Annotated in this window: 94 protein-coding genes, 1 tRNA gene and 7 pseudogenes (1 of these 102 cut by a window edge); 54 read left to right on the top strand and 48 right to left on the bottom strand. The window is 71.6% G+C overall.

All coding sequences use genetic code 11. The features are described from left to right. From OG788_RS20980 to OG788_RS20970, 3 genes are all read right to left on the bottom strand, one after another. On the bottom strand, nt 1-150 hold the 5' end (the start) of the coding sequence (locus tag OG788_RS20980) for a transporter (RefSeq protein WP_406372687.1). It extends 1464 nt beyond the left edge of the window; only the first 150 of its 1614 coding nucleotides appear in the window; it begins with the start codon at nt 148-150; the stop codon falls past the left edge of the window. Further along, nucleotides 147-944: an ABC transporter ATP-binding protein gene (locus OG788_RS20975; RefSeq protein WP_351541502.1), complete on the bottom strand. Its 798-nt coding sequence runs from the start codon at nt 942-944 to the stop codon at nt 147-149. The genes OG788_RS20980 and OG788_RS20975 overlap by 4 nt, the downstream gene beginning before the upstream one ends. 110 nt (nt 945-1054) lie before the next feature. Then, nucleotides 1055-1708, bottom strand: coding sequence for a bifunctional DNA primase/polymerase (locus OG788_RS20970; RefSeq protein WP_406372685.1), 654 nt, complete (start codon nt 1706-1708; stop codon nt 1055-1057). Between the two features lie 305 nt (nt 1709-2013). Here OG788_RS20970 and OG788_RS20965 point away from each other — a divergent pair, with 305 nt between their 5' ends. Then, nucleotides 2014-3399, top strand: coding sequence for a transcriptional regulator (locus OG788_RS20965; RefSeq protein ID WP_406372684.1), 1386 nt, complete (start codon nt 2014-2016; stop codon nt 3397-3399). A gap of 423 nt (nt 3400-3822) precedes the next feature. Then, entirely contained in the window at nt 3823-5490 is a 1668-nt protein-coding gene (locus tag OG788_RS20960; RefSeq protein ID WP_406372682.1) for a hypothetical protein, read from the top strand. Nucleotides 5491-5556: 66 nt separating this feature from the next. Here the strand turns inward: OG788_RS20960 and OG788_RS20955 are convergent. After that, nucleotides 5557-6856: pseudogene (locus tag OG788_RS20955) on the bottom strand (ABC transporter substrate-binding protein). A gap of 117 nt (nt 6857-6973) precedes the next feature. On the opposite strand from OG788_RS20955, the gene OG788_RS20950 reads away from it, so the two are divergent. Together OG788_RS20950 and purU are read left to right on the top strand one after the other, a co-directional pair. After that, complete coding sequence (locus tag OG788_RS20950) at nt 6974-7474, top strand: SCO4402 family protein (RefSeq protein WP_351541492.1); 501 nt, start codon at nt 6974-6976, stop codon at nt 7472-7474. A 146-nt stretch (nt 7475-7620) separates the two neighbouring features. Beyond that, on the top strand, nt 7621-8505 hold the full coding sequence (gene purU, locus OG788_RS20945; RefSeq protein ID WP_406372680.1) for a formyltetrahydrofolate deformylase: 885 nt from the start codon (nt 7621-7623) through the stop codon (nt 8503-8505). 155 nt (nt 8506-8660) lie between these two features. Here purU and OG788_RS20940 read toward each other — a convergent pair whose 3' ends face one another. Beyond that, nucleotides 8661-10061, bottom strand: coding sequence for a zf-HC2 domain-containing protein (locus OG788_RS20940; protein ID WP_406372678.1), 1401 nt, complete (start codon nt 10059-10061; stop codon nt 8661-8663). Next, on the bottom strand, nt 10058-10639 hold the full coding sequence (locus tag OG788_RS20935; protein ID WP_406372676.1) for a sigma-70 family RNA polymerase sigma factor: 582 nt from the start codon (nt 10637-10639) through the stop codon (nt 10058-10060). Before OG788_RS20935 ends, OG788_RS20940 begins: the two co-directional genes overlap by 4 nt. Nucleotides 10640-11132: 493 nt before the next feature. Here OG788_RS20935 and OG788_RS20930 point away from each other — a divergent pair, with 493 nt between their 5' ends. Together OG788_RS20930 and OG788_RS20925 are read left to right on the top strand one after the other, a co-directional pair. Beyond that, complete coding sequence (locus OG788_RS20930; RefSeq protein ID WP_266765737.1) at nt 11133-11492, top strand: STAS domain-containing protein; 360 nt, start codon at nt 11133-11135, stop codon at nt 11490-11492. A 216-nt stretch (nt 11493-11708) separates the two neighbouring features. Beyond that, nucleotides 11709-12221 carry an EF-hand domain-containing protein gene (locus tag OG788_RS20925; protein ID WP_406372675.1) on the top strand — a complete coding sequence of 171 codons (513 nt, stop codon included), beginning with the start codon at nt 11709-11711 and terminating at the stop codon, nt 12219-12221. Between the two features lie 149 nt (nt 12222-12370). Here the strand turns inward: OG788_RS20925 and OG788_RS20920 are convergent, their stop codons facing one another. Further along, complete coding sequence (locus tag OG788_RS20920; protein WP_406372673.1) at nt 12371-13903, bottom strand: class I adenylate-forming enzyme family protein; 1533 nt, start codon at nt 13901-13903, stop codon at nt 12371-12373. Nucleotides 13904-14106: 203 nt separating this feature from the next. Between OG788_RS20920 and OG788_RS20915 the strand changes: the two genes are divergently transcribed. From OG788_RS20915 to OG788_RS20900, 4 genes are all read left to right on the top strand, one after another. Continuing rightward, complete coding sequence (locus OG788_RS20915) at nt 14107-15294, top strand: amidohydrolase family protein (RefSeq protein WP_351541481.1); 1188 nt, start codon at nt 14107-14109, stop codon at nt 15292-15294. After that, on the top strand, nt 15294-16448 hold the full coding sequence (locus OG788_RS20910) for an acyl-CoA dehydrogenase (RefSeq protein ID WP_406372672.1): 1155 nt from the start codon (nt 15294-15296) through the stop codon (nt 16446-16448). Before OG788_RS20915 ends, OG788_RS20910 begins: the two co-directional genes overlap by 1 nt. A gap of 9 nt (nt 16449-16457) precedes the next feature. Next, the gene (locus OG788_RS20905; RefSeq protein ID WP_406372671.1) at nt 16458-17453 is read left to right on the top strand and encodes an acyl-CoA dehydrogenase family protein; all 996 of its coding nucleotides are present in this window, start codon (nt 16458-16460) and stop codon (nt 17451-17453) included. A gap of 494 nt (nt 17454-17947) precedes the next feature. Next, the gene (locus OG788_RS20900) at nt 17948-18394 is read left to right on the top strand and encodes an ATP-binding protein (protein WP_406372669.1); all 447 of its coding nucleotides are present in this window, start codon (nt 17948-17950) and stop codon (nt 18392-18394) included. 460 nt (nt 18395-18854) lie between these two features. On the opposite strand, the gene OG788_RS20895 is transcribed toward OG788_RS20900, so the two are convergent. Then, complete coding sequence (locus OG788_RS20895; protein WP_406372668.1) at nt 18855-19781, bottom strand: cyclase family protein; 927 nt, start codon at nt 19779-19781, stop codon at nt 18855-18857. Nucleotides 19782-19877: 96 nt separating this feature from the next. On the opposite strand from OG788_RS20895, the gene OG788_RS20890 reads away from it, so the two are divergent. From OG788_RS20890 to OG788_RS20880, 3 genes are all read left to right on the top strand, one after another. Next, on the top strand, nt 19878-20789 hold the full coding sequence (locus OG788_RS20890) for an SDR family oxidoreductase (RefSeq protein ID WP_351541473.1): 912 nt from the start codon (nt 19878-19880) through the stop codon (nt 20787-20789). Nucleotides 20790-20820: 31 nt separating this feature from the next. Beyond that, complete coding sequence (locus OG788_RS20885; protein ID WP_406372666.1) at nt 20821-22212, top strand: acyl-CoA dehydrogenase family protein; 1392 nt, start codon at nt 20821-20823, stop codon at nt 22210-22212. Nucleotides 22213-22298: 86 nt separating this feature from the next. After that, nucleotides 22299-23357, top strand: coding sequence for a Zn-dependent alcohol dehydrogenase (locus tag OG788_RS20880; RefSeq protein WP_406372665.1), 1059 nt, complete (start codon nt 22299-22301; stop codon nt 23355-23357). Between the two features lie 7 nt (nt 23358-23364). Here OG788_RS20880 and OG788_RS20875 read toward each other — a convergent pair whose 3' ends face one another. Then, the gene (locus tag OG788_RS20875; RefSeq protein ID WP_406372663.1) at nt 23365-24411 is read right to left on the bottom strand and encodes a GlxA family transcriptional regulator; all 1047 of its coding nucleotides are present in this window, start codon (nt 24409-24411) and stop codon (nt 23365-23367) included. Between the two features lie 71 nt (nt 24412-24482). On the opposite strand from OG788_RS20875, the gene OG788_RS20870 reads away from it, so the two are divergent. Then, complete coding sequence (locus OG788_RS20870) at nt 24483-25817, top strand: MFS transporter (protein ID WP_406372662.1); 1335 nt, start codon at nt 24483-24485, stop codon at nt 25815-25817. 9 nt (nt 25818-25826) lie between these two features. Here OG788_RS20870 and OG788_RS20865 read toward each other — a convergent pair whose 3' ends face one another. Continuing rightward, nucleotides 25827-26450, bottom strand: coding sequence for a flavin reductase family protein (locus tag OG788_RS20865; protein WP_351541463.1), 624 nt, complete (start codon nt 26448-26450; stop codon nt 25827-25829). A gap of 122 nt (nt 26451-26572) precedes the next feature. Between OG788_RS20865 and OG788_RS20860 the strand changes: the two genes are divergently transcribed. Then, nucleotides 26573-27538 carry a hypothetical protein gene (locus OG788_RS20860; RefSeq protein WP_406372661.1) on the top strand — a complete coding sequence of 322 codons (966 nt, stop codon included), beginning with the start codon at nt 26573-26575 and terminating at the stop codon, nt 27536-27538. Nucleotides 27539-27724: 186 nt separating this feature from the next. Here OG788_RS20860 and OG788_RS20855 read toward each other — a convergent pair whose 3' ends face one another. The 3 genes from OG788_RS20855 to OG788_RS20845 all read right to left on the bottom strand — a co-directional run bounded on the left by OG788_RS20855 (nt 27725) and on the right by OG788_RS20845 (nt 32586). Then, on the bottom strand, nt 27725-28504 hold the full coding sequence (locus OG788_RS20855) for an enoyl-CoA hydratase/isomerase family protein (RefSeq protein WP_406372659.1): 780 nt from the start codon (nt 28502-28504) through the stop codon (nt 27725-27727). A 223-nt stretch (nt 28505-28727) separates the two neighbouring features. Continuing rightward, on the bottom strand, nt 28728-30953 hold the full coding sequence (locus OG788_RS20850) for an acetate--CoA ligase family protein (RefSeq protein WP_406372657.1): 2226 nt from the start codon (nt 30951-30953) through the stop codon (nt 28728-28730). Between the two features lie 421 nt (nt 30954-31374). After that, a complete protein-coding gene (locus OG788_RS20845; RefSeq protein WP_406372656.1) occupies nt 31375-32586 on the bottom strand; it encodes a flavin-containing monooxygenase in 1212 nt (403 codons plus the stop codon). Nucleotides 32587-32951: 365 nt separating this feature from the next. On the opposite strand from OG788_RS20845, the gene OG788_RS20840 reads away from it, so the two are divergent. The 4 genes from OG788_RS20840 to OG788_RS20825 all read left to right on the top strand — a co-directional run bounded on the left by OG788_RS20840 (nt 32952) and on the right by OG788_RS20825 (nt 35802). Then, a complete protein-coding gene (locus OG788_RS20840) occupies nt 32952-33404 on the top strand; it encodes a DoxX family protein (protein WP_406372654.1) in 453 nt (150 codons plus the stop codon). A gap of 125 nt (nt 33405-33529) precedes the next feature. Continuing rightward, nucleotides 33530-34018, top strand: coding sequence for a Zn-ribbon domain-containing OB-fold protein (locus tag OG788_RS20835; protein ID WP_406372653.1), 489 nt, complete (start codon nt 33530-33532; stop codon nt 34016-34018). 31 nt (nt 34019-34049) lie between these two features. Then, complete coding sequence (locus OG788_RS20830; protein WP_351541451.1) at nt 34050-34655, top strand: GNAT family N-acetyltransferase; 606 nt, start codon at nt 34050-34052, stop codon at nt 34653-34655. Between the two features lie 262 nt (nt 34656-34917). After that, nucleotides 34918-35802 carry a GNAT family N-acetyltransferase gene (locus OG788_RS20825; protein WP_406372652.1) on the top strand — a complete coding sequence of 295 codons (885 nt, stop codon included), beginning with the start codon at nt 34918-34920 and terminating at the stop codon, nt 35800-35802. A 100-nt stretch (nt 35803-35902) separates the two neighbouring features. Here OG788_RS20825 and OG788_RS20820 read toward each other — a convergent pair whose 3' ends face one another. Together OG788_RS20820 and OG788_RS20815 are read right to left on the bottom strand one after the other, a co-directional pair. After that, complete coding sequence (locus tag OG788_RS20820; protein WP_406372650.1) at nt 35903-36559, bottom strand: pyridoxal 5'-phosphate synthase; 657 nt, start codon at nt 36557-36559, stop codon at nt 35903-35905. A 118-nt stretch (nt 36560-36677) separates the two neighbouring features. Beyond that, nucleotides 36678-37871, bottom strand: coding sequence for a thiolase C-terminal domain-containing protein (locus OG788_RS20815; RefSeq protein WP_351541446.1), 1194 nt, complete (start codon nt 37869-37871; stop codon nt 36678-36680). A gap of 149 nt (nt 37872-38020) precedes the next feature. Between OG788_RS20815 and OG788_RS20810 the strand changes: the two genes are divergently transcribed. Next, nucleotides 38021-39208 carry an acyl-CoA dehydrogenase family protein gene (locus tag OG788_RS20810; RefSeq protein WP_406372648.1) on the top strand — a complete coding sequence of 396 codons (1188 nt, stop codon included), beginning with the start codon at nt 38021-38023 and terminating at the stop codon, nt 39206-39208. Between the two features lie 83 nt (nt 39209-39291). Further along, nucleotides 39292-39822: a nitroreductase family deazaflavin-dependent oxidoreductase gene (locus OG788_RS20805; protein WP_406376805.1), complete on the top strand. Its 531-nt coding sequence runs from the start codon at nt 39292-39294 to the stop codon at nt 39820-39822. Nucleotides 39823-40008: 186 nt separating this feature from the next. On the opposite strand, the gene OG788_RS20800 is transcribed toward OG788_RS20805, so the two are convergent. After that, entirely contained in the window at nt 40009-40644 is a 636-nt protein-coding gene (locus OG788_RS20800; protein WP_266765735.1) for a TetR family transcriptional regulator, read from the bottom strand. Between the two features lie 221 nt (nt 40645-40865). Here OG788_RS20800 and OG788_RS20795 point away from each other — a divergent pair, with 221 nt between their 5' ends. Both OG788_RS20795 and OG788_RS20790 read left to right on the top strand, forming a co-directional pair. Then, nucleotides 40866-41600 carry a VOC family protein gene (locus OG788_RS20795; protein ID WP_406372646.1) on the top strand — a complete coding sequence of 245 codons (735 nt, stop codon included), beginning with the start codon at nt 40866-40868 and terminating at the stop codon, nt 41598-41600. A gap of 381 nt (nt 41601-41981) precedes the next feature. Beyond that, nucleotides 41982-44312, top strand: coding sequence for a serine/threonine-protein kinase (locus OG788_RS20790; RefSeq protein WP_351541440.1), 2331 nt, complete (start codon nt 41982-41984; stop codon nt 44310-44312). A gap of 316 nt (nt 44313-44628) precedes the next feature. Here OG788_RS20790 and OG788_RS20785 read toward each other — a convergent pair whose 3' ends face one another. The 3 genes from OG788_RS20785 to OG788_RS20775 are packed head-to-tail and all read right to left on the bottom strand — an operon-like array spanning nt 44629 to nt 47030. Further along, complete coding sequence (locus OG788_RS20785; RefSeq protein WP_406372644.1) at nt 44629-45438, bottom strand: enoyl-CoA hydratase/isomerase family protein; 810 nt, start codon at nt 45436-45438, stop codon at nt 44629-44631. After that, nucleotides 45435-45860: a Zn-ribbon domain-containing OB-fold protein gene (locus OG788_RS20780; RefSeq protein ID WP_406376804.1), complete on the bottom strand. Its 426-nt coding sequence runs from the start codon at nt 45858-45860 to the stop codon at nt 45435-45437. Before OG788_RS20780 ends, OG788_RS20785 begins: the two co-directional genes overlap by 4 nt. A 21-nt stretch (nt 45861-45881) precedes the next feature. Then, nucleotides 45882-47030: a lipid-transfer protein gene (locus OG788_RS20775; protein ID WP_406372642.1), complete on the bottom strand. Its 1149-nt coding sequence runs from the start codon at nt 47028-47030 to the stop codon at nt 45882-45884. A 99-nt stretch (nt 47031-47129) separates the two neighbouring features. Here OG788_RS20775 and OG788_RS20770 point away from each other — a divergent pair, with 99 nt between their 5' ends. Continuing rightward, complete coding sequence (locus tag OG788_RS20770) at nt 47130-48734, top strand: FadD3 family acyl-CoA ligase (protein WP_406372640.1); 1605 nt, start codon at nt 47130-47132, stop codon at nt 48732-48734. Between the two features lie 135 nt (nt 48735-48869). Here OG788_RS20770 and OG788_RS20765 read toward each other — a convergent pair whose 3' ends face one another. From OG788_RS20765 to OG788_RS20755, 3 genes are all read right to left on the bottom strand, one after another. Further along, complete coding sequence (locus OG788_RS20765; RefSeq protein ID WP_406372638.1) at nt 48870-49049, bottom strand: hypothetical protein; 180 nt, start codon at nt 49047-49049, stop codon at nt 48870-48872. Nucleotides 49050-49242: 193 nt separating this feature from the next. Then, nucleotides 49243-49416 carry a hypothetical protein gene (locus tag OG788_RS20760; RefSeq protein ID WP_266759824.1) on the bottom strand — a complete coding sequence of 58 codons (174 nt, stop codon included), beginning with the start codon at nt 49414-49416 and terminating at the stop codon, nt 49243-49245. A gap of 218 nt (nt 49417-49634) precedes the next feature. Further along, nucleotides 49635-52592 carry a BTAD domain-containing putative transcriptional regulator gene (locus tag OG788_RS20755; RefSeq protein WP_406372636.1) on the bottom strand — a complete coding sequence of 986 codons (2958 nt, stop codon included), beginning with the start codon at nt 52590-52592 and terminating at the stop codon, nt 49635-49637. A 224-nt stretch (nt 52593-52816) separates the two neighbouring features. Between OG788_RS20755 and OG788_RS20750 the strand changes: the two genes are divergently transcribed. The 9 genes from OG788_RS20750 to OG788_RS20710 all read left to right on the top strand — a co-directional run bounded on the left by OG788_RS20750 (nt 52817) and on the right by OG788_RS20710 (nt 63549). Continuing rightward, nucleotides 52817-54076, top strand: coding sequence for an amidohydrolase family protein (locus tag OG788_RS20750; RefSeq protein WP_406372635.1), 1260 nt, complete (start codon nt 52817-52819; stop codon nt 54074-54076). 136 nt (nt 54077-54212) lie between these two features. Then, nucleotides 54213-55154, top strand: coding sequence for an LLM class F420-dependent oxidoreductase (locus tag OG788_RS20745; RefSeq protein ID WP_406372633.1), 942 nt, complete (start codon nt 54213-54215; stop codon nt 55152-55154). A gap of 11 nt (nt 55155-55165) precedes the next feature. Beyond that, nucleotides 55166-55942, top strand: a complete 777-nt coding sequence (locus OG788_RS20740; RefSeq protein ID WP_351541426.1) for a glucose 1-dehydrogenase — start codon at nt 55166-55168, stop codon at nt 55940-55942. 98 nt (nt 55943-56040) lie between these two features. Beyond that, the gene (locus OG788_RS20735) at nt 56041-57162 is read left to right on the top strand and encodes an LLM class flavin-dependent oxidoreductase (RefSeq protein ID WP_351541424.1); all 1122 of its coding nucleotides are present in this window, start codon (nt 56041-56043) and stop codon (nt 57160-57162) included. A gap of 20 nt (nt 57163-57182) precedes the next feature. After that, a complete protein-coding gene (locus tag OG788_RS20730; protein ID WP_406372632.1) occupies nt 57183-58913 on the top strand; it encodes an amidohydrolase family protein in 1731 nt (576 codons plus the stop codon). Next, nucleotides 58910-60379 carry an aldehyde dehydrogenase family protein gene (locus OG788_RS20725; RefSeq protein WP_406372631.1) on the top strand — a complete coding sequence of 490 codons (1470 nt, stop codon included), beginning with the start codon at nt 58910-58912 and terminating at the stop codon, nt 60377-60379. Before OG788_RS20730 ends, OG788_RS20725 begins: the two co-directional genes overlap by 4 nt. A gap of 562 nt (nt 60380-60941) precedes the next feature. After that, nucleotides 60942-61691: an SDR family oxidoreductase gene (locus tag OG788_RS20720; protein ID WP_406372629.1), complete on the top strand. Its 750-nt coding sequence runs from the start codon at nt 60942-60944 to the stop codon at nt 61689-61691. Between the two features lie 44 nt (nt 61692-61735). Continuing rightward, nucleotides 61736-62713: an SDR family NAD(P)-dependent oxidoreductase gene (locus tag OG788_RS20715; protein ID WP_406372627.1), complete on the top strand. Its 978-nt coding sequence runs from the start codon at nt 61736-61738 to the stop codon at nt 62711-62713. 128 nt (nt 62714-62841) lie between these two features. Next, nucleotides 62842-63549, top strand: coding sequence for a TetR/AcrR family transcriptional regulator (locus OG788_RS20710; protein WP_406372625.1), 708 nt, complete (start codon nt 62842-62844; stop codon nt 63547-63549). Nucleotides 63550-63572: 23 nt separating this feature from the next. Here the strand turns inward: OG788_RS20710 and OG788_RS20705 are convergent, their stop codons facing one another. Both OG788_RS20705 and OG788_RS20700 read right to left on the bottom strand, forming a co-directional pair. Beyond that, complete coding sequence (locus OG788_RS20705) at nt 63573-64406, bottom strand: DUF4232 domain-containing protein (protein ID WP_406372624.1); 834 nt, start codon at nt 64404-64406, stop codon at nt 63573-63575. A 337-nt stretch (nt 64407-64743) separates the two neighbouring features. Then, nucleotides 64744-65139 (bottom strand): nitroreductase/quinone reductase family protein, encoded by a 396-nt coding sequence (locus tag OG788_RS20700; protein WP_351120446.1) that lies wholly within the window; start codon nt 65137-65139, stop codon nt 64744-64746. Nucleotides 65140-65201: 62 nt separating this feature from the next. Here OG788_RS20700 and OG788_RS20695 point away from each other — a divergent pair, with 62 nt between their 5' ends. Together OG788_RS20695 and OG788_RS20690 are read left to right on the top strand one after the other, a co-directional pair. Continuing rightward, on the top strand, nt 65202-66122 hold the full coding sequence (locus OG788_RS20695) for an endonuclease/exonuclease/phosphatase family protein (RefSeq protein WP_406372622.1): 921 nt from the start codon (nt 65202-65204) through the stop codon (nt 66120-66122). Nucleotides 66123-66301: 179 nt separating this feature from the next. Beyond that, nucleotides 66302-67237, top strand: coding sequence for a DUF5996 family protein (locus OG788_RS20690; RefSeq protein ID WP_406372620.1), 936 nt, complete (start codon nt 66302-66304; stop codon nt 67235-67237). Nucleotides 67238-67298: 61 nt separating this feature from the next. Here the strand turns inward: OG788_RS20690 and OG788_RS20685 are convergent, their stop codons facing one another. Continuing rightward, a complete protein-coding gene (locus tag OG788_RS20685) occupies nt 67299-67493 on the bottom strand; it encodes a DUF397 domain-containing protein (RefSeq protein WP_406376803.1) in 195 nt (64 codons plus the stop codon). Between the two features lie 43 nt (nt 67494-67536). Further along, a complete protein-coding gene (locus OG788_RS20680; RefSeq protein WP_406372619.1) occupies nt 67537-69051 on the bottom strand; it encodes a CehA/McbA family metallohydrolase in 1515 nt (504 codons plus the stop codon). 195 nt (nt 69052-69246) lie between these two features. Between OG788_RS20680 and OG788_RS20675 the strand changes: the two genes are divergently transcribed. The 4 genes from OG788_RS20675 to OG788_RS20660 all read left to right on the top strand — a co-directional run bounded on the left by OG788_RS20675 (nt 69247) and on the right by OG788_RS20660 (nt 76989). Further along, complete coding sequence (locus OG788_RS20675; RefSeq protein ID WP_406372617.1) at nt 69247-71841, top strand: bifunctional FO biosynthesis protein CofGH; 2595 nt, start codon at nt 69247-69249, stop codon at nt 71839-71841. 47 nt (nt 71842-71888) lie between these two features. Continuing rightward, the gene (locus OG788_RS20670; RefSeq protein WP_406372616.1) at nt 71889-72227 is read left to right on the top strand and encodes a LamG-like jellyroll fold domain-containing protein; all 339 of its coding nucleotides are present in this window, start codon (nt 71889-71891) and stop codon (nt 72225-72227) included. A gap of 153 nt (nt 72228-72380) precedes the next feature. Continuing rightward, a complete protein-coding gene (locus OG788_RS20665; protein ID WP_406372614.1) occupies nt 72381-75704 on the top strand; it encodes a tetratricopeptide repeat protein in 3324 nt (1107 codons plus the stop codon). Between the two features lie 169 nt (nt 75705-75873). After that, entirely contained in the window at nt 75874-76989 is a 1116-nt protein-coding gene (locus tag OG788_RS20660; protein ID WP_406372613.1) for an ADP-ribosylglycohydrolase family protein, read from the top strand. 65 nt (nt 76990-77054) lie between these two features. On the opposite strand, the gene OG788_RS20655 is transcribed toward OG788_RS20660, so the two are convergent. Together OG788_RS20655 and OG788_RS20650 are read right to left on the bottom strand one after the other, a co-directional pair. Continuing rightward, entirely contained in the window at nt 77055-78626 is a 1572-nt protein-coding gene (locus OG788_RS20655) for a sodium:solute symporter family protein (RefSeq protein WP_351541392.1), read from the bottom strand. A gap of 400 nt (nt 78627-79026) precedes the next feature. Continuing rightward, complete coding sequence (locus tag OG788_RS20650) at nt 79027-79812, bottom strand: SDR family oxidoreductase (RefSeq protein WP_351541390.1); 786 nt, start codon at nt 79810-79812, stop codon at nt 79027-79029. A gap of 107 nt (nt 79813-79919) precedes the next feature. Between OG788_RS20650 and OG788_RS20645 the strand changes: the two genes are divergently transcribed. Beyond that, nucleotides 79920-80759, top strand: a complete 840-nt coding sequence (locus tag OG788_RS20645) for a hypothetical protein (RefSeq protein WP_406372612.1) — start codon at nt 79920-79922, stop codon at nt 80757-80759. A 134-nt stretch (nt 80760-80893) separates the two neighbouring features. Here the strand turns inward: OG788_RS20645 and OG788_RS20640 are convergent, their stop codons facing one another. The 3 genes from OG788_RS20640 to OG788_RS20630 form a co-directional block, all read right to left on the bottom strand. Further along, nucleotides 80894-81103, bottom strand: coding sequence for a DUF397 domain-containing protein (locus OG788_RS20640; protein ID WP_266759783.1), 210 nt, complete (start codon nt 81101-81103; stop codon nt 80894-80896). A 283-nt stretch (nt 81104-81386) separates the two neighbouring features. Then, nucleotides 81387-82244 carry a helix-turn-helix transcriptional regulator gene (locus OG788_RS20635; protein ID WP_351541387.1) on the bottom strand — a complete coding sequence of 286 codons (858 nt, stop codon included), beginning with the start codon at nt 82242-82244 and terminating at the stop codon, nt 81387-81389. 460 nt (nt 82245-82704) lie between these two features. Continuing rightward, a complete protein-coding gene (locus OG788_RS20630) occupies nt 82705-83460 on the bottom strand; it encodes a GPP34 family phosphoprotein (protein WP_266759779.1) in 756 nt (251 codons plus the stop codon). 221 nt (nt 83461-83681) lie between these two features. Between OG788_RS20630 and OG788_RS20625 the strand changes: the two genes are divergently transcribed. Both OG788_RS20625 and OG788_RS20620 read left to right on the top strand, forming a co-directional pair. After that, nucleotides 83682-86513 carry a serine hydrolase gene (locus tag OG788_RS20625; RefSeq protein ID WP_406372610.1) on the top strand — a complete coding sequence of 944 codons (2832 nt, stop codon included), beginning with the start codon at nt 83682-83684 and terminating at the stop codon, nt 86511-86513. A gap of 201 nt (nt 86514-86714) precedes the next feature. Then, a complete protein-coding gene (locus OG788_RS20620) occupies nt 86715-88604 on the top strand; it encodes an MFS transporter (RefSeq protein ID WP_406372608.1) in 1890 nt (629 codons plus the stop codon). 79 nt (nt 88605-88683) lie between these two features. On the opposite strand, the gene OG788_RS20615 is transcribed toward OG788_RS20620, so the two are convergent. The 4 genes from OG788_RS20615 to OG788_RS20600 form a co-directional block, all read right to left on the bottom strand. Beyond that, nucleotides 88684-89619 (bottom strand): alpha/beta fold hydrolase, encoded by a 936-nt coding sequence (locus OG788_RS20615; RefSeq protein ID WP_406372606.1) that lies wholly within the window; start codon nt 89617-89619, stop codon nt 88684-88686. A gap of 183 nt (nt 89620-89802) precedes the next feature. Beyond that, nucleotides 89803-90669 carry a MerR family transcriptional regulator gene (locus OG788_RS20610; RefSeq protein WP_406372605.1) on the bottom strand — a complete coding sequence of 289 codons (867 nt, stop codon included), beginning with the start codon at nt 90667-90669 and terminating at the stop codon, nt 89803-89805. A gap of 127 nt (nt 90670-90796) precedes the next feature. After that, nucleotides 90797-91294: a glutathione peroxidase gene (locus OG788_RS20605; protein WP_406372604.1), complete on the bottom strand. Its 498-nt coding sequence runs from the start codon at nt 91292-91294 to the stop codon at nt 90797-90799. Nucleotides 91295-91303: 9 nt separating this feature from the next. Further along, on the bottom strand, nt 91304-92311 hold the full coding sequence (locus OG788_RS20600; protein WP_406372603.1) for an ArsR/SmtB family transcription factor: 1008 nt from the start codon (nt 92309-92311) through the stop codon (nt 91304-91306). 81 nt (nt 92312-92392) lie between these two features. On the opposite strand from OG788_RS20600, the gene OG788_RS20595 reads away from it, so the two are divergent. Then, nucleotides 92393-93625: an MFS transporter gene (locus tag OG788_RS20595; RefSeq protein WP_406372601.1), complete on the top strand. Its 1233-nt coding sequence runs from the start codon at nt 92393-92395 to the stop codon at nt 93623-93625. Between the two features lie 323 nt (nt 93626-93948). Here OG788_RS20595 and OG788_RS20590 read toward each other — a convergent pair whose 3' ends face one another. The 3 genes from OG788_RS20590 to OG788_RS20580 all read right to left on the bottom strand — a co-directional run bounded on the left by OG788_RS20590 (nt 93949) and on the right by OG788_RS20580 (nt 95518). Continuing rightward, nucleotides 93949-94158 (bottom strand): hypothetical protein, encoded by a 210-nt coding sequence (locus tag OG788_RS20590; RefSeq protein WP_406372599.1) that lies wholly within the window; start codon nt 94156-94158, stop codon nt 93949-93951. Between the two features lie 181 nt (nt 94159-94339). Then, the gene (locus OG788_RS20585) at nt 94340-94510 is read right to left on the bottom strand and encodes a hypothetical protein (protein WP_406372598.1); all 171 of its coding nucleotides are present in this window, start codon (nt 94508-94510) and stop codon (nt 94340-94342) included. Between the two features lie 237 nt (nt 94511-94747). After that, nucleotides 94748-95518: a DUF2637 domain-containing protein gene (locus OG788_RS20580; RefSeq protein ID WP_406372596.1), complete on the bottom strand. Its 771-nt coding sequence runs from the start codon at nt 95516-95518 to the stop codon at nt 94748-94750. 739 nt (nt 95519-96257) lie between these two features. Here OG788_RS20580 and OG788_RS20575 point away from each other — a divergent pair. Continuing rightward, the gene (locus tag OG788_RS20575; RefSeq protein WP_406372595.1) at nt 96258-97610 is read left to right on the top strand and encodes a helix-turn-helix domain-containing protein; all 1353 of its coding nucleotides are present in this window, start codon (nt 96258-96260) and stop codon (nt 97608-97610) included. Nucleotides 97611-97752: 142 nt separating this feature from the next. Here the strand turns inward: OG788_RS20575 and OG788_RS20570 are convergent, their stop codons facing one another. The 3 genes from OG788_RS20570 to OG788_RS20560 form a co-directional block, all read right to left on the bottom strand. Then, nucleotides 97753-98364, bottom strand: a complete 612-nt coding sequence (locus OG788_RS20570; RefSeq protein WP_406372593.1) for a DUF4232 domain-containing protein — start codon at nt 98362-98364, stop codon at nt 97753-97755. A 733-nt stretch (nt 98365-99097) separates the two neighbouring features. Next, nucleotides 99098-99874: a DUF5707 domain-containing protein gene (locus tag OG788_RS20565; protein WP_406372591.1), complete on the bottom strand. Its 777-nt coding sequence runs from the start codon at nt 99872-99874 to the stop codon at nt 99098-99100. Between the two features lie 76 nt (nt 99875-99950). Further along, on the bottom strand, nt 99951-100835 hold the full coding sequence (locus OG788_RS20560; RefSeq protein WP_406372589.1) for a hypothetical protein: 885 nt from the start codon (nt 100833-100835) through the stop codon (nt 99951-99953). A gap of 508 nt (nt 100836-101343) precedes the next feature. Here OG788_RS20560 and OG788_RS20555 point away from each other — a divergent pair. Both OG788_RS20555 and OG788_RS20550 read left to right on the top strand, forming a co-directional pair. Further along, entirely contained in the window at nt 101344-103476 is a 2133-nt protein-coding gene (locus tag OG788_RS20555) for a nitrate- and nitrite sensing domain-containing protein (protein WP_406372587.1), read from the top strand. Next, complete coding sequence (locus OG788_RS20550; protein WP_351549121.1) at nt 103476-103895, top strand: roadblock/LC7 domain-containing protein; 420 nt, start codon at nt 103476-103478, stop codon at nt 103893-103895. Before OG788_RS20555 ends, OG788_RS20550 begins: the two co-directional genes overlap by 1 nt. Before the next feature lie 143 nt (nt 103896-104038). Here the strand turns inward: OG788_RS20550 and OG788_RS20545 are convergent, their stop codons facing one another. Then, entirely contained in the window at nt 104039-104497 is a 459-nt protein-coding gene (locus OG788_RS20545) for a MarR family winged helix-turn-helix transcriptional regulator (RefSeq protein ID WP_406376802.1), read from the bottom strand. Between OG788_RS20545 and OG788_RS20540 the strand changes: the two are divergent. Next, nucleotides 104476-105210, top strand: a pseudogene (locus tag OG788_RS20540) (MFS transporter); the annotation flags it as partial. The gene OG788_RS20545 and the pseudogene OG788_RS20540 overlap by 22 nt on opposite strands. Before the next feature lie 466 nt (nt 105211-105676). On the opposite strand, the gene OG788_RS20535 reads toward OG788_RS20540, so the two are convergent. The 3 genes from OG788_RS20535 to OG788_RS20525 form a co-directional block, all read right to left on the bottom strand. Next, nucleotides 105677-106441 carry a hypothetical protein gene (locus tag OG788_RS20535; RefSeq protein WP_406372585.1) on the bottom strand — a complete coding sequence of 255 codons (765 nt, stop codon included), beginning with the start codon at nt 106439-106441 and terminating at the stop codon, nt 105677-105679. Nucleotides 106442-106604: 163 nt separating this feature from the next. Then, nucleotides 106605-107576, bottom strand: coding sequence for a CU044_5270 family protein (locus OG788_RS20530; protein WP_406372583.1), 972 nt, complete (start codon nt 107574-107576; stop codon nt 106605-106607). Then, nucleotides 107573-108172 carry an RNA polymerase sigma factor gene (locus tag OG788_RS20525; RefSeq protein WP_406372582.1) on the bottom strand — a complete coding sequence of 200 codons (600 nt, stop codon included), beginning with the start codon at nt 108170-108172 and terminating at the stop codon, nt 107573-107575. The genes OG788_RS20530 and OG788_RS20525 overlap by 4 nt, the downstream gene beginning before the upstream one ends. A 213-nt stretch (nt 108173-108385) precedes the next feature. Here OG788_RS20525 and OG788_RS20520 point away from each other — a divergent pair. The 7 genes and pseudogenes from OG788_RS20520 to OG788_RS20490 all read left to right on the top strand — a co-directional run. Further along, nucleotides 108386-108466, top strand: a pseudogene (locus OG788_RS20520) (TetR family transcriptional regulator); the annotation flags it as partial. Then, nucleotides 108460-108609 (top strand): annotated as a pseudogene (locus tag OG788_RS20515) (replication initiator); the annotation flags it as partial. The pseudogenes OG788_RS20520 and OG788_RS20515, both read left to right, overlap by 7 nt. A gap of 17 nt (nt 108610-108626) precedes the next feature. Further along, nucleotides 108627-108791, top strand: a pseudogene (locus OG788_RS20510) (site-specific integrase); the annotation flags it as partial. Between the two features lie 962 nt (nt 108792-109753). Beyond that, nucleotides 109754-110204, top strand: a pseudogene (locus OG788_RS20505) (replication initiator); the annotation flags it as partial. Then, the gene (locus OG788_RS20500; protein ID WP_406372581.1) at nt 110204-110416 is read left to right on the top strand and encodes a helix-turn-helix domain-containing protein; all 213 of its coding nucleotides are present in this window, start codon (nt 110204-110206) and stop codon (nt 110414-110416) included. The pseudogene OG788_RS20505 and the gene OG788_RS20500, both read left to right, overlap by 1 nt. 274 nt (nt 110417-110690) lie before the next feature. Then, nucleotides 110691-110837, top strand: a pseudogene (locus OG788_RS20495) (site-specific integrase); the annotation flags it as partial. After that, the gene (locus OG788_RS20490; RefSeq protein ID WP_406376801.1) at nt 110838-111572 is read left to right on the top strand and encodes a tyrosine-type recombinase/integrase; all 735 of its coding nucleotides are present in this window, start codon (nt 110838-110840) and stop codon (nt 111570-111572) included. 381 nt (nt 111573-111953) lie between these two features. Here the strand turns inward: OG788_RS20490 and OG788_RS20485 are convergent. From OG788_RS20485 to OG788_RS20475, 3 genes are all read right to left on the bottom strand, one after another. Beyond that, nucleotides 111954-112026 (bottom strand) — tRNA-Arg (locus OG788_RS20485). Nucleotides 112027-112233: 207 nt separating this feature from the next. Further along, nucleotides 112234-112884: a ScbR family autoregulator-binding transcription factor gene (locus OG788_RS20480; RefSeq protein WP_406372579.1), complete on the bottom strand. Its 651-nt coding sequence runs from the start codon at nt 112882-112884 to the stop codon at nt 112234-112236. A 195-nt stretch (nt 112885-113079) separates the two neighbouring features. Continuing rightward, a complete protein-coding gene (locus OG788_RS20475; protein WP_406372577.1) occupies nt 113080-115029 on the bottom strand; it encodes an IclR family transcriptional regulator C-terminal domain-containing protein in 1950 nt (649 codons plus the stop codon). Nucleotides 115030-115343: the final 314 nt, after the last annotated feature.

Below are 115343 nucleotides of genomic sequence, written 5' to 3'. Positions count from 1 at the left end.
CGCGGCGACGAACAGGACGAGCACCAGGGAGACGATGTAGGCGGCCCGCCGCCCGGCGGACTGCCGCAGCCCGTTGCGCAGGAGCGACAGTTTCAGACGGACGACGACGGGAGTGATCGACGCGGCGGAGACGCCGGTGCCGGCGCTCACCGGGGGGCCCCGCCGCCCAGCCAGTCCAGGTCGGTCGCGATGCCGCGGCCGTGCGCGCCGACCAGTTCCAGGAAGGCCTGCTGGAGCGAGGGCGCGGTGCCGCGCACCTCCGCGAGGGGGCCGTACGCGCGGATGCGTCCGGCGGCCATGACGGCGACCCAGTCGCACAGTGACTCGACCAGCTCCATCACGTGGGAGGAGAAGACGACGGTGGCGCCGGAAGCGGTGTACCGCTCCAGGACACCGCGGATGATCTGCGCGGAGACCGGGTCGACGCCCTCGAACGGCTCGTCGAGGAAGAGGACTTCGGGGTTGTGGAGGAGGGCGCAGGCCAGGCCGATCTTCTTGCGCATGCCGGTCGAGTAGTCGACGACGAGTTTGTGCTGCGCGCCCGCGAGGTCGAGGACGTCGAGGAGCTGGGTGGCGCGCTTGTCGACCTCGGCACCGGGCAGGCCGCGCAACCGGCCGGTGTACCCGAGCAGTTCCCGCCCCGAGAGCCGCTCGAAGAGCCGGAGCCCCTCGGGCAGCACGCCGATCCGCGCCTTCACCTCCACCGGGTCGCGCCACACGTCGTGGCCGACCACCTCGACGGTGCCCTGATCGGGCCTGAGCAGCCCGGTCACCATCGACAGGGTGGTGGTCTTGCCGGCCCCGTTCGGACCGACGAGCCCGATGAACCGGCCCGCGGGCAGCTCCAGATCGATCCCGGCGACCGCGATCTGTTCGCCGAACCGCTTCCAGAGCCCTCGCACGCGTACGGCGGGCACGCCGTCGTCCTTCGCTCCCTCGGTCATGTAGGCACCCTAAGGGCCGACGGGCCGGCCCGGGGGTGTGGAGAACCGCGCGACCAGCCACGACGGAGCCCGGCCGCCGAACCATCGCTGCGGCGGCGCGGATCGCGCCGTTACCGATCCCGTCCGCAGGCGTAGGCCAGCGGCGAGATCAGCTCCTCCGCGTCCGGCAGCCAGCGGTTCGCGTGCGTCGGCCGGCAGGCCCACTGCACGGCGCCCCGGGAGCCGAACCGGGTGGGCGGCGCGGCCACATAGGCCCCCTCGCCGAGCGCGACCAGGTCGAGCGAGGCCGGCGGCCAGCCCAGCTTCCTTACGAGATCGGGGACCTTCGCCGCGGCGCCGGGAAGCACGAAGAAGTGCATGCGCCGGTCCGGCGTGCAGGTCACGGGGCCGAGGGTGAGCTCCATCCGCTCCATGCGGGCGAGCGCCAGGAACCCGGCCGTCTCGGGCACGTCGATCGCGTCGAACGTACGCCCCGTGGGCAGCAGGACCGACGCCGTCGGCTGCTTCGACCAGAGGCGGCGCGCAACGGTCGCGCTGCCCGTCGCCTGAGTCGCCCAGTCCTCGCGTGTCGGATGCGCTCCGGGCACGGCACAGGCCGGCTCTCCGCAGGAGCAGTGCTGCACCCCGTCGGCCGCTTCCAGCCACGTGCCGGGGAACACGTCCCAGTGGCGTTCCTCGGCGTAGCGCACGGCGGCTTCCTGCAGCGATTCGCCACGCTGCTTCGGGATCTGTGCGGACTCGGTGCCTGCGATGGTCTTTTCCACGTTCGACTCAACTCCCGGGTCCACCTCGGGTTACGGGGGACACGCGCGCGGGGGAGGGGCATCGATTCCGCGCCTGGGGCGCATGGATGCACGTGTGGGGGCGCGCAGGGGGAACGGCAGCCGGTAGTGGGTAATCAGGGATGGGGTCGGGCAACCGCCCTTACCCCGGCAATCCTCACATGTCTCGCATCTTCGGTATGTCTGCGGGGCATTGATCTTCCTGGCCGACCTCTTTCGACGGGCCGGCCGGTGAAGACACGTCAACTCGGTGCGTGGGCAGGCACCGCAGCCACAGGGGGTACGCCATGGCCGCAAGGCCACTCATCGCCAGGCAGCCGAACGAACGACTGCAGGCACTCATCCAGGAAGCGGGCTGCTCGAACGCCGGGCTGGCCCGCCGGGTCAACATGTGCGGGGCGGAACACGGACTCGATCTGCGCTACGACAAGACGTCCGTCGCGCGCTGGCTGCGCGGCCAGCAGCCGCGTGGACGGGCTCCGGCGATCATCGCCGAGGCGCTCGGCCGCAAGCTCGGCCGGACGGTCACGATCGACGAGATCGGCATGGCCAACGGCAAGAACCTCGCGTCCGGCGTCGGTCTCCAGTTCTCGCCGACCATACTGGGCGCCATCGAGCAGGTCTGCGAGCTGTGGCGCAGCGACGTGGGGCGGCGGGACTTCCTGTCCGGCTCGTCCGTCGCCTCCTCCGCGCTCGTCGAGCCGAGCCGCGACTGGCTGATCTCGTCGCCGGACTCGCAGGTCGCCCGCTCGGCGGGCCCGCGCGTCGGGCTCTCGGACGTGGCGGCGGTCCGCGCGATGACCCAGGCCCTCGTCCAGCTCGACCACCAGTACGGCAGCGGGCATGTGCGCCCGGTCGTCGTGCACTACCTGAACAGCGTGGTCTCCGGGCTGCTCGCCGGCTCCTACCGGGAGGCCGTCGGACGCGAACTGTTCGCCGCCGTGTCCCGGTTGACGGAACTCGCCGGCTACATGGCCATCGACACGGGCCAACCCGGGCTCGCCCAGCGCTACTACATCCAGGCGCTGCGGCTCGCCCAGGCGGCCGGGGACCGCGGTTACGGCGGTTACGTCCTCGCCGCGTCCATGAGCCACCTGGCCGCCCAGCTCGGCAACCCGCGCGAGATCGCGCAGTTGGCACGGGCGGCGCAGGAGGGGGCACGCGGGCGGGTGACGCCGCGCGCGGAGTCGATGTTCCACGCGGCCGAGGCGCGCGGGCACGCGCTGATGGGCGACGCACGGGCCGCGCAGGTGGCGTCCGGGCGGGCCGTGACCGCGCTGGAGGGCGCCGACGCGGCCTCCGGGGACGACCCGACGTGGATCGCGCACTTCGACGAGGCCTATCTGGCCGACGAGTTGGCCCACTGCCACCGGGACCTCGGCCAGGCCGAGGCCGCCGCGCGGTGCGCCGAGGAGTCTCTCGCCGGTCATCCCGAGTCGCGTGCCCGCCGCCGCGCGATCGGCTATGTCCTGCTGGCCACGGCACAGGTCCAGCAACGCGAGGTGGAGCAGGCCTGCACCACCGGTCTGCGCGCCGTCGAACTGCTCGGCACGCTCCGTTCCAACCGGGGCGCCGAGTATCTGGAGGACCTGCAGCAGCGCCTGGAACCGTTCCGGGACGAGGCGGTGGTACGGGAGTTCGGGGCGCGGATGGAGTTGCAGACGGCGGCGTGAACGCACGGGTGGGGCACGTGGGTCGAGTGTCCGTGCCCCGGCGCGCACGGACCGGTGCGTGCCCCGGCGGGGGCGCACGCCGCGTGCGCCCCACGGGATCTACGGCGCGCGGGGTGCGGCGTACGGCCGGGCCGTGTCCGCGTTCGGTGCGGTCGCGTTTTCGCCGGGGTCCGGTGCGGGCGTGATCATTTGTCTCACGCTCCCTGCCGCCGCGCACGTGAACATATGGCCTGTGCCGGCGTGAACGCCGGGAAAACGAGAGCGCTGTGAGCGAAGGACGTGAGATACAGCGCATTCGGGGGCGGTTTCGTTACCCGTGTCACAGGGTGCGGGGGTCGGGTCCCGTGCTGCGTGGCACCGGGTCGTGGGGACCCGGTAGCGTGAGCCGACGATCCCGAAGGTCCCCCATTCGTAGGAGTCCCGGTGACGCAGAGCGGACAGGGCGAGGAGCCCTCGGCGCGGCCCGCGCGCGAAGGCATCGTGCTGCCCTCCGACGGCAGCGAGCCGCTGCTGCCGGGTACGACGGGTGACGGCGCCACCCCGGCGGGTGGTCAGGCCTGGGGCAGGCCGTGGGGCCCCGACCAGTCGGCCGCCCCGGCGCCGCAGCCCGGTGACGGCTGGGGAGCGCCGGTGAACGGCACCCAGGCGTGGGGCGCCGCCGAGCCGTCCCCGCCGACGCCCTCCACCCCGGAGTGGGGCACCTCCGCGTCCTCCGGGTCCCAGGGCTGGCCGGCTTCGGACCCGCACGGTTCCCAGCAGGCGCAGGGCTTCGCCCAGCCGCAGGCTTCCGGCGCCGGACCGCTGCCGCCCGAGGCCGCGCAGGCGTCGTCGTACGGCGCGCAGAACGGCTATGCGCCGGGGGCGCACGGCTCGCAGGCGGCGGCCGGCTACGACGGCTACGACGGCTACGGGGCCCCAGGGCACCAGGGGCAGCAGGGGCAGCACACCGGACAGTCCGTGCCGCTTCCGCCCGGCGGCGATGACGGGGCGACCCAGTACATTCCGTTCATTCCGGCCGCCCCGGGGGGCGACGAGGGCGCCACCCAGTACATACCGCCGGTGGGACCGGGCGCGCTGCCGCCGGAGGTCCCGGCCGACGCGACGCAGTTCCTCGGACGGACGCCGCAGGGCGGCCCCGGTGCCGGATCCATGCCGCCCGCGGCCGGTTCGGACGCCGACGCCACGCAGTACATCGCTCCGGTGCCCGCGCAGTCGGCCGGGTCCTACGGAATACCCTCCGGCGCGCCGGAGGAGCGGCAGCCCCCTGCCGAGTTCGACAACCTCTTCCGCAGTGAGCCGGAGGCGCACGGGGCGACGCAGATGATGCCGCCCATCGACGCGTCCGCACCTGCCCCGTACGACACGTACGGCGCGCAGGCCGCGCCCGGCGCACCCGGTGGCCGGGCCGCCGCACGGCGGGGCGGCGCGTCCGACGGCGACGAACCGGGCGGCGGTGGCCGCGGCCGTTCGCGCGTCCCGGTGATCGCGGCCGTCGGCATCGGCATCATCGTGCTCGGCATCGGCGCCGGAGCCGCGCTCAGCGGCGGCGGAGGCGATGACAGCAAGGACGACACCGGCAAGCCGGTGTCCGCGACGGCGCCCGCCACGCAGGGCTCGTCGGCACCCGCCGCCGACCCGGCGAAGGCACAGGCCGTCGAGCTGGACAAGCTCCTCGCCGACAGCAGCGACAGCCGTGACGCGGTGATCAACGCCGTGGCCGATGTGAAGGTGTGCAACGACCTCGACCAGGCGGCCAGTGATCTGCGGGACGCGGCCGAGCAGCGGGGCGAGCTGGTGACCCGGCTCTCCGCTCTCGCGGTCGACAAGCTGCCGAACCACGCCGCGCTGTCCACCGCCCTCACCAACGGCTGGAAGGCCTCCGCGGCGGCCGACAACCACTACGCGGCCTGGGCCGGCCAGGTCAAGGACAAGAAGGGCTGCCGCAAGGGCCACGCCCGCACCACGGGCCAGACCCTGGCGGCCAACCAGGCCAGCGGTACCGCCTCCAACGAGAAGGAGAAGGCCGCGAGGCTGTGGAACTCCATCGCCTCCAAGTACGGCCTGACGCAGCGGGCCCGCACCCAGCTCTGACCACTCCGGCCGGCCGGGGCGGAAGCCGCCCCGGCCGTGGACGACGTCCGTCCGGAGTGATTCGCGCTACTCCGCGTTCTCCAGCGTCTTCGACATGTTGACGAACCCGCGCCGTGCCGCCGTCAGTTGACCATTGCGTACGACCTGGAACGTCACGTCGGAGTTGATGAGGCGCGGGAAGCCGACGGCCGCGATCATGTCCTCGAAGCGCCAGCTGAGCGTCGGCGTGAGCCCGCCGGTGCTCACCTTCAGACCGTTGTCGAGCGTGCGCCGGATGGTGAGCGACGAGACCTCGCCCGCGCCGATGGACTCGATGACCTTCCTCAGCACGGTGTAGGCGATCCAGGTGGTCTGCACCCCGGCGTCATCCGGCACGATCCGGTTGTCGCCGAAGGCCTGCTCCTTGATCACCTTGCGCATCTGGTCCCAGCGAGGGTCGCTCGCCGTCGGGTACCAGCCGGTGACGTACGAGCCCTCGTAGGGGCCCGACCTGCCGCCGGTGGCGTCGATCTGCGACTGGTCGACGCTGCCGATGACGGTACCGGTGCGCACCTTGGGGTAGTTCGTGCTGTCGCGCCGGAACGAGTCCATGAAGGTGTTGGTGCGGTCGCCGAGCGCGGGGACCACACAGCCCCGCAAGGCCGCGTCGGAGGTCGCGTGCCGGAGCGCCTGCTGCGTCGGCACGGAGTACTCGGTGGCGTCCTCGGCCGCCCGCTGGTCCGCGGCCTGCGTGTGCCCCTGCGTCCGGAGGCCGGAGTTGAGCAGCACCGGGAGCTCGTCACCGGCGATGGTGTCGGGGCGGATGAGCGAGACCGGACCGCAGCTCTTGCCGAGCTGCTCGCCGAGGCCGGCCAGCAGGGCCGGCTGACCGCCGTTGACGGGATAGGAGAGGGGGCTGGTGAACTCGTCGTCGGTGACGCCGTAGCCCCCTATGTAGGGGATGCCCGCGCTTTCCAGCGGGGCGAGGAACGATTTGCTGTGCTGGCTGTAGGAGCCGACGACCGCGACGACGTTCTCGTCGGCGGCCCGCTCGGCGCAGTGCGCGGCGGAGACCGACTCGTTGTGGTCGTTGCAGGTGAGGACCTCGAGCTTCCGGCCGTTGATGCCGCCGTGGGCGTTGACCCAGCGTGCGTAGGTCCTCGCCAGCGCCGGCATTCCGGGCTTGTTGGTCGCGCTGGTCTTCTCCGGGGCCCAGGTCATCACCCTGACGGGGCCATCCCCGGAGCCCCCCCGTGGCACCAGGGATGGCCCCGCACCCGACGGCGACCGACGCGGACGCCACCAGAGCGCTCGCGTACAGCAGCGTGGCCTTTAAGGGCCGGGGCGGGACGGGGGAGGTGGTGCGAGTACGTCGCCTACCGGTCATGGACAGGCACGATTCCCTCACACCGAGAACCCTTGTGTGACCCTTGGTCGACTCGAGGTTACGTAGAGGTGAATTGCGGGGGCCGATGAACTGCTTTTCACAGGGAACGTACGATCGGTGACCGTGCAAGGTTCGGAGAACTCTTCCCGTCGCGGCCGTCGCTCATCCACCATGGGCGGCATGCCACTGAACGACATGCCGTGGTGGCGCTGGCGCAGCAATGTGCGCTCCGCGCTGCACATGCTTTCCGACCCCGCCTTCCAGCGAGACGTCTGGCTCGCCGGTGTCGACGGATACGGGGACGTCACCGACGCCGTGTACCGCCTGGTCGAGGACACCTGGCTGGACAACTGGTCGGCCGAGAAATACGTCGGCACGATCTTCCGCGACTCCCAGGAGGCGGCCCTCGTGGACAGCGCCGTCCTGCGGGTGCTGCGGATCATGCACCAGGTCGGCCCCGACGCGCCCGTCTCCGCCTATCTCGACCACCAGGCGTGGCCGGAGGCCCTGCAGGCCGCACGCGCCGCGCACGTTCGGCTGGCCACGAGCGACGGTGAGGACCCGGACGCGCCTCCGCGCACGCTTGAGGTCCTGCGCATCATGACGCGGTCGGCCTAGCGGTCGGCCTAGCGGTCGGCCTGGCGGTCGGCCTGGCGGTCGGCCTGGCCGTCGGACGGCGGTGGGCCTCCGCGGGGCGCCCGAGGGGCGTCCGCGTGGCGGGACGACAGTCCGCCCAGGGCGCCTGGTATGGGACCCTGTCCCGCATGAATGAGCCGTCCGTCCGCGGGGCCGCCCCCGCCGCCGAGCAGTACGTCCTGACCCTCTCGTGCCCCGACAAGCAGGGCATCGTGCACGCCGTGTCGAGCTACTTGTTCATGACCGGCTGCAACATCGAGGACAGTCAGCAGTTCGGCGACCACGACACGGGTCTGTTCTTCATGCGGGTCCACTTCTCGGCGGAGTCGCCGGTGACGGTGGAGAAGCTGCGCGCGAGCTTCACGGCCATCGGGGACGCCTTCCACATGGACTGGCAGATCCACCGGGCCGAGGACCGGATGCGGGTCGTCCTCATGGTCAGCAAGTTCGGCCACTGCCTGAACGACCTGCTCTTCCGCGCGCGGATCGGCGCGCTGCCCGTCGAGATCGCCGCCGTGGTCTCCAACCACACGGACTTCGCGGAGCTCGTGGGGTCGTACGACATTCCCTTCCACCACATCGCGGTGACGAAGGACACCAAGGCCGAGGCCGAGGCGCAGCTGCTGGAGCTGGTGCGCGAGAAGGACGTCGAGCTGGTCGTCCTCGCCCGCTACATGCAGGTCCTCTCGGACGACCTGTGCAAGCAGCTCAGCGGCCGCATCATCAACATCCATCACTCGTTCCTGCCGAGCTTCAAGGGCGCCAAGCCCTACCACCAGGCGCACACCCGCGGGGTCAAGCTCATCGGCGCCACCGCGCACTACGTCACCGCCGACCTCGACGAGGGCCCGATCATCGAGCAGGAGGTCGAGCGGGTCGGCCACGACGTCACCCCCGACCAGCTGGTCGCCATCGGCCGTGACGTGGAGTGCCAGGCACTGGCCCGCGCGGTGAAGTGGCACGCGGAGCGCCGCATCCTGCTGAACGGCCGCCGGACGGTCGTTTTCGCGTAAGGGCGTAAGGGCGTAAGGGCGTAAGGGCGGCCGCTGCCCACCGGTGCGTGGGCCGCTCCTCCGTCCGGCATACGGGCGTGACGGCGCACCGGCGTGACGTGGTGCGGCGTCGGCGGCCGGGGACATGCGGTCCGCGGCTTCGCCCCCGCGCCCGGCTACATCCGGCTCAGTGACGCCGCCGCGAACAGCACGTCCCTGATGACCTCACGGTCGCCGTCCTGTCCGGCCGCGGCCTCCTCCGGGGACACATGGCCCGCGGCCAGGCGGCAGAATTCCACCCCGTCCAGCGCGACATGGGCGACCTCGCGCTCGGCGGAGCCGACGGCTCCGGGCGAGTCGAGCGGGATGAGCCACTCGCCGCCGCCGGAGCCCTCGATCTCGAGGCGCAGGCTGCGCCCGGGAGCGCCCGCGGTGACGAGATGCCGGGCCGGCGCGGCCGACAGCCCCGCCCGGCGCCGCTCGGCGAGCGACACGGGCAGCATCCGCGCGGCCAGGTCGATCATCCGGTGGAGATGCCGGGGAGCGGGCGGCTCGTACGGGTAGTCCACCGCGTCGGCGATGTCCCCCGCGTGCACCCAGGTCTCGAAGGCCCGGTCCAGCAGCGAGTCGCTGAGCGGCAGTTCGAAGCCGCCGTAGGCCACGGTGAGCAGCCCGGAGTCCGCCCCTCGCTCGACGGCGCGGGCGTGGGGGGCGCCTCCCTCCACGAACGACGCCGTCCGGACGATGGTGTGGCTCTGTTCCCGCCAGGGCCGGCGCACGGACCGGGTGGGCGGGACGTTCGACGCCCGCCAGTACGCCTCGGTGCGCTCCTGCGGCGTCGGCCGCTCGGCGGCGGTGCCGCCGAGCGGGTCGTCCAGGCCCAGCGCGACGGCGACCAGTCCGTCGACGCTCAGCAGATGGGCGATGACCCCGGCGACCGTCGTCCGGCGGCTCGTGGGCCCGTCGCCCTCGAACCAGCGCAGCCGCACGGGCGCGTGCCACTCGGAACCGCCGATGTCCTGGAGCAGGGCGTCGAGCCGGGCGGTCTCGGCGTCGTACGGAGCGGCCCACTCGGGTACCGGGATGCGCGGCGGGCGCCGGTCGAGGCAGCTCGTCAGGACGCGGGTGCGCAGCGTCGGGTCCAGGTCCAGGCTCTCCGCGGGATGCAGCAGTCCTACCGCCTCGCGCAGCCGCAGCGCCTCGTCCGCGCACGAGCCGCAGTGTCCGAGGTGTTCCTCGACGGCCGTCGTCTCGTCCGCCGAGCAGGCGGCCAGCGCCCACGCGCCGAGCAGTGACTTCAGGATCCGGTGTTCGAGGACGAGCGGCGCCGGGCCGGGCGTGGCGGCCGGTTCGGGCAGCGCCAGTCCGGTGTCCTCGACGGAGGCGCGCGGCGGCGGTATGCGCGGGGGCCCGCCCGGCCCCGGTTCGGCGTCGCCGCCGCTCCCGGGGAGGCCGGGGTCACGAGGGTCCCGGGAGCCCCGGGGGTCTTCGTGTCCGTCCTCGTACCTGTCCTCGTACCTGTCCCGGTTCCCGTCCTCGTCGTCGAACGACTCGAACCGGTCATTTCCTTCGGTCACCGCGCACCCCCGTATTCGGGCGGGGCGCCGGCGGGTCCGGTCTCGTGGGCGGTGGACAGGAGCTGGAGGCCGAGGCGGAGCCGGCGGCGGGCCTCGTCCTCGGTGACGCCGAGGTCGACGGCGGCCTGGCGGTAGTCGCGGCGCTGGAAGTACGCGAGCTCCAGGGCGGCCCGCAGCGGGGTGGGCATGGAGGTGACGATGTAGTCCGCGCGGGCGGCGACGGACGCGCTGCGCACTTTGCGCTCCAGTTCCTCGGCGGTGCCCCGGCCGCCCTGGGCGAGCGCGGCGGTCTCGGTGGCGCGCAGGCGCTGCACGGCGAGACGGTGGGTCAGTGCGGCGACCCAGGAGCGCAGGGGGCCCTGCTTGGGGTCGTACGCGTCGGGGTTCTCCCAGACGTGGGCGAAGACCTCGCGGGTGATCCCGTCGGCGGCCCGCTCGTCTCCGAGCACGCGATGGGCGAGGCCGTGCACCAGCGAGGCGAACCGGTCGTAGAGCTCACCGAGCGCGGCCGCCTCCCCCCGGGAGAGCCGCTGCTGCATCTTGCGGTCCCAGCGGGGCGGTGCGTCCTGCTTCGCCATGCGGCCCCCTCACCTCTGGTAGTGCCCGGCGCCCGTCCGTGTGTCCGGCCGGTGTCCCGGCCGTGTCCCCTGTCGCTGTCCAGCCATGCGGTGCTGCTGTCCAGACTGTGTGCAACTGCTGTCCTGAATGTAGTCGGCACGTACGACAGCGCACGCCCCTTTGCGCCAATGTGCGCCCCTGGACCGGCCATGAATGGTAGAGGCGTGGCGCTTCCGCCCCCGGATGTGACCACAACAGACCGTACGCGACCGAAAGAGGCCCCTCCTGAAGGATTTTCGACCGTAGACAGTCGTTTCTTCCTGCGGCGATCCGTGTTTCATGGAACTGCGGGTGGGCAGCCGCGCTGGAAGGAAGCGTACGGAGTGCTTCCGTTTCTGCTGGACGAGGCGAGCGAGAGGCGTGGCGGTGACGCTCAAGGTGACCGACGTGACCGACGTGACCGACGGCGAGGGCGGCGCGGGCGGCACAGGGAGTACGGGCGGCCCGGGTGCCCTGAGCCGCGAAGTGGGCGAGTGGGCCGTGCTGCGGGTGTCGGGCGAGCTCGACCTCGTGACGTCGCCGGCGCTGCGCCAGAGCGTGCACGACGTGGTGGCCGAGGGCCGGCACAGCATCGTGCTGGACCTCTCGGGGGTCGTGTTCTGCGACTCCAGCGGTGTCGGCGTCCTGATCGCAGCGCGCCGCCTCATGCGCTCCTGCCGCGGCCGCCTGCGGCTGATCCTGCCCGCCCAGGGAGCGGCCGACGGCTCCCACGTCAACCGTGTCCTCGCGGCCCTCGGCGTGCGCCGTCTCTTCGACGTGTACCCCGACGTCGACGCCGCCGTCGACGAGGAGTCCCGCCCGCTGTCGGCCTGACAGCACCTGCGGGGCACCGTACCCGCGCCTTCGCCCGGAGTGACGCCCCCTGCTCACTGCGCGACGCACCGCCACGCGGTTGTTCCAGAATTCTCGCGGTCTTGGCACAACCGTCGTTTTCCCGCTCCCCGGGCGGCCCGGTCGTCGTACGCTCCGTTCCAGATGAACCGCAGTCCGGCCGAGGCCGGCTGAGAAGTGAGGCGGTCCGAACACACCATGGTCAGCACCGAGTACGAGCGCAGGATTGCCGCCCGGTTCGCCGGATTCGACCAGGACGGCAACGGCTACATCGACCGCGAGGACTTCAACGTCGCGACCAAGGCGGTGCTCGCCGAGTTCGGTACGACGGCGCGGTCGGACAAGGGTCAGGCCCTGTACATCGGAGCCGAGGCGTTCTGGCAGGGCATGGCCGGGATAGCGGACCGGGACGGCGATCAGCGGATCACCCGCGAGGAGTTCGTCAGCGGCGCGGTGAAGCGGCTGCGCGACAACCCCGAGCGGTTCGCCGAGATCGCCCGCCCCTTCCTGCACGCGGCCCTCGCGGTGGCGGACACGGACGGGGACGGTGCGGCCACGGTGGAGGAGACCACGCGCGTCCTTCGGGCCCTCGGAGTGGGCGACGACCTCGCCACCGCGGCCGCCGCCGCCCTGGACGCGGACGCCGACGGACGGATCGGCGAGACGGAGGTCGTGAGCGCGTTCGCCCGCTACTTCACGGTGCCGGAGTAGCAGAGACCGGGGCCGACGGGGGCGCCCGGGACGGGCCGGGTCGACCCGGCCCACAGGCTCTCCCGGGGACGGTCGACCGCCGGCCCCGGCCGGCCCACGGCTCACCCCTGGACGGCCGCTCACCCCGAGAGGCTCGTGCCACCGGGGCCTCAGCCGGAAAAGCGTTCCCTGAGCCGGTACTTGAGCACCTTGCGCAGCGCCTCGTTGCGCGGAAGGGCGTCCACGACCTCCAGCTGCTCCGGCAGCTTGTGCACGGACAGCCCTTCCCCGCGCAGATACGAGGTCATCGCGGCCAAGGTCAACTCCTCCGCTCCCGGAGGCTGTTCGACCACCGCGCAGACGCGTTCCCCGCGCTCGGTGTCGGGCAGTCCGATCACGGCGACGTCCCCGACGGCCGGGTGCCGGTGCAGCAGGTCCTCGATCTCCTTCGCGGAGATGTTCTCGCCCTTGCGGATGATGATGTCCTTGACCCGGCCGGTGAGAACGAGATGCCCGCTCCCGGTCAGATGCCCGACGTCCCCGGTGATCAGGAACCCGTCCCCGTCGAACGCCTCCGCCGTCTGCGCCGGGTTCAGATACCCCTGGCACACGGCCTCCCCCCTGAGCCGTACGTCGCCGTCGACGTCACAGGGCCGGGGGGCTCCCGCCGCGTCCACGATCCGTATCTCCATGCCCTCCGGGGGCCTGCCCTCCGTGGTCGCGAGGTTCTCGGACGTGTCGTCCGGCGCGCCCATCGTGATCATCGGGACCTCGGTCATCCCGTACCCGTGGGTGAGCTGCACGCCCATCTCCCGGACGACGGAGTGATAGACCTCGGGCGGCTTCGGGGCTCCGCCGCCCGCGAGCAGCCGCAGCGTGGGAATGACGGGCTCCCCGGGCTGCTTGCGCTGTTCGGCGAGGAACATCGAGTAGAAGGCGGTCGACCCGCCGGCCACCGTCACGCCGTGCTCGCGGTAGCCCTCCAGTGCGGCGGGCAGCGCGAAATGCTCGAACATCACGGCCGGGAAGCCGTACAGCAGCAGCATCACCGTGTAGTCGGGCCCGGCGATGTGCGCGTACGGGAAGGCCATCGAGCCCACGTCGTCGGCGGACAGGTGCAGGGCGTGCGCGAGACAGGAGCCGCCGGCGATCAGTGAACGGTCGGTGTGCAGCACGCCCTTGGGGTCGGAGGTGGTCCCCGAGGTCCAGTAGATCCAGCGGACGGAGGTGCCCTCGGAGGGCGGGGCCGGCAGCACCGCGGGATCGCCCTCCGGCAGCGCGTCGTACGCCTCGAAGACGTTCTTCGCGCCGAGCCGGTGCGCCATCGCGGTGTGGTCGAAGCCGCGCCACTCGCCCGGCACGGCGAAGTACTCCGCCTTCGACTCCCGCAGCGCGAAGCCGACCTCGCGGTCGCGGTAGAAGGGGATGACCGGTGACTGGACGGCGCCGATGCGGGCCAGCGCGAAGGACAGCAGAGCGGTCTCGATGCGGGTGGGCAGCTGCCAGGCGACCACCGTGCCGGGGCGCACACCCCGGTCGTGCAGGCCCGCCGCCACCCGCTCGGCGCGGTCGCGCAGCTCGCCGAAGGTCAGGGACCGGTCGTCCTGGAGCAGGACGGGCCGGTCGGGGGTGAGGTCGGCACGGCGGGCGACGAGCTCCCACAGTGTGCGCGCGGAGCTCAGGGCGTGTGCGGTGTCGTTCACTTCGACCCCCTGTGGTTCGTTGACTTCGACACCCGTAGCTGACGGGCAGTCAGATCGTGCGCAGAGCGTAGGGCTCGCCGCCTTGTCGGTCCATAGGCGCGGGGCTAGCCTGCTTGTGAACAGGGATCTGACGACCCATCAGATAGTGGAATGCGTCCCGAGGGACACCCTCGGACGGACCCGTACGCCAGGCGGAGGGGACCATGACCGAACTGCCCCGCATCATCAGCGTCGACGACCATGTGATCGAGCCCGCTCACCTCTTCGAGACCTGGCTGCCGCGGAGGTACCGGGAGCGCGGTCCGCAGCCGCTCACCGCCGGGATCGGCGAACTCGCCTACGTCGCGGGCAAGTACCAGATCACCATGGACCCGGACGGCCCGCCGACCGACTGGTGGATCTACGAGGACCTCAAGTTCCCGTACAAGCGCAACATCGCCGCCGTCGGGTTCGACCGCGACGAGATGACACTGGAGGGCATCACCCGCGCCGAGATGCGGCGCGGCTGCTGGGACCCCGTCGAGCGCCTCAAGGACATGGACCTCAACCATGTCGAGGCCAGCCTCTGCTTCCCCACCTTCCCGCGCTTCTGCGGCCAGACCTTCGCCGAGGCGCACGACAAGGAGGTGGCCCTGGCCTGTGTGCGGGCGTACAACGACTGGATGGTCGAGGAGTGGTGCGGCGACAGCGGCGGCCGGCTGATCCCGCTGTGCCTGATCCCCCTGTGGGACATCGACCTCGCGGTCGCCGAGATCCGCCGCAACGCCGCGCGGGGCGTGAAGGCCGTCACCTTCTCCGAGATCCCCACCTATCTGGGGCTGCCCTCCATCCACTCCGGCTACTGGGACCCGTTCTTCGCGGTCTGCCAGGAGACCGGGACGGTCGTGAACATGCACATCGGCTCGTCGTCCCAGATGCCCGCCGCGTCCCCGGACGCGCCCCCCGCCGTCCAGGCCTCGCTGTCCTTCAACAACGCGATGGCCTCCATGATGGACTTCCTGTTCAGCGGTGTCCTGGTGAAGTTCCCGCGCCTCAAACTCGCCTACTCCGAAGGCCAGATGGGCTGGATCCCGTACGCCCTGGAGCGTGCCGACGACGTCTGGTCGGAGCACCGCGCCTGGGGCGGGGTCAGGGATCTGATCCCGGAGCCCCCGTCCACGTACTACTACCGGCAGATCTTCTGCTGCTTCTTCCGCGACAAGCACGGCGTCGCGTCCCTGGACGTGGTGGGCCGCGACAACGCCACCTTCGAGACCGACTACCCGCACGTCGACTCGACCTTCCCGCACACCAAGGAGGTCGCCCTCGACCATGTGAAGGGCCTCGACGACGAGACGATCCACAAGCTGATGCGCGGCAACGCCATCCGCATGCTGGATCTGGACCTGTAGTGGACCTGACGTACACGCCCGAGGAGGAGGAGTTCCGCGCGCGCCTGCGTACGTGGCTCGCCGGGGTCCTTCCGACGCTGCCGCCGAAACCGTCCCCGGACGACTGGCCCGCGCGACGGGCGTACGACCTCGGCTGGCAGCGGATGCTGTACGACGCCGGGTACGCGGGACTGCACTGGCCCGTCGACGCCGGCGGCCGGGGCGCCACGCCGACGCAGCACCTCATCTACCTGGAGGAGACCGAGAAGGCGGGCGCTCCCTACGTGGGGGCCAACTTCGTCGGGCTGCTGCACGCCGGGCCGACCATCGCCTCCGAGGGGAGCGCCGGGCAGCGGGCGCGCTGGCTGCCGCCGGTGCTGCGCGGCGAGGAGGTCTGGTGCCAGGGCTTCAGCGAGCCGGACGCCGGCTCGGACCTCGCGGCGCTGCGTACGCGCGCCCGGCGGGACGGCGACGACTACGTGGTGAGCGGGTCCAAGATCTGGACCTCCCACGCCGAGGTGGCCGACTGGTGCGAGCTGCTGGTGCGGACGGACCCCGCCGCCCGCAAGCACCGGGGCATCACCTGGCTCGCGATGCCCATGGACGCGCCCGGGATCACCGTCCGGCCGCTGCGGACGCTCGCGGGCTCCACCGAGTTCGCGGAGGTCTTCCTCGACGAGGTGCGCGTCCCGGTCGCCAACCGCGTCGGAGCCGAGAACGACGGCTGGCGCGTGACCATGGTGACCCTGTCGTACGAGCGCGGCACCGCCTTCGTGGGCGAAGTGGTCGCCTGTCGGCGTGTGTTGGCCGAGATCGCGCGCGAGGCCCGCAAGAACGGGCGCTGGGACGACGCCGTGCTGCGACGCCGTCTCGGCCGGCTCAACGCGGAGTTCCGCGCGCTGTGGCGGCTCACCCAGTGGAACGTCAGCGAGGCCCAGGGAACCGGGGGAGTGCCCGGCGTCGGCGGTTCGGTCTTCAAACTGAGCTACTCGCACGCCCGCCAGGAGCTGTTCGACGCCGCCGCCGAGGTCCTCGGCCCCGAGGCCCTGGACCTGGGACGGGAGTGGATCCTGGACCGGCTGTCCTCGCTCTCGTACACGATCGCGGCCGGCACCTCGCAGATCCAGCGGAACATCGTGGCCGAGCGGATCCTCGGCCTTCCCAAGGGGAGGTGAGTTCGGACCATGGACTTCAGGCTCACCGACGATCAACGGGCCCTGCGACAGGGCGTACGGGAACTGCTGGAGGGCCGGTTCGGCCGGGCGGCCCTGCGCGCGGCCGTGGACCGGGGAGAGGGGGAGCGCGGAGGCGTTCTCGACCGGGAGCTGTGGCGTGAGCTCGGTGCGGCGGGGTTCTTCGCACTGCGCCTGCCCGAGGCCGACGGGGGCGTCGGGCAGGGCCTTCCGGAGGCCGTGCTGGCCTTCGAGGAGGCGGGGCGGGTCCTGCTGCCGGGCCCGCTGATCGCCACGCATCTCGCCGCGGGCGCCGTGGCCGGGGCGGCCACCGGCGAGGTGGTCGTGACCTCCGTCGACGAGGGGCTCGTGGAATGGCTGGACGAGGCCGACGTCGTCCGCGGGGACGCCGCCGGAGCCGAGCCGCTGGCCTCCGCGGACCCGCTGACCCCCCTGCACCGGCTCCCCGCCTCCGCTGCCCCGCCGCCCGCGGACGGCGCACTCCGGGGCCCCCGGACAGCGGGCGGGCCCGGTGGCTCCCCGGCGCAGGACGGGCTCGGCAGCCCCGTGTCTCCGTCGGCCGGGGACGCGCTCCTCACGTCTCTCCTCACCGCCGCCGAGCAGCTCGGCAGTGCCGCCCGGACTTGTGAGGCGGCCGTGCAACACGCCCGGACGCGCGAGCAGTTCGGGCAGCCGATCGGGGCCTTCCAGGCGGTGCAGCATCTGTGCGCGGGCATGCTCGTGCGGGTCGAGATGGCTCGCGCGGCCGTCTACGCCGCCTCGGTCACCGCCGACCCGGTGGACATCGCGGCGGCCCGGCTGCTCGCCGACGAGGCCGCTGTGCGCGGCGCCCGCGACTGTCTCCAGGTGCACGGCGGCATGGGCTTCACCTGGGAGTCCGACATCCATCTGCACCTGAAGAGGGCGTGGATACGGACGCACCGTGCGGGTGGCACCACGCGGAGCGAGGAGGAGCTGGCGGACGATCTGCCGGCCGGGACCGCCTAGAGGGCCTCTGTCCTGGGGCGCTGCGGGACGTACACGAGCGGATGTCGCGGATCGTGGCGGAGCGGAATCACGGAGCGTTGAGACCTGGTTGTGTCCTAGGCGTGACTTGTCACGGCCTGGAGTCGGCGCCGGGCTCCGGTACCTTGTGTGGGATGCGAGTGGTTCTGAGGCTGAGCCATCCCGGTGTTGCCCCTGAGGCCGCACCGAACCCGGCGATGCACGCCGCTCGCGAGGCAGGGCGGAGCCCCGTACCTGCCTGTTCGACTCCCCGTGGCGAGCGTCGCACAGTATGCCGCACGCGTACTCCTTCGCGCTGGAATATGCCCGAAGCGCTTGTTGGGGTGACTGTACGTCAACCATGCTGTCTCGCAAGGGAATCACGTTCCGTGATCCTTGTTCTGGCCATGCAGAAAATGGCTACGATCGTGGCCCTTGTGAGGCGCGAGGCGATGTGTCCGCCGGTTCGGATGGTGTGAGCGGTGCAGGTGCTTCAAGTGCAGCTGGAGATCCGGCCCGACCCCGCAGAGGTGGGGCGAGCCCGGCGGTGGGCCCGTTCCAGGCTCGCGGGGTCAGGGATAGAGGCCGATGAACCGCTCGCCGAGACGCTGATCCTGCTCGTCTCGGAGCTTGTCACGAACGCCGTGGTGCACACCGGGTGTCCGGCCGTCCTGCGCCTCTGTCTGCCGGGCGGTGCCGGGGCCGCCACCGTGCGCCTCGAGGTGGCCGACACCAGTGCCCGGCCGCCGATTCCCCGGCATGCCGACGGCGACGAGACCAACGGCCGCGGCCTGGAGCTCGTCGACGGTCTCGCGGACCGCTGGGGCTGGAGTCCCGAGGGCGCCGGCAAACGTATCTGGTGCGAGGTGGACCGCTGCGCCACGGGCGCCTCGGCGAGAACCGTGTACCCGGGCTACGAGGGCTTCGCGTACGAGGCGGTCTAGAACCCGGCCTCGTCCGCGTGCCGTTCGGGGCGGTCCCGCTCCCGTGCGCGCGGTGCGCCGGGCCGCGGCCGACGGGCGCGCTTTCGTGCATGTATGCACGAAACGTCTGTACATGGCCGCCGTGGTGGCCGAATGCGCCGGGCCGTGCTTCCGTACGCGCTGTCTCAAAAGGGATGTAGCGCAATAAATCGCCGAGCGGGTGTTGACGTGGCGTGTCCGTTTGATCACGCTTGTGTTCAGCGATTCGCCGCGAGGGGACGGCGAGGGTTCCGGTGACGGGGGCCCTCGGCGAGTGCGGGTCGCGATTCGGCGTCGACACCTCCAGGGTCAAGGGGGGCGGGGTGGGTGCGCCGGAGGCGGATGGCGGCGCGCGCTGCCGTGCCCGGGGTGAGGTGGGGGACCTCCCGGTCGGGCGCAGTCGAGAGTGGGGGAAGCGCGCCGCCAGCCGGCCCTCGGCCGGCTAGAGGAGTGCCACGGGCGCCACGGGTGTGCCCGTTCCGCCGACGAAGGGCTCCGGCATCGCCGACAGCAGGAAGGCGTAACGGTTTTCTTGTCCACAGGCTGTGGACAACTCTTCGAGATTCCAGTTCTGGCCCTGCAGCATCCCCATCTCGACCAGGTCGAGCGCGTGCACGGGCAGCCACAGGTCCTCGATCTCGGGCGGGAAGATCTCGAAGGTCAGGGTGTCGTTGGCGACCGCCGCGACATCGCGCGCGTGGAACCACTCCGGGGTGCGCACCGACAGGCCCGGCGACGGGTATCCGTACCCGTGCTTGTCGCCCGCCAGGTACACCTGGATCTGCCCCGTCCGTACGAGCACGATGTCGCCGGCCCGTACCCGCGTGCCCGCCAACTCCTCCGCGGCTTCGAGGTCTTCGGGGGTGACCGCGTGCCCGCCGGCCAGCCGGTGCTCGCCGCGCGCCCGCGCCACGTCGAGCAGGACGCCGCGCGAGACGATGTGCCGCGGCTTGTCGATCCCGCTGAACTCGGCGCCGCCGTGCGGCGTGACGGTGCCGGCCGGGCGGCCGTTGTAGAGCTTGCCGGAGTGCGAGACATGGGTCAGCGCGTCCCAGTGGGTGGCCGCCTGGAGCCCCATGGTGACGGCGTCGTCGCTGCACGCCACCGTGCCGGGACCGAAGATCTCCTGGTTGATCTGCACCATCGTGTGCAGCGGATTGACCCGCCCGGGGATCATCCCCGTCTGCACGCCGTCCTGTTGGAGAGGGAGGGCGAGCGGCACGCGGCGCCCGGTCCGTACCGTCGCGGCGGCCTCTCGCACCACCTCGTCGGTGATGAGGTTCAGCGTTCCGATCTCGTCGTCGGCCCCCCAGCGCCCCCAGTTGTTCACGCGCTTGGCGATCTCGTGGAACTCGGCCGGCAGTGACATGAGTCCTCCCCGGGGGCTTGTCTCCAGGTATCCGACGGGTCGTAGAATCCGAGTTGAATCTAACGGACCGTCAGAAACTGCGGGAAGGGGCCGGGCGTGGGGAACTTCTTGGCGGGCAAGGTCATCGCCGTCACGGGCGCGGGGCGGGGGATAGGCCGGGCGGTCGCCCTCGCCGCGGCGGCCGAGGGCGCGCGCGTCGTCGTCAACGACTACGGCGTGTCCGTCGAGGGTGCCGAGCCCACGAGTTCGGTCGCCGACACCGTCGTCAAGGAGATCGAGGCGGCGGGTGGCGAGGCGGTCGCGGTGGCCGACGACATCTCGACGATGGCGGGCGGGCAGCACGTCGTCGACACCGCGCTCGCGTCGTACGGGCGGATCGACGGTGTGGTGTGCGTGGCCGGCATCCTGCGCGAGCGGATGCTCTTCAACATGTCCGAGCAGGAGTGGGACCCGGTGGTCGCCACCCACCTCAAGGGCACGTTCACCCTCTTCCGGGCCGCCTCGGCGGTGATGCGCAAACAGGGCTCGGGCGCGCTGATCGGCTTCACCAGCGGCAATCACCAGGGCTCGGTCGCGCAGGCCAACTACAGCGCGGCGAAGGGTGGAATCATCTCGCTGGTGCGCAGCGCGGCCCTCGGACTCCACAAGTACGGGGTCACCGCGAACGCGGTCGCGCCCGTCGCCCGTACCCGCATGTCGGCGAACGTCCCGATGGAGCTGAAGGAGATCGGCGAGCCGGAGGACGTGGCCGCGCTCGTGGTCTACCTGCTGTCGGACCGGGCCCGCGCGGAACGCATCACCGGGCAGGTCTACACGATCGCCGGACCCAAGATCGCCGTATGGGCGCAGCCCCGCGAACTGCGCGCCGGATACGCCGAGGGCGCCTGGACCCCGGAGAGGATCGCCGACTTCCTGCCCGGGACGGTCGGCGTGGATCCGATGCCGCTGCTGGAACAACTGGAGGCGATGGCCCGGGCGGCGGCGGAGAAGACACGCCCCAACGCGTGAGTCCGGCTTCGGTCCGGTGGGAGGAGAGCGCGTGGATTTCGCATTCGGTCCGCAGGACGAGGCCTTCCGGCGCGAGGTGCGGAGCTGGCTGGAGGAGCGCGTTGCCGGCGCTCCCGCGCGCCGCGCGTGGGAGCGGGAGCTCGGCCGGGGCGGCTGGATCGGGCTCGGCTGGGACGAGGACGGGTACGGGAACCGGCGGGTGGACCTGACCCGGCAGGTCGTGTGGGCCGAGGAGTACGCCCGCTCGAAGGCGCCGGCGCGATCCGGGCACATCGGCGAGAACCTGTTGGCGCCGACGCTCCTCGCCCATGGGACGCCGGAACAGAAGCGGCGCTTCCTGCCGCCGATCGCCCAGGGCCGTGAGCTGTGGTGCCAGGGGTACAGCGAACCCGGCGCGGGCTCGGACCTGGCGGGCATCCGGACGACTGCCGAACGGACGGCGGAGGCCGGGACGGCCGCGGCAATGGCGACCGCCTCAGGGGCGGCTGCGGCAGGGGCGACCGGCGCGGGGACGGCTGCGGCAGCGGCGACCGCCTCAGGGGTGACTGCCGCAGGGACGGCTGCGGCAGGGACCGCCGGAGCACGGGCGACGCCCGCACGGGCGACTGTCGTGCGGGCGGCGGAGGGGGGCATCGTCGGCGCCGGGGCGACTGCCGTGCGGGACCAGGGGGCGGCGCCGTCGGGGGCCTTCCGTGTCACGGGGCAGAAGATCTGGACCTCGCTCGCCCACGAGGCCGACTGGTGCTTCGTGCTCGCCCGTACGGAGCCGGGATCCACCCGCCACCACGGCCTGTCCTTCCTCCTCGTTCCCATGGACCAGCCCGGCCGTGTCGAGGTCCGTCCGATCCGCCAGATGACCGGCACCAGTGAGTTCAACGAGGTGTTCTTCGACGGGGCGGTGGCGCGGGCCGAGCACGTGGTCGGCGGGGAGGGGAACGGCTGGCGGGTCGCCATGAGCCTGCTCGGATTCGAGCGCGGCGTCTCCACCCTCGCCCAGCAGATCGGGTTCGCCGAGGAGTTGGGGCGCGTGCTGCGGGCGGCTGTCGCCACGGGCGCGGCCACGGATCCCGTCGTACGCGACCGGCTCGTCCGGCTGTGGGCCGAGTTGCGCACGATGCGATGGAACGCCCTGCGCACGCTGGGGAGTTCGGGGAGCCCCGGGGACGCGGGGGCGCCGAGCGTGGCGAAGCTGCTGTGGGGTGGCTGGCATCGGCGGCTCGGTGAGCTCGCGATGCAGGTGCGGGGGGCCGGCGCGGCGGTGGGCCCCTCGGACTGGTCGGCGGAGCGGCCGTACGAACTGGACGCCGCCCAGCACCTGTTCCTCTTCAGCCGGGCCGACACGATCTACGGCGGCTCGGACGAGATCCAGCGCACGATCATCGCCGAGCGCGCGCTCGGCCTGCCCAAGGAACCGCGGGGATAGCCACGGCTCACCCCGGTACGGCCAGGAACAGCCCGGTACGGCTCAGGAACAGCCCGGGGTGCCCCGGGAAGAGGGGAGCTGGCGCGATGCGAGGCGTGATCTTCGACGGAAAGCGGACCCAGGTCGTGGACGATCTGGAGATACGGGACCCGGGGCCAGGAGAGGTCCGGGTGGCGATCTCCGCCGCCGGACTCTGTCACAGCGACCTGTCCGTGGTGGACGGGACCATCCCGTTCCCCGTCCCTGTCGTACTCGGCCATGAGGGTGCGGGCGTGGTGGAGGCCGTGGGCACGGGCGTCACCCATGTCGGGCCCGGCGACCATGTGGCGCTGTCCACGCTCGCCAACTGCGGGGCCTGCGCCGAGTGCGACCGGGGGCGGCCCACGATGTGCCGCAAGGCGATCGGCATGCCGCAGCGGCCGTTCTCGCGAGCCGGCCAGCCGCTCTACCAGTTCGCCGCCAACTCGGCCTTCGCGGAACGCACGGTCGTGAAGGCCGTGCAGGCGGTCCGGATTCCGAAGGACATCCCGCTGACGTCCGCCGCGCTGATCGGCTGCGGGGTCCTCACGGGCGTCGGAGCGGTCCTGAACCGGGCCCGGGTCGACCGGGGCGACACCGTCCTCGTCATCGGCACGGGTGGCATCGGCCTGAACGTCATCCAGGGCGCACGGCTCGCGGGCGCCCTGAGGATCGTCGCGGTCGATTCCAACCCGGCCAAGGAAGCCGTCGCCCGCCAGTTCGGCGCGACGCACTTCCTGACCTCGACGGAAGGGGTGAAGGACATCCTCCCCACCGGCGCCCAGCACGCCTTCGAATGCGTCGGGCGCGTCGAACTCATCCGCCAGGCGATCGACCTGCTCGACCGCCACGGGCAGGCGGTCCTCCTCGGGGTCCCCCCGGCGACGGCCGAGGCGTCCTTCCTCGTGTCCTCGATGTACCTCGACAAGTCCATCCTCGGCTGCCGCTACGGCTCCTCCCGCCCCCAGCGGGACATCGCCCTGTACGCCGAGCTGTATCGCGAAGGACGGCTGCTCCTGGACGAGTTGGTGACAGCGACCTACCCGGTCGAGGACTTCGAGAGGGCGGCCGAGGACGCGCATGCGGGGAAGGTGGCGAGGGCGGTGCTGACCTTCCAGGGCGACTGACGCGACGTCATGGACGTGTGGAGACATAGGAGTTGTCGCCCTCGGCTCCGTCGGTCCCGTCGACTCCGGTGCCCGACCTGAAGGTGCGCCGGTAGGTGGTGGGTGTGACGCCGAGGGTGGCCTGCAGGTGCTGGCGCATCGACTGGGCCGTGCCGAAGCCGGCGTCGCGGGCGACCTGGTCGATGGACAGGTCGCTGGACTCCAGGAGATGGCGGGCGTGTTCGACGCGCTGCCGGGTGAGCCACTGGCCCGGGCTGACGCCGACCTCCTCCCGGAAGCGGCGGGTGAAGGTGCGCACCGACATGGACTCCTGCTCGGCCATGTCCCGCAGCTGGATGGGCTCGTGGAGACGGCCGAGCGCCCAGGCCCGGGCGGCGGTCGTGCCGGCCGACTGCGCCTCCGGCACCGGGCGCTGGATGTACTGCGCCTGGCCGCCGTCGCGGTGCGGCGGCACGACGGTGCGGCGGGCCACCTCGTTGGCGACGGCGGCGCCGTGGTCGCGGCGTACGAGATGGAGGCACAGGTCGATCCCGGCCGCGACACCGGCGGAGGTGAGCACGTCGCCGTCGTCGATGAAGAGCACGTCCGCGTCGACGCGGATCTCGGGGAAGAGCTCCTGGAAGTGCTCGGCGTGCATCCAGTGCGTGGTGGCCGGCCGGCCGTCGAGATACCCGGCGGCGGCGAGGACGTAGCTGCCGGTGCAGATGGAGACGAGGCGGGTGCTGGGGCGGATGTGCGTGAGGGCGGCGGCCAGTTCCGGGGTCAGGATGCCCTCCTGCTGGACGGGTCCGAGTTCGTACGAGGCCGGGACGACGACGGTGTCGGCGCCGGCCAGCGCCTCGGGGCCGTTGGCGACGAGGACGGCGAAGTCGGCGTCCGTCTCGACGGGGCCGGGCGGCCGGACCGAGCAGGTGACGACCTCGTACAGGGGCCGTCCGTCGGTGTCCCGCGCCTTGCCGAAGATGCGCTGCGGAATGCCCAGCTCGAACGGGAGCAGCCCGTCGAGGGCGAGCACGACGACACGGTGGCGGCGGAACGAACCCGAAATGGCCATGGCCCGATCCTAACGAATGCTGTCCTTCAGGCCAGTGGTTCGCCAGGTCGCCCTCCTCGAAGATCTGTGACGTGACCCAGACAAGCGAAGCCGCTCCGGCCCCGGAGGACTCCCGGCCCACCCGCCCCGCCGCCGCTCACCGCATCCACCGTGCCTGGTTCGTCGCCGCCGTCGCCTTCGTGACGATCATCGGCGCCGCGGCTTTCCGGTCGCTGCCCGGTCTGCTCATCGACCCGCTCCACCAGGAGTTCCACTGGTCGCGCGGCACGATCAGCGCGGCGGTCTCCATCAACCTCGCGCTCTACGGACTCACGGCGCCGTTCGCCGCGGCGCTCATGGACCGGTTCGGCATCCGGCGCGTGGTGGCGGTCGCCCTGACCGTGATCGCGGTCGGCTCGGGGCTGACCGTGTGGATGACGGCGGCCTGGCAGCTGCTGCTCTGCTGGGGCCTGCTGGTGGGCCTCGGCTCCGGTTCGATGGCGCTCGCCTTCGCGGCGACGGTCACCAACCGCTGGTTCACCGAGCGCAAGGGCCTGGTGACGGGCATCCTGACGGCGGCCTCGGCGTCCGGCCAGCTGATCTTCCTGCCGCTGCTGTCCTGGATCGTCACGCGGCACAGCTGGCGTCCGGCCGCGGTCACCGTGGCGCTCGCCGCCCTCGCGGTCGTTCCCTTCGTCTGGCTGCTGCTGCGCGACCACCCGGCCGACGTGGGCCAGAAGCCGTACGGGGCGAAGGAGTTCGTGCCGAAGCCCGAGCCGGTGCGGGGCGCCGCCCGGCGCGCGGTGACCGTGCTGCTCTCCGCCGTCCGCACGGGCCCCTTCTGGCTGCTGGCCGGGTCGTTCGCGATCTGCGGCGCCTCGACGAACGGCCTGATCCAGACACACTTCGTGCCCGCCGCCCACGACCACCACATGCCCGTCCAGGCGGCGGCCTCGCTCCTCGCGGTCATCGGTGTCTTCGACGTGGTCGGCACGATCGCCTCGGGCTGGTTCACCGACCGCTTCGAGCCGCGCCGTCTGCTGGCGGTGTACTACGCCCTGCGCGGCATCTCGCTGCTTTTCCTCCCGCTGCTCCTCCACTCGACCGTGCACCCGCCGATGATCCTGTTCATCGTCTTCTACGGCCTCGACTGGGTCGCCACCGTGCCGCCCACCCTGGCCCTGTGCCGGGAGCAGTACGGAGAGGACAGCGCCATCGTCTTCGGCTGGGTCCTCGCCTCCCACCAGATCGGCGCCGCCCTCGTCGCCTACCTCGGCGGCGTCGCCCGCGACCACTTCGGCAGGTACGACGTGGTCTGGTACGCCTCGGGCGCCCTGTGCGCGGCGGCCACGCTGATGGTGCTGGTGATCCGGCGTCGACGGCCCACGGCCGCCCTGGCCGTCACGATGCCGCCCGCGACCGCCTGACGGCCCGGGTCAGGTGAGGAACCGTCCCTTGTGGAAGAGCAGCGGCGGCACGTCCTCGGCGCCGTCGCCGCTCGTGCCGAGGGCGTCCACCCGGCCCACCACGATCAGGTGGTCCCCGCCCGTGTGCACCGCGTGGATCGTGCAGTCGATCCAGGCCGCGGCGCCGGCGAGGCGGGGGGAGCCGGAGACCGGAGCGGCGTCGTGGACGACCCCGGCGAACTTGTCCGCGCCGCTCACCGCGAAGCCGCGGCACAGGTCGCCCTGGTGGGCGCCGAGCACGTTGACGCAGAAGGAGCCCGCCCGGGCGATGCGCGGCCAGGTCGTCGACGTACGGCCGACCATGAAGCAGATCAGCGGGGGGTCCAGCGAGAGGGAGGCGAAGGACTGGCAGGCGAAGCCGGCCGGGCCCGCCCCGTCCTCGTCGCCGGCGGCCGGTGCCGTCACCACGGTGACGCCCGTCGCGAAGTGGCCCAGCACCCGCCGGAACTCGGCCGGGTCGACGGGCGCCCGCTCGTCGTCGCCGACCGCGCGCAGATCCGGGCGCGGCAACGCCTCGACGGGCCCCGCGACGGTGGGGGCCCCGGCCGACCTGAGGTAGCGGACGGCGGCGGCCGCCATCCCTGCGTGTCCCATCACACCGACCATTGAAGCTGACGGTGTGTCAGATGGGAAGGGGTTCGCGGGGCCGGGCCCCTCGGAGCCGATGCCGGGCCCCCTCGGAGAGGCTCGTGCTTCGCCCGCGTATCTTTCGCCCCATGGGGTGGGGAGATTCCGGGCGGCCAGCGCGCCCCCGGGCGGCCTGGGCCGGCTTCGAGGTGAGTCTCGCCGCGGCGATCTGCGCGGCACAGTTCGCGGTCGCGGTCGCCGTCTGGTGGGTCGGGACGTTCGACGACGACGACCACGGCGTGGGACTGGGCGGTGGGCTCGCCGCCGTCGGGTTCCTGTGCATGCTGGTCTTCGGGCCGCCGCTGCTCGCCGTCCTGGGACTGCTGCACGCGGTGACCTGCACGATGCCGACGGCCACGCTCGCCCGGCTGGTGCCCCGGCGCGCACCCGGTCCCGAGAGCGCCTGGCACCTGGCCTTCGTGCTGGCCCTCGGCACCCTCTGGGCCACGCTCGCGGTCGTACTCGGCGGCCTCGCGCCCACCGGTGCCACGGCCCTGCTGATCGCCGTGTCCGGTGTCCCGCCGACCCTGGGTGTCACCCTCGTGCGGCGGCGCGAACGCGCCACCGGGCACCGGCCGAGCGGCCACCGCGTCTGGTTCCGCTCGGCGCTCGCGGCCCTCGGGGCGTGCGGACTGGTCGTGGCGGCGGGCACGGTGGGCCTGGCCACCGGACTCATCCAGGAGTACGAGCCCCCGAAGCTCGGCGCCGACCGGCTCACCGGCGTCTGGCGCGGCGATCACGGGGCCGTGCTGCGGCTGCGCGCCGACGGCCGGGCCGAACTGACGGCGGTGCCCGCCCAGCCCGAGTTCGGGGATGTGACCACCGAGGAGTTCACGCGCTGCGACGGCACCGGCAAGTGGTTCCTCGACACCAGAGGCCGCTACGACCCGTACGCCGGCGGGGGCGCCGAGGAACGGGACGGCGTCGTCGTCCGCGTCGGGCACTGCGGCCACGACACGTACTGGACCATAGGCGGCACCGTGGCCGCCCCGGAGCTGTTCGTGCTGTTCGGCGACCCCGACTCGGGGGATCTGCGCATCCTGAAGCAGGACTGAACGGGACAGGACGGGACCGGCCGAACGGGACTCGACGGGACGGTGCGGGACGCGACTGTGCGGGACTGGAGGGGACGGGACTGTGCGGGACTGAACAACAGGACTGGCGGGACCGGCCGGACCGAACGGCCATTCCTGCCGGTCCTCCCGGGCCGGCCGGGCTCCGCCCGCTGGAGTCGGGCCCGGTCAGCGGCCCTCGTAGCGGGGGGTCCGCCGTTCCACGAAGCTCGCCACGCCCTCGTTGGCGTCCACGGTCGTCATGTTGATCTCCTGCGCCGCCGCCTCCGCCGCGAACGCGCTGCCGCGGTCGGCGTCCAGGGAGGCGTTGACCAGCTGTTTGGTGAGGGCGAGAGCACGGGTCGGCCCGGCCGCGAGCCGCTCGGACCACTCGCGCGCCGTCTTCTCCAACGCCTCGGGCGGTACGACCCTGTTGACGAGCCCGATCCGCTCCGCGTCCGCGGCGCTCAGCGCGTCGCCGAAGAACATCAGCTCCTTGGCCCGCTGCGGACCGACGAGGCGGGGCAGCAGATAGGCCCCGCCGCCGTCCGGCACGAGTCCCCGGCGCACGAACACCTCGATGAACCTGGCCGTTTCCGCCGCAAGGACGAGGTCGCACGCGAAGGCGAGATGCGCGCCGATCCCCGCCGCCGTGCCGTTGACGGCCGCGATCACCGGCTTCTCGCAGTCGAGGACGGCGGCGATCAGGCGCTGGGCGCCCAGCCGGACGGTCCGGGCGACATCGCCGGGCACCCGCTCCCCGACGGGCGGACCGCCCCGAAGATCCGCGCCCGCGCAGAACCCGCGGCCGGTCGCCGTGATCACCACGGCCCGCACGCCGGGATCGGCGGACGCCGCCGCGAGCAGCGCTGTCACGCGTTCCCGCTGGTCCCAGGTAAGGGCGTTCATCGCCTCGGGCCGGTCGAGGGTGATCCACGAGACGGCGTTGTCAGTGGCGTGGCGTATCAATGAGTCGAGGGGCTTTTCGGTTGATTCGCGAGATGTGCGGCTCTTGGCCCCTGGGGACTCTGGAGCTTCGCGGGGCGCACGGGGGGAGTCGGTCATGAGGGTGCTCCGTTTCGTACGGCGGTCGGGGGCGGGCCTGCGACGCGGTGGACGTGACCCGGCGGGCACGCGTCGGCCGGCCGGTGTGCGGGGCCGTGCCGACGCGCGGGGCCTTGCCGGCGCCCGCTCAGCGGCACAGCACCAGCGCGTCCAGGGCCACGGCTCCCTGGCCGCGCGGCAGCACCATCAGCGGATTGATGTCCAGTTCCGCGATGTCGTCGCCGAGTTCGAGCGCCATGCGCTGCACCCGGATGACGACCTCGACCAGCGCGTCCACATCCACCGGCGGACCTCCGCGCACCCCGTCGAGGAGCGCCCGCCCCCGCAGCTCGCACAGCATGGCCCGCGCCTGGTCCTCACCGAACGGCGGCACGCGTACGGCGGCGTCGCGCAGCACCTCGACGAGGACCCCGCCGAGCCCGACGGTCACGGTCGGCCCGAAGAGCGGGTCGTGCGTGACGCCGACGACCATCTCGACGCCCCGTTCGACCATCTGGCACACGAGGACGCCGTCGAGGGAGATGCCTTCGTAGCGGGCGATGTCGGTGAGCTCGCGGTAGGCGTCGCGGACCTGGCTGGCGGAGGTCAACCCGATCTTGACCAGGCCGAGTTCGGTCTTGTGGGCGATCTGCGCGCCGGAGGCTTTCATGACCACCGGGTAGCCGACCTGGCTCGCCGCCCGCACGGCCGCCGCCGCGCTGGTCACCAACTGTTCGCGCGGTACGCGGATTCCGTAGGCGCGCAGCAGCTGCTTGGCCGCGTGTTCGCTGAGCTGCTGGCCCGGGCGCATCAGGGCCTGGGCCTTGCGGAAGGAGGGCGACGGGGTGCGCGGGGCCTCGTCGAAGGGCGAGCGGTAGGCGGCGGTGAACCGCGCGTGGCCGAGGTGGGCGCGGACGGCGGTGATGCAGTTGGCGAACGTACGGAAGGTGGCGACCCGGGACGACCCGAGCAGGGTCTCGCGGTAGGCCGCCTCCGTGCCGACCGGCGATCCCCACACCACGCACACCAGTTTGTCCGTCTGTTCCGCCGCGTCCACCAGGTCCTGCGCCAGCTTGTCGCTCATCGGCGGGAAGGGCCCGGTGATCGGGCAGATCAGCACGCCGACGGCCGGGTCGGCGAGGATCGCGTCGATGATCTTCCGCCCACGCCAGTCGCCGACCGGGTGGCCCCCGTTGTCGACCGGGTTGGCGACGTTCAGGTAGTCGGGTATCCACGTGTGCAGCTCGGCCTGTTTGGCGTCGGAGAGGACCGGCAGATTCAGCCCCGCCTCGCTCGCCAGGTCCGCGAAGTGCGCGCCCGTGCCGCCCGAGATCGAATAGACGACGACCCCTTCGGCCTGCGGTGCGCGGGCCCGCGCCAACAGGGCTGCGGTGTCCTGGAGTTCGTCGAGTCCGTCGACGCGGATCACGCCGTACTGCCGCATCGCCGCGTCCACCACGGTGTCGGCGCCGGTCAGCTTGCCGGTGTGCGATGCGGCGGTGCGGGCGCCGGTCTCGGTGCGGCCGACCTTGACCGCGACGACGGGCACGCCGCGCCGGGCGGCGCGGTCGGCGGCCAGCAGAAAGGAGCGGCCGTCCTTGAGCCCCTCGACGTAGCAGGCGATGGCGCCGACCTCGGGCCGCTCGGAGAAGTAGGAGATGAAGTCGGCGGTCTCCAGGTCGGCCTCGTTGCCGGTGGGCGCCCAGTGGGAGAGGCGGACGCCCAGCTGCTGCATGGCGAACACCGGCCGCCCCTGGTGACCGGACTGGGTGATGAGGGCGATCGCGGGGCCGTCGAGGTCGTCGCGGAAGTCCTCGAAGGCGTTGAGGTTGGTGTTGGGTCCGAGCAGCCGCAGACCGGAGCGGCGCACGGCGGCGGCGAGCCGGGTCTGCGCGGCGGCGCCCTCGGCCCCGGTCTCCGCGAACCCGGACGCGAAGGCGACGGCGAACTTCACCTTGGCCTCGGCCAGTTCCTCGATCACCGGAAGGGGGTCGCCGACGAGGAGCACGGCCAGATCCACCTGCTCCGGCAGGTCCGCGACGGAAGGGAGGCACGGCAGGCCGAAGACGGTCCGGCGGGTGGGGTGCACCGGGTGCAGCCTGGCGCCGACCCGCTCGGCCCAGCCGATCAGCTGCCGGGTGATCCCGGTGTTCGGCCGTCCTTCGGTGTCCGAGGCGCCGATCACGGCCACGGACTCGGGACGGAAGAAGCGGTCCAGATCGGGTGCGTCGGCGTACAGCGGGCGACCGCTGACGTCCAGGTCGTCGATCTCGGCCGGCCGTCCGTGCACGACCGGCGAAGGTTGCTCGCCGCAGGCGATGACCCTGGCCCGGCGGGAGTCGGTGGTGAGGGTGCCGTGGGTTGATCCAAGCATCGGTCCGCCCGCTCCTGTGTGACAGCCAACTGTTAACTGACGCAGTGTCAGATTAACTAACTGACGCCCTGTCAGGAACCGTTGTGCAGGCAAAGGCTGCGAAGGGGAGCGCGAGTGCGTCGAACGCCGGCCGCTGGAGGGCGCGCGGCGGGCACCCGGTACGTACCCGCCCCACGCGGCGGGGGAACCCGTCGACGAGCGGCCGACGGCACCGGCCGACGGTCACCCGGGGGCGGGGGCCGGGGGCGACCTGTCCGCCGGTGTCCGACGCTGGACGGGAGGGACGCGCGGCCGCTACCCGCTCGGCCGGGGTGGCTTGCCTGTGCAGGCCCCTGCTCGGCGCGGACAGGAGTCCGTCGGCCGGGGTGTGTCACCAGGTGGTGGGTGCCGCGCGGGTGCCGCGCCCGTCGGCCGGGGTGCGTCAGGAGGTCGCGGGGGACTTGGCCCGGGTCTTGGAGGTGTGTCGGGCGACCGCCTTCGCGATCTTCACGGCGTCGAGGGCGAGCTCGCGGAACATGCCGCTGATGGGGTTGGTGAAGCCGGTGAAGTACAGGCCGGGCGCGTTCTTCGGGGTGTGTCCGCCGTGCACGACCGGACGCCCGCGGCCGTCGAGCACGTCGAGGTGACCGACGACGTCTTCCAGGGCGCGCGCGTATCCCGTCGCGGCGATCACGACGTCCGGGCCGATCCGGCTTCCGTCGGCGAGCACGGCCTTGCCGTCCTCGAAGCTCTCCACCGCGGCCACGATCTCGACCTTCCCCTTGCGGACGGCGTCGATGAGGCCGACGTCCTGGACGGGGATGGAGCCCTCTTTGACGCGGGAGTAGAGGCCGGTGGCGGGACGGGGCAGGCCCTGCGCCGCCAGGTCGGGCACGCTCAGCCGCGCCATCGGCCCGGCCAGCCCGTCCACCACGCGCACCGGCAGCCGTCGTACGAGAATGCCCGTGAACTGCGCGGCCCAGCCCGCCGTCGAGCGGCGCACGATGTGCGGCGCGGTGCGCACGGACAGCCTGACGCGCGAGGCGCCGCCCTCGATCAGGTCCACGGCGATCTCGGCGCCCGTGTTGCCGACGCCGACGACGAGGACGTCGCGGCCCTCGTAGGGGGTGGGGTTGCGGTACTCGCCGGCGTGCAGCAGTTCGCCGGTGTAGCCGTCGCGGCCGGGCCAGTCGGGGATGCGCGGGGTGTGGTTGTAGCCGGTCGCCACGACCACCGCGCTGCCGGTGAGCTCGCGGCCGCCGGTGGCGTGCAGCAGCCAGCCGTCGCCGCCCGGGGCGGGCTCGACGCGCGAGACCTCGACGCCCGTGACGATCTCCAGCTCGTGGTGCTCGGCGTACTTCTCCAGATAGCGCACCACGTCGTCGCGCGACACCCACCGCCCGAACGAGCGGGGCATCGGCAGCCCCGGCAGCGCGGAGAGCCGCCGGGTGGTGTGCAGGTGCAGCCGGTCGTAGTGGCGCCGCCAGGACGCGCCGACCTGGTTCGACTTCTCGAGCACGACCGCCCGTACACCCCGGGCGCGCAGCGCGTACGCCGCCGCGAGCCCTCCGGGGCCGCCTCCGATCACGTACACGGGACGGTCCTCGTGGGACGGCACCGTGCGGGAGGTCGTGGAAGCAGTCGAGTCGGCCATGAGCGCGAGCGTAATCACGACTTTGGTTGATAGGTCTCGGTCAAGACCGGAATCGGTTGCGAACTGGTCACGGCTGTGGGAGGAGTGCGTGCGACTCGTGGCGTAGATCACTCGGGCGTGGTCGGGGTGTGCGAAAAGTGTGGTGTTGCCGCAGGTGGGCGCCGGGGCGAACGCCCTTTGCGGGAGCGCGGGATCGGCTCCGAGCGCCCCCTTGGAGAGGGCGAGAACGGGCGTGGGATCGGTGGCGTGCCGGCGGCCCGGGGGGGCGTACTCCTCGTCCAGGGGTGCCGGCCTCTTGCGCGGGCGCCCCCGGTGCATTGAAACTGACGTTCCGTCAGATCCGGCGCGCTGCGGGAGGTTCGGCCATGGACACGATCTGGCTCGGCGGGGCGGAATGGCTGGCCGTGCTTCGCATCGGGCTCGGGCTGTGGTGGCTGGAGAGCTGGCGGCACAAGGACAAGAAGGGCTGGTTCGAGCGGGGGACCGGGATCGCGTGGGCGTCGGATGTCGCGGCCAAGCACCGGTGGAACGCCGTGCGGTCCGGCTTCGACACCGTCGTCGCCCCGCGCCCGCGGACGATGGCGTACGTCGTCGTATACGCGGAGCTGGCCCTCGGCCTCGGGCTGGTGGCCGGACTGCTGACACCCGTCGCCCTGATCGGAGGGCTGCTCCTCAACGTCCTCTACTTCACGCTCATGATCCACGACTGGGCGGAGCAGGGGCAGAACGCGATGATGGCGCTCGTCTCGGCCGTCGGGCTGTTCGGGATGTCCTGGCAGACGTGGTCGCTGGACAACGCACTGGGGCTTTTCCTGTGATCGGGGCCTCGGGGCGAGGGGATGCGGTGGGTCCGGCGAGTGAACCGGGTTCCGGGAGAGCGCCGGAGGCACCGGGCCCGGCCCGAGCGGCGGGTTCTGCGGGGGTGTCCGGAGCGGCGGGTTCCGTGGGCGCGGGGGGTTCCGGCGGTGGGTTCGACGTGCCCGAGGTGGACGCCTTCACCCGGCCGTACTGGGACGCGGCGGCCGAGGGGCGGCTGCTGATCCGGCACTGCGCGGCCTGCGGCCTGCCTCACCACTACCCCCGGGAGTTCTGCCCGCACTGCTGGAGCGAGGACGTGAACTGGCGGGCCGCGAGCGGCCGCGCCACGCTCTACACCTGGTCCGTCGTGCACCGCAACGACCTGCCGCCGTTCGGCGGGCGCGTGCCGTACGTCGCCGCCGTCGTCGACCTGGCGGAGGGTCCCCGGATGATGACCGAGGTGGTCGAGTGCGAGGAGGCGGCACTGCGGATCGGGATGAGCCTGGAGGTCGCGTTCCGAGCGGGGGTCCCCGTGTTCCGGCCGGCGTCAAGCGGCCGGGGCCGACCCTCTCCGGTGCCGGAGGCGGGGCTGGTCCGGGAGTCTTCCGGGAGCCCCGGACCGCTCAGGGAGTGACCCGTGGGCCTGGACGGGTTTGAATGGCTGGATGTCCGACGTCCATGAGCACTTCGCCGTCCATCCCTTCCCCGAGCTGACAGGCCTCGGTCTGCGGCTGCGTCCCTGGGATCTGGAGTCCGACGCCGACGTCTCGGCGTATCTGCGGGGGCTGGCCGATCCCGAGTTCCAGCGCTGGAACACTCCGCTCAGGTTCGTCCGGGACATCGACACCGCCCGTGAGGCGCTCCGGTCGCGCGTCGCCGCCGCGACGAACGGCACCGGGGTCTCCTTCTGCGTCACCGACGCGGAGACCGGCGAGACGCTGGGTCACATCGGCGTCAACGAGATCGACCACGTCATGAGCTGCGCACGCGTCGGCTACTGGGTCCTCCCGGAGGCCCGCGGCCGCCAGGTCGCCACCCGGGCCCTCACCCTCGCGGCCCGCTACGCCTTCATCGACCTCGCCCTGCACCGCCTCGACCTCGGCCACGCCGTGGGACACGAAGTGTCGTGCCGCGTCGCCGAACGCTGCGGATTCCGGCCCGAAGGGACGCTGCGCGGCGCGATGTTCGAGGCGGGCCGCCATGACGCGTTCCGCGACGTACACCTGCACGGCCGGCTGGCCACGGATCCGGAACCCACGCCGGCGGGGTGAGGGCCGGGAGCCCGCGCCGACGTGGTGCGGCTCGGGAACTCGCGCCGGCACAGTACGGGGTGCGGGAGCCCGCGCCGACGTGGTGAGGCTCGGGAGCCCGCTGCGCGACGGCGGGGGATCGCTCCGGAACCCGTGCCCGCTCGGTGACGGTGAGCCGGTGCCCGCACGGTGACGGTGAGCCGGTGCCACCCGCTCAGGGAGGTGGGGCGCGTGCCCCCGAAAATCGGAGTCAGGGCGCCGTGGCCCCACGGGATCATCGGGCATGACCTCCGTGGCGTACGACTGGCAGCTCACCCATGACCTCGACGCGTTTCTCGGCCGGGCCGGGGACTTTCTCCGGTCGCGACCCGCGCAGCACACCGTCGCGCTGACCGTGACGGACGCGCTGCGGAGACGGGGGCCGCGTGGGGTCGGCGGGGCCGCGCCGGTCTTCGGAGCGCTGGAGCGGGACGGGGCGGTCACGGCGGCCCTCTTCCGTACGCCGCCGTACCGGCTCAACATCACCTCGCTGGACGAGCGGGACGCGGACACGCTCGCCGCGCTGCTCGTGCACGCGGAGATCGAGGTCCCCGGTGTCTCCGCCGACACGGACACCGCCGCGGCCTTCGCCGAGGCCTGGCGGCGGCGGGCCGGAGCGACGCCGGTGCTGCTGCGGGGCGAGCGGTTGTACCGGCTCGGCGACCTGACGGTGCCCGAGCCAGCGCCGCCCGGCCGGGCCAGGGTCGCGGGCGTGGCCGACCGTGAGCTGCTCGCCCGCTGGTACACGGAGTTCGCCGAGGCCATCGGCGAGGGCGGGTACCGCGACGCCGGAGCCTGGGCCGACGACCGGATCTCCTACGGAGGGCTCACCGTCTGGGAGGACCCCGACGGCACTCCCGTCGCCATGGCGGGCGGATCGGCCCCGATCGCCGGGCAGGTGCGCGTGGGCCCCGTCTACACCCCGGCCCACCTGCGCGGCCGTGGTTACGCGGGTGCCGTCACCGCCGAGGTGAGCCGCGCCGCGGTCGCCGCAGGCCTCCAGGACGTGCTCCTCTTCACCGACCTCGCCAACCCGACCAGCAACGGTCTCTACCAGCGCATCGGCTACCGGCCCGTCTCGGATTTCGCGACGTACGACTTCACGTACGACGTGGCGCGCACGACGTGATGTACGACGTGGCGTACGGCCGCGGGTAGGACGGCCCGCCGGGTGACGTGCAGGGCGACGCGCGGGACCGGCGTGCCCGTGTTCGGCGCGGGCGTCGGCGTCACGGCCACAGCAGCTCTGTGGTCCAGCCGGTGTCCGCCCGGCGGTAGAGAAGCCGTGCGTGGCGTCGGCGGGTGTCACCCTGGAAGAACTCCACCTCGTCCGGGCGCAGGCGGTAGAGGGTCCAGGTGGGGGCGGGGGAGTCCGGGGAGCTCTCGGCCCGTTCCCAGGCGGCTTCCGACGCCCGGTCCAACTCCGCGCGCGAGGGCAGGACTTCGCTCTGGCGGCCCACGAGCGCGGCGGCCAGCGCTCCGGTGGACCGGGCGTGCAGGTCCGCCTGGCCCTCCTCGGGCGGCGCGACGGTGACGGGGCCGCGGAGCCGGATCTGGCGTCCCTGGACGGGCCAGTAGAAGTCGAGCGCCGCGTACGGACGGGCGGCGAGCTGTCGTCCCTTGCGGCTGGTGGCATGGCTGGCGAAGGCCCACCCGTCCGTGTCCGCACCGTGCAGCATCACGATCCGGACGTCGGGCAGTCCGTCCTCGTCCGCCGTCGCCAGCGACATCGTGTGGGGTTCGGTCTGGCCGGCCGCCACCGCCTCCGCGAACCACCGGGTGAACAGGGCCAGCGGGTCCGCCGGTGCGTCCTCCGACGCGAAGCCGGGCAGCTCCGTGTCCCACACCCGCAGCGATCTCAGCAGCTCATGAAGATCCGGTTCCATGCCAACGAGTATCACTCGGGGCGGGGCGGGGCGGGGCGGGGCGGGGCGGGGCGACGCCGCCTAGCCGCCCGTGCCGACCAGGTGAGCGCGGGACAGGGACCGGGCCTCCTCGAACCGCTCATCCCCGCCCCAGCACCACCGTCCCCGACGAGCAGAACCAGCCTCCCGTCCCGGAGGCCACCGCCAGCCGGGGGAGTGTGCCGTCGGGGCGGCGCACCTGCCGCCCTTCCGGCAGCTCGCCCCGTAACTGCCGAACGGCCTCGACCAGCAGGAACAGGCCGCGCATTCCCGGGTGTTGGGCCGACAGCCCGCCCCCGTCCGTGTTCACGGGCAGTTCCCCGCCCACCAGCAGCCGCCCCTTCGCGGCGTCCACGAACGATCCGCCCTCGCCCTTGGCGCAGAAGCCGAGGTCCTCCAGGGTCACCAGGGTCATGTAGGTGAAGGCGTCGTAGATCTCGGCGAAGTCGATCTCGTCCGGGCGGATCCCGGCCCGCTCGAAGGCGAGCCGGCCGCTCACCGCCGCCGGGGAGACGGTGAAGTCCGCCCACTCGGACATGGTGGTGTGGGAGACGTGCTCGCCTGTGCCGAGCACCCACACCGGGGCCGTACGGCAGTCGCGTACGTACTCCTCGGCCGCCAGCAGCACCGCCGCGCCGCCGTCGGAGCGGATGCAGCAGTGCAGCTTGGTGAAGGGGTCCGCGATCATCGGCCCCGCCAGGACCTCGTCGACGGTCACCGGGTCGCGGAACATCGCCTCCGGGTTGCGGGCGGCGTTCGCGCGGGCCTGGACGGCGACCGAGGCGAGCTGTTCGAGCGTGGTGCCGTAGGTGTGCATGTGGCGGCGCGCGGCCATCGCGTACTTGGCGATGAGGGTGTGGCCGTAGGGGACCTCGAACTGGAGCGGGCCCCGGGCGCCGAACGACAGGTTGCCGGTACGGCGGCCCGCCCTGATGTCGGCGCGGGCCGTGGAGCCGTAGACGAGCAGGACGGCCTCGGCGTGGCCCGCCGCGATCGCGTCGGCCGCGTGGGCCGCCATGACCTCCCAGGTGGACCCTCCGACGGAGGTCGAGTCGACCCAGGTGGGGCGCAGCCCCAGGTATTCGGCCACGTCGGCGGGAGCGAGGGTGCCGAGGCCGGCCGACGCGAAACCGTCGATCACCGAGCGGTCCAGGCCGGAGTCGGCCAGCGCGCGGCGCGCGGCCTGGGCGTGCAGCGCGTACGGGGTCGCCTCGTCCACACGGCCGCAGTCGGACAGGGATATGCCGACGACGGCGACCTTGCGACGGCTGTGGCCCGGGGTGGCATGCGTCATGAATCTGACGGTACATCAGATAACTGTCGCGCCGGGAGATGGTCGCACCCCTGTGCATCTGGAACCCTCCGCCCTAACATGACGGCCCGTCAGATCCGGGATGTCCGCCGTCCAGCTGTCCCGCTGCCCGACGAGGGAGGAGCCCGCCCATGGATGCCCATCTCACCGCGGAGCAGGAGGAAATACGCCGTACGCTGCGGGAGTTGCTGGTCAAACGGTGCGGCCCGGAGGAGCTGAGGGCCGCCGAGCTGACCCCCGCCGGCTATGACCCGGCGCTCTGGGAGGCCCTGGCGCAGCAGCTCGGGCTGCCCGGGCTCGCCCTCCCCGAGGAATACGGCGGTGTCGGCTGCTCGGTGACCGAACTCGCTCTCGCCTGCGAGGAGTCGGGCCGTGCCCTCGCCCCCTCGCCGCTGCTGGCCACCGCTGTTCTCGCCACCCCGCTGATCATGGCCCTCGGTACCGAGGGCCAGCGCCTCGCCCTGTTGCCGCGGCTGGCCTCGGGCGCGCTCACCGCCGCCCTCGCGGTGCCGGGCGCGGGCCTGGCCACCGCCCTCGGGCTGGTCGGCGACAACCGCGGGGACTGGGCCGGCGGCGGTCGCGCCGGGGGCGTGCAGGCGCGCCGGGCGGACGGTGTGTGGCGGCTCTACGGGCAGGCGGCGCAGGTGCTCGACGGGCACAGCGCCGGGCTGCTGGTGGTGGCCGCGCACACCGGCGGGTTCGCGCGGTCGCGGACGCTGCTGTTCCTGGTGAGGGCCGGTGCCGAGGGGCTCGTGCGCGCGAGGCAGACGTCCCTGGACGGGACACGGCCGCAGGCCCGGCTCGAACTGCGCGATGTCGAAGCCGAGTTGCTGGGCGATGAACAGACCGACGTGCCCGCCGCCCTGGCCGCCGTCGGGGACACCGCCGCCGCGGTGCTCGCCGTCGAGGCCGTCGGTGCCGCCGACCGCGCGCTGGAACGCACCGTCGAATACGTGCGCCGACGTGAGCAGTTCGGGCGTGCGATCGGCTCCTTCCAGGCGGTCAAGCACCGGCTCGCGGATGTGTACGTGGGTGTGCGGTCGGCACGCTCGGCGGCGTACTACGCGGCGTGGGCCGCCGGGACGGGCGGCGAGCGGGTGGGCGGACTCGCGCTCGCCCAGGCGCTGGAGTCGCTGCGCACCGCCGCCTCCGAGGGCATCCAACTGCACGGCGGCATCGGCTTCACCTGGGAGCACGACGCCCATCTCTTCTTCAAGCGCGCGTCCGGCGACGAACTGCTCTTCGGTCCCGTGCACCGACTGCGCGCGCACGCCGCCGAGGCCGCGCGTCTCTTCGACGGCGGGGAGGTGGCGGTCTGATGGCGGTCAGGCGTTCGCGTGAGGGGACCGGCTCGGGAAGCGGCGCTGGGGGGAGGGAGGGCACCGGGACCGGGGCGAGGCGGATTCCCGGCGTGCGGCTGGTGCAGCGGGTCTCCTCGACCCGGGCCTTCGCCAGGGTGGCCCCCCATCTCATTCCGGCTCTCGACCGCGCCGTGCACCGGCTGACGCGCGGGAAGGTGCTGCTCAGCGCCCAGATGCTGCCGGGGGTCGTCCTGACCGCGCGGGGCGCCAAGAGCGGCCTGGAGCGCCGCACCCCGCTGGCCTGTATGCCGCAGAGCGACGCGTCGGGTGCCGTCGCGGGGGCCGGCTGGCTCCTCATCGGCTCCAACTTCGGCCGTACGGATCACCCCGCCTGGACCGCGAACCTCCTCGCTCGTCCCGAGGCCGTCATCAACTGGAAGGGCGAGGACATCCCCGTGACCGCCCGGCTCCTCACGGGTGAGGAACGGGCCGCCGCGTGGAAGACGGTGCTGGCGTTCTGGCCGCCGTACGCCACCTATCAGGCCCGGGTGGACCGGGAGATACGGCTCTTCAGGATCGTGCGCCGGCCTGTGTCCACGGGCACCGCGGAAGGCGAGGTCCGGTCCGGCTGAACGCCCCGCGCGGTCCGGCCGAACCGGCCTCCCGGCCGGGAGCTTTCGCGCACGGCGACGGGCGGTTCCCTGCCCGTCGGCCGGTTCCCCGCCCGTACAGCGCAGCGGGCGGCAGCCCACCGGAATGTTCCTCCGGGATGAACTGCCGCCCGCATGACAGGAACTGGGGCCAACAGGAGCGGGAATCTACTTCGTCGGCTTCTTCCCGGTCACGCCCAGATACACCAACAGCGCAAGGTTCGGCTTGAGTTCGGCCTGCTTGACGCCCCACGTCTGGAAGCCCTTCTGATGCGAGGCGACCGCCGCGAGCATGGCGACGAGGGAACCGGCCATCGCAGCCGGGTTCACGTCCTTGTCGACCTTGCCCTTGGCCTGGAGGTCGGTGACCGAGTCCGTAAGGGAGTTGTTCACCGAGTTCAGGATCTTCATGCGGATCTTGTAGAACCGTTTGTCGCCCTCGGCGGCACCGAGGTCGACGACTCGCAGGATCGCGTCGTTCCTGCGCCAGAACTCCAGGAAGCCGTCGACGAGTTCCTGTGCGGTCTGCCAGCCGGCCTTGCCGACCCAGGACCGCCCTTCGAGCAACTGGGTCAACCCGGCGCCCTCGGCCGCCATTTGCTCGGCAATCTCCAGGACGGCGCCTTCGACGTCCGGGAAGTACTGGTAGAAGGTCGCCGGTGAAGTGCCTGCCTTCCGGGCGACGTCAATGACTTTGACATCCCGGTAGGGCGAGGAGCTGAGCATCTCGCTGAGGCAGTCGAGCAGCTTCTGCCGGGTCGCCTGCCCACGTCGTCCGGCCACGCGGCCGTCGACGGTACGCACTTGTCCTGTCATGCCGTCAGCTTACCGAGGGGTGATCGGAGCGCGATTCGGCCGACTGCAAATGGGGTGCGGCCGTACATCGCGGGGGTTCGACGGGGGTTCGGCGCGGGGTTCACCGTCGGGCCCGATGCCGCGCGCAGGGGCCTTGAGCAGCGGCGGAGTGTCACCGGAGCGGCTGCGCCTGCTCTGCGGGATGCGGAAAGGGCCGTTAGCTTGGCCGCATGGCCGAATCAGCCGTTGTCGCCGGGTTCTCCGAGGGTGTGCCCTGCTGGGTCGACGCACAGCTCCCCGATGTGGAGGCGGGCAAGCGCTTCTACGGCGAGCTGTTCGGCTGGACGTTCCCCGAGGAGTCCGGCCCGTCTGGCTGGGCGGAGCTGGACGGCGAGCCGGTGGCCGCGCTCACGCCCAAGCGGGACGGCCGGATGCCGACGGTGTGGACCGTGTACTTCGCGACGCCGGACGCCATGGCGCTCACCCGGCGGATCACCGAGGCGGGCGGCCAGATCATCACCGCCCCCACGGGGGTCGGCGCATCGGGCGGGCTGGGCAGGGAGGCCCTCGCCACCGACCCGGAGGGCGCCGTCTTCGGCCTCTGGCAGCCCGGCACCCATCCCGGCTTCGGCAGACGCCACGAACGGCGCACTTTCTGCTGGGCCGAGCTGTACGCGCGCGACACCGCGACCGTCGACCGCTTCTACGGCGCCCTCTTCCGTGACGCGCTGTTCGGACCCGACGCGACCCCCGACTTCGGCCGTGTGCCCGTCTCGGGCGTCTTTCCGGCCGAGATGCCACCCCACTTCGTCGTCCACTTCGGGGTCGAGGACTGCGAGGAGGCACTCGGGACGGTGAACCGGCTGGGCGGCCGCGTCCAGGTGACACCCTTCGACACGTCGTACGGACGGGTGGCCGTCGTCACGGACAATCAGGGTGCGTCGTTCGCGGTGCTTGAACGGTGAAGGACCCCCGACCTGCCGTGACGCCGCTTCGACACTGACGGTGCTTCAAAGTTGAACATGCCTCAGCTCTTCGGCCGAAACGCTTCTGCGGCGAGGGGCGCGGTATTTCGACGTGAGGGACGGCACTTCCTGGGTGAAGGGCGGGGTACTTCTGGGGTGAGGAGCGCATTTCGGCCTTGAACCGTCGCGCCCCGGCGGCCGTACTCCTGCGGGGGCGGTTGTTTTGTCACGAGACACCCCGATCCGCCCCCGGGTTCGCAACCTGTGGCTCGGCCAGGAAGAATCGGGGTGCGTGCCGCCATGGCGGTGCGGTGGTGAGACGCTGCACTGGGCCGCGTTCATACGTGGATGACGTGACCCGTACGGGGAGGTGGCAGGCAAGTGGTGGATCAGCTGACGCAGCACGATCCGCGGCGGATCGGGCCGTTCGAGGTGCTGGGACGGCTGGGTGCCGGCGGCATGGGGCTGGTCTATCTCGCGCGCTCGGCTTCCGGCCGACGCGTGGCGATCAAGACGGTCAGGACGGAGCTCGCCGAGGACCAGCTGTTCCGGGTCCGCTTCTCGCGCGAGGTCGAGGCGGCCCGCGCCGTGTCGGGCTTCTACACGGCGGCCGTGGTCGACGCCGACGCCCGTGCCGCGGTGCCGTGGCTGGCCACCGCCTACGTGCCCGCGCCCTCGCTCGAGGAAATAGTGAACGAGTGCGGGCCGCTCCCGGCCCAGGCGGTGCGCTGGCTGGCGGCGGGCGTCGCGGAGGCGCTCCAGTCGATCCACGGCGCGGGACTCGTCCACCGTGACCTGAAGCCCTCCAATGTGCTGGTCGTCGAGGACGGGCCGCGCGTGATCGACTTCGGTATCGCGTCCGGTGTTTCGAACACCCGTCTGACCATGACCAATGTCGCCGTCGGTACACCCGCCTACATGTCGCCCGAGCAGGCGAAGGACTCGCGCAGCGTGACCGGCGCGAGCGATGTCTTCTCGCTCGGCTCGATGCTCGTCTTCGCGGCGACCGGACACGCCCCCTTCCACGGCGCCAACCCCGTCGAGACGGTCTTCATGCTGCTCCGCGAGGGCCCGGACCTCGAAGGCCTCCCCGACGAGCTGCGCCCGCTCATCGAGTCCTGCATGCAGATGGACGCCACGGCCCGCCCCAACCCCGCCGACCTCCAGGCCCAGCTCGCCCCCCATCTCTTCGGCTCCGGCTCCGACGACAGCGGTACGGCGTCGGCGTGGCTGCCCGAGCGGGCGGTGGGCCTGATCGAGACGCGCCGCGGGGGCCGTCCGCCGGTGAAGCAGCCGGCCGCGGGAAGCGGACGCAGTGGCGGGGGGCGCGCGGTCGTGCCGCCGCCTCCCTCGCACGCCCCGGTGCCCGTGGGGGCGCCCGACACCGGCCCCGTGCGCCTCGCGGGCGCCAAGGTGCCCATCGGTCCCGGCCCGCGCGTCGCCGACGCCCGCGCGGCCGCCGTGAAGGCGCCGCCCCCGGAAGCCGGGCTCGCGGCGTCCTGGTCCCGGCCGCGCATCGGCGTGAACGGCGCCGACCCGGCACCCGCGCCCACGGTCGCGCCCCCCGCGCCCGACGCGCCGTCCGGCTGGCGCCCCTGGCGCTTCCGTATGTCGAACGACGTCTGGGGCACGCCCTCGGTCGCCGGCGACCTCGTCTACGTCACCTCCTTCGAGGTCCACGCCCTCGACGTCGCGACCGGCCGCCGCCGCTTCAAGACCCGTGACGTGGCCTGGTCGATGGCGGTGGCGGACGGCCGCATCCACGCCTCCGACGGGCCGACGCTGTTCGCGCTCGAGGCCAGGGAGGGCGCGGATCTGTGGCGCCTGTCCACGGACGCCTGGGTCTACTCGCTGCAGGCCGACCGTGGAACGGTCGTCACCGGCACCCGCGGGGGCGGCATCCAGGCCTGGGAGGCCTCGAACGGCCAGAAGCTGTGGGAGATCAGCGGCTGCCAGACGGACTTCGAGTCCCCCGAGGCCGGTCCGGCGCTCCACGACGGCACGGTGTTCGTCTGGAAGGACGCGCGGCTGCGCGCGCTGGAGGCCCGTACGGGTGAGGAGCGGTGGTCGTACCCGATCGGTGACGCGGCCTCCTGCGGCGGTGTACCGGTCCGCATCACGTACGCGCCCGACGGCTACGCCTACATCTCCGCCGGCACCCGTGTCCTCGCCGTCGACGTGGCGAGCGGTCACGTCCGCTGGCACTTCGAGGCCCCGGCCGTCTTCCTCTGCCCGCCCACCTTCGCTCCGGGCCCGGCGGTGACGGGCGGTGGCGTCTATCTGGCCGACTACCTCGGCACGGTGTACGCCCTCGACGCGACCGACGGCCGCGACCGCTGGCGCATCGCCACCGAGTCCCGCGCCTCCACCGAGCCGGTCCTCGTCGCCGCGGGCCACGTCCACGTGGGCAGCGGCAAGGGCCTGTACACGCTGGACGCCGTCACCGGCACCCCGAAGTGGCGCTTCCAGGCCGGGGGCGACCTGGTCGGCGCCCCGGCCGTGGCCGACGGCCGCATCCACTTCGGCTCCACGGACCACCTGCTGTACACCCTGAAGGCCGACGACGGGCGCCTGCGCTGGAAGCTGGCCACCGGCGGCGAGATCACCGGGGCACCCGTGGTCAAGGACGGGGTCGTGTACGCGTGCAGCAAGGACCGCTGTGTGTACGCGCTGGACGCGGAGAAGGGGACCGGGACGGCCCGCACGACGTGACGGAGCCCGCTCCGGGACTTCTGTGACGGCCGCCGTACCGGGCACGGAAGGGTCTCCGGACGGCGGCCGTCGCTCGCGCGGGCGGCGTGCGGGATGCCGCTCCGGCTGCCGACGCTACGCCCGGCGTGACCGGTCCGCCACACGGAGCGAGCGCCACCCGGCCGGGGGCTGTCCGGTCGGAGGGCCGCGCGGTCCGGGGCCGCCCGGTCCTGGGTTCCTCCGGTCGGAGTGCCACCCGGTCCGAGGGTTGCCCGGTCCGAGGGCTGCCCGGTCCGAGGGCTGCCCGGTTCACGGAGGGGGCGTTCGGACGGCCGCCCTAACGCAGCCGGAACCCCGGCCGTCGTGCCGAGAAGAGGCCCGCCTGCCGCTCGGCCGGCAGGTTCCCGAGGGAGACGAGATGGGGGGCGTGCGCGAGGGCCGCCGCACGGGTCGCCTCCTGCGCCAGCCACAGGGCCCGTACGGTCCCCTGGACGGCTTCTGCCGGGTAGGACGCGATGACCGCCGCGCACTCCACAGCCGCGGCCAACGCACCGCCCGGCGGGGTGAGTTCGGACACCAGTCCCACCTCGTGGGCCCGCCGTGCGGAGATCCGTTCGGCGGTCCCCATCAGCGCCATCCGCGCGACTTCCCCGAACGGCATCCGCTGCGCGAGGTAGACGGACTCGTACGCGCTGACCATCCCGTACGTCGTGTGCGGATCGAAGAAGGTCGCCTCCTCGTCGGCCACGATGAACTCGGACTCGCCCAGCAGATAGAAGGCGCCACCGCAGGCGATCCCGTTCACGGCGGCGATCACCGGCTTCCACAGGTCGTTGGCCTTCGGTCCGACCGCGGCGAGCGGATCGTCCACCATGTACGGGGAGTCGGGCTGCGGTACGGAGGCGCTCCGGTCGATGCCGGTGCAGAAGGCCCGCGTCCCGGCGCCGGTGACGACGATCGCCCGTACGGTGTCGTCGAACCGGAACTCGCGCCAGGCGGCGACCAGTTCGGCCGCCATGCCGAGATCGATGGCGTTGAGCCTGCCGGGCCGGTCGAGCGTCAGGACGGCGACCCCCGTGTCCTTGTCGACCGCCACCACGAGCCCGCCGCCCCCGGCGCCCGCCTCGCCCGGCGCGTCCCCGCTCACGCCCGCTCCAGGACCCAGCGCGGAACGGTCACGCCGTTCACCTCGGTGAACACCGCCTGGACCCGTGCACCGATCCGAATCCGTTCCGGCGGGACCGAGTTGAGGGGCTCGTCCGGTCCGCTCACCAGATTCCCGACCAGCCGTATCCGGGGCGCGTCGGCCAGCTCCACCACGATCGCGTTGTACGGGGCCTGCTCCGCGTAGGCGGGAAGGAGCGGCGGATGCGGGACGACGTACGACCAGATCCGGCCCCGCCCGCTCATCCTTCGCCACTCGCTCGCGAAGGAGTGGCAGTGCGGGCAGCAGGGCCGGGGCGGAAAGCGGAGTTCGTCGCAGTCGGCGCAGGACTGGACGCGGAGTTCGCCCCGGGCCGCGTACTGCCAGAAGGGCGCGCCGTCGTCGTCGAGGACGGGGGACAGCAGGGACTCGTTCATCTCGGCTCCTCAGCTTCTCAGCAGGAGTGCGGAGGTCGGGACCCCTTCCCCCGCCGTGACCAGGCAGGTCGCCGCCCCCGGCACCTGTGCCGTACTGGTGCCCCGCAGTTGCTTCACGCCCTCGTTGATGAGGTTGAAGCCGTGCACGTAGGCCTCGCTGAGCCCGCCGCCCCCGGTGTTGACGGGCAGCCGTCCGCCGATCTCCAGCGCACCGCCCTCCGTGAAGGCCGCGCCCTCCCCGCGCCCGCAGAAGCCGTATCCCTCCAGCGAGAGCGGGATGAGGGGCGTGAACGCGTCGTAGATCTGGGCCACGTCGACGTCCTGCGGTGTGAAGTCGGCGTGCTTCCACAGGTGTCGAGCGGCTGTCCAGGCGGGTCCGGTGAGCGGGTCGCCGTTCCAGTAGTTGACCATGCCGTGGTGCTGGGCCGGCAGACCCTGGGCGGCGGAGTGGACGTACACGGGCCGCTGCCGGCAGTCACGGGCCCGCTCGGCGGAGACGATCACGCAGGCCAGCGCGCCGTCCGTCTCCAGGCAGTTGTCGAAGAGACAGAGGGGCTCGCTGATCCAGCGGGAGGTCATGTACATCTCGCGGGTCAGCGGGCGCTCGTACATCATCGCGGCCGGGTTCTGGTTGGCGCGGTTGCGGCAGGCCAGCGCCACGTTGAACAGATGGTCGCGCGTCGCCCCGTACTCGTGCAGGTAGCGGCGCGCGAGCATCCCTATCTCGTCGGCGGGCCGCAGCAGCCCGAAGGGCCGGGTCCACTGGGCCGGGGTGGGGAGCTGGACGGCCGTGTTCTTCCAGGGCCGGGGACCGCTGCCCCGTTTGCGTGAGCGCCAGGCCACCCCCACCGTCGCCTGGCCCGTGGCGACGGCGGCGGCGAGATGCGCGACGGTGGCGCAGGAGCCGCCACCTCCGAAGCCCACCTTGCTGAAGAAGGTGAGGTCACCGAACCCGACGGCCTTGGCGACCTCCACCTCGTCGGTCTCCTCCATGGTGTAGGAGGCGAGCCCGTCGACCTCGGCGGGCGCGATGCCGGCGTCGTCGAGGGCGGCGAGGACCGCGCGGCAGGCCAAGGCCTTCTCGGACTCGGGGAGTTGTCTGGCGAACGGGGTCTGTCCGATCCCGACGACGGCTGTGGCGTCCTTGATCCCCGGCATGGGTGCACCTCCGCAGACGGTCCCGGCTGCTGACAGGCCGTCAGGCTACAGCTAATCTGACGGTCAGTCAGCTAGTGGTGCTTCAGCGGGAGGTGCGCGATGCGCGGTGACCTGGAGTGGGGCGGCGTCCCGGGACTGGTGCGGTCGGCGGCGACCCGCTTCGCGGACCGCGACGCGGTTGTCGAGGGCCGGACACGCATCTCCTACGAGGAGTTGGGCGCCCGGGTGGAGCGCGCCGCGGCGGCCTGCGTGGCGAGCGGCGTACGTCTCGGCGACCGTGTCGCCATCTGGGCCCCGAACACGCTCGACTGGATCGTCTCCGCCCTCGGCGCGGTGTCCGCGGGCGCGGTCCTCGTCCCCCTCAACACCCGCTTCAAGGGCGCCGAGGCCGCGTACGTACTGGCGCGGAGCCGGGCGAAGCTGCTGTTCGTGACGGGTACGTTCCTCGGCACCTCCTACGTGGCCTCGCTGCGGAGGGCGTCCGGCGAGGGCCCCGGACCCGGACCGCTGCCCGGTCTCCCGCACCTGGAACAGGTGGTGGTCCTCGCGGACGACGCCCCCGCCGACTTCCGCACCTGGAAGGACTTCCTCGCGGGCGGGGAGGGCGTGGGGACGGACGAGGTACGCCGGCGCGGCGCGGCCGTGTCCGGCGCGTCACCCTCGGACATCATCTTCACCTCGGGCACCACGGGCCGCCCGAAGGGTGCCCTGATCACCCATGCGCAGACGCTGCGCTGCTACGAGATCTGGAGCGACCTCGCCGGCCTGCGCGAGGGCGACCGCTACCTGATCGTGAACCCGTTCTTCCACACGTTCGGCTACAAGGCCGGGATCATCGCCTGTCTGATGCGCGGGGCGACGATGATCCCGCAGCCGGTGTTCGACGTGGACACGGTGCTCGCGAACGTGGCCGCGGAGCGCGTCTCCGTCCTGCCCGGCCCGCCCACGCTCCACCAGTCGCTGCTGGACCACCCGTCCCGGGCCGCGTACGACCTTTCGGCCCTGCGTCTGGTGGTCACGGGCGCGGCGGTGGTGCCCTTGCGCCTGGTCGAGCGTCTGCGTACGGAACTCGGTGTAGACACGGTGCTGACGGCGTACGGCCTCTCCGAGGCGAGCGGGATCGTCACGATGTGCCGCAGGGGAGACGCGCCGGCGGTGATCGCCTCCACCTCGGGCCGGGCGATCCCGGACACCGAGGTGCGGGTGGTGGACTCCTCGGGAACCCCGGTGGCACCCGGCTCGCCCGGCGAGGTCCTGGTCCGCGGCTTCAACGTCATGCGCGGCTACTTCGAGGACCCCGAGGCCACGGCGGCGGTTCTGTCCGAGGACGGCTGGCTGCGCACGGGTGACGTGGGCGTCCTCGACCCCGAGGGCAACCTCCGCATCACCGACCGCATCAAGGACATGTACATCGTCGGCGGCTTCAACGCCTACCCCGCGGAGATAGAGCAGCTGCTCGGCCTGCACCCCGACGTCGCCGACGTGGCGGTCATCGGCATCCCGGACAGCCGCCTGGGCGAGGTCGGCAAGGCCTACGTCGTCCGCCGCCCGCACTCCGTCCTCACGGCCGACGGCCTCATCGCCTGGTCCCGCCGGGAGATGGCCAACTACAAGGTCCCGCGCACGATCGAATTCGTCCCCGAACTGCCACGGAACGCGAGCGGGAAGGTGGTGAAGGGGGAGCTGCGGACCGGGACCTTCTGAGCTACGGCGCCGCGTAGTGCGGGCCGCGGCGCCAGGCCGACGAACTCGCCCGGCCGGGGCCGAGATGATCCACTCGGCCCCGGCCGGCCCCCGAGGTCATGGCCGCGGCTCAGGTCGCGTCGGCGGCGTCCGGGGTCACGGGGTAACGGTGACGTGGGTGTTGTCCGTGGTCACGGGAGTGTCCGTGACGTGGGTGTTGTCCGTGGTGATCGGGGTGTCCGTGACGTGCGTGTTGGCGAACGCCGGGACCGACGCTCCGATCGCCGCGGCGGCCGCGATGGCCGCGGTGACGAAGGCCTTCTTGGTGCGAGTCATTCCAACTCCTGGGGGGAGAGGGGACTTCTGGACACCGAGGGACGCCAGTGGCCCAGGGGGCGCTGGTCCGCTTTATTCGAACGTATGCGCCAATTATGGGCCTGAACTGCGCAGCAGGCGCCCGGACGCACGGCGGCCGCGGCGGCTCCCCCTCCGCGCCGCCGCGGCCGATCCCCGTGTGGTGTGGTTCTGGTCAGGCAGGCTCGTCCGTGGCGTGGACGTTGTCCGTGGACGCGTCGCCGGTGTCCTCGCCCGGGGCGATCGGGTTCTTGCCCTTGAGCGGCTCGTCCGTGGCGTGGACGTTGTCCGTCGAGGCCGTCGGCTCGCCGGTGGCGTGGACGTTGTCGGTGCTGAGGTCGTCACTCATGACTGGCTCCCCTGGCAGTTCTGTTCGCTGCGGTTGCGGTAGTCGGGAAGGGCCCGCCCGGCAACTCCCCCGAGGGTCGCCGGACGGGCACTTCTGGGCCGGTTCACCTTAAAGGTGTTGGCCGGATGTCTTCCCGTCTGCCCCCCGACGCGACGGATCGACAACCAGAGAGTGGCGCAGGGCGATAAACGAACGATGAACGCGCAGGCGTGGGGGACTCAGGCGACGGCGAGCGGCTTCAGGAGTGCCCGCACCTCATCGGCTTCGGGTGCGGCCAACCCCTCGAAGATGTCCAGGGCTTCACGCCAGCAGACCTGCGCGCGGCCGATCTGCCCGATACCGCTCAGCGCCCTGCCGAGCACGGTGAGTACGTTGCCGCGCCGCCAGTCGCCGCCGATCCCGCGCAGCACGGTCAGCGCCAACTCCGCGTTCGCGGCGGCCTGTGCGGGCCGCCGGGAGGCGAGGTCGGCCTCGGCGAGACGGAACAACGTCATGCCCTCCCAAAGCCGTTGGCGGCTGTCCTGGAACACCTCGAGGGCTTCCTGAAGACGGTCGACGGCCTGCCCGAGCTGGCCGCTCTGGGTGAGGGCCAGACCCAGCGCGTACCGGCCGTTCGCGCCCTTCAGCGCGTGGCCCATGTCGTCGTACATCTCCGTGCCCTGCTGGGCGAGTGCCACCGCGCTCGCGGTCCGTCCGGTGGCGAGGTGGATGCGGGAGAGGTTGCACAGCGCGCTCGCCTCGCCCGGACGGTCCTCGCACGCACGGAAGTTCTCGATGGCGCGGCCCAGATGCGCCTCTCCGTCGGCGTGACGGTTCTGGTAGAGGGCGATCACGCCGAGGATGTTGGACGACCAGCAGCTCGTCAACGGGTCACCGGTGGCGAGGGCCCGTTCGAGGGCGCGGGTGGCAGCCGCGTCGGCCGAGTCGAACCGACCGGTGATGTGGTGCACGAAGGAGAGCGTCGTGAGCGCCCGGGCCTCGGCGCGCGGTGCCGCGTGTGTCTGTGCGGCGGCGCCCGCGGCCTCGGCGACGGCCTCGTACTCCTTGGAGTTGGCTCCCGATTCGGCCAGGTCGCAGGCCGCCCACAGGAGGTCGACGGCCCGTGCCAACGTCTCCGGGCCCATCGACTGCCGCACGCAGGCCAGCGTGCAGACCGCCTCCGCGTACAGCCAGTCCTGGGCCTGATGGCGGTCCTCGAACACCAGCCCCGGATACTCCGTGGGCTCGAGGTGCTCCACCAGTTTGTCGCCGGGACGGTCGAGGACGTACACCCCCGCCGCAGTGGCCAGATAGAAGTCCAGCAACCGCGACATGGCCGCCGTCCGCTCGCTCGGTGGCTGTTCGTCGCGTTCCGCGCATGCGCGCGCGTAGAGGCGTACGAGGTCGTGGTAGCGGTAGCGGCCGGGGGCGGCGGACTCCAGGAGTGAGGTGTCGACGAGGGACTCCAGGAGGTCCTCGGTTTCCTCGACCGGGAGGTCGAGCACCGCCGCGGCCGCCGCCAGGGAGATGTCGGGGCCGTCGGCCAGTCCGAGCAGCCGGAACGCCCGTGCCTGGGCCGGCTCCAGCTGGCCGTAGCCGAGTTCGAAGGTGGCCTTGACGGCCAGGTCGCCCGCCTGGAGTTCGTCCAGGCGGCGGCGCTCGTCACCGAGCTTCGCTGCGAGCACCGAGACCGTCCAGGTACGCCGGGCGGCGAGCCGTGACGCCGCGATGCGGATGGCGAGAGGAAGGAAGCCGCAGGCCGCGACCACGTCGAGGGCGGCCTCCCGCTCGGACGCGACCCGTTCCCGGCCCACGATCTTGGTGAAGAGCTGCAACGCCTCCTCGGGAGACATCACGTCGAGGTCCACCAGATGGGCACCCGCCAGGTCCACCATCCGCATGCGCGAGGTCACCAGGGCCGCACAGCCCTCGGTGCCGGGCAGCAGGGGGCGCACCTGGGCGGCGTCACGGGCGTTGTCCAGAAGGACCAGGACGCGGCGGCCGTCGAGGACCGAGCGGTAGAGGGCCGAGCGTTCCTCCAGCGAGTCCGGGATCGCCGAGTCCGCCGTACCGAGGGCCCGCAGGAAGGCGCCCAGGACCGTCTCCGGCTCGGCCGCCCGCGATCCGGCGCCCTGGAGGTCGACGTACAGCTGCCCGTCCGGGAAGGCCCCGCGGGACTGGTGCGCCACGTGCACCGCGAGCGTCGTCTTGCCCACGCCCCCGATGCCCGCCAGCGCCGAGACGGCCATGACCCGGCCCTGGTCGGAGGACGCCGCGGCGAGGACGTCGCTCAGTTCCTGCACGAAGGAAGCCCGGCCCGTGAAGTCGGTGACGGTGGCCGGGAGTTGAGCCGGGCGGACGGGTGCGGCGGAGGGCTCCGCCGCTGGGGCGGAGGGCTCAGCGAGGCCCGGGTCCGCCTGGAGTATGCGCTGCTGGAGCTCCTTGAGGCCCTGCCGCGGGTCCACCCCGAGCTCGTCGGCGAGGAGCCGCCGGGTGTCCGCGTACACCGCGAGGGCTTCCGCCTGGCGGCCGGAGCGGTACAGCGCCAGCATCAGGAGTTCACGCAGGCGCTCGCGCAGCGGATGTGCCGCGGTGAGCGCCGTGAGTTCGGAGACCGCCTCCGCGTGGCAGCCCTGCTCCAGGTCCATGTCGAGCCGGGATTCGAGGAGTTGCAGGCGCCACTCCTCCAGGCGGGCCCGCTGGGTCTCCGCGTAGGGGCCGGGGATGCTCGCGAGCGGTTCGCCGTCCCATAGGGCGAGGGCGTCCCGCAGCAGGTCACGGGCCCGGGACAGGTCGCCGGCGGCCCGCGCCTTCTCGGCGTCGGCGGCGAGCTCCTGGGCGCGTACGTGGTCGAGCGCGCGCTCGCCGAGGGAGCGGATCGCGTAGCCGCCGGACTCGCTCACCAGGACTTCGGGGCCGAGCGCCTTGCGCAGGCGCGAGGCGTATGTCCGCAGGGCGGCCAGTGCCTGGGACGGGGGTTCGTCGCCCCACAGGGCGTCGATGAGTTCGGATGCCGTGGCCGTGCGGCCGTCACGGAGCAGCAGCGCGGCCAGCAGGGCGCGTTGCTGCGGTGACCCGGCCGGCAGCGGGTCGTCGCCGAGCCAGGCGCGTACCGGGCCGAGCACGCTGAAGCGCAACGCCGCGGGCTCCTCGGAGCCCGGACGCCACTGCTTCGGTACCCGCGGCACACCGTCCATCGCTGTCCCCCTGCCGAACCGTCAGTACAACGAGGCCAGTTTGCCTTGTTCATGGCGGATGCGTCAGCCGTGCGAGACAGCGATCACAGGGCGCCGCACGGTACACCACAGGGTCCTCACACGGCCTCCTCACACATCCCCACGAATTCACCCGCGCCGTACCCCGGAACGCGGCCCCCGACAGGCAACTGACGGATCGTCAGATCAGCGCTACCGTGGGCCGTATGGAGACCACGGAAACCCAGCAGAGCCCCTCGGCGAGCGCCCCGGCCGCCTTCCCGAGGATCATCTCGGTGGACGACCACACGGTCGAACCCCCCGACGTCTGGCGGGACCGGCTGCCCGCGAAGTACCAGGACACCGGGCCCCGCATCGTCCGCGCGCCCCTCAAGGAAATGACCTTCCTGGGCGGGAAGTTCGCTCCCGTCATGGGCGCCCCGGGCGACGACGGTCCCATCGGTGACTGGTGGGTCTACGAAGACCTGCACCGGCCCCTCACCCGCCTCGACACGGCCGTCGGCTACGACCGTGACGAGATCAAGCTCGAGATCATCACGTACGAGCAGATGCGCCCGGGCTCGTACGACGTGCCCCAGCGACTGGCCGACATGGACGTCAACCACGTCCAGTCCGCCCTCTGCTTCCCCACCTTCCCCCGCTTCTGCGGGCAGACGTTCACCGAGGCGACCGACCGTGAGCTGGGCCTTCTCGGGGTGCGGGCCTACAACGACTGGATGGTGGAGGAGTGGTGCGGGCCCAAGGCCCAGGGGCGCCTGATACCGCTGACGCTCGTCCCGCTCTGGGACGCCCGGCTTGCGGCGGACGAAGTACGGCGCAATGCCGCCCGTGGCGTACGCGCGGTGGCCTTCTCCGAGATCCCGCCTCATCTGGGCCTCCCCTCCGTGCACACCGACGACTGGGACCCCTTCTTCGCCGCGTGCGACGAGACGGGCACCGTCATCGCCATGCACATCGGCTCCAGCAGCCGGATGCCGTCGACCTCGGCCGACGCGCCGCCCGCGGTCGGGTCCACGATCACCTTCGCCAACTGCTGCTTCTCGATGGTCGACTGGCTGATGAGCGGCAAGTTCGAGCGCTTCCCGAACCTCAAGGTGATGTACGCGGAGGGCCAGATCGGCTGGATCCCGTACATCCTGGAACGCGCGGACGTGGTGTGGGAGGAGAACCGCGGCTGGGGCGGCGTCGCCGACAAGGTCCACCGGCCGCCGTCCGAGCTCTTCGCCGACCACGTGTACGGCTGCTTCTTCGACGACGCCTTCGGGCTGAAGAACCTCGACGCGATCGGTGTCGGCAACGTCCTCTACGAGACCGACTATCCGCACTCGGACTCGACCTGGCCGAAGTCCCGGGAGGTCGGCGAGTCCCAGATGGGCCACCTCGACGCCGATGTGGTCGACCGGATCGTGCGGCGCAACGCGATCGAACTGCTGGGCCTGACGCCGGACGGCCTCTGGGCGGGCTGAATCCCGGCCGTCCGCGGCCTGCCCGGACACCGGCCGTCGCCGAAACCCGCCGACCTCTTGTCTGACGGTCCGTCAGCTACGACTATGGCAGCGACACTCAAGAAGTGACGGACCGTCAGACGAGAGGTGTGTGCCCATGCAGGTACTGCCCGAAGGGCGGCTGGCCTACGGGATGCAGCTCCCGGTCCAGTCGCAGAGCACGATCTACGCGGAGCCGTGGGAGGCGGACGCGGGCCCCGACGACCTCGTCGAGATCGCCCGCGCCGCCGACCGTGCCGGTTTCGCCTATGTCGCGAGCTGCGACCACGTCGCCATCCCGCGCCGGCTCGCGGGCGCGATGAGCACCGTCTGGTACGACCCGGTCGCCACGCTCGCCTTCCTCGCGGGGGTGACCGAGCGCGTGCGGCTGCTCAGCCATGTCGCGATCGTCGGGCTCAGGCATCCGCTCGTCACCGCCAAGCAGTACGCGACCCTCGACCATCTGTCGGGCGGCCGACTGGTCCTCGGGGTCGGCGCCGGGCACGTGGAGGAGGAGTTCGCGGCGGTCGGGGCCGACTTCGAGCGCCGGGGCGCCGTCCTCGACGAGACGATCGACGCGCTGCGCGCCGCGCTCGGGCCGGACGAGTTCCCCGTCCACCACGGCAAGACGTACGACTTCGAAGGGCTCGGGCAGCGGCCGCGGCCCAAGCAGGAGCGGGTGCCCGTGTGGGTGGGCGGGTCCTCGCCCGCCGCGGTGCGCCGGGCCGCGCTGCGCGGCGACGGCTGGCTGCCGCAGGGCGATCCGCGCGACCGGCTGCCGGGACAGATCGCCCGGATCGGGAGCCTGCGCGCCGAGGCCGGGATCGAGGTGCCGCTGACGATCGGCGCGATCACCGAGCCGCTGTACGTCGGTGCGCCCGGCTGGGAGGTCGGGCGGCGCACGCTGAGCGGGGCGCCCGAGGCACTGGCCGAGTCGCTGCGGGAGTACCGCGCGATGGGCGTGCACCAGATACAGGTGCGGTTCCGCAGCCGGAGCCGCGGTGAACTGCTGGACCAGATCACGGCGTTCGGCGCGGACGTCGCGCCCCACCTCAGCTAGGGAGTCAGGCCATGGGCAAGCTGGACGGGCGGGTCGTCCTCATCACGGGCGCGGCGCGCGGGCAGGGCGAGCAGGAGGCGCGGCTCTTCGTGGCGGAGGGCGCGCGCGTGGTCGTCGCGGACGTGCTCGACGACCAGGGGGAGGCGCTCGCCAAGGAGATCGGCGCGCACTACGTCCACCTGGACGTGAGCCGGGAGGAGGACTGGGAGGCGGCGGTGCGGTCCGCGCGGGCGGTGTACGGGCGGATCGACGGGCTCGTCAACAACGCCGGCATCCTGCGCTTCAACGAACTGGTCGACACCCCGCTGGCCGAGTTCATGCAGATCGTGCAGGTCAACCAGGTCGGGGTGTTCCTCGGGATCAAGACCCTCGCGCCCGAGCTCGCGGCCGCGGGCGGCGGCACGATCGTGAACACGGCCTCGTACACGGGGCTCACGGGCATGGCGTACGTCGGCGCGTACGCCGCGACCAAGCACGCCATCGTGGGCCTCACGCGCGTGGCGGCGCTCGAACTCGCGGCCAAGAGGATCCGCGTCAACGCCGTGTGCCCGGGGGCCGTCGACACGGCGATGAGCAACCCGTCGCAGCTCGATCCGGGCGCGAACACGGAGGAGGCCTCCCAGGCGCTCGACGAGCTGTACCGGAAGCTGGTGCCGCTCGGCCGGATCGGGCGTCCGGAGGAGGTGGCCCGGCTGGCCCTGTTCCTGACCGGTGAGGACTCCTCGTACATCACCGGACAGCCCTTCGTGATCGACGGCGGCTGGCTCGCGGGCGTGAGCGTTCTCTGACGCCGTATCAGCTATTGACGGTGCATGCGCGCGGTGGAACAGTCGGCTCAACGAATCTGACGGTACGTCAGATAACTGGATGGGGACGGTGAACCTCCTTGGAATTCGGGCTCTTTGTACAGGGATACGTGGGCAAGCGGGCCGAGACCGATCCGCTCGCGGAGCACAAGGCGCTGATGGAGGAGACCGAGTACGTCATCCAGGCGGACAAGTCCGGCTTCAAGTACGCCTGGGCGTCCGAGCACCACTTCCTGGAGGAGTACTCGCACCTCTCGGCCAACGACGTCTACCTCGGCTATCTGGCGCACGCCACGGACCGCATCCACCTCGGGTCCGGCATCTTCAACCCGCTCGCCCAGGTCAACCATCCGGTCAAGGTCGCCGAGAAGGTCGCGATGCTCGACCATCTCACCGAGAACCGCTTCGAGTTCGGCTCCGGGCGCGGGGCCGGCTCGCACGAGATCCTCGGCTTCCTCCCCGGCATCACCGACATGAACTACACGAAGGAGATCTGGGAGGAGACCATCGCGGAGTTCCCGAAGATGTGGCTCCAGGACGAGTACGTCGGGTTCCAGGGCAAGCACTGGTCGCTCCCGCCGCGCAAGATCCTGCCCAAGCCGTACGGGAAGTCGCACCCCGCGATGTGGTACGCCGCCGGGTCCCCGCCCTCGTACTCCATGGCCGCCCGCAAGGGGCTCGGCGTGCTCGGCTTCAGCGTCCAGAAGGTCTCCGACATGGAGTGGGTCCTGGAGCAGTACAAGACCGCCGTCGTGAACGCCGAACCCATCGGGGACTTCGTCAACGACAACGTGATGGTGACCACCACCGCCATCTGCGCGCCCACCCACGACGAGGCGATCCGCATCGCCGTCGGCGGCGGGCTGCACTACCTGCCCTCCCTCGTCTTCCGCTACCACGACACCTTCCCGCGCCCCGAGGGCTTCCCCGTCTGGCCGGAGACGCTCCCCGAGTACAACGCGGAGTTCGTCGAACTCCTCATCGAGGAGGAGCTGTTGATCTGCGGCGACCCGGACGAGGTGCTCACCCAGTGCAAGCGCTGGGAGCAGGCCGGCGCCGACCAGCTGAGCTTCGGACTGCCCGTCGGGGTCCCCAAGGAGGAGACCCTCCAGACGATCCGGCTGATCGGCGAGCACGTGATCCCGAAGATCGACACGGACCCGGTGCACCGCACCACCCGCTTCCGCCAAGCCGCCGTCTAGGTCCAGGGGGTACTTCCGCGATGCTCGACCACCTGATCAAGGGCGCGACCGTCGTGGACGGGACGGGCGCGCCCGCCTACACCGCGGACGTGGGGATACGGGACGGCCGTATCGCCGTGATCGGCACGGTCACCGAGCCGTCCCGGACGAGCGAGGACGCGCACGGACTCGTCCTCGCCCCCGGCTTCGTGGACCCGCACACGCACTACGACGCCCAGCTCTTCTGGGACCCGTACGCGACCCCGTCCCTCAACCACGGGGTCACCACCGTCGCGGGCGGCAACTGCGGGTTCACGCTCGCCCCGCTGAACCCCGCGCGCCCCGAGGACGCCGACTACACCCGCCGCATGCTGTCCAAGGTCGAGGGCATGTCCCTGGTCGCGCTGGAGGAGGGCGCGCCCTGGAACTGGCACAGCTTCGGCGATTATCTCGACGCCCTGGAGGGGCGGATCGCCGTCAACGCGGGCTTCATGGTGGGCCATTGCGCGCTGCGGCGGTACGTGATGGGCCCCGACGCCGTGGGCGGACAGCCGACGCCGGAGCAGCTCGCGGACATGCTGCGGCTCTTCCACGAGGCCATGGACGCCGGAGCCTGGGGCCTGTCCACCACCCAGTCCTCCACCCACTCCGACGGCGACGGCAGGCCGGTCGCCTCCCGGCACGCCGGGCCGGCCGAACTGCTCGCCCTCGCGCAGGCCGTGGGGGAGCACGAGGGCACCCAGATCGAGGCGATCGTGGCCGGCTGTCTGGACCAGTTCAGCGACGCCGAGATCGATCTGTTCGTGGAGATGAGCGCGGCGGCGGGCCGCCCGCTCAACTGGAACGTCCTGACGATCGACGCCGCCGTGCCCGAGCGCGTCCCGCGCCAGCTGGAGGCGAGCGAGCGCGCCCGCAAGTCCGGCGGCCGGGTCGTCGCGCTCACCATGCCGATCCTCACCCCGATGAACATGTCGCTCGGCACCTTCTGCGCGCTGAACCTGATTCCGGGCTGGGGCCCGGTTCTCGGGCTGCCCGTCCCGGACCGCATCGCGAAGCTCGGCGACCCGGAGGTCCGCGCCGAGATGCTGCGCCGCGCGGACAGCAAGGAGGCGGGTGTCTTCCGGCGGCTCGCCGACTTCGGCCGGTACGTCATCGGCGACACGTACAGCGCGGCGAACGAGGGCCTGACCGGGCGCGTGGTGCGGGACATCGCCGCCGAGCGCGGCCAGGAGCCCTTCGCGTGCCTGGTGGAGATCTGCGCGGCCGACGAGCTGCGGACGGTCCTGTGGCCCATGCCCACCGACAACGACCCGGACTCCTGGGCACTGCGCGCCGAGACCTGGCAGCACCAGGACGTCCTGCTCGGCGGCTCCGACGCGGGCGCCCATCTGGACCGCATGTGCGGAGCCCCGTACACCACCCGGTTCCTCGGCGACTGTCTGCGCGGCCGCGGGCTCGCGTCCCTGGAGCAGGCGGTGAAGATGCTGACGGACGATCCGGCGCGGCTCTTCGGGCTGCGTGACCGCGGGCGCGTCGAGGTGGGATTCCATGCCGACCTGGTGCTGTTCGACCCGGAGCGGATCGACGCGGGCAAGGCCACCCTGGTGCACGACCTCCCGGGTGACAGTCCCCGGCTCGACTCGCGGGCGATCGGGGTGAAGGCCGTGTGGGTCAACGGTGTCGAGTCGATCCGGGAGGACGTGGTGACGGGCGCCGTGCCGGGCAAGGTGCTGCGGTCGGGCCGCGACACCCGGACGGTGAGCACCCGGTGACGGGCGAGGCCGGGAGACCCGAGGAGCAGCGGCTGTTCATCGGCGGATCGTGGGTGGCGCCCGACAACGGGTTCTACGAGGTGATCGACCCGGCGACCGAGGGTGTCGTCGGGCTGGCCCCCGAGGCCTCGCGGAGCCAGGTGCACGCGGCGGCCGCGGCGGCCCGCGAGGCGTTCGGGGCATGGTCGCGCACGCCCGCCGAGGAGCGGGCCGCCGTCCTCGCCCGCGCCGCGGACGTCATCCAGCGCAACTTCGTGTCCTACGCCGAACTCGCGCAGGCGGAGAGCGGCGCCACCACCGGGACGGCGCGCGGGATGCAGGTGGGGGTCGGGGTGGCCCGGTTCCGGCGCTACGCGCGGCCCGAACCGGTCGAGCAGCCGCTGCCGCCGCAGATCAACGAGGCGGGACCCTTCGGCGGGGCGGCCGTGATGGGCGCGCTCGCCGTGCGCCAGCCGGTCGGCGTGGTCACCTGCATCACCTCGTACAACAATCCGTGGGCCAACCCGGCGGGCAAGATCGCCCCCGCCCTCGCGATGGGCAACACCGTGGTGGTGAAGCCGGCCCCGCAGGACCCGCTCTCCGTGTACCGGATGGCCGAGGCGCTCGAGGCGGCGGGCGTGCCGCCGGGCGTGGTGAACGTGGTCAGCGGTTCGACGGCGGAGTCCGGCGAGGCGGCGGTCGACTCCCCGGACGTCGACATGGTCAGTTTCACCGGCTCGACGGCCGTCGGGCAGCGGATCGCCGAGGTGTGCGGGCGCGGCATGAAGCGCCAGCTGATGGAGTTGGGCGGCAAGGGCGCGGCGATCGTGTTCGACGACGCGGATCTGGGTTCGGCGGTGTCGGGCATCGGCACGACCTTCTCCTTCTACAGCGGGCAGATCTGCACGGCGCCGACGCGGGTACTGGTCCAGCGGGCTGTGCACGACCTGTTGGTGCAGCAACTGGCTGCCTATGCGGGGCACTTGAAGGTGGGCGATCCGCGGGAGCAGGGCACGGTGGTCGGCCCGGTCGTCTCGGCGGCCCACCGTGACCGGGTCGAGTCCTACGTCGAACTCGGGCGCAAGGAAGGCGCGCGGGTGGTGGCGGGCGGTGAACGGCCCTCCCTGCCCAGCGGGTTCTATGTCGCGCCCACGCTTCTCGCCGACTGCACACCGGACATGCGGGTCGTCCGGGAGGAGATCTTCGGCCCGGTCGTCGTCGTCCTGCCTTTCGACGACGAGGAGGAGGCGATCGCCCTCGCCAACGACTCCGACTACGGCCTGATCGACTACGTCTGGTCCGGGGACGTGGCCCGCGCCTTCCGCGTCGCCCGCCGGCTGCGCGCGGGCGGCGTCGGCGTCAACACCGTGGGCCGCAACATGGAGGCGCCCTTCGGCGGCTTCAAGAAGAGCGGCGTCGGCCGGGACGTGGGGTCGTACGCCCTGCACGCGTACAGCGAGACACAGGCGATCGTCTGGCCGGGGTGACGAGCGGGGCCGCGAGGGCCGGAGCGGCGCCCCGGACCGGGGTGCGGAGCCCGGCCCGGGGGTGTCCTCCGGGGCAGGTGAAGCGCGGTGCGGGACGGTGCGGGACGGGTGAGGCCGGAGCCAGGGGCTCCGGCCTCACCCGCTTTTCGGCCGCACGGGCTCCGGTGCGGGCTCCCGGCGAAGGCCACGGGCTCCTGGCCCGTAACCCCGGCGAAGGGTCACGGGCACTGCCCCGCGCCTCTCGGCGAAGCCGCGGACTCCGCCGGCCCCCGTTTCTCGGCGAAGCCGCGAACTCCGCTCCTTGTTTCTCGGTGAAGCCGCGAACTCCGGACCCTGTTTCTCAGTGAAGCTGCGGGCTCCGGCCCCTGCTTCTCTGTGAGCCGCGAACTCCGGCCCTTGCTTCTCGGCGAGATTCAGGGCGCTGGCCTGCGCCCTTTCGGTGGACGTAGCGACGTTACGGGAGGCGGGAGAGCTTGGGTAGCGTCGCTACCCGCTCGGTGGTAGCGTTGATCTCATCGGGATGGCGAACACCGCTACCCCGGCCGAGACAAGGAGCAACGCCATGAGTGAGCAGCCGAGCACCTCCCCGCGCGTCGCGATCGTCACCGGCGGATCCCGTGGCATCGGCCGCGAGACCGCCGAGCGACTGGCCGGCGAGGGATACGCCGTCGTCGTGAACTACGCGGGCAACGCGGACGAGGCCGACAAGGCCGTCACGGCGATCAGCGAGGCGGGCGGGCAGGCCGTCGCCTTCCGTGCCGACGTCGCCGAGGAGGCGGAGGTCGCCGCCCTCTTCGACACGGCCGAGAAGGCCTTCGGCGGCGTCGACGTCGTCGTCCACGCGGCCGGTGTCATGACCCTGGCCCCGCTCGTCGACCTCGATCTCGACGCCCTGGACCGGATGCACCGCACCAACATCCGCGGCACGTTCGTCGTCGACCAGCAGGCCGCGCGCCGACTGCGCGCGGGCGGCGCGATCATCAACTTCTCCAGCTCCGTGCTGGCCCTCGCCATCCCCGGCTACACCGCCTACGCCGCCACCAAGGGCGCCGTCGAGGCGATGACCCTGATCCTCGCCCGCGAGCTGCGCGGCCGGGACATCACCGTCAACGCCGTGGCCCCCGGCCCGACCGCCACCGCCCTCTTCCTGGACGGCAAGGACGAGGAGACCATCGCGCGGATGGCCGCCCAGCCGCCCCTGGAGCGCCTCGGCACCCCCGAGGACATCGCCTCCGTCGTCGCCTTCCTCGCGGGCCCCGGGGGCCGCTGGGTCAACGGCCAGGTCCTGCGCGCCAACGGCGGCATCGCCTGACCTCTCCCGCCCCGCCGCCGCCCGACCACGTCAGGAGTTCCGCCATGAGTGACACCACCGACCCCGGGACCACCGACCCCGGGACCACCGACCCCGGGACCACCGACCCCGGGACCACCGACTCCGCCAGGACCGTTCTCATCACCGGCGCCGGATCCGGCTTCGGTGCCCTCTCCGCCCGCGCGCTCGCCCGCGCCGGGCACACCGTCTACGCCGCGATGCGCGACACCGCGGGCCGCAACGCGCCCCGGGTCGCCGAGGCCCGCGCGTACGCCGCCGAGCACCGCGTGGACCTGCGGACGGTCGAACTGGACGTCCTCTCCCAGGAGTCGGCCGACGCCGCCGTCGCCACGGTCCTCGCGGAGACCGGCCGGCTCGACGTGGTCGTCCACAACGCGGGCCACATGGTGACCGGCCCCACCGAGGCCTTCACCCCCCAGGAGCTGGCGGCCGTCTACGACACGAACGTGCTCGGCACCCAGCGCGTCAACCGGGCCGCGCTGCCCCACCTGCGCGTCCGCGGGCACGGCCTGGTGCTCTGGGTCGGCTCCAGCTCCAGCCGGGGCGGCACCCCGCCCTACCTCGCCCCGTACTTCGCCGCCAAGGCCGCCATGGACGCGCTCGCCGTGTCGTACGCGGCCGAGCTGGCCCGCTTCGACATCGAGACGACCATCGTCGTGCCGGGCGCCTTCACCTCCGGTACGAACCACTTCGCCTCCGGCGGCCACCCGGCGGAGCGGACCGTGCTCCCGGCGTACGAGGAGCGGTACGGCGCGCTGATGGACCAGGTCGGCGCCCGGCTCGCGGCGCTCGCACCGGCGGACGCCGATGTCTCCCTGGTCGCCGACGCGATCGTCGAGGTCGTCGGCACCCCGCACGGGCGGCGGCCGTTCCGGGTCCACGTCGACCCGGCGAACGACGGGTCGGCCGAGGTCAGCGCCGTCGCGGACCGCGTCCGCACCGAGTTCCTGACCCGCATCGGCCTGGCCGACGTCCTCACCCCGCACAGGACGGCGGCATGAGGGGCGCGGCCTCCGGCCCGGGCGCGGCCCCGGGGTCGGGCGTGGCTTCCCGTACGGGCGGAGCCCAAGGTGCCGCCGGTGCCGGACCGGCCCCGGCGGCCCGTGCGGCCTCGGCTAGCGTCGTCCCCGTGAGTACCAAAGCGCGCATCCTCGCAGTGGCGGCCGAGCTGGTCGCGCAGTCCCCGGACGGGGATGTCTCGACCCGGGCCGTGTGCGAGGCCGCGGGGGTCGGCGCTCCGGCGCTCTACCGGCACTTCGGGGACAAGGAAGGCCTGCTGTCGGCGGTCGTCGACCACGGGTGGGAGCGGTATCTGGCGAGCAAGCGGGAACGCCGCCCCGGCACGGATCCGGTCCAGGACCTGCGCGACGGCTGGGACAGCCACACCGAGTTCGCCCTGCGGAACCCGAATCTGTACCGCCTGATGAACTCCCCGGCGATGCGCACCCCGCCGGCCGCGGCCCTGGAGTCCCACCGGATCCTCACCGCCGACCTGCGGCGCGCCGCCGAACAGGGCAAGGTGCGGCTCGCCCCCGAACTCGCCGCGCAGATGATCATGTCGGCGAACGTGGGCGTCTGCCTGATGCTGGTCTCCCGCCCGGCGACCTTCACGGACGAGACCCTGTCCCGCCGGGTGCGGGACGCGGTGCACGCCGTGGTCTTCACCCCGGACGTGACCACCCCCGGAGCACGGCCGGCCACCCCCGACACCCCCGGCGTCCCGGCCACCGCGATCAGCCTCGGCGCACAGCTCCGGCAGAACCCGAGCCCCGCCTTCACCCCCGCCGAGGCGGCCCTGTTCACCGAGTGGCTGGACCGCCTGTCCAACACGGGTTGAGGTTCCGGTCGGGGCCCGTCACTTCACTTCGACATGATGAAGTCCAGTGCGTAGCCGGAAGCGGTCGTCCAGTAGGTGACACGCTGAAAGTCGTTGGCGTACAACGTGGCGACGGGCATGGGGACGTCGATCGGCTTGCCCGCGCTGCTCCCGGGCTTGGAACCCTGGAGGCTGAGGGTGATGCTCTTCGCCTCGTACTCGTCCATGGGGCCGCTGACGAGCAGAGCTGCATATCCCTCCTGACCCGGAGCGAGGGTGACGGGTACCCCCGGGGTCGCGTCGCTCTCCTTGATCACGGGCGCCGTGGTCCGCCCGTCACCGAGCCGCACGAGCGGGTAGCGGTAGAGGTTGCACTTCTTGGTGCCGGCGTTCTGGACGGTGAGGACGAGGTGCCTGGCGTCCCTTTCCTTCACCGCGGACACCCCGAGCTCCGTCTGGGAGCACGCGGCGATCGTCTCCTTGCCGCCACCGCCGGTGCCGGCACCACCCCCCGCGGTGCCACCACTGCTGCCGGTGCCACCGCCGCTCGTGCCGCCGGCGCTGCTCGTGCTCCCACCGCTGCCCTTGCTGCCACCGCTCCCCGCGGTGCTGCCACTGCTCTCGGCCCTGCCGGCACCGCTCCCCGCGCTGCTGGCACCGCTCCCGGCCCCGTCGCCGCCCTTGCTGCCCGAAGCACCGCCCGGCTTCGCCGAAGCCGTCGCACTCGGCTGGGCCGAGGACTTGGAGCTGTCCGAACCTTCGGCCGCGCCCGGATCGCATGCCGTGGTCGCGAGCAGCGCCGCGGCCGCCGCGGCCCCGAGGGCGTAGGACTTCCAGTTCCTCGGGCACTTGTGGTTCCTGCGGGCAGGCGTGTTCATGGGTCCCCGTTTCCTTTTCCGATCCGTATGGAGGTCGCGCTCGCCGGCGGCCGGGCAGCCACTCTGGGCATCCGCCCTGGGCATCCGCCCTGGGCATCCGCCCGTCCTGAGTGCATGAGGACCTGGGTGTCCCCCGTGGACGGGCTGGCCGGGTGTCGGCGCTGCCGAGCTGACGACGTGCTCAGCCGGTGCGACAGCCACAGCATCGGACCCCTCGTGGGCCTGGGACAACAGCCGCCCGCCAACCTGGGACGATGGAACCATCCCACCCCAGATGACCTGCGGAAACGCGGAAGCCTGGGATGCCTTGCCGGGATGCGAGGCCCCCGGCCGCCCCTCACCCGCGCAGGTCCACCCGCACCGTCAGCAGCCCCGTACCGATCAGCCGTACCGCTGTGCTGTTGCCCCGGGGCAGGGTGTGCAGCCGGGCCACCGGGTCGTCGTCCGGGAGGAGGTGCGCCGTGCCCTCGTGCCAGCGGCCGCGGAGCCGCACCCGCACCCTCGGGTCCGCCTGGATGTTGCGTATGTACTGCGACCGTTCCCCGAACTCCGAGACCAGCCAGAAGGCGTCACCGACGCGGCGGCCGCCGAGCGGGGTGCGCCGGGGCAGGCCGGAGACACGGCCGGTGGTCTCCAGGAGCGTCTGGAACGGCATCCGGCGCGCGAGCGGGTTGACGAGGTGCCGCTGGAAGGCGGTCGTGGTGCGGAACCTGAGGTCGGTGAGGCGGGCCATGGTCGGTGGGGCTCCTGTCCGGGCTGGTGTGTGGCACAAGGGAGTTGTTTCAATGGTCGCCGATGTCGCGCGACAGGAGCAGGTGGCTGCGGCTGCGGGTTGTGACCTGGAACCTCTGGTGGCGGTTCGGGCCCTGGGAAGAGCGGCAGAAAGCCATCCTGGCGGTGCTGCGCGAACTGCGGTCCGACGTCGTCGGGACGCAGGAGGTCTGGGAGTGCGACGGCCAGAACCTCGCCGGGTGGCCCGCGGACGAGCTCGGAATGCACTGGACCTGGGCGGCTTCCGATGCCTCGGACCGCTGGCAGCGGCGGATCGGGGACACCACGGTCGACGTCGGCAACGCCGTGCTGAGCCGCTGGCCGGTGGTGGCGCAGGAGGTGCTGCGGCTGCCCGCCCCCGAAGAGCTGTACGACGGACGGCTCGCCCTTCACGCCCGCCTGGCGACGCCCACCCACGAGGTGCCCTTCTTCACCACCCACCTCACCTCGGCCGTCCACGCCTCGGTCGTCCACGCCTCGGGCGTACGCCGTGAACAGGTCACCGCCCTCGCGGAGTTCGTCGCCGCGCACCGGAGCGGAACGGACTTCCCCCCTGTCGTCACGGGCGACTTCAACGCCTGGCCGGACTCTGACGAGATCCGGTTGTTCGGGGGATACAAGACGTCCCCCGCGGTTCCCGGCCAGGTCTTCCTCGACGCCTGGGAGTACGCCGACCCGACGGCACCCTCGGCCACCTGGGACCCGGCGAACGCCCATGTCGGCCCGCACAGCCCCGCCGTACGCATCGACTACGTCCACGTCGGCCCGCCCGGCCCCGGCGGCCTCGGGCACGTCCGGTCCGTACGGCGGGCCGGGGACGGGCCGGTCGGCGGGGTGTGGCCCTCGGACCACGCGGCCGTCGTGGCCGACCTGTCCCTCCCCCCGGGCGGTCAGGACACGCCCTGCGAAGCTGTGTCACATCCTGGTGCACTCCGGCTCTGGTGACCGGGGGCCGACCGCCCCACGTCACCTCGTCCGCGGTCGGACGACGGCGTGACCTGGGCGGCGGCCGTGCGGCGGCTCCGGGCTGAACCGCTCCCTCGGCGGCGTGCCGGATGTTCCCTGCGGGGTCATGATGAGACTGCCCGGCCGCCGCGTGAGCGCCTGGCGGGAAGGGGCAGGCGATGGATCTGTTCCCGCCGGTGCTGCTGGCGGAGTGGCGGGACACCAAGGAGACGCTGCACCGCTTCGCGCAGATCGTCGGCAAGATCCGCTTGGCCGCGAGCGCCCGGCGCAACCACTGGTGGAACGTCCCGTTCCATGTCACTGGGCGCGGCATCACCACCCGTCCGATGGGTCAGGTCGACGGGAATCCGATCTTCACGATCGACTTCGACTTCGTCGACCACCGGCTCGTCGTCATCACGCTGGACGGCGAAGAGCGGTCCTTTCCGCTTCCGGGCCAGTCCGTCGCGTCCTTCTACGACCAGACCCTGGCCGCTCTGGCCGCGCTGGGCGTCCGAGCGGACATCGCTGTCCCCAGGCCCTTCGATCTGCCCGACGCCGACCGGCCGTTCGCCGAGGACACCGAGCACGCGGTCTACGACCCGGTGGCCGCAAACCGCTACTGGCGGGTGCTGAGCCAGGTTGCGTCCGTGCTGGAGGAGTTCGCGGCGGGCTTCTCGGGGAAGGCCAGCTCGGTGCACCACTTCTGGCACACCTTCGACATCGCCCACAGCCGGTTCTCCGGACGCCGGGTCGACCAGCCCGAGCAGGTCGACCCGGTCACTCGGGAGGCGTACTCCTCCGAAGTGATCAGCTTCGGCTTCTGGTTCGGCGACGACACCTTCGCCGAGCCCGCGTTCTACTCGTACACCGCGCCCGAGCCCGCCGGCCTGACCGAAGCGCCGCTCAACCCTGCGTCCGCGCAGTGGGTGGCGAGCGGCGACAGCCACCTGGCCGTGCTGCGCTACGACGCGGCCCGCTCCGAGGCCGATCCACGTGCCGCCGTGCTCGCCTTCTATGAAAGCGCCTACCAGGCCGGGGCCGGACGCGCCGGATGGGACATCGCGGCGCTTGCGTGCCCCGGCGGAATCACGGACCCGGTCCGTCGCATCTGACGAATGCGGTGCTGGCTCTGTTCATGAGTTGGATCTCTTGAACAGAGCCAGCCGGAACGCTTCAGCCGTGGTTGTTTCTCTTGAGCGCTCGGAGAAGGGCGCCGAAGGCGGCCGGGGTGGTCGAGAGTATGGAGTGGGCGGGGTCGCTGCTTTCGGTGAGGTGGACCGTTTCTGCGACGCCGGAGACGGCGACGTGGAGACAGGCGTCGCGTCTGGTCCGTCGCCATCTCGGCCAGGGCTTCGACGAAGGCCTGATCGGGGCACGAGTACAAGCGGGTCTCCCTCACGCTCCCCTTGGGCTACGTCCCCAGGAAGATCGGGTTCGTGAACGCCGCCAGCGCCCCCGGCAGCGGGCCGAGCGCCACCTCGTGGCGCAGCTCGGCGCGCACGTACGCCGCGTACGCAGCCGTCGTACGCCACTCGACCGTGCCGGAGCCCGCGACCGGCAGCGGGGCACTGGTGAACAGCACGCCCTGGTCGGTGACGAAGCGGACGGTGCAGCGCGGGACGCCCGCGGCTTCCAGCCGGACGGTCACCGGAGTGTCCGGACCGACCCTCAACCGCTCCCCGATCCCCGCGTGTTGGCCCTTGGCGCCGGACGCTGTGAAGGCGAGGGAGACCAGCTTCGACTCGGCGACGTAGGAACGGCCGGCGCGGATGCCCTCCTGGACGGCCTCGCGGGTCAGGTCGTCGGCCAGGACGACGGTCTGCGGGGTGCCGACCGGGTCGGGGTCGCGGTGGGCGTCGCTGTTGCCCATCGCCGGGAGCCAGTCCTGGCCCCGGCGCACGGACGCGACCAGCATGCTGTCCCAGTCGGCGAGGGCGATCTCGTCGTCGGGGGTGTACGGGCCGTTCCACACCTCGACGGCGTCCGCCTCCCCGAAGCCGAACTTCCAGCCGCAGCCCACGCAGGTGGCGTGCGGATGGGCGGGCACCACGAGCCCGCCGGCGCCGCGGACGCGGCGCGCGAACCGGCCGAAGCGGTTGTCGCGGGCCCGGTAGCGCCAGTCGACGAACGTGCCGGGGTCCGTGCCGAGCGCCAGCACGTGCCCGTTGCGCGTGGTGACCTCCTCACCGAGCATGATCAGCAGATCGTCCCCCGCCTGGTCAGCCCAGTGAGGGTGCGAGGAATGCGTGTTGTGGTCCGAGGAGTTGATGAAGTCCAGGCCCGCCGCCCGCGCGAGTGCCGCGATCTCGGCGGGTGTTCGGCGGCCGTCCGAGTACCAGGAGTGCAGATGGCAGTCGCCGCGGTACCAGGCGCGGCCGCGTCCCCTGGCACGCGAGGGCGGGTACACCGGCTCCGGGGGCGCGGCCCGCTCCCCGTACGTCAGCGTGATGGTGACCTCGTACGGCAGGCCCTGGGGTGCCACCGTGTACGGGCCGAGCGCGATGTGCCAGGTGCCGGGGCGGACCGGGCCGGGGATGTAGCCGGGGGTCGCGTCGTCGGAGCGGATGAAGAACTCCGTGCGCGCGCCGCCCGACCAGCCCCGGAAGCCCCGGCCGCCCAGCTCCGTGCCGTGCTCGTCGAAGATGCCGATGTCCAGGGCGTTGCCCATCGTGCCGGGCGGGACGGACGGCTTCTCGTAGGTGTAGGAGACCTTGATCTCCGCGACCCCCTCCGGCACCTCGACCGGGAGATACACGAAGTCGGGGGAGCCGGTGGGGAGGGTGTCGCGCACCGTCCTCGTCTCCTGGTTGTCCGCCGCTTCCGCGTCCGCACCGCTGGGGAAGGTCACGCTTCCCAACGTAAGCGCCGCCGCCGCTCCCGTCACGAACAGAGCGCGTCTGCCGATGCCGTGGTCGTCCTCGCACATGCTGCTGCTCCCAGGGTGTCGGGCGTGACAGTGACATGGGTGATGCGAAGTGCCACGGACCACTTTGGGAGCGAGCGGTGAACGGTGGGGCACGGCAGGGGAATCGGCGGCTTTCGGGGAGACCGACAGATGCCGCGCGGCCCGAATGGGGTCAGGCCCGGCGATACCTGATCACCTCGACCGTATGCTCGAAGGATGACGACCTCCGCAACGGGCGCGACTCCCGGATCCGGGCCGACGGCGAACTCCATGCGGCGTGCACTCAAGCGCGCGCGGGACGGCGTCGCGCTCGACGTGACCGAGGCGGCGGTGCTGCTCCAGGCCCGCGGCGCGGACCTCGACGACCTGACCACCTCCGCCGCGCGAGTGCGGGACGCGGGCCTGGAAGCGGCCGGCCGCACCGGTGTCATCACGTATTCCAAGAGCGTCTTCATCCCGCTGACCCGGCTGTGCCGGGACAAATGCCACTACTGCACCTTCGTCACCGTCCCCGGAAAGCTGCGCCGGGCCGGCCACGGGATGTTCATGTCCCCGGACGAGGTCCTGGACGTCGCCCGCCGGGGCGCCGAACTCGGGTGCAAGGAAGCCCTGATCACCCTCGGCGACAAGCCGGAGGACCGCTGGCCCGAGGCCCGCGAATGGCTGGACGCGCACGGCTACGACGACACGATCGCGTACGTACGGGCCATCTCGATCCGCATCCTGGAGGAGACGGGCCTGCTGCCGCACCTCAACCCGGGTGTGATGTCGTGGACCGACTTCCAGCGGCTCAAGCCGGTCGCGCCCTCGATGGGCATGATGCTGGAGACCACAGCGACCCGGCTGTGGTCCGAGCCCGGCGGCCCGCACCACGGCTCGCCCGACAAGGAACCCGCCGTCCGGCTGCGGGTCCTGGAGGACGCCGGCCGCTCCTCCGTCCCCTTCACCAGCGGGCTGCTGATCGGCATCGGCGAGACGTACGAGGAGCGCGCCGACTCCCTGTTCGCGCTGCGCCGCGTCTCCCGGGCGTACCACGGCATCCAGGAACTGATCATCCAGAACTTCCGGGCCAAGCCGGACACCGCGATGCGCGGGATGCCGGACGCGGAGCTGGACGAGCTGGTCGCCACCGTCGCCGTCGCCCGGCACATCATGGGCCCGGCCGCCTGTCTCCAGGCCCCGCCCAACCTGGTCGACAGCGAGTACGGGCGGCTCATCGGGGCGGGCATCGACGACTGGGGCGGGGTCTCGCCCCTGACCATCGACCACGTCAACCCCGAGCGCCCCTGGCCGCAGATCGAGCTGCTGCGCGAGCAGTCGGCCGAGGCGGGCTTCGAGCTCCGCGAACGACTGTGTGTCTACCCGGAGTTCGTGCAGCGCGGCGAACCCTGGCTGGACCCGCGTCTGCTGCCGCACGTACGGGCGCTGGCGGACCCGGAGACCGGCCTCGCGGTCCCGGACGCGGTGGTCGAGGGCCGGCCCTGGCAGGAGCCCGAGGAGGCCTTCACCTCCTCGGGGCGCACCGACCTGCACCACACCATCGACACCGAGGGCCGCACCGGCGACCGCCGCGACGACTTCGACGCGGTGTACGGCGACTGGGAGGCGCTGCGGGAGGCCGCGGCCCCCGGCATGGTGCCGTCCCGGATCGACACCGACGTACGGGCCGCGCTCGCGACCGCCGCCGACGACCCGACGAAGCTGACCGACGACGAGGCCCTCGCGCTGCTGCACGCCGACGGACCGGCGCTGGACGCCCTGTGCCGGATCGCCGACGACGTGCGCAGGGCGGCGGTCGGCGACGACGTCACGTACATCGTCACTCGCAACATCAACTTCACCAACGTCTGTTACACCGGCTGCCGTTTCTGCGCCTTCGCCCAGCGCCGCACCGACGCCGACGCGTACACGCTCTCCCTGGAGCAGGTCGCGGACCGCGCCGCCCAGGCCTGGGACGTCGGCGCGGTCGAGGTGTGCATGCAGGGCGGCATCCACCCGGACCTGCCCGGCACCGCCTACTTCGACATCGCGAAGGCGGTGAAGGAACGGGTCCCCGGCATGCACGTCCACGCCTTCTCGCCGATGGAGGTCGTCAACGGCGCCACCCGCACCGGCCTGTCCATCCGCGAGTGGCTGACGGCTGCCAAGGAAGCGGGCCTCGACACCATCCCCGGTACGGCCGCGGAGATCCTGGACGACGAGGTGCGCTGGGTCCTGACGAAGGGCAAGCTGCCCGCGGCGACCTGGATCGAGGTCGTCACCACGGCCCACGAACTGGGCATCCGCTCGTCCTCCACCATGATGTACGGCCATGTCGACCAGCCCCGACACTGGCTCGGCCACTTCCGCACGCTCTCCCGCATCCAGCAGCAGACCGGCGGCTTCACGGAGTTCGTGACCCTCCCCTTCATCCACACCAACGCCCCCGTCTACCTCGCCGGCATCGCCCGGCCCGGCCCGACGACCCGCGACAACCGCGCGGTCATGGCGATGGCCCGCCTCCTGCTGCACCCGCACATCCCCAACATCCAGACCAGCTGGGTCAAGCTGGGCACCGAGGGCGCGGCCGAGATGCTCCGCTCCGGCGCCAACGACCTGGGCGGCACGCTGATGGAGGAGACCATCTCCCGCATGGCGGGCTCCAGTTACGGCTCCTACAAGTCGGTCAAGGAGCTGGTCGCGGTGGCCGAGGCGGCGGGCCGCCCCGCCAGGCCCCGCACCACCCTCTACGGCGAGGTCCCGCAGGAGCGGCAGCGGGCGGCGGCGGCCTCGGACGGGCATCTGCCGGAGCTGCTGCCGGTGCTCGACTGAGGGAAATCCCTTTCCGCCCTGTCGGCGCTCCCTCCTGGCAGCTCGTGATGCCCGTGAAGGACGAGGCCGGAGCCCCGGAGAAGGTGGTGTCCGAGATCGAGAGCGCGGACGGCGGCGAGGGCCTCGGCCATCGCCTCGCCGTGGTCTACGACGACGGGGCCGACACGGTCAAGCTGTACGTCGACGGTCAGCTCGGTGCCGGGGACACGGCCGACTTCCCGAACGGCTGGCACAGCAGCGGCGCCCTCCAGGTCGGCAGGGCCAAAGCCGCCGACGGCTGGGGCGAGTACCTGCACGGCGACGTGGACGAGGTGCAGGCCTACCAAGGGGTCCTGAGCGAGACGCAGATCAGGCAGCTCGGCGCGGGCGCGGGCATCGACCCGTGATCCCACCGGTCCCCAGGCACTGACCACCGTCGAAGCGGGCGGCCGGAAGCGCGTTCCGGCCGCCCGTAAGTGTCCCGTCATCACCACGCGTTCCGGGGCGAGTTGCGTCAGACTGGGGGACGAACCAGGCGACCACGGGGGAGGGGCGGGCCGATGACGCGGGCGCGGCCGTCGATGCAGGAGCTGATCGAGGGGCGGCGGCGGCACGGGTTCGTCGGGCGCGGGGCCGAACGGGCCACGTTCCGCGCCAATTTCGACCTGCCTCCCGAGGACGAGCGACACCGGTTCCTGTTCCACGTGCATGGCAACGCGGGCGTCGGCAAGACGTTCCTGGTCCGCGAGATGGAACAACTGGCGCGTGAGCGCGGCGCGCTGACGGCCTACATCGACGAGAGCGTCGGCAGCCTGCCCGAGGCCATGGCGGCGATGAGCCGTCGGTTCGCCGCGCAGGGACACCGGTTCAAGGAACTGGACCGCCTGCTCACGGCGTACCACGAGCGGCGGCACGAGGCGGAGGCCGCCGTCCTCGCCCCGCACGAGCCCGAGCGGCCCGCCCCGTCGGCGGGCAGCCTGACGGTGGCACGGGTCGGGCTGGCGGGGCTGGGAATGGTACCGGGGGTCGGCGCCTTCGCCGGCGTCCTGGACCCCGCCCAACTGGCGCAGGGAGCCGACCGGTTGAGGGCCGGGCTCAGCGCACGCTTCCGTAACGAGGAGGACGAGCGGCTGGTCCTGTCGCCGCACGCCGTGCTCACCCCGGTCCTCGTCAGGGAGCTCTCCGATGCGGCGTCGGCCGTACCGTGGATCGTCCTGTTCTTCGACACCTACGAGCGGACGGGACCGTTCCTCGACGCGTGGCTCCACGCGGTGATGGCGACCCGGGAGCACGGCCTGCTGCCCGCCACGGTCGTCGCGGTGACCGCCGGGCAGCGCCCCTTCGACACCTCCCGCTGGGGCGGCTTCACCGACTTCGTCACCGACCTGCCCCTCGGCCCCTTCACGGAGACCGAGACCCGGGGCCTCCTCGCGGACAAGGGGGTCGTGGCGGAGCCCGTCGTCGAGGAGGTGCTGCGCCTCACCGGCGGACTGCCCCTGCTGGTATCGACGCTGGCCGAGCAGCGCCCCGCGGACCCCGGCGACATCGGCGACCCCTCGGCCACCGCCGTCGAACGCTTCCTGAAGTGGGAGGCGGACCCGGTCCGCCGGGCCGTGGCCCTCGCGTGCGCCCTTCCGCGGAGCCTCGACCTGGATGTGTTCCGGGCGGCCGTGGAGTGCCCCGACGAGGACGCCGACGCGTTGTTCGGCTGGCTGCGCGGGCTGCCGTTCGTGGACGGCCGAGGCGACCGGCTCCGGTACCACGGCCTGGTCCGCGAGCCGATGCTCCGGTTGCAGCGGCGCCATTCCCCGCGCGGCTGGACCGAGCGCCACGAGAGGCTCGCGGAGGTCTTCGGCCACTGGTGCGACGAGGCGGGGACCGACCTGATCGATCCCGACGAGCTGTGGAAGCACGAGCCGTGGCGGCGGCTGCGGCTGGAGGAGTCGTACCACCGGCTGTGCGCCCGGCCGCGCGCGGCGCTGGGTGACGTGCTGAGCAACGTGGCCGAGGCCTGCCGGGCCGATCAGGTGGCCGGGCGCAACTGGGCCAGGATGATCGAGGAAGCCGGAGACGCGGCGGGCGACCCTGTCCTGCGCGATCTGGGCCGGGGACTGACCGCGGCCCTGGCGGACGACGAGGACGGGGTGGCCGCGGCGATGGACCTGCTGCTGGCCCGCTCCGCGCTGCACGGCCCCGGCCGCGCCCTGGCACACGGGGTGCGGGCCAGGGAGCTGCGCAACAGCGGGGAGTACGAGCGGGCCCTGGCCGAGTACGACCGGGCGGTCGAGATCGATCCGGACGAGGCGCGGGTGCACTACGGCCGTGGCTTCACCCACCAGTTGCGGGGTGACTTCACCGCGGCGCTGGCCGCTTTCGACCGCGCGGACGAGCTGCGGCCGGACACGGGGTGGATCATCGCGGAGCGGGCGGAGACGCACCGACTGGCGGGCCGCTTCGAGGACGCGGTGGCCGACTTCGACCGGGCCGTCGCCCTCGACCCGACGGACGCCGACTCGCTGGCCTCCCGAGCGGTGTGCCGGCACGCCCTCGACCAGTTCGAGGCTGCGGGCGCCGACTTCGACCGCGCGCTGGGCATGGACGAGAACCACCTCTGGACCCTCGTCCGCAGGGCCCGGCTGCACCGTGACACGGACGAGTGGGACAAGGCGTTCACCGACCTGGACCGGGCGGCTCGCCTCGATCCGGACTCCGCCTGGATCGCGTCGGAACGGGGCGACGCCTACCGGCTCGCGGGCCGTTTCGAGGAGGCTGTCGCCGAACTCGGCCGGGCCGTCGGCCTCGAAGCCGACTACGCCTCGGCCCTGGCGGGCCGCGGGGTGTCGCACCACGAGCTGGGCGACAGCGCGCGGGCGCTGGCCGATCTCGACCGTGCCGTCGCGCTGGAGCCGGAGTACTCCTGGGCCCTGGTGATGCGGGCCCGGGTGAGGTGGCGGCTGGAGGACCTGTCCGGCGCGAACGAGGATCTGCGGCGCGCGCTCGCGGCGAGTCCGGACGCCGCCTGGATCGAGGTCGAGCTGGGCAACGCCCTCCGGATCGAGAAGAGGCACCAGGAGGCGGTCACCGTCTTCCGGCACGTACTGGACCGGGACCCCGGCAACGCCTCGGCGCTCGGCTGTCTGGGAGCGACCTACCGCGACCTGAAGGACTACGAGGAGGCGCTGACCTGGCTCGACCGGGCCCTGACGGCCGGTCCGGACTTCGTGTTCGCCTACGAGAAGCGGGCCCAGGTGTTCCTGGCGACCGGACGGACCGAGCGGGCGCTCGCCGACTGGGAACGGCTGATCGCCCTGGGAGGGGACGGGGACACGGCACGCTGCAAGATCGTGGAGACGCTGATCCTCTGCGGCCGGCGGGACGAGGCGATGGCCCGGCTGGCCGAGGCGGGCCCGGCGCCCGGCCAGGACGACTCGCCCGACCTCGAACTCGACTACGTGCGCGTCGAGGTCTTCCGGCACGCCGCGGAGTGGGCGCGGGCTCGGCACCTCGCGGAACGGCTCCGTGCCGAGGAACCGCTCCCGGGCACGTTCCAGCTGGCGATGACCGAAGCGCGGTCACGGGGCCGGGCGGCCGCGGAACCCTGGTGGCGTGAGCTGGAACGGCTCCTGGACACGGAGGAACCGGACGAGCTCACCCGGGTGTCGGGCCGCTGCATCATCGGCTGGGCCCTCGGGGACTGGGCCGACGCCGACCGGGCGCTGGCCGAGGTCCTGGCCATGGAACCCGACTGGGACGACCTGGCCGAGCTCGCGGACATCCTCACCGAACTCCTGCTCGGTCCCGAGACCGACCATGCCCGCCTCACCCCGCGTCTCGCGACGGTCACAGCGGCCCGCGACGCGATCCGGGCGCGCTACACCGACTGACGTCGGGCGGGTCCGAAGCCTGCGCATTCTCCCGGACACTGCTCATACCCGACCGCTTGGGGACACCAGGACCACATCCCCTTTATGGATCCGCAGCCTCAACCGACCGTTCCCGTTCGATTACAGTGCTTAGCTGTCGGACGTACGGACGGTGCCTCAGGAGGTCTCGGTGGGTGCGACAGCCGGTGCCGTCTGGGGCCGTGGTGAGCAGCAGGACTTCCGCAGCCGGGTCCGCGGAACGCTGCTGGGCGCGGCCGTCGGTGACGCCCTCGGGGCGCCGCTCGACGGGCTCTCCCTGGAGGAGATCCGGTCGGTACACGGCGCGCAGGGCCTCCTCGACCTGGCCGCCGCGTACGGCCGGCGCGGCGCCGTCACCCACCTCACCCAGCTCACCCTGTTCAGCGTCGACGGGCTGATCCGTGCCCAGGTGCGCCGCGACACCGGCGCCTGGCATCCGCCGTCCGACGTGCACCGCGCCTACCGCCGCTGGGCGGCCACCCAGAGCGACTGGGGGCCGGACGAACGCCGCAAGGACGACGGCTGGCTGGCCCGTGAGGAGTGGCTCTACGCCCGCCGCGACCCGGCCAGGGCCAATGTCCTCGGCCTCGCCGACGAGATCATGGGCACGCTGGACGCGCCCAAGAACCCCGGCGAGCCGGGCCCCGAGGCCGCCGCCCGCTCCGCGCCCTTCGGGCTGCTCGTCGGCTGGGAGCCGCAGCTCGTGATGCAGCTCGCCGTCGAGTGCGCCGCGCAGACGCACGGCCACCCCACGGCCTACCTGACGGCGGGCGCGTACGCCGTGATCGTGCACGCGCTCGCCCGCGGCGAGAACCTCGACGCGGCCGTGCAGCAGGCCCTCGCGCTGCTCGCGACCCGCCCCGGGCACCAGCAGGTCGCCGACGCGCTCCAGCACGCGCTGGGCGCCGTACGGCAGGGGATGCCCTCACCGGCACGGGTCGAGGAGCTCGCCGCGGGCGGCACCGCCGAGGGCGCGCTCGCCGTCGCGGTGTACTGCGTGCTCGTCGGCGAGGACGTCCGGCACGGTCTGTGCCTCGCGGTGAACCACGGCGGACCCTCAGCGGTCACCGGAGCCCTCGCCGGCGGTCTGCTGGGCGCCCTGCACGGCGAGACGGCCCTCCCGCCGGCCTGGCTGGCCGAACTGGAGGGCCGTCCCTCGGTGCTGGTCCTCGCGGACGACTTCGCGATGGAGATGACCCAGGGGCCCGCGCTGCACGGGCCCGCCGGATCGTCCCCGGGCTGGCTCGCCCGCTACCCGCGGGCCTGAACCGTCCCGGAGCGCACACCCCGTACGCCCCGGACCTTCCCGGGCCTCTCGCTCCGCTCGTCCTTCTAGTCCTTCACCGGAGTGCCCACCACGTCGTCCGGCGCCCCCGCCGGGGCCGGGACCGCCGCGGCGGCCGAGCCGTCGTCGTCCGTGTTGATGATCTCGATGAGGGCGTCCCGCTCCGGGGTGTCCTCGGGCTTCAGGAAGCCGATGAGGACGTACAGGACGAGCGAGATGGCCATCGGCACGGAGACCTGGTACTCCAGCTTCACGTCCGTGCGCTGGGAGAAGTCCAGGTTGTAGTTGACGAAGAAGAAGGCGAGCAGACCGCAGGCCCAGCTGGTCAGCGCCGCGGTCGGGCCGGACTTACGGAACGGCCGCAGCAGACCCAGGATGAACGGGATCGCGATCGGTCCCATGAGCCCCGCCACCCACTTGATGACGACGGTGATGATGTCCTTGAACGTGGGGGAGTTGACCTGGGTCGCCACCGCCATGGAGAAGCCGAGGAAGGCGACGGTGGTGACGCGGCCCGCGATGAGCCCCGCACGGGTGTCCCAGGCGCGCGCGGCCTTGGAGAGCACCGGCGCCACGTCCCGGGTGAACACGGCCGCGATGGCGTTCGCGTCCGAGGAGCACATGGCCATCGTGTGCGAGAAGAACCCGACCACGACCAGGCCCAGCAGACCGTGCGGCAGCAGCTGCTCGGTCATCAGGCCGTACGCGTCCGAGCCGTCCGGCTTCTGCGCCGTGACGAGGAGGGGCGACAGCCACATCGGGATGAACAGGATGAGCGGCCACACGAACCACAGACCGGCGGAGAGGAAGGCGGACCGGGTGGCCTGCTTCGCGCTGCCCGTCGCCATGTAGCGCTGGGCCTGGTTCCACATGCCGCCGTTGTACTCGAACAGCTTGATGAACAGGTACGCGATGAAGAACACCGTCATGTACGGGCCCGCGAACCCGTCCGCGTGACCGTGCAGCTTCGGCGAGTCCAGCGCCTTGGAGAGGCCGCCCTGGTCGGAGATCTTGTTCAGCGCGATGATCAGCATCGCCAGACCGGCCAGCAACTGGATGATGAACTGGCCGAGTTCGGTCAGCGCGTCCGCCCACAGCCCGCCGATCGTGCAGTACACCGCCGTGATGCCGCCGGTGATGAGGATGCCCTGGGTGAGGGTGACGCCGGTGAAGACGCTGAGCAGGGTGGCGATGGCCGCCCACTTCGCGCCGACGTCCACGATCTTCAGCAGGATGCCGGACCATGCCAGCGCCTGCTGCGTCGGCACGTTGTAGCGGTCCTTGAGGTACTCGAGCGGTGAGGCGACGTGCAGTCGTGAGCGCAGCCGGTTGAGCCGGGGCGCGAAGGCCTTGGCGCCGATGGCGACGCCGATGGCGATGGGCAGTGCCCAGGTCACGTACGAGGTGATGCCGTAGGTGTACGCGATGCCGGCGTAACCGGTGAACATCACCGCGCTGTAGCCCGACATGTGGTGCGAGATGCCGGACAGCCACCACGGCATCTTGCCGCCCGCGGTGAAGAAGTCGCTGACATCGTCCACACGCTTGTGGGACCAGACACCGATCGCGGTCATGACACCGAAATACGCGACCAGGACGGCCCAGTCGAGACCGTTCATGTGCCCCCTCCAGGGGTCCGCCTTGTGAACCTGCAGATACCGGACGGCACTTCGCCAGTACGCATGGGTCCCCCTGCTCGAGCGGAGCCGAGAGCTCGGGGAAGGGCGGTGCCCCCGTGCGGGAGCGGGGACTTCGGGGATTGAACCGCTGGTTCGACCAGCCGGTCAAGACCTCCAGCGGTCACAGATATGAACACAGATCAGAAAGCAGAACGATTTTGCCTCTACTTTACCCGTCGGGCTGTTGTCGTGCTCGTGACGTGGAACACACGATGAGCGGGCACTTCGTCAGAACCACCGCACCACCCACAGCAGCACCACAGCAGCAATGACCGACCGACAGCCGTACGGGATGCGGGTCCCGTGCGCCTGGGAGAGGAGGCCGCGCCCACCGCACCGCCTAGCGCATGAGTTCGCCCGCGTTCACGAGCAGAGACTGTCCCGTGATCGCCCGCGACCGGTCGGACGCCAGGAACACCGCGGCGTCCGCCACGTCCCCGTCCGTGGCCAGCTCGGGCAGGGCCATCCGCTCGGTGAGCCGCTTCAGCACGTCCGCCTCGGGCACCTGCTCGGTGTAGGCCGTGAACTGCACGTACGCCTCGACGGGCGGGCCCCACATCCAGCCGGGCAGCACGGTGTTGACCCGTATCCGGTGCGGACCGAGCTCCCGTGCCAGGGAGTACATCGCGCTCGTCAGCGCGCCCTTCGACGCCGCGTACGCCGCCTGCCGCACCTGGCTCGGGGCGGCGACCGACGACTGCGTGCCGATGATGACGACCGAGCCGCCGCGCTCCTTCAGGGCGGGCAGGCAGGCCCGGGTCATCCGCAGCGTGCCGAGCAGGTTCACGTCGATGACCGACCGCCAGGTCGCGAAGTCGGCGTCCTCCAGGCCGCCGAAGTAACTGTCCCAGGCGGCGACATGGACCACCGCGTCGAGCCGCCCGAAGCGCTCCGCCGCGAGCGCCGCCAGGGCCTCGCACTGCCCTTCGTCGGTGATGTCCGTCGCGCGGAACGCCGTGTGCGCGCCGTCCGGGTCGAGTTCGGCCGCCGCCTTGGCCAGGTTCGCCTCCGTGCGCGCCCCGAGCACGGCGTTGCCCCCGTCGCGCACCACGGCCGCCGCGACCTGATGGCCGAGCCCGGCTCCGACGCCCGACACCACGACGGTCCTGCCGGTGAGCAGTGACATCGCATACCTCCGGGGCTCTGGCGGATTTCCTGACGGGGCGTCAGAGTATGGGCGTCCGGCGGAGGAAGGAAGTCCCGCGCACGTTCCACCGAGGAAGGGGACCGTCAATGTCTGAGGAGACCCGCAGCGAGACCTACGCGGAGCTGGCCGCCCTCGGCCCGTACGGCGTCCACCCGGGCCACGCCCTGATCACCATGGTCGAACCGCACCCGGGCCACGAGTACGCCTACAACCGCTGGTACGAGGACGACCACTACTACGCCGGCGCGATGGCCATGCCCTGGATGTACGCCGGACGCCGCTGGGTGGCCACTCGCGACCTCCAACTGCTCCGCTACCCCGAGAAGTCGGCGGTCGCCCAGCCGGTCACCGCCGGCTGCTACATCTCCACGTACTGGGTCACCGACGGCCGCTACGACGACCACATGAAGTGGACCGTCGGCATCAACAGGCGGCTGAACCGCGACGGCCGCGTCTACCAGGACCGCACGCACGTCTTCACGGCCTTCCAGGACCACGAGGCCACCGTCTACCGCGACGGCTCCGCAGGCCCCCGGGACTTCCACGCCCTCGACCACCCCTACGCGGGGCTCGTGGTCGAGGTCGTCGACGCCGGATCGGCCGACCGGCGGGCCGAGTTGCTGGAGTGGCTGCGCACCCGCCATCTCCCCGGGCGGCTGGCCGGCTCACCCGCCGCCCTGGTCACCCTGTTCCGGCCGACCCCGCTCCCCGGCGACCGGATGACCTACGTCAAGCAGGTCGAGGGAGTGGATACCCGGCTGACCCTGCTGTGGTTCCTGGAGGCGGACCCGCGGGAGTGCTGGGAGGCGTCCTTCACGGGCCTGGACGAGGCGGTGGCCGAATCGGGGCTCGGGCGGGTGGAGTTGGTGGCCCCCTTCGTCCCCACGGTGCCGGGAACGGACACGTACGTGGACCGGCTGCGCTGAAGAAGGGTGCCCTACGGCGAACCGAACCCTCGAAGAAAGGGGCCGAGCCCCCTCGGCCAGGACGGCGGGCCGGTCGAGAGGGCTCTTTCGGTGAAACGTATGAAGTTGTACGGGGCCATGTGGCGTCGGACGTATCAGACGAGGTCGGAAGATCCTCGGCTCACCTCGGCCACGAAGGTGTTCCACGCGTCCGCGGGAAAGGCCAGCGTGGGTCCGGCGGGGACCTTGGAGTCCCGTACGGCCATCGCCGAGTGGACGGGGGACTTGACCTCGACGCAGGCGCCGTTGCCGGTGGAATAGGAAGACTTGGTCCACGTGTCGGTGGCGCCCTGCTGAATTGCCATGATCGCTCCAGAAAGCAGTCGTTCTTCGATGAGTTGCCGCCATCGACGCCATCGCGGCGCTGTCACCGGGCTGCGGATCCGTCAGGTGACCCGCAGTTCGGTTTGCGCCAACGTTGTTGCTTGGTGGCGTGATCGACGCTACTCGCCAACATCGGCTGGCGAAGCGACTATTCACTCGACTGGATGGCATATTCCAGTGGGGTCTTCCGCGCTGAGGTGACCAAGGTGTATTGTCCGGCACCTCATCGGCGGGGGCGCCCTCGAGAGGCCGCCCCCGGGCTCCTCAGCGCGCGTAGTCCTTCGCGAGGTCCGCGATGAACTGACGCGACTGCTCCACGTTCAGGGCCTGCGCCCTCAGGTGCTCATACATCACGCTGTACTTCTGGACGTCGTTCGCCTTCTCCAGGTACAGGTCGCTGGTCACGCCCTCGATGTAGACGACGCTGGAGTCCGCCGCGTCGGGGAACTCCAGGATCGCGTACTGGCCGTTCAGGCCCGGATGCGCTCCCATGTCGAAGGGGATCACCTGCACGGTGACGTGCGGCAGTTGGGACTGCTCGACGAGGTATTCCAGCTGCTCGCGCATGAGCGAGCGATTGCCGACGGCACGGCGCAGCGCGGCCTCGTCGAGGACGGTCCACAGCCGCAGCGGGTTGTCCGGGGCGGAGATTCGTTCCTGCCGCTTCAGCCGCACCTGAACGCGCTTGTCGATGTCGGCGGCCGCGGTCTCCGGCAGTGCCCCCGCGATCAGCGCCTCGGCGTACGGCCGGGTCTGCAGCAGCCCCGGGACGACCTGCGGGTCGTACACGCGCAGGCTCGCGGCATCGGTCTCCAGGCCGATGTAGACGCTGTACGGGATGTCGCCGAAGGAGTGCCACCAGCCCTGCTGGCGCGAGTCCTTGGCCATCTGCATCAGCGAGTCGACGATCCGGTGGTCCTCGACCTCGTAGACCCCGCACAGATCGCGGACATCGCGCTGGCTGATGCTGCGCCTGCCGTTCTCCAGTCGGCTGATCTTCGACTGCGAGACCAGCAGGCGCTCGGCGACCTCTTCGGCCGTCATGCCCTTGAGTTCGCGGAGCCGGCGCAGCTCCTGGCCCAGCCGGCGCCGCCGGACGGTGGGATTGACACTTGACGCCACGGGACGTGCACCTCCGGCTACGAGCCTGTACTTTGCGTATCTGCTGTTGAGCAGATTGCCACCAAGGTGCTTTCTACCGCTGGGAAACGGCGTATATGCGCTGGGTGGGCGCACGTTCGTGGATTCGGCGTGTATACGCGGCCCCGCGCGGTCTCCGCGGGCCCGCGAACTCCCGGTGAGAGATCCGTCGATGAGGTCTCGCACCGGAGGACACGGTCCCTGGGAGAAGCGCTCTCCCCGGATGCGGCCGTCGTCGGATGCGGCCGCGCGGGGCGGCGGAACCGTGTCGTCGTCCGGACGTACGGTCCCACCACCCCGCGCGAGCCAGCGGCTCCCGAACCGGATCATGGGGACTGCGGTGCGGCGCTCATGTCTTACGGCGGTGCTGGCGGTGCGGGTGCTGTGGGTGGTGCGGGTACTGCCGGCAGTGCGGTGGTGCGGGCCGCCGTGGGGCTGCGGCTCAGTGCGCCACGGCGCGCGCCATCGAACCATGACGCGGTTGCATCGGAACACCGCGGGCGGTCTCCGGTGCGGACCTGACTCCGGCGGTGGCCGGACGGCCTGCCGGTGCCGGGCTGCGGCGTGGCTGTGCGGCCACACCGTTCTGAACGTCCATCACGGCGTGTGCCACGAGGCCGCCCATGGGGTCGTGCCTGATCAGGTCCCGCAGCCGGGATCGGGACGACCGTCCCTCGTTCCCCGGATACAGGTGCTTGCCGAGACCGACCGCATGGGCCAGCGCGGCGAGCGCCGCGGTCCGCGGGTCCGGCGGGACGCCGGTGCGGATCGCGTTGTCCAGCCGGGTTCTGATCTCCCGGCTGATATCCGTGTCCGTCGCTTGGTAGCGAGTCGTCGGAAGCACCCCGCACATCTGGCCGGCCACGGCATGGACCATGCCGCACCTCTCCAGATGCGAAAGGTAGGTCTGGCGCAGCCCCAGCCGGGGTCCGCCAATCCAGTTGACCGCGCGTACGGGTGCTCCGCGTCGGCGAAGCAGTTCCAACGCACAGTCCAGTGTTGGATCTCCGGTCGGCCGTGGCACCACCACGGCGATACGATCCCCGTCTGGGGCTATCCGTCCGGCCAGCGCCAGCTCCACTAGCTGTGCTCCGGCCAGACCGAGGTCGAGCGACTGCGGCTGTGCGGTGGTACCCGTGGCCGGGTCCAACGCCAGCAGCAGAAGCTCCTCCGGAATTGTTCTGCGGCTCTTGCCCATCCATGCCTCCCCGCGTGGATGAATGACAGGGTGACCCCTCTCACATTGGTCTGTCGAGGGCGCGTGACCGGAATATGAGGGAACCGGCAGGTATGTCGTTCTCGTCTACCGCAGGGGTCAGGCCCTCACACAGGACACTGGTACATGGTTCGGACAGCGGTGTCCGGGCGGCGGTTCAAGGGTTTGACGGTTCGGTTCGGCGCGCGGAGGGCGTGCGCCGCATGGAGGAGGCATCGGTGGCGGGCGAGTCCCCCGACAGGTCGAAGCAGCACGAGTCGTCGGCGTCGTCGGCAGAAGCGACGCCGGTGACCCCGGCGCCGGTTCCGAGTCCGGCGCGGTCGGGCGCGCCGGTGTCGACGTCGACCCAGAGCTCGGCTCCGGCCGACCCCCGGATGGCGATGGCCCGTGAACGGGCCGCCACGGTACGGGTGGATCAGGCGACGGCGGTGTTCTCCACGAAGGCGCTGTCGGCGGACGCGTCCCGCACGGCCGAGTCGGAGCGGACCTCGGAGTCCGAGGCCGGCACCGACGCCGCCGGGGGCAAGAGCGTCGAGGGCGACACCCGGCTGCGCGCGGCGGTGGCCGCGTGGGTCGCCGGATCGGGCGAGCCCGCTCCGGCGGGCGCGGACGCCGGACCCGAGAGCGGTGACGGCGCCACGACCGACACGGACGGGACGGACGCGGACGGCACCGACGCCGACGCCGACGGTGCCGACACGGACGGCGCTGACACGGACGCTGCCGGCCCGACGGCCGATGCCACCGGAGACGGTGCCGACGACGCCGGGCAGGAGCCCGGAAGGGCCGAGGACGCGGCCGACGAGGCCGACTCGTCCGACGCGGCGTCCGAGCGGGACGCGGAGGCCGCCGCCGCTTCCGCCGCCGACCTCGAGACCGACGAGGAGCACGAGGCCGACCAGGAGCCGGAAGCCGCCTCCGGTGAGACTGCCTCGGAGGCCGAGCCCACGCCCGAGGCCGAGCCCAAGGCCGAGTCCGGCCCGGCGTCCGCGCTGGACGCCGCTCTCGCGTCCCGAGCCGCCGAGGCCGAGGCCGAAGCCGAAGCCGCGGACGAGGCCGCCGCCGAGGCCGTGGACGAGCTCCGGCCCGAACCCCGGCCCGAACCCCAGGACGAGCCTCAGGACACGCCCCAGGCGGTGCCGGACGACGAGCCCGAGGACCGGCCGGCCGAAGCCTCCGCACGGGCAACCGCTCCCGCGCCCGAGGACGCGCCCAAGGGCCGTCCCGGCAGCGACTCCGACTCTGTCGACGCGACCTCGGACACGAAGCCCGACGAGACCGACGAGACCGACGAGACGGACGAGACCGACGAGACCTCGGACACGGGCGCGGACTCCGCGCCCGAGCCCCCCGTCGATCAGCCCACCGCCATCTTCAAGGCTCCGCGGCCTCCGGCCGTGGACCAGCCCACCACCATGCTCAAGCTGGGCGGCGCCACCCGCCGGCCGGCCGACGAGAAGCCCGTGACCGGGCCGGCCGACAAGCCCGCCGACAGGCCCGCCGAGGCCGACGAGAAGGCCGCCTCCAAGGCCGACGAGCGGCCCGCCGACGGGCGGGGTGCCAGGTCCGCCGGTGAACCCGAGCGCACCAGCAGGTTCGTCCCCCTCAAGCGGCCCGACGAGCCCGCCGCCCCGGCGCGACCGAAGCCCGCCCCCGCTCCGGGGAGCACCGACCGGCCGGCGGCGGCCACCACGGCCATGCCGCAGGTCGGCCCCGAGCGCACCACCCAGCAGCCCCTTCCGCCGAAGCCCCCGCTCGACCTGCTGGCCGAGCTGACGAACACTCCGCCGCCGCCGCAGACCCCGGTCCGGACGTTCGTGCGTCGGGTCAAGATCTGGACGCCGCTGGTCCTGCTGCTCGTGGTGATCTTCGCAGTCGCACAGGCCTTCCGTCCGTTGCCGGACCCGGGTCTCACGCTGACCGCCGACGAGACGTACACGTTCGACGGCGGCACCCTCGACCTGCCCTGGCCCGGTCAGGGCCAGTCCGCGATCGAGGTCGAGGGCGTGGGCAGCCTCGGGACCGACGGCAAGCAGACCCCCGCCCCCGTCGCGAGCGTCGCCAAGATCATGACGGCGTACGTGATCCTCCAGGAGCACCCCCTCAAGGGGAACGAGGACGGCGAGAAGATCACCGTCGACCAGCAGGCCGAGGACGAGTCGAAGCTGCCGGACGAGTCGACGGCGGCGATGTCGAAGGGCCAGCAGTTCACCGAGCGTCAGATGCTCCAGATGCTGATGATCCCCTCCGGCAACAACGCGGCGCGACTGCTGGCCCGCTGGGACTCCGACAGCAAGAGCTTCGTCGCCAAGATGAACGCCGCCGCCAAGGACCTCGGCATGACGAACACGACGTACACGGACCCGAGCGGTCTGCTGAAGACGACGGTCAGCACGCCCACCGACCAGATCAAGCTGGCCAAGAAGGTCATGAAGAACGACGTGTTCCGCAGCGTCGTCGGGATGGCCAAGGCGGATGTCCCGGGGCTGGACAACACGATCTACAACAACAACGACCTGCTGGTGAAGCAGGTCGGCGTGATCGGCCTGAAGACCGGTTCGTCGACGCCCGCGGGCGGCAACCTGGTGTGGGCCGCGACCAAGAACGTCGACGGCAAGACGCAGATGATCTATGGCGCGGTGATGAACCAGAACGCCGGCACCGGCAAGGTCTGGGACAGCCTCCAGCTGGCGCTCGCCAACAGCCAGAAGCTGATCGACAAGGTCCAGAAGAGCCTGATCACCGCCACGGTGGTGAAGAAGGGCCAGGTCGTCGGCTATGTGGACGACCAGCTCGGCGGCCGGACCCCGGTGGTCGCCACCAAGAACATGACGGCGGTCGGCTGGCCCGGTCTGAAGACCCGGCTGTCGATCGGCGAGGGCCGGTCCGTGGTCCCGCACTCCGCCAAGGCGGGCACCGTCGTCGGCAACCTGACGGTCGGTGACGGCTCCAGCCGGGCGGTGAAGATCCCCGTCGCGCTCCAGTCGGACCTCGCCGAGCCCGGCCTCGGCGCGAAGCTGACGCGCGTCGGCTGAGCGGACCCGGACACCGATGGCGTACGCGCGCACGGATCGGTGACGTACACCGGGGAGCAGCACCCGCACGCACTCTGCCGGACGGCGCCCCACCCGGGCGCTGTCCGGGGGAGTGCGTGCTAGCGTCGCGACAATCGGGGCTGCTCGCGAGCCGCGGGTCCCGGCCCAGAACGGACAACGGGACACGGGGAGAACCTTGCAGTGGCGACAGCGGAGAAGACCCACGCCGACGACGCCGATCCGGGCCACGGAACGGGCCCGCGAATACCGCTGAACGACCGTAGCCACGACGTGGTCCGCGGCGAAGGCGGAGGCGGCACCGAAGGCCCCGGTGACAGCGAGGACCCCGACGGGACCGAACCTCCCGCGTCGGCCGGCGCCGCGTTGTCGAACCTCTTCCGCCGCCATCCCGTCGTCCTCTCCACCGTCCTCGCCGGCGTGCTCCACGTGGTGTGGTTCTTCACGTTCGCGAACAGTGGTGGGGACCTGGCGGCGCAGGACGCGTGGGCGGAGTTCGTCGGCCGGCACCCGGACTCGGCGTACAACCTCGCCTGGTACGGCGGAATGCACCCGGTCTCGTACAGCATGGTCTCGCCGTATCTGATGTCGGTGCTCGGCGTCCGGACGACGATGATGATCGCCGGGACGCTCTCGGCCGGCCTGCTGACCATGATCCTGATCCGCAGCCGGGCGGTACGGAACCCGACCGCTCCGGCGCTCGCGGGTGTCTTCGCGCTGCTGTGCAACGCCATCTCGGGCCGGGTGACCTACGGCCTCGGCACGATGTTCGCGCTCGCCGCGGTCGCCGTCGTGTTCTGCTGGCCCTACCGCTGGCGCTACAAGCGCTGGGCCAAAGCCCTGTGCGCGGCGCCGCTGGCCGCGCTCGCGACGGCCGCCTCACCGGTCGCCGGACTGTTCGTGGGTCTGGTGGCGGTGACCCTGTTCCTCCAGAAGCGCCGCCCCGGCGCCTACGCCCTCGGCATCGCCCCGGCGCTCGTGGTCGCGGTCTCGGCCTGGCTCTTCCCGTTCTCCGGCACCCAGCCGATGGAGTTCTACTCGGTCATCCTGCCGTTCGGGTACGCCGTCCTGGTCTACCTCCTGGTCCCCAAGGAGTGGATGACGGTACGGACCACGGCGGCGGTCTACGGCCTCGGAGTGCTCCTCGTCTGGCTGATCAGCTCCCAGATCGGTTCGAACATCACCCGCCTCGCGATGCTCTTCGCGGGCGTCGTCCTGATCGCCGCGCTGCCCTTCACCGTGCGGAAGTCGCGCAAGTGGTACGCCATCGTCCTCGCCGTCGTCGTCTTCAACGGGTGGATCGGCTTCAAGTCGATCGACGACATCGTGCACACGACCCCGGCGGCGTCCTTCGGGCGCGAGCTGGCGCCGCTCGTCAACCAGCTCCAGGTGGTGAACGCCGAGAAGGGTCGCGTCGAGGTGGTCCCCGCCCGCTCGCACCGCGAGGCGTCCGCCCTCGCCCCCTACGTGAACCTCGCCCGCGGCTGGAACCGCCAGGCCGACATGGAGCGCAACCCGCTCTTCTACGACGACACGCTCAACTCCGCGAACTACCACGAGTGGCTGCAGCGCTGGGCCATCCACTACGTCGTGCTGCCCAAGGGCGAACCGGACGGCGACGGCGGTCTGCGCGAACGCGAGCTCGTCCAGCGGGGCATGCCCTATCTCCGGCAGGTCTGGGCCGACGCCAACTGGCAGCTCTTCACCGTCACCGACCCCACTCCGCTCGCCGAGCCGAACGCCGTCGTCGACCGTGCCGAGCAGGGTGAGCTGACCATCGAGGTGAAGAAGGCGGGCCGCATCCTCATCCGCATCCCGTACTCGCCGTGGCTGAGCATCGTCGACGAGGACGGCAAGAGCCTGAAGCCGCCGCAGGAGACGAAGGCGTCGAGGGACGGCGGGGACGGCACCTCGAAGGTGTACGACAACCTCAACGGCTGTCTGATGCCGACGGAGGAGACCGCGGCGGGCGACGAGTGGACGGAGCTGCTGGCCCCGAAGCCGGGCACCTACCGCCTCGCGGCGCCGTACCAGCTCCCCCGGGGCACACCCTGCCCGGAGGAGCTGCGCTGAGTCCCGGCCACCGGCGCCGTACGGGCGCCGGGCCCGTGTGTGGTGGCGGGCACCCGGACCGCGTGATGTGTGACAGGAACTAGAACTGCTCGAACGGCCCGCAGTAGGGCAGGCCCGCGTCCTCCGGACGCTGGTCCCGGAAGAACCGGACGAGCAGGTCGCAGAAGTCCTGGGGTCGCTGGAGATGGGCCAGATGCCCGCACTCCGCGATCGTGGTGAAACGCGCGCCCGGCAGGTCCGCCGCCACCGAGCGGACCATGTCGGGCGTGGTGAGCGTGTCGTGCTCGCCGGTGAACGCGAGATACGGCACGGCGGGGACGGGCGCGCGCCGGTACCACTCGTGGGCCAGCAGACGCCGGTTCCGCTCGATCGTCACGGCGACGTCGCGCGGGGTCTGCGCCGTGAACTGCCGGTACATCAGCCGGGTCAGCGCGACGTGCTTGCGTACGGTGCGGTCGCCGGGCGGCGGCACGAAGCACCGTACGAACTCCTCGGCGGTCTCCTCGACGCGCCCCTCCTCCAGAAGCCGCACCCAGCCGACGAGCGCCTCGGCGAACCAGTCCGGAATGTGATCCGACATCCCCTGCACGGCCACCCGGCGCAGCAGCTCCGGATACCGCTGGGCCAGCCGGAGCCCGACCGCCCCGCCGTAACACCCCGCGTACAGGTTCACCGGGCCGAGCCCGAGCTCGCGCAGCATGTGTCCCGCGCACTCGGCGAGGAAGTCGATCCCGTGCTCGGTGGGCAGGAAGTCGGCGTCCCCGAACCCGGGCAGATCCACCGTGACGACGGTCCCGAGCGCCCCGAGCCACCGCTCGTGCCGCACCCACGAGTACCGCGTCTGGTCCGAACCGCCCAGCACGAGCAGCGGCTCCGTGACGGGGGCGCGGTGCCGTGCGATCCGGGCGGTGTACGCGTACCCCTCCCACGAGAGCCGGCGCTCCTCGACTTCCGTGGATGCCCCGCCTCCCGGAGCCTGGGCGGGAACGTCTAGTGAGGAAGCGACAGAAAGCACAGCGAACTCCCGAGAGGGGACGAGACCACCGAAACTCCCACTCGTACACGGCTGCCGGGTGCGACGCCCGCAATGTCACACGAAGGTGGGCGCTGCACCACACGAAGGTGGGCGTGGTGCGGCACGGCTGCCGCACCACGCCCACACCTCACGTCACTTCGCTTCGCCTCACCCCACGTGGCCTCACTTCACCGGGAACGCGACGTCGCACACGGCGTCCTCGGGCCCCGCCGCGTCCCAGTCGGCGAAGTAGATCTCCCGGCACGGGCCGTCGGAGGACAGCCCCTGCTCGGTGATCCAGCTCTCGACCGCCTCGAAGGCGGCGAGGATCTGCGGGTGGGCGACCTGCGCCTTGCTGATGCGGACATAGGCGATGCGCTGGGCCGGCTGGACCCGGACCTCCACCCCGGTGGCCCGTCCCCGCCCCCGTGCCCAGGCCCGAGCCGCGGCCTCGTCGGCGACCGGCACGCACGCCTCCGCGGGACCGTCGCTCTCCACGCCGACCTCGGCGTAGTACACGACGTAGGGCGGCCCCGTGACACCCCCGGCCTCCCGGGCGCCCTCCTCCAGCCGTCCCAGCGAGCCGGGGATCCACACCGGCAGCTCGGGCGCCAGGACGTGCCGCTTCTCGGTCAGTACGACGTGCTCGGGCACCTCGGCGGTCTTGACGACGAAATTCTCGTACATCTCGGAACTCCTCCCGGAAAGACGTCCACGGAGGTAGTCGGCGAGCGCCCGCTGCGAGGCGAACCGCGCCTCGGCGCCGTCCCAGTACGCGGCGAGCAGCGCGGCCGCGTCGGTACCGCGCGCCCCCACCACGTCCGCGATCCGCGCCAGCGGCATGTCCAGCTGGCGCAGCAGCGCGACGAGCCGGGCCCGTTCGGTCTGCTCGGCGCGGTAGTAGCGGTAGCCGCTGTCCTCGTCGACATACGCCGGGGGCAGCAGCCCCAGCCGGTCGTACAGCCGCAGCGCCTTCGCCGAGAGCCGCGCCCGCGAGGCGAACGCGCCGATGGTGAGCAGATCCTTGTCCACCCTGTCATCCTCCGTCACCGGGCGCCTTCCGCCCGGTGACGAGGACGCTCCCCCTTGCCCCAGGGGCAAGGTCAACCGCGGGCCTCCACCCCAGGGGCGAGGTCGACGGCGGGCCTCCACCCCAGGGCGAGGTCAACGGCTGGGCTCAGGCGATCGCCTTCTCGACGGCGGAGACGAGCTCCGCCGACTCCGGCTCGGTCTGCGGGGAGAAGCGGCCGACGACCGTGCCGTCGCGCCCGATCAGGAACTTCTCGAAGTTCCAGCGGATGTCGCCGGCGTGCCCCTCGGCATCGGCGGTGCCCACCAGACGCTCGTACAGTCCGTGCCGCCCGTCGCCGTTCACGTCGACCTTCTCGGTCATCGGGAAGGTCACGCCGTAGGTCGCGGAGCAGAACTCGGCGATCTCCTCGGAGCTGCCCGGCTCCTGTCCGAGGAACTGGTTGCAGGGCACCCCGAGGACGGTGAAGCCCTGATCGGCGTAGCGCGCGTGCAGCTGCTCGAGGCCGGCGTACTGCGGGGTCAGACCGCACTTGGAGGCCACGTTCACGATGAGCACGGCCTTGCCCGCGAACTGGGACAGATCGGCGGAACCCCCCTGGAGGGCCCCGATCTCCACGTCGAGCACAGAGTTGTCAGTAGTCATAAACGGATGCTAACTCCGGTAGGTGACGGTCCCACCGGTCCCGCCGGTCCGTCCGTCGCGCTGCGCTGTGACAAGCACCTCACCGGCGGCCGTCCGCGAGTACAGCACCGACCGCCCCGCCCGCCGCCGCTCCACCAGCCGCGCGTCCAGCAGCACCCGCAGATGCCGCCCGACCGACCCCAGCCCCTGCCCGGTCACGGCCACCAGCTGACTGGTGGACAGGGGGGAGTCGAGGAGGACGAGCACCCCGGCGCGGGCGGTCCCGAGAAGCGCCCCGAGACTCTCAGGCACCGCATCGGCCCGCACATCGGCCAGCGCCCCCGTGCACGGGTAGACCACGGCGTAGCGGCGGGACTCCTCCCAGGACACCCAGCCGGCCTTCGGCGTGACGGGCACGAAGACCAGCTGGGCGCCGGAGATCTCGCGCGGCGGGTACTCGTGGAGGTTGACCTGCAGCCGGTTGTCGCCGAGCCAGCGCGTTCCGGGCCGCAGTCCGTCCAGCGCCGCCGCCCAGCCGCCCTGGCCCAACTGCGCGGTCCGCGCCACCACATCGGCCTCCAGGACGCGCCGCCGCCGTTCCCAGTCGGGGCGTACGGACTCCTCCCAGAGGGCGGTGAGCAGCGCGGCGGCCCGCTCGGGCAGATCGTCGCGGTCCGCGAGACCGGCGGGCAGCGGACCGCCCACCGAGCGGGCGAGATGGGCGCGGGCCTCCCGGGGCGAGGCCTCCCGCACCCGGGCGACCTCCGCCTCGAAGGTCTCGTCGCCGTACGGGGTCGGGGTCAGGAAGTCGGCGATCCACGCCTGCCCGAGCCCGCAGCGGACGAGCAGCGCGGTGACCGGGTCGGCGGCCAGCCGCTTCCGGTACGCGGGCAGGTGGACGCCCAGCCAGGCGCGCTCGCCGGGGTGCGTCGCGGTCCCGGCGTGCAGCATCTTCAGACAGGCGAACGTCTCCGCCAGCGGCGACAGCACGAAACGGCTCCCGGCGAGCGTGTCGGCGTTCACCTGCCACCAGCCCATCCCCGCACCCCTCCCCAGCCGGACGTTTCGCCACCACGCGAAACACTATCGACCGCCCGTCCGGCCCCGGAGACTCCGCGCATGCGCAGCTACTCCGAGCTCTTCCGCACGCGGGAGTTCACCCCGCTGTTCCTGTCCTCCTGCTTCAGAACCGCCGCCTCGACGGTGAGCGGTCTGGCCCTCGCCACCCTGGTGTACCGGGCGACGCAGTCGCCGCTGCTCACCGCGCTCAGCATGTTCGGCCCCTCGCTCGCCCAGGTGGTCGGCGCGACCACCCTGCTGTCGGCCGCCGACCGGCTGCCGCCGCGGGCGACGGTGGCGGGTATCGCGGCCCTCTTCGGGCTCGGTACGGCGGCCATGGCGATCCCCGGTCTCCCGGTGTGGACGATCTTCGCCCTGCTCCTGCTCCTCGGCCTGATCCAGTCCTGCGGCGGCGGAGTCCAGTGGGGCCTGCTCAACGAGATCCTCGCCAAGGAGGGCTACCTGCTGGGGCGTTCGGTCTTCAACATGATGAGCGGAGTGGCCCAGGTCGTGGGGTTCGCGACGGGCGGCGTCCTGGTGGCCCTGCTGTCCCCGCGGGCCACGCTCCTCCTCGCCGCCGGCCTGTACCTGGCGGCGGCCCTGACCGCCCGGCTGGGCCTGACACCCCGCGCACCCCGCGCCGCCGGCCGCCCGTCCATCGCCCGGACCTGGCGCACGAACGCCCGCCTCTTCTCCTCACCGGAACGCCGCACCCTCTATCTCCTGCTCTGGGTGCCGAACGGCCTGGTCGTCGGCTGCGAATCGCTGTACGTGTCGTACGCGCCGAGCCGGGCCGGCGCGCTGTTCGCCTTCGCGGCGTTCGGCATGTTCGTCGGGGACGTGACGACCGGCCGCTTCCTGCCGCCCCGGGTGCGCGCCCGCCTGGGCGTCCCCTTCCTGCTGCTCCTCGCGACGCCGTACCTCTTCTTCGTCCTGCGTCCGGGCGTGGCGGTCGCCGCCGTCCTCGTCGCCGTCGCCTCGATCGGCTTCGGGTCGAGCCTCATCCAGCAGGAACGCCTGGTGGCCCTGATCCCCGACGACCTCAGCGGCCACGCCCTCGGGCTCCACACGGCGGGCATGCTCACGATGCAGGGCGTGAGCGCGGCGCTGGCGGGCGGCACCGCCCAACTCACCTCGCCCGGAACGGCGATGACCGTCATGGCCGCCGCCTCGGTCACCGTGACGCTGACACTGGCCCCCTCGCTGCTCCACCGCCGTGGCCCGTCCCCCGACCGCCCACGTCCGGAGGCGTCGGCGCCAAGCGGACGCCCATCCGAGGTGAACGCTCCCTGAACCGGCGAAGGTTGCACGACGGCGGTCACAACCGCCCATCCGCCACTGGTGTCGCCGGGGTCTGCCGGGCAGGCCTCCTGTGCCGGGGTCGCCGAGGTCTGCCGGGCACGCCACCTGCGCCGGGGTCGCCGGGGTCGCCGGGCACGCCTCCTGCGCCGGGGTCGCCGGGGTCGCCGGGCACGCCTCCTGCGCCGACGTCTGCCGGGGTCTGCCGGGCACGTTCCCTGAGGCCCGAGCCTGCGGGGGCAGGCCCGCTGATGCGGGGGTCTGCCGAGGCGTGCCGGGGTGGGTTTCCCCTGGAACCGACTCCCCGGCCTCGCCGCTCATGGCCGGAGGTGCCGGTCGCGCTCTCCGGCCAACCTCTTGCGCACCCACAGAAGCCCCACCACACCACCCACGACGGCCATGTACGCCGTCAACGGCCCGTCGTTCAGCAGGAGACCCGGCGAGGCGATGCCACCCACGATGAGCAGCCATCCACACCCCGCGACCACGAGATCCGCCCCGTCCGGACGCCGTCGCTCTTCCTCCACGCTTCTCCAACTCCCTTTCCCCTGAGGCCTGTTCGAGGGCAGCCTGTGCGTCTGCGACTGCGCCTGCGCCTGCGCGTCTCGCGACCCGCCGACCACCGGCGGGAGCGCCGCGGCTTCTCGAGCCGGGAGGCGCGAGACACTGTGGAGTTCCGGAGTTCCGGCACTGCCGTCCGCGTCGGGCCTACTTGCTGAGCATGTCCACGAGAGCCACGAACACGCCCACGCCGAGGACGGCGAGGGCAACGAACACGACAGCCATCAGCGAGCAGCATGAGGCGACGGCCACCATGAACCACGCCCGGCCCGTGGCCCGTTGATACTCGGCGTCGTCGTCCAAACCCTCATCGCTCACGTCGCCCCCTCGACACGCACTGTACAAAGCGATCGCCGGAGCGCGTCAGGCCCGGGCTCCTTCCGTCCGGCGGGGATCGGCGATCCGCTCGCCGAAACGCACCTGCAGCCGAAGGGCACGGCACCGGAAAGGCAAAGGGCCGGCCCGGGAGGAAACCCCTCTTGAGCCGGCCTTCCGTCTGTCCCCCGAGCAGACCCCTTGCCGTCTTTCTGCGCTCATTCACGGCGGGTCGTTCCGCTACTGGCGGTTGCGACGCGTGGTCTGCCGCGGGGGCAGGGTCAAGGTGATCTGCCGGATGAGTTGGTGGAAGCACGCGAGGGACGCGAGAGCGGGCAGGCAGGCCCCGGCGATACCGGTGAAGGTCTTCTCCGCCTGCGCTACGCACAGCACCATCGCGACGGAGGAGAAGAGCAGAACGACGCACCACGAGTGCACGGCTCGGCGCTGATGCAGGGCAGTCCGGAGGATGGAGAGAGAGGCCACCATCCAGGGGCCGTACACGAGAAGAGGCCACAACGGGAACATTCCACCTCCCGTTCCGGACGTGATGCTCTGCAGAGGCTTGTAGGCGACCATGCCGCCGAAGACGCTGACCATCGCCACGATGACGGCAACGAGTGCGACGATGACGAAGCTCCCGATCTGCAACCACTTGAGCCGGACTTTTCGGACTCGCAACTTCCGATGCCCGGCGGAAGAGCGCCGGGTGGGCGGCAGTTGAGCGGTGATCTGCGCCAGATTCTCCATCGGGTCGGTGAAGTCGGCGTCGGGCGAGGACTCGCTGCGAGGTGGCGGCACCCTGGCCGTCTGCTCCGCCGGGACAGCCTCCTGCATGAGGTAGGCAAGTTCCTCGACCGGGTCCCAGCCCGCGTCGGGTGGGGTCAGGGGAACCCCTTCGTGCACGCTGTCGACAGGTCCACCGTTCCAGCCGGTGCCCGACCCGTAGGAGTATGCGTCTGAATACCCTTCACGCCGCGCAAAGGAAGGGTCTACATAGTCATGATTCATAGGAATGCGCCCCTCGGGCGCGGTCCGCGTGACGGCCGGAGCTCTGCTGGCCGTTCCACCGCGAATCGAGTTCCCCCTGGATCGCCTCCAGCAGCGCGATGAACTCGCGAAGCAGCGGCTCGGTGACCCGACGTTCGACCCGCGCACCGTCCCCGATCACGGTGTCCCGTACCGGAAGGGCCGAGTATGCCGCACCAGGCGGTGGAGCGTATTTCCCCACTGTCAGATCACGGACCGCAGACAGACCATCCGTCCTCGGGTCGCGTCGAGGCAGGCCCTGGGACCTTGCTTTCGTCATATACCGCTAACGCCGCTTCCCCTCCTCCAGATGCGCGGCAGATGAGTGACCCTGTCGGTGTGAAACGTGAGGAAGGAATTTCTTGATTGATTTCCTACGTATCTCACTCGCACTTTATGGGCCGAGCGGGTCTTCTTGTGTTTTCTTCAGTGGTAAATAGGATTCGCCGCCGGTGGACAGGGGCGATGAACACTGACGGTGGAGGCCCGGAAGCCGACTCCGTGCGGACGGTGGCGTCGATGGAGAACGACCCGCACGGGGTGTTCGGGCCGGCGGTGGCGTGCAAGCTCGCGCTTCGCGACCCTGGAACCATCCCAGCCGTACTGACGTGCACGTATGGGGAGTGGGGAGTGGGGAGTGGGGAGTGGGGAGTGCCTGGAATGCCGTCCCGGATCGGGACATGACTGCACAGGCCGACGGATGGATGCGAGTACGGACCACATGGGTGCAATCCACGAGGACGCGGCGGAGTTCGCGATACTGCTGACGCGTCTGAAGGAGCGCACGGACCGTAGCTACGCGGCGCTGGCCCGCCGTCTGGGCATGAATGCCTCCACGCTGCACCGCTACTGCGCCGGAGCGGCGGTCCCCCTGGACTTCGCCGGGATCGAGCGGTTCGCCGCCCTCTGCGGAGCCACCCCCGAGGAACGCGTGGAGTTGCACCGCCGGTGGATCCTGGCGGTCGCGGCACGGCAACGACCACGCCCATCCGATGCCCGGCGGTCACCGACGCCCCAGGACACCACGAGCACCGCGGCATCGGCCGCATCGGCGAGCCACACCAGCCCGACGGACGAGGCACCCGAGCCGACTTCGCCGGCCGGCCCGAGCCCCGAGCCGACCTCGACGGCGGACCCGTGCCGGGGGCCGACCTCGACGGCCGACCCGTGCCAGGGGCCGACTGCGCCGGCCGACCGGCAGCCCCACGCCGGGCGCCCCCGACGACGGCCCGTGCGATCGATGGCGCTGGCGGCCTCGCTCGCCGTGGCGCTCGCCGGCCTCACCGCATCCGCCGCCCGCCCCCCCTCCGCCGGAGGTGAGTCGTCGGCCTCCGCCCCCACCACACCGAATCCCTCCGCTCCGGCCACGCACAGTGGCGGCAGCCCGGAGAGGAACCGGGCGGGCGCCGGCACGGACCCATCGTCGGCCCCGCTCACCTGGACGGCCAACTCCCACCTCTGGCAGCTCGAATGCGACCATGACTACGTCATCGCCAAGCCACCGGAGCAGGTCCCGCCGCCGCCGACGCCGGGGGACGCCGCGGCGTGGGCCGCGTCCCAGCGGGCGGTGCACGGGCGCACCACCGATCTGCGGATCTCGGTGCAGGGACGCGGCTCCGCCGCCGTCGTCCTGGAGGCACTGCATGTGCGCGTGGTCAACCGCACCACCCCCGCCGCCCGCCGGGGCATCGCCTACTCCCTGTACGAAGGCTGCGGCGCCGTCCTCGTCCCCCGCTACTTCTCCGTGAACCTCGACATGAACCGACCCCTGGCCCGTTCGATGCCCGGCAACGACCCGGACAGGCCGGCCCCCGCGCTCGGCTTCCCCTACCGGGTGTCCCTGCAGGAGCCGGAGGTCCTGCTGCTCTCCGCGCGCACCGAGTCCTGCACCTGCGACTGGTACCTCGAGCTCGACTGGTCCTCACAGGGCCGGACCGGCACGGTGCGCATCGACGATCACGGCCGCCCGTTCCGCACCACCAGCATCGAGGGGCTACCGCACTACTGGTACCGCAACCCCCATGGCTGGGTCCCCGTGACCGCCGCCTACGACACGACGGAAACCGGCGACTGACGAAGCAACAGACCGCACTGCCCGCCCGCCGGCCGACGACAGCCGGCCCGGCAGCCGGCCACGACGGCGGGCGCGCAACCGACCCGCACGCGTGTGCCTCGCTGTACCCCCACTCGCCTCACCCCGCATCCGTCGAGGTCCGTCACTTCGACATGATGAAGTCCAAGGCGTAACCGGGAGCGGTCGTCCAGTAGGTGACACGCTGAAAGTCGTTGGCGTACAACGTGTCGACGGGCATGGGGACATCGATCGGCTTGCTCGCGAGGCTGCCGGGCGTACGACCCTGGAGGCTGAGGGTGATGCTCTTCGCCTCGTACTCGTCCATGGGGCCGTTGACGAGCAGAGCGGCATACGCCTCCTCACCCGGAGCGAGGGTGACGGGCACCCCCGGGTTCGGGTCGCTCTCCTTGATCACTGGGGCCGTGGTCCGACCGGCACCGAGCCGCACGAGAGGGTAGCGGTAGAGCTTGCATTTCTTGTCGCCGGCGTTCTGGACGCTGAGGAGGAGGTGCCGGGCGTCCTGGCTGTCTGCGGGCTCCTTCACGGCGGACACCCCGAGGACGTCCTGGGAGCAGGCGGCGACGGTGGCCTTGGCGGCAGTGCCGCCCGAGCGGTGCTTCACCGCGTCCTTGGCCTTCCCGCTGACCGTCCCCGGCCCGGTGACGGAGGCCTGTGCCGACACACCACACCCAAGAGCCAGGACGAGACCCGCGGCCACGGCCACACGGCGGCCCGTAAGGGACTTCACGTTCATATGCGTGTTCCTTTTCTGATCGGTATGAGGTCGCGCTTGCCGGCGGCCCGGCACCGCGGATTCGAGGTGCGTGCCGGACCGTCGCCGCCACACCACCTGTCTCCTCCCTCGGACTGCGGTGGCGGGGGCGAAGGCGGTCGGGCGCCTTGAGCGTCCGCGCCCTGCGTCCCGGGTGCCCAAAGGGATGGGTGTCCCAGTGGACGGGGGAGTCGGGGTGTCGTGGTGCTGCCGGGCGGTCGGCCGCTTCAGCCGGTGCGACAGCCACAGCATCGGATCCGCCATGGGCCGGGGACAACAGCCGCCGCCCAACCCGCAACGGTGGGACGGTCCCACCCCCGGCGACCTGCGGAAACAAGCAAGCCTGGGATGCCTGTCCGGGATGGGACACCCCCTGGATCCGGCGGCCGGACACCCGGTGGTCTCGGCCCGCGCCCGCCGCCTCGACCCGCGCCCGCCGCCTCGACCGGCGACGGGCGCAAACGGCCCTGCCCCAGAGCCCCCGCTGCCGGCAGCGGACCCTTCGGGGAGGCGCTGCCTCGGGTGAGCGGGCAGCCCGGCCGCGCGCAGCGGTGGCGACGCGGTGGCGACGCGATGGCGACGCGATGGCGACGCGGAGGGCGGAGCCGCTCGCTGGGGGGGCTGATCGCCCCCTACCAAGAAATCAAGTGCCGATGAAGCGGAAACGGAGTCGGCCCGGCACAAGGCCGGACCGACTCGACCTCGCCGTCGAGCGCTATTGCACGTCGACGTAGTCGCCGGTCGCCGAAACGGCCGGAGTAGTCGTGGTGCCGGCGAAGTTCCAGCGCCAGTAGCCGTCCACGGACGCGGTGGTCGTGGTCAGCAGGTCACCCGTGCTGGAGGTGTTCACCGTCTTGACGGTGGTGTAGGTGCTGGTGCCCGCCTTGCGGAACTGGAGCTTGACCGGCTGCACGGTGTAGCCCGCGTAGACATCGGTGTCCCAGTTCGCCCGGGTGAGCTTTCCGGTGATCTTGAGGGTCTTGCCCTTGGCGATCGGTTCCGGGCCGGCGTTGACGGTCAGTTTCGAGTACCGCTGGATGCGGGTGGTCGTGTAGGCGTCCCGCTGGGTCCAACTGTCGTCGTTGGCCCATACGTCGACTCCGACCTTCCAGGTCCCGGCGTCGGTGTTGGTGAGCCACCAGTCAGATTCGAAGGTGAAGGTCTTCGAGCAGGTGGAGGTGGTCGCGCTGGAGGCCACGCAGTCCGCGGGAGTGGTGTCCTCGTTCGGCGTGATGTAGCCGTCGGGGTTGTCGGGATCCGTTCCGCGCCACAGGTAGAAGTCCGCGTCCCAGATGCCCGAGGGATCGGTGGCGGTCACCGAAACCGTGACCGTCTTGTCGGAGAGGCCGACAGCGATGCTTTTACCGCCGTTGACGGAGACGTTGACGATCTGGATGTCGCCGAGGGTCTCGTCCGCGTACGCGGCAGGGCTGATGAATCCGCCCAGCGCGGAGGCGGCAGCGAGCACAGCGAAGGTTGCGCGCTTGCGCATGAATCTCCCACAGTGAAGAGGACGTGTTCCGCCGGATACATGACACGGCGGGCAGGATGAGGGGCCAACGCCCGGGTCAGGACTTGGAGAGCGTGACCTCCGACTCCTGCTGTCCGGAGTCGGCAGTCACCGGGTAGTCCCGGTCGTTCGCCCGGGCCCTGCTGCGCATCGTTGCGGGGCCGGCTTGGAACGAAGTGCCGGGTTCCTGGCTGGTGAGGCTGACAGACCATGGGACGGGCGAGCCTGGGGTGCAGGCCACGGCGGTCTCATAAGTCGCGGCCGGCGTTTCCTTCTTCTGGATCTGGAAGATCTGGCCGACGAGCGAGACGCTGGTCGGCTTGTTGCACGTCACGGTGCCACCGACGGTGATCCGACCCTCCGGTACGTCCACCGTGCCCTCGGGGTTGACGTTCATCCCCATGGCGAGTTCAAGCGGAGGTTCGGGCATGACCGCGTGAACCGCGCCGCGCAGAGGCACCGTTGATCCATTGCAGTACTGCTCGAAGGTGGCGTCGAGCTCATGGACGTAGCTGTAGGGGCCGAACGTGATGTGTTCGATGGTGAAGGAGCCGGAGTTGGTGTTGCACCCCTTCTCGGTGCCGTTGTCAATCCCGCTGAACACCAGTTCCGGATCCCCCGGCTGGGCATCGGGCCATTGCTTCGCCCCGGTGTACGTGGTGCCCTCGGTCAGCTTCTGACCATCGGGCGCGGCGACGATGAGACGCCAGAGCGTTCCCTCGTCCGCATCTATCGCAAGGGTGAGACTGTTCTCGTCCGCGCTGCCCTGGACGTCGAACATCTGGACTGCTCCAGTCGTGTACTCGTACGACTGGCCTCCTGAAATGGGCTCACCCGCATCGCCGCCGAAGCTCAGCGTTCCCGATGTCGAGCTGTAGGCCTGCGCGGTGTCCGCCAATGGCGCGGCCGTGAGCGCAACCGTCATCGCCGCGACAGCGCCCACTGCCCTGGCCAGTACGCGTTTCGGCATGGCACTTCTCGTCAAATTTGCCCCAAGGAAGTATGTCGATCTTGGCCGATCGGACGTGCGGCTCATGTGTCACTGAGGGCCAAGTCGGACGAAGCGTGAGTGTGGGTGAGGCCGTCGAACCTCACTAGAGGAGCGCAGAAGCTTCAGCAAACGTCACAGCGGCCTCACAGGTCCCGCTCGTCAGATGCCTCGTGAAACGGCAAAGGGTCAGTCGGGGAGGAAACCCCTCCTGAGCCGGCCCTTCCGGCAGTGTCCTGCGGTGGCGTACTCCGTGCCCGGGCATGCGAGTGCGCCGCCGTCCGGTGCCGTTGATGTCACGCGTGGATGTCGGGTGTGCTGGGCCGGTGCCTGGCGTCGCCTGCCTTGTCATCCGCGGTCACAGTCTCTTGGCCCGCGGTGTGAGGGCGGCGCAATTGAATCTCTCACGCGGCCTAACAGGTCGGAAACCGGCCGCTACGGCGGTCGGACTAGCGTCGTGACCATGAGGGTGTGGACGCCAGTACGGCTGGCGCTGGGCAGGTTCGAAGCAATCGGCAAGAGCGTTTTAGGCAAGGGCGGTTCGGGGCGCCGCCGCAGTGGCCAAACGCCTTCTGGCCGTCGGTCGATGCCTGGTTGGCGCAGCATCAGGGGCCGTGTGGCGGTGGTCATCACGGTCCCGATCTGCCTGCTGCTGGCGGTGGCCGGTTTCGCCGTGCAGGGCCGCGCCGTGGCCCTCGGCGACGCCCGGACGACCCGTTCCGAGGTTGGCCTGAGCCTGCGAATCCAGGCCCTGGTGCACCAGCTGCAGCGCGAACGCGGCCTGACCAACGGTCTGTTGGGAGGTGAGGAGGGGTTCCGCCCACCGCTCGCCGCTACTCGCAAGCGCGTTGACACGGCACTGCGCGGAATGCGCCACGAAAGCGCCGTCGAGGATGTCATTCAGCGGCGCTTGCGGCGCCTTGGCGACATCCGGGCCGCCACCGACAGGGGCGGCGCGGGCACCGCGGACCGGGCCGCGACACTGAACTTCTACACCACCGCCGTCGAAGCCCTCAACGCCGTCGACCCGGTAGTGGAAACCGCGAATGGCATCGATCGTCAACTGGCTGACGGGCTCGCGGCGTTGCGGGAACTGGCCGCGGCCAAGGAGTCGGTCGCTCTCGAACGTGGCCTCCTCAATGGCGTGTTCGCAAACGGCGGCTTTCACGGCCGCGAGTACCTCACGTTCACCGAGGTACGTGCTACGCGCGTCGCCGCCCTCGCCCGTTTCCGGCAGGTCGCCACCGCACCCCAGCGCGCGGCTCTGAAGAACGCCTTCGGCACCGAGGACGCCGAACGCGCCACCGTCTACGAGCGCCGGGCGGAGGGCGCCGCCGATGGCTCCGCGCTGCACGCCGACGCCGGCGCCTGGTGGGACGCGATGACCGTACTCGTCGACGATCTGTACGCCGTCCAGCAGTCGGTCGGTGACGACGCGAGGGACCGGGCCGGCCGGCTCAGCCACGACGCCGAGATCGGCCTCGCCGCCTATCTCGTCGCGGGAGCGCTCATTGCCGCCTTCGTAGCGGGCCTCGCCGCCTTTGCCTCCCGTTCCCTCACACGCCCGCTGGGCGCGCTCGCCGAGGCCGCCCACGACGTGGCGCGGCACCGGCTGCCCACGACTGTCGCCCGTATCCAGCAGTCCCTGCAGGACCACGCTGAGATCCTCCCGCCGGCGGACGCGCCGGACAACCTCGATTCACGGCTGCTGGGCGGCGCGGCGGAGATCGCCGAGGTCGCAGCGTCCCTGCACCAGGTGGAACACACCGCCCTCCGTCTGGCCGCCCAGCAGGCCGGCCTGCGCCGTAACACCACCGAATCGCTGGCCAATCTCGGCCGCCGCAACCAGAACCTCGTGCGTCGTCAGCTCAGCCTCATCACCCGCCTGGAACGGCAGGAACTCGACCCGGACGCCCTCGCCGAGCTCTTCGAGCTCGACCACCTCGCCACCCGGATGCGGCGCAACGCCGAAAGCCTTCTGGTCCTGGTCGGGCAGAATTCGCCGCAGCCCACGGCAGCACCCGCCGACGGCCTGGAAGTCGTCCAGTCCGCCGTCGCCGAGGTGGAGCAGTACCGACGGGTCCTGATCGCCACCGTGGAGCCGGTGCGGGTGCGCGGGCACGCCGTCGCCGACGTCGCCCACCTCCTTGCCGAACTCATCGAGAACGGGCTGACTTTCTCGCCACCGACCGAACCGGTCGAGGTTCACGGCTGGTACGACACCGAGGACAACACGTACTGCTTCGCTGTCGTCGACCACGGCATCGGCATGTCCGAAGCCGACAAGGAACGTGCCAACGCCCGCCTCTCCGACGCCGGTGAGGAAGCCTTCCTCGCCGCGCCCACTCGGTTCCTCGGCCACCTCGTCGTCGGCCGACTCGCCCACCGCCTCGGTGAAGGTGCCCAAGTCCACCTCTTCGACACCACCGGCGGCGGCCTCTCCGCACTCCTTGCCCTCCCCGGACGCCTGCTCGCCCCCGTGGAAGCACCCTCCGTCTCACCCCCGCCCGCCAGGCCCGCTGTCTCCTCCCTGCTCAACGGCTTCCGAGCAGGCGTCGCCCGTGCCGAGGCCCGAAGCACACAAGGAGCGTCATAGTGACCACCGCCATCCAGAATTTCGGCTGGCTCATCTCGGAGTTCGTACGCACCGCCGACGGCGTCACCGATGCCGTCGCCGTCTCCACCGACGGCCTGCTCATGGCTGCCTCGGACAACCTCGGCCGAGATCGCGCGGACCACCTCGCCGCCATCGTCTCCGGCATCACCAGCCTCGCCCAGAACGCGTCCACCACACACGGCTTCCGCGGCATGAAACTCGTGATGATCGAAATGCTCGGGGGCTTCCTCATGGTGGGCCGCATTCGCGACGGCAGCTGTCTCGGCGTCCTCGCCGCCGAGGGGTGTGACGTCGGCCTGGTCGGCTATGAGATGGCTACCCTCGCCGACCGCGCCGGAGAACTGCTCACCCCACAGTTGGTACGCGACCTCCACTCCGCTCCACTGGTCGCGGGATAGTTGCGGCGCGCTCCGGCCACCTGTGTCACGGGGGCCCTTGCATCCGCGACAGATCCCCGCTGCCTGCGCCCGCACGCGTGGGGCGGGACGCGGGCGAAGAGGATGAGCGGAGCGGAAGCCGGCTGCGGCGGGGAGCAAGCCGGTCAGGGAGTTCGTCCATCAGGGGTGCGGAGGGGGCGTGGTGTCACCGCGTCCTGTTCCGTGAGGTGGCTGTCCATGGTGGTGTTCAGGGCGGCCATGAACGCTTCGAACTGTTCCAGGAACTGGGGCGGGTAGTGCGACATCGCGGCGTCGAGGCGGTGGGCGAGCGGGCCGAAGAACTCGTCCGCCCGTTCCTGGATGTGCCCGCCGCTGCGCAGCGTGACGATGCGCCGGTCGGAGTGCTCGCGGGCACGGGTGATGTGCCCCGCCGCTTCGAGACGGTTCAGGAGCGCGGTGGTGGCGCCCGTGGACAGGGAGATCCGCTCGCTCAGCCGCGCCGGTGACAGGGGAGTGCCACGCTCCTCGGCGGCGGCGATCTCCAGGACCGCGGTCGCATCCGTGGAGTGCAGGCCCAGCCAGGCGGCGAAGCGCCGGCTGAGCCCTTCAGCAGCGCCGTACAGCCGCCGCGGGCCGCGAGCCGCTGGTGACCCCGGGCCTGCTGCGCAAGCCGGCCTTCACCGTCGGGCTCGGCGGCATCGCCCTGTTCTTCGGCGGGCTCATCGGCACCCAGCTCGTGCTGACCCTGTTCCTCCAGATCGGCCGGCACTTCACCGCCGGTGAGGCGGGACTGGGCAACCTGCCCCTCGCGGTGGGAACCGCGATCGGTGGCGCGGTCAGCGGCGCGTTCCTCGCGGACAAGATCGGCCGCAAGGTGCTGCAGATCGGACCGCTGGTCCAGCTGGCCGGCGCGGCCGTGCTGTGGTTCGAGCTCGACGGCCTCGACGCCGCCCCGTTCTCGATCTGGGACATCGTTCCCGGCGTGACAGTGGCGGGCATCGGCGCCGGCATGGTGATCGCCGCCCTGTTCAGCTTCATCCTGGCCGCGGTCGACGACGACGACATCGGATCCGCCTCCGGTGTCCTGTCGGCGGTCCAGGCGGTCGGCGGTTCCATCGGCGTCGCGGTCTTCGGCTCGGTGTTCTTCGCCCAGGCCAAGACCGGTGACTTCACCGGCGGCTTCCACCGCGCGCTGATCGTCCAGGCGTGCCTGCTGGTGGTCTTCCTCGCGATCACCTTCCTGCTTCCCAAGAAGGGCCGCCCCGAAGAAGAGCAGCACGGCACCCCCGACGCGACTGCCGACGGCTCCGGCACCAAGCAGCACCTCACCGTGTGAGCCCCGGCCGGGGACCGTGCGCGGCAAGCGGTCCCCGGCCGGCCCGAACGGACCGCGCACCGGGCCGCCCCCGATGCGGGAGAAGCTCCGACAGCCAGTCCGGCACCAGTTGGGGCGCTGTCATCGCCCTGGTGGTCATGCACTTCGTCGCCGCTGCTGTGGCCATACCCGCCTACCAGCGGCTCCTCCCGCTTCATTGGCGACGGTCTTGAAGACCATTGGCGACGGTCTTGAAGACCGTGGTCGTCGTCGCCTCATCGAGATCCGGCCCTGCCCACCAGAGCGGTGACCGGCCTCATGGTCCGCACGGCGCGCTGGCTCACGTTGCACTGAGGCCCGTGCACGGCCGCTCGCGGTCGGCCGGCGCAAGGCGTCGGGTCGGCCGCGATCGTGGCGGACCCGACGCCTTACCGTCGCAGCCGTTACCGCCGGCTCGGGCCCCACCAGCCCGCCGGCACCGTGGACATCACTTCACCACGACGTTGTCCCCGGACGACGTCGACGGCCCGGTGGTGGTGTTGCCGTAGTACACCCAGCGCCACGTACCCGTCTTGGAGGCCTTCACGGTCGTCCTGAGATCGCCCGAGCCGTTCGCGTACACCTTCTTCACCGTGGTGTAGGAGGCGGTGCCGGCAGGCTTGAACTGCAGGCTCACCAGGCGGCCTTCGTAGGAGGCGTACTTCCTGGTCTCCCAGTTGGCCCGCGTGACCTTTCCGGTCACGGTGATGGTCGTGTCCTTGGACACCGGTTCGGGCGAGGCGTTGACGGTCAGGCGGGAGTTGCGCTGGACGTGGACGGTCAGCCCCTCGTCGTCGGTGTCACCGCCGCCGCCCTCGAAGTACACCTCGGCCCCGACCTTCCAGGCCCCGGCCTCGCTGTTGCGCATGTCCCACACGCTCGGGTCGAAGTACATCGTCTCGTTGAAGTCGCAGACGCCCGAGCTCACCTTGTTGCAGTCGCTCGTCTCGACGGCGTGCCACAGCCGATCGCCCGCACCACCGCGGTACAGGAACACCGCCGGCCACTTCCACTGGTGAGTGGTCGCCATCCGGAAGGAGGCGGGTGCCGCGACCTCCTTCGACACCCCGATCACAATCGGCTTGCCGCCGTTCACCTGGACACGGGTGAACGAGACCCCACCCTCGGCCGCCCCGGCCGGCGCCGCGGCCACGGCCGTGAACACCGCCGCCGCACCACCGGCCACGACGACTCTCCAGACCCGCTTCCCCACTTGATCCCCAATCTCGTCACGGAAAGGCACCGAAGGCACATCCCTCCAGCGCCTTGCAGACAGCCGGCATCCGCACGGGGTTGTACACCCGCGCATCACAATGGGGCATCAGACAATCCCCGCCTCCCGCGAGGCGGAGAGGCTTCGGCGCCCCCGCCGGATGTCAGGGGCGGTCGCCCTTGTGGTCGACGATTCCCGTGGCCAGGAGCGCGTTCTGGAACATGAGGTCGCCCGCCTTCCAGGGCCGGTCGGGGGTGTCGTCGGCGCCCGGGAACGAATCCTTGTAGTCCTTGACGACGATCCATCGGTCACCGAGGTACTGGTATGTGTGCGGGTCGATCAGGATCTCGCGGCGGACCTTCTGCCCCTTCACGTCGTGCCCGACCGCGAGGACGTCCCGGCCCGCGAGGTCCCGTACGAGATGGTCGGTGACCTCGACGCCGGGGACCGCGGCCAGTGCGCGGTACAGCTTGGCGAGCGCCTGCGGCGGGATGGGCTGGGACTTGAACAGCACACGCAGCGCACTCATGTCCTGCTCCCCCTCGGACTCGGGGCTGCCCTTCCCGGACGGGTAGTAGGCGCGGACCTTCTTCAGCACGGCGGCCGGGTCGTCCGGCAGTTCGTCGAGGAAGCGGAGCCGTTCGCGCATGGAGCGGTCGTCGCCCTCCTTGCCGTTCTCGAAGCGCGGGTCCGCGTACCGCACCCAGTGCTCCTGGGGCTCCGGCTCGGGCTGGGCGGCCTTGCTCTTGGGCCACATTCCGGGAGTGGTCGAGAGCTTCTTCTCGTAGACCCACTGGCCCGCGTGCGGCGTGGGCGGCGGATCGGCCCGCTCCAGCGTGGAGGCGGCCCGCTCCAGCACCTCCTTCACCGAACCCGGCACCGTCCGCGTCGCCGGCACCGTGCGCTCCGCACCACTGTGGCCGCCCCCTCCAAGGCCGGAGGCCAGCACGGCCACCGCGGTGAGCGCGGCGGCGGCCCCGACCGCTGCGAACCGCCAGTCGGCCCGCAGCCTGCGTCCCCTGCCACGCCCCGCGGCGCTGCTCAGCCGGTCCCGCCCCTCGGCGAGCCGTGCCCGGTCGGGCTTCGGCGCCCCGGCCCGGAACTCGCGTACGTCCTTCATCTCGTCCACGTTCACAGCCGGACCACCTCCGCCACTTCGCCCAGAAACGCCGGGTCGGCACCCAGCGCGGCCCGTACCTTGCGGCGGGCCCGGTTGAGCCGGGACCGCACGGTCCCGACGGGTATGCCGAGCGCCTCGGCGACCTCCTGGTAGGTCAGGTCGGCCCAGGCCACGAGCAGCAGCACATGCCGGTCGGCGGCGGACAGCGCGGCGAGCGCGTCCGCGAGCGGGGCGCGGTCGGCGACCAGGTCCGCGGTGTCCTCGACCCAGCCGGCCGCGACGGGGTCCTGGCCGGTCCTGGCCAGCGCCCGCAGACCGCGTACTTCCTTCCGGCGCTGCTTGCCGATGAGGTGCGCGGCGATCCCGTACAGCCAGGGCCGGGCACTGGCCCGCGAGGCGTCGTAGCGGGCACGCACCCGGAACGCGGTCAGGAACGTGTCGGCCGTGATGTCGTCCGCCGCGTGGTCGCCGAGGCGCCGGGCCGCGTACCGGTGGATGTCGGGTGCGTACCGGTCGTAGAGCCGGGCGAACAGCTCCGGATGTTCCAGGGACTGCGCGATGACATGGCCGTCGCGCTCGTCACCGGGGTCGAGCGCCGGTGGTCCGGTCACGGGTCCTCCGTCAGCGGGTGGGGTCGAGCGTGTCACCCGTTGTTCCCCGCTGCCCCGCGAAGAGTTCACGGCCGCACAGGATTTCTCAGGGAGCGGGCGCGACCCTACGGGATCAGCCGCGCCGGCATCTCCCGTGCGTACCCGTCGTCGTACACCCCGCCGTGGTCGCTGATGTCGAGCTGGGCCAGTTCGGCGAGGAACTTGAGCGGGCGGTCGAAGCGCATCGATCCCGTCACGGCACGGGCCCTGGTCGCGCTCATGGACGGGATCTCGCTGCAGGTGCTGCTCACGGGGCCCGCCGGCTGGTCCGCACCGCCTGGACGCTCGGTGCCCGCAAGGAGTTGGAAGATCTCCGGCTCTGGGCCTGGGCCCACATGCTCGGCTTCCGCGGCCATTTCTCCCTCAAGTCCCGCCGCTGCTCCACCACCCTCGGCGCACCGCCCGCACCGCCCGCACCGCCCGCACCGCCCGCCAGGTCGAGCCGCGGAACGTCCATCGCTCCTTCACCCGAGTCGCCGATTCCGCCGGCCTTCGCGTGATCCGGCTGCAAGACGCTCGGCACGGCCCCGCCACCCTGCTCACGGCGGCCGGAGTCACACCCCGGGTCGTGATGGAGATCCGTTGATGTCAGATCTGGAAGTCAGAAGGGGACCACTTCCCAATTTTGGGAGGTGGTCCCCTTCTGAACTGGTGCCCCCGGCAGGATTCGAACCTGCGACACCCGCTTTAGGAGCGAGGTGGGGCGATCACGGGTCTGACCTGCTGCTTCCCCGCCCTGGGCGGGGTCTTGCCGTGTGCCCCTCTCCGCACCCCGATTCCCCGTGGTTCCCCGCTCGTTCTGGCACGGAAGTGGCACCACCGTTCTCGCCCAGCATGCCTGTTGAGCGCGGACAAAAGGCGCTATCCCGGGCACACAGTGGTGCGCTTAGTTAATGATCATATTGAGGACAGAAGTCCCCAGATAGAGCGCCAGAAAGATCAGGCAGATATGAAAAAAGCCCGGTTTGCCTTCACTTTTCCGGTCGAGCGCAATGAGGAACAGTAATAAAAGTAATAGAAAGAGTAAATCTGCCATTTGCACCTTCTTGTATCCCGCTCTTGCTCGGTACAGCGAATTCCGAAGCGGCGGTGTCACACTTTGGAAGATCGCGTATGCGGATGCGGCCTGACCTGGTGAGACGCTGACCTGCGCGTTGCCGGGATGCTCGCCGATGTTCCCCGCCGGTCACTGTTCGATCGGGCGCGCAAGGGGCACACGTGGCCTTCTCTCGCCCCACCAGGGACTCGGCGCCCTTCGGGGACCCAATGCAGCCTGGTCGGGGCCCGCGCGGTCGGGGGAGAGAGTTTGAGGTCTGGTGATCTGTGGGGCGAGAGCATGAAAGGGGGCCTTTAAGCTTGATCCAATGGCGAGGGTCATTGATCCTCACCGTGCGAAGAAGGCACTCGGCCCCCTTTCTTGTTCTCGGAGGGGCCCCGCAGGTCAGCAGACCTTAAAGTCTCGGAGCGACTGCCCCAGCCCCCATCGATCCCGCCCACCACGGCCCGCCTGATCCGGCTCAGCTCCAGCCGTCGCGCACCTGCTCCGGCACCGTGGATCACCGGATCGGGGAGCTGTCAGAGCTCGACCCAGCTGCCGCTGCCCGACCACACCCGGCGCCTGATCGAAGCCTGCTGGGACCTGGACGACGCCCACCCGGAACGGATGCTGGCGCGCTGGGCTCACATGCTCGGCTTCCGCGGGCACTTCTCCACGAAGTCCCGCCGCTACTCGACCACCCTGGGCGCGCTGCGTCAGGTGCGGGCCGACTACCGAGCCCGGCAGGAACGCCGCGAACGCGGGCTCTCCGAGGACTTCGACGACTCGGAGGGCTCCACGCTCGTGCTCGCCCACTGGACCTACGCCGGACAGGGTCACACGCCGGGAGAGTCCTGGCCGGCCGAATCGATCGCGAGGGAGATCCGCCTGAACCGAGAGACCGCACGCGAAGCACTCGCCGACATGCCAGATCACGAGACAGAGGGGGAGTGGTGATGGCCGACCGTTTACTGACCGTGCAGGAGGTCGCCGAACTCCTCGGCACCGGGGTCCGGTTCCCTAGGCGTTTGGTCGAGGAGCGTCGGATCACGTTCGTCCGCGTTGGTCGGCACGTCCGCATCCCTGAGAGCGCGGTGTCGGCCTACATCACTGAGCACACCGTTCAGCCGGTGACCGTTCGGCCTGGCGTGCTTCGGAGGGTGGCCTGATGGCGAACAATCAGGGCAGGCGTCGCCGCTTCGGTTCTGTTCGCCAGCTCAAGTCAGGTCGTTGGCAGGCGCGTTACCGCGATCCCGCCACGGGGCAGCTCCGCACAGCAGAGGAGACGTACGCGACCAAGCCCGCGCGGAGGTCGTGCTGGCGCACATCGAGGCGGACATCACCCGTGGTCAGTAGGCTGATCCCGACGCAGGCAAGGTCCAGTTTGGCGAGTACGCCACGGGGTGGCTCAATGATCCGAAGCTCGCTGCCCGTTCGCGGGAGCGGCACGAGTCAGTGATCCGGCTGCACCTGCTGCCCACCTTCGGTGAGCGTCCGTTGGCCTCGATCACCACGGCGCAGGTGCGGGCCTGGCGCACGGCGGGTCTCGCGCGGACCGGTGAGCCGACTGTGGTCAAGGCTTACCAGGTCATGCGGGCGATTCTGAACACGGCCGTCGATGACGAGCTGATCCGCCGCAACCCCTGCCGGATCAAGGGCGCCGACCGTTACGACGTGCCGGAGCGGCCCGTCCTCACCGTGGCAGAGGTGTACGCCATGGCCGACTCGATGGCCCCGCGGGATCGGTTGCTGGTCCTCCTGGCTGCGTTCACCGGACTGCGCTTCGGGGAGCTGGCCTCGCTCCGCCGGCGCGATGTCGACCCCGAGAACGCCGCGCTCATGGTCCGCCGCTCGCAAGCTGAGATGCAGACGGGAGCTCTCTTCGACAAGGCGCCGAAGTCCGACGCCGGGGCCCGGCCTGTGGCCTTCCCGACTGAGCTTCTGCCGGATGTGAAAGCGCACCTCGACGGCTTCGCGGTGGCGGGGCGTGACGGTCACGTCTTTCTGGGCCTCCAGGGCGGCCAGCTCCGCAGGAGCAACTTCCGGGATGACTGGATCAGGGCGCGGACGAAGGCAGGCGTCACGGCAGACGTGCACTTCCACGATCTTCGGCACACCGGCAACACGCTCGCAGCGTCCGGCGCGAGCCTTCGGGAGCTGATGACCAGGATGGGCCACAGCACACCGCGTGCGGCGCTGATCTATCAACACGTGGTGAGCGGTCGCGACCGCGAGATTGCCGATCGGCTCGGCTCGATGATCCGGGAGATGGAAGGGAGACGCGCTTTTAGGGACGGGGAGCAGGAGGGGCCGCTGCTCTCCTGAGGGATCGGCGCAGGGCGTGTCTGCTGTGTACGCGCAGCAAGTCGCTCGCTTCGAAGGCTTCCCGAAGGGCGGTCTCTGCCGACTCGAGAGTCTGCTGAAGCTGGGCTGCCTCGGCCCGCGTCCCGTCGGTCCAGTCGCGGACCGGCCCGTTCGCTCGGACATGACCAGCCATAGACACGCGAGCTGCGTAGGCAGCGGTTTGCAGGGCCACAAGGGAGTCGGGAACCTGTATGTCGTCCACCTCCGCATGCTAGGCACGACGGGGGTAGTGCCATAGGGCGGTGGCACGGTCAGGTCGTTGTGGCGCGCGAGTGGCACGGCATCGGAAACGGCACAGGGCCAGCCTGGGAGGAAACCCTCCTGAGCTGGCCCTTTGTGCTGTGCCCCCGGCAGGATTCGAACCTGCGACACCCGCTTTAGGAGAGCGGTGCTCTATCCCCTGAGCTACGAAGGCGTGCGGATCGTGTGCGATCCGGTAGCTAGCGTAGCGGATGCGGGATGGAGGCTGGGAAAGTTCCCGTCTGCGCAGGTGGGGCGGGGCTGGGCGGGTGGTCGACGGGCGAAGGCCGAGGCGCACAGGTCGAGGGGCGAACGGCGAGGGGCGAAGGGCGAGGGGCGAAGGTCGAAGGGCGAGGGGCGAGGGGTGGGCGTCGGGGCTTGGTCATCTGGCCGGAAGGCTTGAGAGGGCCGGTCGGGTCAGGTGGAGCATGCGGGTCAGCCACTGGTCTCCCGTTTCGCGCGGGGAGTGGGAGTGGGAGTGGGAGGCGCGTGGGGGCTGGAAGGGCCGTGGGGTGTTGGCGGGGACGCGGGGGAGGGCCGTGGTGCCGGTGATCATGGACAGCATCAGGGCGGCAGCCGCGCGCACGTCGACCTCGGGCAGCAGCGAGCCGTCGCGGCTTGCCCGGCGCAGGGTCCCGTGCAGCGCGCCGAGCCAGTTGAGGTGACAGTGGAGCGAGGGGTCGTCGGGGGTTCTGATCTCCTGGGTCAGGCGTGCGCCCGCACGGACGACCAGGTCCGTTTCGAGGAGGCCCACGAGGGTGTGGGCCATGGCGGTGGCGATCTCGAAGGCCGGGGTCTCGCGCCGCGTCAGCTCCACCAGCGCGGCGCCCGACGTGACGCAGGCCTCCGCCTGGACGGCCCGGGCGAGATCGGACTTGGCCGAGAAGTGGAAGAACAGGGCGCCCTTGGTGACCTGCGCGCGTTCGCTGATCACGGAGAGCGTGGCGCCTTCGTAACCGGCCTGGTCGAACACGGTGGAGGCCGCTCGGATCAGGTTGCGCCTGGTTCGCTCGGACCTCTCCTGCTTCACCACGACGCGATCACCCGGACGCTCCTTGTCGTTCGGCCGCTGTTTGTCCTGCCGCCAGCGACGCTAGGAACCTGCTTTCGGGTCTGTCAACGGGGCCGGGTCGTACAGATCATCTTCACGCCATTGCGGTAATCCCCCTGAGAGGCAGGGGAGTTGCCCGGACGTCGGTGGGCGGGACGGCGGCTCCGGTCATCCGTCTCAGGTCAGCTGGACCAGCCGGAAGCGGCCCGCGATGTGCAGGTCCGACTCGATGCGGGTCGCCGTCGCGTGGAGTTCGGGCAGTACGTCGCGGACGCACTCCTCGGCCGTACGGCGGCTGCTGTGCATGGCGACGTTCAGCGCGGCCACGACGCGTCCGCCGCGGTCGCGCACCGGGACGGCGATGGACCGCAGCCCCTGCTCCAACTCCTCCTCGACCATGGCGTATCCGGCCTTCCGGACCCGGTCCAGTTCGGCCCTGAAGCGCTCCGGGTCCGTGATGGTCCGCGGGGTCAACTGGCTCAACTGGTCGGGCAGCGCGGCGGAAAGGCCGCCCCGCGGGCCGACGGAAGAGTCTCCGGAAGGATGCAGGGAAGGGTGCACGGAAGGGGCTACGGGCTCTCCGGAGAGCCCGTCCTCGAGTCCCTCCGTCGCGTGGGTCTCCGGCAGATCGGCCAGGATGACGCGGCCCAGCGAGGTGGCGTACGCGGGCAGCCGGGTGCCGACGGTGACGTTCACGCTCATGATGCGGCGGGTCGACACCCGCCCGGTGTACTGGATCTCGTCGCCGGTCAGCACCGCGAGCGACACCGAGTCGTGCAGCCGCTGGGAGAGTTCGGTCATGTGCGGGGTCGCGATCTCGGGGAGCGAGGTCCGCGAGAGTGGCGGGAAGCCGAGGCTGAGGACGCGCGGGGTGAGCCGGAAGAAGCGGTCGTGCGAGCTGACGTATCCGAGGTGTTCCAGCGTGATCAGGGCACGGCGGGCGGTCGCCCGGGCGAGTCCGGTCGCCTGGGCGACCGCGGTGAGGGTCAGTTCGGCGCGCCCCTCACCGAAGGCGGTGATCACGGTCAGTCCGCGGGCCAGTGACTCGATGAACTCCCGCCCCAGTTCGTGCTTGGAGGCGCCGGTCCAGTCGGCGAGCCCGGAGGGCGTGGTGGCGTTCCCGGCGTCGGCTCGCGCATGTCCTTCCGCGGCGAGCGCACTCTGCTCGGGTGCCGCCTGCTCCGGTGCCGCCTGCGTCGACGCCTCCCGTTCTGCCACCGTCCACTCCGACGCCGTCCGCTCCGACGCCGTCCGGTCCGACGTCCTCCGATCGGGCGCCCTCCGCTCCGGTGCCGGCTCCGCTTCCAGCGTCAACACCCGTTCCATCTCGGCCACTGCCATCCGCAGCCGTGGCAGCAGCGCGTCCCGCAGGTCGGTGGCGCTGTGCCGGCTCGTGTGGCTCACCACGTTCACCACGCAGGCGATCCGCCCCGCCTCCCGTACGGGCATCGAGACGGCGACCAGCCCGGGCTCGATCAGCTGGTCGTCCAACGCCCAGCCCGTCCTGCGTGCTTCGGCCGCCCGCTGCTCGAAGTCGTCTCCGACAGTGGGGAGTTGGCCGGCCGGGAACTCGGTGGCTTCCGTCCTCCCGCCGTACGGTCTGCTCCGTGCCGGTACGGCGGGAAAGCCGCGGTCCTCCGGATCGGTCGCGCGGCGCTCCCGCCAGCGTGTCCACTCCTCCGCGCTCCAGTCGGAGGCGAACAGCGCTCCCGGCGCGGTGCGTTCGGCGGGCAGCAGGTCGCCGATGCGGAAGCTCAGGGACATCGCGCGGCGCCGGGTCGCCTGATGGATGAAGCGGATGCCGTCCTGGTCGCCGACGGCGAGGGACACCGACTCGTCGAGTTCGTCGGCGAGCGCGTCCGCGTACGCGTCCAGGAGGCGGGGAAGCCGGAGAGCGGCGAGATAGGCGTTGCCCAGTTCCATCAGACGTGGGGCGAGTATGGCGTCCCGGCCGTCGAGGCGTACGTATCCCATGCGCGTGAGGGTCGCCGTGATCCGGTCGACAGTGGACCGCGCGAGCCCGGTGGCCCGCTCGAGTCCGCTCAGACTGGACGCCCCGTCCGCCTCGGTCAGCCGGCGCAGTACGGCGATCCCGCGGATGAGCGGCGTGACCGCCTCGTCAGGCACCTCGGCCCCGGCGGAGATCCCGGCCGAGGTCCCGGAGACGGACGCCCCGGACCGGTCGCCCGTCCCGACTCCGGTGGTCGATGCCCCCGTGCCAGGTCCTGCGCCCGCCCCCGAGCGAGGCCCCGGCCCTGCGCCCGACCTCGTGCCAGGCGCTGTGCCCGACCCAGGCCCCGACCCCGCGCCAGGTCCTGTGCCCGACCCCGCGGTCGGCCCTGCGTTCGATGACGTGGCGTTCGATGACATGGGCTCTCCGTTGCGGCTCTCAGAGGAGTCACCGTGTGGCGGGTCTCGGGTGAGTCACCGTGTGGCGGATC

The sequence above is a fragment of the Streptomyces sp. NBC_00647 genome, assembly GCF_045207245.1.
In the GTDB taxonomy this organism is placed as follows: Bacteria; Actinomycetota; Actinomycetes; order Streptomycetales; family Streptomycetaceae; genus Streptomyces.
Note: the sequence above shows the minus strand (reverse complement) of the source record. Positions and strands in the feature narration are given on the sequence as shown.

What these genes read in the sequence shown, in the direction of transcription:
- OG788_RS20975 (WP_351541502.1), bottom strand. Translation starts at nt 944, where the DNA reads ATGACCGAGGGAGCGAAGGACGACGGCGTGCCCGCCGTACGCGTGCGA.
- OG788_RS20965 (WP_406372684.1), top strand. Translation starts at nt 2,014, where the DNA reads ATGGCCGCAAGGCCACTCATCGCCAGGCAGCCGAACGAACGACTGCAG.
- purU (WP_406372680.1), top strand. Translation starts at nt 7,621, where the DNA reads ATGAATGAGCCGTCCGTCCGCGGGGCCGCCCCCGCCGCCGAGCAGTAC.
- OG788_RS20935 (WP_406372676.1), bottom strand. Translation starts at nt 10,639, where the DNA reads ATGGCGAAGCAGGACGCACCGCCCCGCTGGGACCGCAAGATGCAGCAG.
- OG788_RS20925 (WP_406372675.1), top strand. Translation starts at nt 11,709, where the DNA reads ATGGTCAGCACCGAGTACGAGCGCAGGATTGCCGCCCGGTTCGCCGGA.
- OG788_RS20915 (WP_351541481.1), top strand. Translation starts at nt 14,107, where the DNA reads ATGACCGAACTGCCCCGCATCATCAGCGTCGACGACCATGTGATCGAG.
- OG788_RS20905 (WP_406372671.1), top strand. Translation starts at nt 16,458, where the DNA reads ATGGACTTCAGGCTCACCGACGATCAACGGGCCCTGCGACAGGGCGTA.
- OG788_RS20895 (WP_406372668.1), bottom strand. Translation starts at nt 19,781, where the DNA reads ATGTCACTGCCGGCCGAGTTCCACGAGATCGCCAAGCGCGTGAACAAC.
- OG788_RS20880 (WP_406372665.1), top strand. Translation starts at nt 22,299, where the DNA reads ATGCGAGGCGTGATCTTCGACGGAAAGCGGACCCAGGTCGTGGACGAT.
- OG788_RS20875 (WP_406372663.1), bottom strand. Translation starts at nt 24,411, where the DNA reads ATGGCCATTTCGGGTTCGTTCCGCCGCCACCGTGTCGTCGTGCTCGCC.
- OG788_RS20865 (WP_351541463.1), bottom strand. Translation starts at nt 26,450, where the DNA reads ATGGGACACGCAGGGATGGCGGCCGCCGCCGTCCGCTACCTCAGGTCG.
- OG788_RS20860 (WP_406372661.1), top strand. Translation starts at nt 26,573, where the DNA reads ATGGGGTGGGGAGATTCCGGGCGGCCAGCGCGCCCCCGGGCGGCCTGG.
- OG788_RS20850 (WP_406372657.1), bottom strand. Translation starts at nt 30,953, where the DNA reads ATGCTTGGATCAACCCACGGCACCCTCACCACCGACTCCCGCCGGGCC.
- OG788_RS20845 (WP_406372656.1), bottom strand. Translation starts at nt 32,586, where the DNA reads ATGGCCGACTCGACTGCTTCCACGACCTCCCGCACGGTGCCGTCCCAC.
- OG788_RS20840 (WP_406372654.1), top strand. Translation starts at nt 32,952, where the DNA reads ATGGACACGATCTGGCTCGGCGGGGCGGAATGGCTGGCCGTGCTTCGC.
- OG788_RS20830 (WP_351541451.1), top strand. Translation starts at nt 34,050, where the DNA reads ATGTCCGACGTCCATGAGCACTTCGCCGTCCATCCCTTCCCCGAGCTG.
- OG788_RS20825 (WP_406372652.1), top strand. Translation starts at nt 34,918, where the DNA reads ATGACCTCCGTGGCGTACGACTGGCAGCTCACCCATGACCTCGACGCG.
- OG788_RS20820 (WP_406372650.1), bottom strand. Translation starts at nt 36,559, where the DNA reads ATGGAACCGGATCTTCATGAGCTGCTGAGATCGCTGCGGGTGTGGGAC.
- OG788_RS20815 (WP_351541446.1), bottom strand. Translation starts at nt 37,871, where the DNA reads ATGACGCATGCCACCCCGGGCCACAGCCGTCGCAAGGTCGCCGTCGTC.
- OG788_RS20810 (WP_406372648.1), top strand. Translation starts at nt 38,021, where the DNA reads ATGGATGCCCATCTCACCGCGGAGCAGGAGGAAATACGCCGTACGCTG.
- OG788_RS20795 (WP_406372646.1), top strand. Translation starts at nt 40,866, where the DNA reads ATGGCCGAATCAGCCGTTGTCGCCGGGTTCTCCGAGGGTGTGCCCTGC.
- OG788_RS20775 (WP_406372642.1), bottom strand. Translation starts at nt 47,030, where the DNA reads ATGCCGGGGATCAAGGACGCCACAGCCGTCGTCGGGATCGGACAGACC.
- OG788_RS20770 (WP_406372640.1), top strand. Translation starts at nt 47,130, where the DNA reads ATGCGCGGTGACCTGGAGTGGGGCGGCGTCCCGGGACTGGTGCGGTCG.
- OG788_RS20765 (WP_406372638.1), bottom strand. Translation starts at nt 49,049, where the DNA reads ATGACTCGCACCAAGAAGGCCTTCGTCACCGCGGCCATCGCGGCCGCC.
- OG788_RS20760 (WP_266759824.1), bottom strand. Translation starts at nt 49,416, where the DNA reads ATGAGTGACGACCTCAGCACCGACAACGTCCACGCCACCGGCGAGCCG.
- OG788_RS20755 (WP_406372636.1), bottom strand. Translation starts at nt 52,592, where the DNA reads ATGGACGGTGTGCCGCGGGTACCGAAGCAGTGGCGTCCGGGCTCCGAG.
- OG788_RS20750 (WP_406372635.1), top strand. Translation starts at nt 52,817, where the DNA reads ATGGAGACCACGGAAACCCAGCAGAGCCCCTCGGCGAGCGCCCCGGCC.
- OG788_RS20745 (WP_406372633.1), top strand. Translation starts at nt 54,213, where the DNA reads ATGCAGGTACTGCCCGAAGGGCGGCTGGCCTACGGGATGCAGCTCCCG.
- OG788_RS20740 (WP_351541426.1), top strand. Translation starts at nt 55,166, where the DNA reads ATGGGCAAGCTGGACGGGCGGGTCGTCCTCATCACGGGCGCGGCGCGC.
- OG788_RS20730 (WP_406372632.1), top strand. Translation starts at nt 57,183, where the DNA reads ATGCTCGACCACCTGATCAAGGGCGCGACCGTCGTGGACGGGACGGGC.
- OG788_RS20720 (WP_406372629.1), top strand. Translation starts at nt 60,942, where the DNA reads ATGAGTGAGCAGCCGAGCACCTCCCCGCGCGTCGCGATCGTCACCGGC.
- OG788_RS20715 (WP_406372627.1), top strand. Translation starts at nt 61,736, where the DNA reads ATGAGTGACACCACCGACCCCGGGACCACCGACCCCGGGACCACCGAC.
- OG788_RS20705 (WP_406372624.1), bottom strand. Translation starts at nt 64,406, where the DNA reads ATGAACACGCCTGCCCGCAGGAACCACAAGTGCCCGAGGAACTGGAAG.
- OG788_RS20700 (WP_351120446.1), bottom strand. Translation starts at nt 65,139, where the DNA reads ATGGCCCGCCTCACCGACCTCAGGTTCCGCACCACGACCGCCTTCCAG.
- OG788_RS20695 (WP_406372622.1), top strand. Translation starts at nt 65,202, where the DNA reads ATGTCGCGCGACAGGAGCAGGTGGCTGCGGCTGCGGGTTGTGACCTGG.
- OG788_RS20690 (WP_406372620.1), top strand. Translation starts at nt 66,302, where the DNA reads ATGGATCTGTTCCCGCCGGTGCTGCTGGCGGAGTGGCGGGACACCAAG.
- OG788_RS20680 (WP_406372619.1), bottom strand. Translation starts at nt 69,051, where the DNA reads ATGTGCGAGGACGACCACGGCATCGGCAGACGCGCTCTGTTCGTGACG.
- OG788_RS20675 (WP_406372617.1), top strand. Translation starts at nt 69,247, where the DNA reads ATGACGACCTCCGCAACGGGCGCGACTCCCGGATCCGGGCCGACGGCG.
- OG788_RS20670 (WP_406372616.1), top strand. Translation starts at nt 71,889, where the DNA reads ATGCCCGTGAAGGACGAGGCCGGAGCCCCGGAGAAGGTGGTGTCCGAG.
- OG788_RS20665 (WP_406372614.1), top strand. Translation starts at nt 72,381, where the DNA reads ATGACGCGGGCGCGGCCGTCGATGCAGGAGCTGATCGAGGGGCGGCGG.
- OG788_RS20655 (WP_351541392.1), bottom strand. Translation starts at nt 78,626, where the DNA reads ATGAACGGTCTCGACTGGGCCGTCCTGGTCGCGTATTTCGGTGTCATG.
- OG788_RS20650 (WP_351541390.1), bottom strand. Translation starts at nt 79,812, where the DNA reads ATGTCACTGCTCACCGGCAGGACCGTCGTGGTGTCGGGCGTCGGAGCC.
- OG788_RS20645 (WP_406372612.1), top strand. Translation starts at nt 79,920, where the DNA reads ATGTCTGAGGAGACCCGCAGCGAGACCTACGCGGAGCTGGCCGCCCTC.
- OG788_RS20640 (WP_266759783.1), bottom strand. Translation starts at nt 81,103, where the DNA reads ATGGCAATTCAGCAGGGCGCCACCGACACGTGGACCAAGTCTTCCTAT.
- OG788_RS20630 (WP_266759779.1), bottom strand. Translation starts at nt 83,460, where the DNA reads ATGGGCAAGAGCCGCAGAACAATTCCGGAGGAGCTTCTGCTGCTGGCG.
- OG788_RS20625 (WP_406372610.1), top strand. Translation starts at nt 83,682, where the DNA reads ATGGAGGAGGCATCGGTGGCGGGCGAGTCCCCCGACAGGTCGAAGCAG.
- OG788_RS20605 (WP_406372604.1), bottom strand. Translation starts at nt 91,294, where the DNA reads ATGACTACTGACAACTCTGTGCTCGACGTGGAGATCGGGGCCCTCCAG.
- OG788_RS20600 (WP_406372603.1), bottom strand. Translation starts at nt 92,311, where the DNA reads ATGGGCTGGTGGCAGGTGAACGCCGACACGCTCGCCGGGAGCCGTTTC.
- OG788_RS20595 (WP_406372601.1), top strand. Translation starts at nt 92,393, where the DNA reads ATGCGCAGCTACTCCGAGCTCTTCCGCACGCGGGAGTTCACCCCGCTG.
- OG788_RS20580 (WP_406372596.1), bottom strand. Translation starts at nt 95,518, where the DNA reads ATGAATCATGACTATGTAGACCCTTCCTTTGCGCGGCGTGAAGGGTAT.
- OG788_RS20575 (WP_406372595.1), top strand. Translation starts at nt 96,258, where the DNA reads ATGGGTGCAATCCACGAGGACGCGGCGGAGTTCGCGATACTGCTGACG.
- OG788_RS20570 (WP_406372593.1), bottom strand. Translation starts at nt 98,364, where the DNA reads ATGAACGTGAAGTCCCTTACGGGCCGCCGTGTGGCCGTGGCCGCGGGT.
- OG788_RS20565 (WP_406372591.1), bottom strand. Translation starts at nt 99,874, where the DNA reads ATGCGCAAGCGCGCAACCTTCGCTGTGCTCGCTGCCGCCTCCGCGCTG.
- OG788_RS20555 (WP_406372587.1), top strand. Translation starts at nt 101,344, where the DNA reads ATGAGGGTGTGGACGCCAGTACGGCTGGCGCTGGGCAGGTTCGAAGCA.
- OG788_RS20500 (WP_406372581.1), top strand. Translation starts at nt 110,204, where the DNA reads ATGGCCGACCGTTTACTGACCGTGCAGGAGGTCGCCGAACTCCTCGGC.
- OG788_RS20490 (WP_406376801.1), top strand. Translation starts at nt 110,838, where the DNA reads ATGCGGGCGATTCTGAACACGGCCGTCGATGACGAGCTGATCCGCCGC.